The organism is Marinobacter sp. SS21 (assembly GCF_028369065.1).
Taxonomy (GTDB): domain Bacteria; phylum Pseudomonadota; class Gammaproteobacteria; order Pseudomonadales; family Oleiphilaceae; genus Marinobacter.
This window is the reverse complement of the sequence record NZ_JAQNDA010000004.1, coordinates 171,382-286,724: the sequence shown is the minus strand read 5'-3', so window position 1 is coordinate 286,724 and position 115,343 is coordinate 171,382. Positions and strand designations below refer to the sequence as shown.

Here is a 115,343-nt window from a genome sequence, read left to right as displayed (position 1 = left end):
GTCCAGAGGCTCTGGCGCTCAGGCTCTTTACCGACGACTTCCACCTGGTTAGCCAGCAGATCATCCATCAGCTTGTTGTCCGGCACCTGCGGCCGAATGGTCTGGAAACGCGAACCATCACCCCGGATACCCTGAATCTCCAAGCCATCTATCGTGACCTGACGCACCTGCCCCTGTTGCACCATCTGTACAAACTGGGAATAAACAACCTGCTGACCGCTGGTCGTTGGTGAAAAATTCTGAAACACCATCAACAGCACGGCGGCTATGATCAGCCAAAGAACCAGATTTTTTGCCATATCGTTCAAGGATCGTCACCTGTGAATTGAAAGACCGGATCGCCAGCAGTACCGGAAGAACAGCCTTTATCGACACCTTACACCAATTTTACGCCCAACCACCACATTCGGCCCATCCGTAACGACCGAGTGGTCGGCATTTCGCCCGTCTCCACCAGGAATCAGCCTTTAAAACCCTTGCAGACCTGGTAGATTTCCCGCGACCGCGCCCGCGATGAATCCGGTTTTCGGCTCACCACCGAGGCGAATGACTGACGCATCTCCGCCAGCAGGACATCAAAGCCCTCGCCCTGGAACACCTTGACCACAAACACGCCGCCAGGCTTCAGCACCTGGCGGGCCATGTCCAGGGCCAGCTCCACCAACCCCATCGCGCTGGGGATGTCCACTGCGGCCATACCACTCATATTGGGTGCCATATCGGAAATTACAACGTCTGCCCGACGATCTCCGAGCTGGACCAGCAATTCATCCAGCACCGACTGCTCGGTAAAATCCCCCTAAACGAAGGTGACGCCGGCGATCGGGTCCATCGGCAAACTATCACTGGTCAGCACCATACCAGCATCACCCACTTTTTCCATGGCCAGCTGGGCCCAGCCCCCGGAGCGCGGCGCCCAGGCCCACCACCAGCGACCCTGGCCGGAACAGTGGATCCTTCCTATCCAGCTCAATTAGCTTGTAACTGGCACGGGAGCGATAGCCTTCAGCCTGGGACCTTTTGACCCAAGTGTCATCGAAATGTTCCTTGCGCCAGCGTCCGCTGGATTTTGAACGCGCCAACTGTCAGCTCCCGCGGTGATCTGAAGGTAGGTGGATTCGGCGATTTCACCACCTACCGGATCTGATACAATCGCCCGATTATAAGGGTTTGACGGCCACAGTGCCGCTGACGATTTTTTTATGATACCGATTAAAGGATCTCATCATGAGCCTGTCGCCTGAACAGCGCCGCCAGTACCGGGCAATCGCCCACAACCTCAAACCGGTGATCATCATCGGCGACAAGGGGCTGACCGAGGGCCTCCAGCAGGAGCTGGATCGCGCCCTCAATGACCATGAACTGATCAAGGTCAAGGTCGCCCACCCGGACCGGGATGCCCGCCGGGACGCCATTGACGCCCTGTGCCAGCAGGCCGGCGCCCAGCTGGTGCAGACCATTGGCAAGATCGCGGTCATCCTGCGTCGCGCCAAGAAGCCCAACCCCAAGCTGTCGAACCTGCTGCGCAATCGCTCCTGATCACTACAGCGCAAAAAAAACCGGCATCGGAGCCCCTGATGCCGGTTTTCTTTTAGACGCCCGCTCGCAGCAAGCGGGCCGTCGAGCACCTTAAAGGTGCTCGACCTCCTCGATTTCATACTCCACGGTGCCCGACGGCACACGTACAGCCACCACATCGCCTTCGTTCTTGCCAATCAAGGCACGGGCAATGGGAGAGGACACGGAAATCTTGCCAGCCTTGATATCGGCCTCATCCTCGCCGCAGATCTGGTACTTCACCTGCTCCTCGGTATCGATATTGAGCAGCTGAACCGTCACCCCAAACACCACCTTGCCAGTGTTTTCCATGGTGGTCACATCAATGACCTGGGCAGACGACAGCTTGCCTTCGATCTCCTGGATGCGCCCTTCAATAAAGCTCTGCTGTTCCCGCGCTGCATGGTATTCGGCGTTCTCCTTCAGATCGCCGTGCTCGCGGGCCTCCGCGATGGCTTCGATCACCCTAGGCCGTTCGACGCTTTTCAGCTGCTGCAGCTCCTCGCGGAGACGAATTTCACCAGCTTTGGTCATAGGTACACGAGTTGTCATAACTTACTTTCCTGCGTGCAGGTCCTGGAGGCGGCGAACCGTCCGCTCCGGACCAAAATTAATGGCGCGACAGAGGGCATCACCGCCTGCCAGCGTCGTGGTGTAGGTCACCTTGGACTGCAAGGCCGACTGACGGATCTGAGCCGAGTCCGCAATGGCCTTACGCCCTTCCGTGGTGTTGATGATCAACTGCACCTGACCGTTCTTGATGGCATCGACAATGTGCGGACGACCTTCCCGAACCTTGTTGACCCGCTCTACTTCAACACCCGCCTCGCGCAGCGCGTTGGCGGTGCCGGTGGTGGCAATCAGCTTGAAGCCGGCCGCAATCAGTTCCTTGGCAACGGCAGCGGCGCCGCCCTTGTCGACATCACGCACCGAAATAAACGCCGTGCCCTGCTCCGGCAACCGCTCACCCACGGCCAGCGCGGCCTTGGCAAAGGCCTCATCAAAGGTATCGCCAAGCCCCATGACCTCACCGGTGGACTTCATTTCCGGCCCCAGAATCGGGTCAACCGCCGGGAACTTGTTGAACGGGAACACCGATTCTTTCACGGCAAAGTACGACGGCACGATTTCCTTGGTGAAGCCCTGCTCCGCCAGTGACTTGCCGGCCATACAGCGGGCTGCAATCTTGGCCAGCGACTCGCCAATGGCCTTGGACACGAAGGGAACCGTGCGGGAAGCCCGCGGATTGACCTCGATCACATAAATTTCACCGTCCTGCCAGGCCAGCTGTACGTTCATCAGCCCGACAACTTCCAGCTCGATGGCCATCTTGCGCACGGCATCGCGCATCTGGTCCTGGACATCTTGCGGCAGGGTGTACGGCGGCAGCGAACACGCCGAATCGCCGGAGTGCACACCCGCCTGCTCGATATGCTGCATGATGCCGCCGATCACCACGTCCTTGCCGTCACAGATGGCATCAATATCCACCTCGATGGCGGCGTTGAGGAAGTGGTCCAGCAGCACCGGGCTGTCATTGGACACCAGCACCGCATTGCGCATGTAGCGCACCAGCTCTTCCTCGTTGTAGACAATCTCCATCGCCCGACCACCGAGCACGTAGGACGGCCGCACCACCAGTGGATAGCCGATTTCACGGGCAGCCAGCACACCCTCTTCGTGACTGCGAACAGTCGCATTGTTGGGCTGCAACAGCCCCAGACGGGAAATCATCTGCTGGAACCGCTCGCGGTCTTCGGCGCGATCAATGGCGTCCGGACTGGTCCCGATGATGGGCACGCCGGCCGCTTCCAGGCCGCGGGCCAGTTTCAGCGGGGTCTGACCACCGTAGTGAACGATCACCCCTTTGGGCTGCTCAACCCGGACGATCTCAAGCACGTCTTCCAGGGTGATGGGCTCGAAGTAGAGCCGATCGGAGGTGTCGTAGTCGGTGGAGACCGTCTCCGGATTACAGTTGATCATGATGGTTTCGTAACCATCCTCCCGCATCGCCAGGGCAGCGTGAACACAGCAGTAATCGAATTCGATGCCCTGGCCAATCCGGTTGGGACCACCACCGATCACCACGATCTTCTCCCGCTCAGACGGCTGCGCCTCGCACTCTTCCTCGTAGGTGGAGTACATATACGCGGTGTTGGAGGCGAACTCGGCGGCACAAGTGTCCACCCGCTTGTACACCGGGCGCACACCCAGATCCTCACGCAGCTTGCGCACGCTGTCTTCGGAGATCGACAACAGCTTGGCCAGGCGAGCGTCCGAGAAGCCTTTGCGCTTCAGCCGGAACAGGGAGTCGCGGTCGATGTCGGCCTTGCCGGCAGACTTCAGCGCCTGCTCCTCCAGGATGATGTCCTCGATCTGCACCAGGTACCAGGGATCCACCTTGGTGTGCTGGAACACCTCATCCACCGTCATACCCTTGCGGAAGGCATCACCGATGTACCAGATCCGCTCGGCACCTGGCTGATTCAGTTCACGGATCAGAGTCTCGACACCATCCTCGGTAGCCAGATCAACCTTCGGCTCGAAGCCATCCGAGCCCACCTCGAGACCCCGCAGCGCCTTCTGCATCGACTCCTGAAAGGTCCGACCGATGGCCATGACCTCGCCGACGGATTTCATCTGAGTGGTCAGACGGGCATCTGCCTGCGGGAATTTCTCGAAGGTAAAGCGGGGAATCTTGGTGACCACATAATCGATACTGGGCTCGAAAGACGCCGGCGTGACACCGCCGGTAATCTCATTGCGCAGTTCGTCCAGGGTGTAACCGATGGCCAGTTTGGCCGCCACCTTGGCAATCGGGAAGCCGGTGGCCTTGGACGCCAGCGCCGAGGAACGGGACACCCGCGGGTTCATCTCGATGACCACCATACGACCAGTGTCGGGGTGAATACCGAACTGAACATTGGACCCGCCAGTTTCCACGCCGATCTCACGCAGGACCGCCAACGAGGCGTTCCGCATGATCTGATATTCCTTGTCGGTGAGGGTTTGCGCAGGCGCCACGGTAATGGAGTCACCGGTGTGAACGCCCATGGCGTCAAAGTTCTCGATGGCACAGACGATGATGCAGTTGTCGTTTTTGTCGCGGACAACTTCCATCTCGTACTCTTTCCAGCCGATCAGCGACTCGTCGATCAACAGCTCGTTGGTGGGCGACAGGTCGAGGCCACGCTGGCAGATCTCTTCAAATTCGTCCTTGTTGTAGGCGATACCGCCGCCGGAACCACCCATGGTAAACGATGGCCGGATGATGCACGGGTAGCCGATACGCCCGGCAACCTGCCAGGCTTCTTCCATGGTGTGGGCGATCTCGGCACGGGGACATTCCAGGCCGATGGACTTCATGGCCTTGTCGAACCGGTTGCGGTCCTCGGCCTTGTCGATGGTATCGGCGTTGGCACCGATCATTTCCACGCCGTGCTCGGCGAGCACACCGTGACGCTCCAGGTCCAGCGCGCAGTTCAGCGCGGTCTGACCACCCATGGTAGGCAGCAGCGCGTCCGGCTTTTCTTTCTCGATGATCTTGGCGACGGTCTTCCAGGTGATCGGCTCGATATAGGTGGCATCGGCCATCGCAGGATCGGTCATGATGGTCGCCGGATTGGAGTTCACCAGGATAACTCGGTAACCCTCTTCCCTCAGCGCCTTACAGGCCTGGGCGCCGGAGTAGTCAAACTCGCACGCCTGCCCGATCACGATAGGGCCTGCGCCCAGGATCAGAATGCTTTGTATGTCGGTACGTTTTGGCATGTCTTGGTAAACCTGTCAGCAACGTTTAAATTCTTGCAGCGCAAAACACGGCGCTCTGGTGGTCAATTCGTTTGCGAAATCCGGATCAGTTTCCGGCCGCTTCCATCAACCGGATAAATTCATCAAACAACGGCGCCACGTCGTGGGGCCCAGGGCTCGCTTCCGGGTGACCCTGGAAGCTGTAAGCCGGCTTGTCGGTACGACGGATGCCCTGCAGGGTGCCATCGAACAGCGACTTGTGAGTGGCTTCGATGTTGTCTGGCAGGGAAGTTTCGTCCACCGCGAAGCCGTGGTTCTGACTGGTGATCATCACCGTGCCGTCTTTCAGGTCCTGCACCGGGTGGTTGGCACCATGGTGGCCATGCCCCATCTTGACGGTCTTGGCGCCGCTGGCCAGGGCCAACAGTTGGTGCCCCAGGCAGATGCCAAACACCGGAATATTGGTTTCCAGCACTTCGCGGATGGCGGTAATGGCGTAATCGCAGGGTTCTGGATCGCCCGGGCCGTTGGACAGGAAGACACCGTCCGGCTTCATCGCCAGCACCTCGGATGCCGGTGTGGTGGCGGGCACCACCGTGATGTCACAGCCTCGGGCCGCCAGCATGCGCAGGATGTTCAATTTGACGCCATAGTCCCAGGCCACCACCTTGAAGCGGGACTCGCTGCGTTCGCCGTAGCCGGTCTCCAGATCCCATTCGGTTTGGCTCCACTGCCAGACCTTTTCCGAGGTGACTTCCTTGGCCAGATCCATGCCCTTGAGGCCGGGAAAAGCCTTCGCCAGCTCCAGCGCACGCTCCGGCGTGGCATCGGCACCGGCCACCACCGCGCCGTTCTGGGAGCCCTTGTCCCGCAGGATGCGGGTCAGGCGACGGGTATCAATGCCGGCAATGCCGACGATGTTGTTGGACTTAAGATAATCGTCCAACCGCCCCTGGCTGCGCCAGTTGCTGGCCAGTAACGGCAGGTCGCGGATGATCAGGCCAGCGGCCTGGACTCGATCCGACTCCACATCTTCTTCGTTAACACCGGTGCTGCCGATATGAGGATAGGTCAGGGTTACGATCTGGCGTGCATAGGACGGGTCCGTCAGGATTTCCTGGTAGCCGGTCATGGCGGTGTTGAACACCACCTCTCCACTGGTTTCACCTTCGGCGCCAATGGCGATACCGTGGAACAGGCTTCCGTCTGCGAGAGCCAGGATTGCTGGGGTTCTCAAGTTTTGAGTACTCAAGGCTTGTATCCTCATCGAGTGGCGTATCGTCAGTTCCGAATCGGGCCTGGTGCCGCCGTTATGGTCAATCGGCAGCGGGTCCAGCCCCCAACGTCACGAACAGGAGCGCAAGCGCAAAATCAGGTCGCAAAAAAGCGAGAGGGAGCAAAAGGCCCCGTCCCGCTTTCTTGTTGCTAGCAATGTGTAAGCTACGCTTGGTGCAGTTAAATCGCCCCATTATAAAAATTCAGGAGCAAACTGTCCACGACAAATACCAACGAGCTAGTTCTTCAGCGACAGCACGTCTTGCATGTCGTACAGCCCAGGGGGTTTGTCAGCCAGCCATTTGGCCGCCCGTACCGCGCCCTTGGCGAAAGTCATCCGGCTACTGGCTTTGTGGGTCACTTCGATGCGCTCCCCAATGCCGGCGAACAGCACCGTGTGATCACCCACTACGTCACCGGCGCGAATGGTCTCGAAGCCGATTTCCTTTTGCGAACGCTCACCGGTGAATCCTTCCCGACCATACACCGCGCACTCCTGAAGATCACGCCCCAAGGCCTCCGCCACCACCTCGCCCATGCGCAGCGCAGTGCCGGAAGGCGCATCCTTCTTGTGGCGATGGTGGGCCTCGATGATCTCAACATCGTAATCGTCGCCCAGCACCTCAGCCGCTGTACGCAGCAGATTGAGCACGACATTGACACCCACACTCATATTGGGCGCGAACATCACCGGCACCGACTCCGCCGCCAGGGCCAACTGCTCCTTTTCAGCAGCGGTCAGTCCGGTGGTGCCGATCACCATACTCTTGCCGTGGGTTTTGCAGAACTCGGCATTCTCCAGAGTGAGGTCCGGAAAGGTGAAATCGATGAGCACGTCAAACGCGTCCCGGACCGCCGACAAGTTGTCGACCATCGTCACGCCCAGCTTGCCGATGCCCGCCACCTCGCCCGCATCGGCGCCCACCAGACTGCTGCCCGGCTCAACCGCCGCCGCTCCCAGCTCGAGACCGTCCGCATCGTCGATCGCCTCGATCAATACCTTGCCCATGCGCCCCGCGGCGCCAATAATTGCTACCCGCATCGGTTCCGTCCTCAGAATTTCATTTCGTCAAAAAAGTTTTTCACCCCTTCAAACCAGGAAGTCTTCTTCGGAGCGTGATGGGTACCGTTACTGCCGTCCAGGGTTTTCTGAAATTCCTCAAGCAAGTCCTTCTGGCGCTTGGTCAGGTTGACCGGCGTTTCCAGGATCACCCGGCACAGCAGATCACCGGCTGGACCGCCTCGCACCGGGCTAACGCCCTTGTTACGCAGCCGGAACAACTTGCCAGTCTGGGTCTCGGGCGGAATCTTCAACTTGATCCGTCCGTCCAGCGTGGGCACTTCCAGCTCGCCACCCAACGCCGCATCCACAATACTGATGGGCACTTCGCAATAGAGGTTACGGCCGTCACGGGTAAAGATGGCGTGATCTCGAACCGCTATCTGCACGTAAAGATCCCCTGGCGGACCACCGTCCACCCCCATCTCGCCTTCGCCGGAAAGCCGTATCCGATCGCCGGTATCCACACCCGGCGGCACCTTGACCGACAGCGTTTTCTCTTCCTGAACCCGGCCGGCACCGTGACAGACCTTACAGGGGTTCTTGATCACCTGACCGGAACCGCGACAGGTGGGACAGGCCTGCTGTACCGTAAAGAAGCCCTGCTGCATGCGCACCTGGCCCATGCCGTGACAGGTGCCACAGCTTTCGGGGGAAGAACCTTTTTCGGCGCCAGAGCCGTCACAGGAACCACACTCGACATGGCCCGGCACGCGAATCTTTACGGTCTTGCCCTTGACGGCCTCCTCCAGATCCAGCTCCAGGGTGTAACGCAGGTCGGCGCCCCGGGTGTTGCGGCCACCGCGGCCGCCACCGCCGCCAAAGATGTCGCCGAAGACATCTCCGAAGATGTCGGAGAAGCTGCCACCGCCACCGCCAAATCCACCGCTGGCCTGACCATCGACCCCGGCATGACCAAACTGATCGTAGGCGCTGCGTTTCTGGGCATCCGCAAGCACCTCGTAGGCTTCGCTGGCCTCTTTGAACTTGTTCTCGGCGTCTTTATCGTCCGGATTACGGTCGGGATGATACTTCATGGCGAGCTTGCGGTACGCTCGCTTGACTTCCTTCTCGTCCGCCTCTCGGGACACACCGAGAACTTCGTAGTAATCACGCTTGGCCATGCTATGAACCCTGTTGGCGCTCCCGGAGCTGCCCGGAAGCATTGAACTTCGTTAACTCATCAGCGCTGACAACCCGTCAGCACTGCCAACCCTCAAGTACCGTCATTATCGAGTACTGCCAGCCACCGGCACTGTCAACCAACAGGACGGTCAAGCAGCAGCACAACCGGGGTCGCGCGCCATTCTAGCGCAACCCCCTAAACGAGGAAAAACGCGAGGAGCCCACTCCCCGCGTTTTTCAGACGTCAACCGCGCCAAAACTTAGCGCTTGTCGTCGTCCTTCACTTCCTCAAACTCGGCGTCAACCGCATCGTCAGCCACCTCGGGCTGGGCGCCACCGGCGTCCTGAGCACCGGCCTGCTGAGCCTGCTCGGCGTACATCTTCTGAGCCAGCTCCGAAGACACTTCCGTCAGCTTCTGGGTCTTGGCTTCGATGTCATCCTTGTCGGAGCCGGTCAGCGCTTCCTCCAGCTCCTTGATAGCGGTTTCGATGGCCTCTTTCTCGCTCTCAGTCACCTTGTCGCCGGCATCAGCCAGGGTCTTGCGCACCGTGTGAACCATGGCATCACCCTGGTTACGGGCCTGCACCAGCGCCTCGAACTTACGATCGTCCTCGGCGTGCGCCTCGGCGTCAGACACCATCTTGTCGATCTCATCCTCGCTCAGACCGGAGGACGCCTTGATCACGATGGACTGTTCCTTACCAGTTGCCTTGTCCTTCGCGGACACGTGCAGGATACCGTTGGCATCGATATCGAAGGTCACTTCGATTTGCGGTACGCCACGCGGTGCCGGCGGAATATCGGCCAGATCGAACCGCCCCAGCGACTTGTTCTGGGCCGCCTGCTTGCGCTCACCCTGTACCACGTGAATGGTCACAGCGGTCTGGTTATCGTCCGCGGTGGAGAACACCTGCGACTTCTTAGTCGGAATGGTGGTGTTCTTCTCGATCAGCGGCGTGGCCACACCGCCCATGGTTTCGATACCCAGCGTCAGCGGGGTGACGTCCAGCAGCAGAACGTCCTTAACGTCACCGGACAGTACCGCAGCCTGGATCGCCGCACCCATGGCAACCGCCTCATCCGGGTTCACGTCCTTACGGGCTTCTTTGCCGAAAAACGCTTTCACCTTCTCCTGAACCAGCGGCATGCGGGTCTGCCCACCCACCAGGATGACCTCGTCGATCTCGCTGGCGCTCATGCCGGCGTCCTGCAAGGCAACTTTACATGGCTCCAGGCTACGCTGGACCAGATCCTCAACCAGTGACTCCAGCTTGGCGCGAGTCAGCTTGACGTTCATGTGCTTGGGACCACTGGCATCAGCCGTGATGTACGGCAGGTTGACATCAGTCTGCTGGCTGCTGGACAGCTCGATCTTGGCTTTTTCGCCGGCTTCTTTCAGGCGCTGCATGGCCAGGGAGTCACCACGCAAGTCGATGCCGCTGTCTTTCTTGAACTGATCCGCCAGGTATTCGATGATTTTCAGGTCGAAGTCTTCACCGCCCAGGAAGGTATCGCCGTTGGTGGCCAGTACCTCGAACTGGTGCTCGCCGTCCACATCGGCAATTTCGATGATGGAGAGGTCGAAAGTACCACCGCCGAGGTCATACACCGCCACGGTGCGGTCGCCGCTTTGCCGATCCAGGCCATAGGCCAGGGCGGCCGCGGTCGGCTCGTTGATGATCCGCTTAACGTCGAGCCCGGCAATCTTGCCGGCATCCTTGGTGGCTTGGCGCTGGCTGTCGTTAAAGTACGCAGGCACGGTGATGACCGCCTCGGTCACCTTCTCGCCGAGGTAGTCTTCGGCGGTTTTCTTCATTTTTTTCAGCACTTCCGCAGACACCTGGGGCGGCGCCATCTTCTTGCCTTTCACCTCAACCCAGGCATCACCGTTGTCGGCCTTGGCGATGGTGTACGGAACCATTTTGATGTCTTTCTGGACAACGTTGTCTTCGAAGCGGCGACCGATCAGACGCTTGATGGCGTACAGGGTGTTGTTCGGGTTGGTCACCGCCTGGCGCTTGGCAGACTGGCCTACCAGGGTCTCACCGTCGTCGGTGTAGGCGATAATGGACGGGGTGGTGCGATCGCCTTCGGCATTCTCGATGACCTTAACCTTTTCGCCATCCATGATCGCCACGCAGGAATTCGTGGTTCCAAGGTCGATACCAATAATTTTGCTCATTGATTTACTCCAATTCGATTTCTTGATTCGGTTCCGGCAATTGGCTTGCTGCTGTTCCGGGCCTCAGAGCCCCGGCGCGCCACCCGTTTACTGCCTATATTGGCGCCTATTCGACGTTTTCAAGCCTGCTCATCAATTTTTGGCGCGTCTTCGGCCTTGGCCACCACCACCATGGCCGGACGCACCAGACGCTCGTTCAGGGTGTAACCTTTCTGGATGACCGCCACCACACTGTTGGGCTCGGCATCCGGCGCCGGCACCATGGACATAGCCTCATGGCGTTGCGGATCGAACGGCTCGCCCACCGGGTTAAGCTGTTCGACCTTGAATTTCTTCATACCCCCCAGCAGCAGGTCGAGGGTCATTCCCACCCCTTCCCGGATCGACGCCACCATCGGCGCATCCGCGTCCTGCGTCTCGGTACTTTCAACCGCCTTCTCCAGGCTGTCGGCCACCGGCAGCAACTCCTTGACGAACTTTTCCAGCGCGAACTTGTGGGCCTTTTCCACATCGATCTCGGCACGCCGGCGAACGTTCTGCATTTCGGCCTGGGTGCGCAGGATCTGGTCCTTGACCTCCTGCACCTGCGCCTTCAGCGCTTCGACCTCATCCTCTGGGGCAACCGCCTCCTCAGCCGCTTCTTCCGCCGGCTCGGCCGCTTCGGGCTCGGTAACCGACGCCTCCGCTTCCTGGGCCAGCTCTTCTTCCACCTGTTCGTTGCGGTTTTCGTCAGCGCTCATTAGCCACTCCTGCTTTACATTCACACAGCCCGGATACGGGCCTCAATCAATTGGCACCCCGGTCAACGTGCGCCGGGGGTTGATGGACTTGCGTTTCGATATGGGGCTCGATTTTGCGGTTTCAACCGTCCCTACCCCTCAAATCAACATTTGCAAACGCAAAAATCCCTGTATATATTCACAGCACCTGTATGCACGAACAGTACTGCGCCATACGCGTAATCGCAGACCGGAACACGCAACACCCCGAACACGCGCTGGCCCCACACGCGCCGGCCCGAAAAAAGGAGCGACCATGCTGACCCAATTGACCGTGACCAACTATGCCATTGCCGAGCGGGTGGAACTGCAATTCAAGGGCGGCATGACCGCGCTGACCGGCGAGACCGGTGCCGGCAAATCCATCGTACTGGACGCCCTCGGCCTGGCCATGGGCGGCCGGGCTGATGCCGGCGCGGTCCGGCACGGCGCCAAACGGGCCGACATCACCGCCTCCTTTGACGTCTCCCGCATCCGCGACGCCCAACAATGGCTGCAGGCCCACGAACTGGATGACGACAGCGACTGCATCCTGCGCCGCACCGTCAGCAAGGACGGCCGCTCCCGCGCCTACATCAACGGCCAGCCCTGCCCCCTGGGTCACCTCAAGGATCTTGGGGCCCTGCTGATGGACATCCACAGCCAACACCAGCATCAGTCCCTGCTCCGCAAAGATACCCACCGCAAGCTGGTGGACGAATTCGCCGGCGCCCTGGCACTGGCCGATCGCACCCGCGCAGCCTGGCGGAGCTGGCAGCAGACCCGCGAACGCTTAAACGAGCGCCAGCAGAACGCCGACGAAGCCGAAGCCCGCCTGCAACTGCTGCGCTACCAGGTGGAGGAGCTCAACCGGCTGGCACTGACGGAAGGCGAGCAGGCGCAGCTGGAAGCCGAGCAGGAACAGCTCAGCCACGCCGATACGGTGCGCCACAACTGCCACCAGGCCGCCATGCTGTGCAGCGAGGATGAGACCAGCGCCGCCAGCCTGCTGCGTCAGGCCCTCAATCAATTGGAACAGCTGCCCATCCAGGTGTCGGCGTTGAACGACACCATTCAGATGCTCAGCGAGGCCCAGATCCAGGCCGCGGAGGCCGGCGACAACCTGCTCCGCTTCGCGGAGGATTACGACGCCGACCCGGCCCGCCTGGCAGAAGTGGAGGAACGCCTCAGCGCGCTCTATCAGCTTGCCCGCAAACACCGGATCGCACCGGAGGAATTACCGGCTCTACACCAGGCGCTTAGCCAGGAGCTGGCCGCCCTCGACGGCGGCGAGGACAGCCTGGAACAACTGGAAGCAGAACTGGATCAGCAACGGCAGGCGTACATGGTGCTGGCCGAGGAACTGTCCCACGCCCGCGGCACTGCGGCAGAGCAGCTGGACCAACGGATCGCCGAAGAACTCAAGCAACTAAGCATGCCCTCGGTCCAGTTCGTCACTCGCCTCAGCCCCAGCGCCGACGGCGAACCCGCAGCCCAGGGACTGGAAGAGGTTGAATTCCTGGTCAGCGCCAACCCGGGACAACCCGCCCGTCCACTGGCCAAGGTGGCCTCCGGCGGCGAACTGTCACGAATCAGCCTGGCCATTCAGGTCGTAGTGGCACAAACCTCCACCACGCCGACGCTGGTCTTTGACGAAGTGGATGTGGGCATTGGCGGCGGTACCGCCGAGGTGGTCGGCCGGCTATTGCGGGCTCTGGGCGAAAATGGCCAGGTGCTGTGCGTGACACACCTGCCTCAGGTAGCGGCGCAATGTCACCAGCACCTGTTTGTCAGCAAATTTACCGAGCGGGACGCCACCTTTTCACGCATTGAGACGCTGGGCGACCAGGAACGGGTCAATGAAGTGGCCAGAATGCTGGGCGGCGTGGACATGACCGAGCAGACCCTGGCCCACGCCCGGGAGATGGTCAGTAAGGGTCAGGCTACCCACCACTGACACCAGCCAACAGCATAGCCAATACCGAGAACACTTTCCCCTCTCGACTCCGAGAGCCGCCTGGGCGGGCATTTGCCCGCCCCTTTTTTTGCTGGCTTGCGGGGTTTGCTGACGCGAGTTTTATCTGCCGCGAACCCGGCTCACGGGAGCCTCAAGACTTGAGGGGTTTGACGTACAACGTCAGGCTGTGGTCTACAATTTCGAAGCCGTGCTCTTCGGCAATTTTCTGTTGACGTTCTTCGATCACGGGATCGCAAAACTCGATCACCTCACCGGTCTGAGTGCAAACCATGTGATCGTGATGCTCGTCGGTGGCCATCTCAAACACCGCGTGACCACCTTCAAAGTTATGCCGCAGCACCAGGCCGGCAGCCTCGAACTGAGTCAACACCCGATACACCGTCGCCAGCCCCACATCGTCGCCCTGCTCCAGCAGTTTCTTGTACACATCCTCGGCGCTAAGATGGTGCTCTTCCGAGCTTTCCAGAATGCTGAGGATTTTCACCCGCGGCAACGTGACTTTCAGGCCGACCTTGCGCAATTCGGTATTTTCAGATGACATCTTGCTATTCGCTCTTTGGTGTACTTCCGGCTTCCGGTATGATGAAGCCGCATTCAATCGATTGATCCGCGTCACCCTGCCCCGGCAGGCGCTTCACGATAGAGGAATCCCCCCACCGATGCAAAAGCTCGCGGCACTTGTACTGGCACTGTCCCTGGCCGGTTGCGTTTTCCCCGGCGTCTACAAGATAAACGTTCAGCAGGGCAGTATTCTGTCCCAGGCAGAGCTGGATCAACTCAGCGCGGGCATGACCCGACGCCAGGTTCATTCCGTTCTCGGCTCACCCTCGGTGATCAATCCCACCGACAATGCCCGCGAGCACTATATCTATACGTTTCAGCGCCGCGGCGAGGACATCGAGCAGCAACGGATCACCGTAGTTTACGACAATGGCCACTACAGCCATTACGAGGCGGAACTACTGCCCGAAACCCCCGCCTACTGACCCGCTCTGACATTACTTCTTCTTGGCCCGATTCAGTCGGGCCTGTTTGGGATCGATCTTCAGCGGCCGGTACAATTCGATCCGGTCGCCCTCTCGAACCAACTCCGTTTTCGGCGACTTGATCACCTTGCCGAAAATCCCCATGTCGGTTGCTTCCGGATCGATCTCCGGAAATACTTCGATGATGCCAGACCGCAACACCGCGTCGAACGCGGTTGTCTCCGGCGGTACCGAGACAGTGAGAATCTCCTGCTTTTCCGGCGTCGCGTAAGCCACTTCCACTTCGATCATACCCGCTGCCCCCGATACACCTCGTCTGCCCGACGGCAGAACGCATCCACCATGGTATTGGCCGCCTGGCTGAACGCCGTGCCGAACGTCATCCGTGCCAGCGACCCGGAAAATTCAAATTCCAACTTCAGGATCACCTTGCAAGCATTGACGTCCAGCGCCTGAAACCGCCAATGACCGCACAAATCGCGAAACGGCCCGTCCACCAACGTCATATCAATGGTCTCCGGCGCAGTCAGCTGGTTACGCGTGGTCAGGCGGTGGCGCACGCCACCCTTGGCCACGTCCAGCGACGCCATGATCTCAGCATCGGACTGTTCATGGATCTCGGCACCGGCACACCAGGGAAGAAAGTCCGGGTAGCGGGTCACGTCATTTACGAGCTGAAACATCCGCTCGGCGGAATGCAAGACCAGCGCGGTTTTTTCAATCTGGTGTGGCATGGGAACGGGACTTCCTGATACACAACGAGGGTTCAACAGACGCTTGCTTTTCACCGCTCCTGACGACGGCTCATCAGGCCCGGCATAAAGCCAGGGAGCCGCTGAATAATTCCTGAACCGTCTCTGCGCGCCCCTCGGGGCATGCAGAACCAACGGCGATCCACGAGTTATTCAGCGGCGACCTAGGCGCTATGATAAAGGATTTCCGGAGCACTTTGGTTATCTTTCTTATCGACACCCTGTCCGGGCGGCGCTGGCGCCGACTCCTTGTCGCTCTCTTCACCCCCTTCACCCTCTTCAGTCTCTACGCCCCGCTGAGGCGGCTCCTCGTCCGCTGCCCCCGGTTCCGGCGGCGACACCTGCGGGTCGATATCGCTGGGCGCTGCCTCCGGCAGCCGTTCGCTTTCGCCCATTCGCGACGGAAGCGCATGGATGGGCCGGCACAGGTCCGCTTCCCGGTCGTTGCCGCACAGGTCCTGCAGCGAGTCGACGCTGTAATTGACGCCGATATAGGCCACCACCAGGGGCAGCACCAGACGCATCACCCAGAACCAGATCCGGCCGATCAGCCAGGGTGCCCGCCCGATCAGCCCAAACGCCACCGGCCGGCTCAATGCCCAGCCGACAAACAGCGCCAGCAGAATACTGACCAGCGGAATCAGCAGACCGCTGACAATGAGCTCAAGCCATCGAAATACCGTACCGCCAATAACGGTTTTGTCGGCCCAGATATTGAAGGAAAACAGTGACGCCAGGCCCGCCAGCCACACCAAGGTCGCCATCACCAGCACCGTCGCCACCCGCGGTGAACCCATCCACTCCTGGCACCAGCCGACCACGGACTCAAGCAGCGCGACCGAGGTGGTCCAGGCCACCAGCACCACCATCAAAAACAGGGCAGCGATCACAAACTGACTGCCGGGCAGGTCCGCCAGGCTCAGCGGCAACGCCATGAACAGCAGTCCAAAGCCCTGCTCGCCCGCGCCCGGGGCACGAGCGAAAACCAGCGCATAGATCAACAGGCCAGCGATGATGGCGAACAGGGTATCCATCAGCACCACCCCGAAGACCGACCGCTTCAGAGGCGTCTGATTAGGCATGTAGGCACCGAAGATGACCCATACCCCCATGCCCAGCCCCAGAGTAAAGAAGGCGTGGAACAGCGCCGCCTGCAGACTGTCCCAGGTGAGGTTCTCGCGCCGGAATACCAACAGGTAGTCCACCGCCCGGCCCAACTGGCCGTATTCGGCGCCATACAACAGCAACCCCAGCAGCAGCACAAACAGCCCCGGCACCGCGCGCCGGAAAGCGCGCTCCAGGCCCACCACGACCCCCTGAACCGAAATCCATACCACCAACAACAGGAAGAAGGCATGCCAGCCCATGAACAGGCGGTAGTTGTTGCGATCGGCCACCAGGCCAGAGAGCAGCTCTGCGGCCCTGAGCTCGTCTGCGCCGTTGAATCGGCCCAGGGCGCCATGGAAGATGTAGGCCAGCGCGATGGCGCCGATCACTGCGGTGAACGACAGCACCACAAACGCCGACACGATACTCAGCCGGCCCAGCCAGACCCACCATCGCGACAGCCGCCCCTGGCGTACAAACCCGTCCATCGCCAAGACGATGCCATGGCGAGACTGGCGACCGAGGGCCGATTCGGTGAGCATCAACGGCAACGTTACGAGCAGCAGACAGGCCAGGTAGAGCAAGATAAACAGGCCCCCGCCGTGCTGCCCGGCGAGATAGGGAAACTGCCACAGATTACTGAGCCCCACGGTGGCGCCGGTGGCGGCCCAAAAAAACGTTGAGCGGCGGGTCCACGAGCCGATGGCGGTTTCGTATGGAGTAGGCATTCCGTACCCTGTCTGACGTTGGATCGTCATTGTAACCAATCCAACGGCAAACACACCTCTGAGGTTCCGGCGAACGCCGAAATCGTGACCGAACGGGCACTCCTGAGCTACAATGCGCGCTCCATCGGCGGGCAAACGCTTCCGACTGCCACCGCAACCCTCGGACCCAAGGCCTACATGAGCAAGAGCAATAAAAAGACCGGCAACACCAGCAGCACCATTGCCCTCAACAAGAAAGCCAAGCACGAATATCATATCGAGGAACGCTTCGAAGCGGGCCTGGCCCTGCTCGGCTGGGAGGTCAAATCACTGCGCGCAGGCAAAGGCCAGCTTACCGATGCCTACGTGTTGCTCAAGGACGGAGAGGCCTGGCTGCTGGGCGCCCACATCATGCCGCTGAACACCGCATCCACCCATGTAATAGCCGACCCGACCCGCACCCGCAAGCTGTTGCTGCACGCCAAGGAGATCGCCCGACTGGTGGGCCAGGTCAATCAGACCGGTCATACCTGTATCCCGCTCGCGCTGTACTGGAAACAAAACCGGGTGAAGTGCGAAATCGCGCTGGTGAAGGGCAAGAAACTTTTCGACAAACGGGCAACCGAGAAAGAACGGGACTGGGACCGGCAAAAACAACGGATTATGAGGGACGCTAGCAGTTCCTAACAAAAGTTAACTTAGATAGCAATTGCAACGACTTTCCACCTTCGATTTCCCGTCCTATACTCGTTAGCTCATTGGGTGGTAGCGAGCACTTTTTCGGTCGTACCTGCATCGGATTTTCCGTCGCTTCACCTCTGACTCACGGACAAGAGGGAGGGATGCATGAAACCTTCAACCACACCGATGTCGGCCGTCGACCGCTCCTGGCTAAGAATGGAAAGCGTCGAAAACCCCATGATGATTTCGGCGGTGCTGAGCTTCGACCAGGCCATACCCATCAACCGCCTGAAGCGGGTACTCTCGGAACGCTTCCTGTGTTTTAGCCGCTTCCGCCAGCGCGTGGTGCAGCGGGGCGAGCGCAGTTACTGGGAAGACGATCCTTTATTCGACCTCGACAACCACATCCACCCCATCGCCCTACCCGGCAAGGGCACACTGCAAGACCTGCAGAGCCTCGTCAGCGACGTCAACAGCACCCCCCTGGATTTCAACCGGCCGCTCTGGCAGCTGCATTACATTGATCACTACAACGGCGGTTGCGCCCTACTGGTCCGCATCCACCACTGCATTGCCGACGGCATTTCCCTGGTTCGCGTGCTGCTGTCCCTGACCGACAGCACCCCGGACGCCAAGGTCCACAAGATTTCCCCGCTGCGCTCTTATAATCCGGCACGGCCCTCCCGCCTGGCCCGGACGTGGCAACGGATTCGCAGCAGCGGCGAGGTGGCCGTCGACCAGTCCCGTCTGTTTCTGCAATCACTGCGGGAAGAAAAAGGTTACCCGATCAAACTGGCCCACACCGCCAGCAACATCGCCATCGACTGCCTGAAACTCGGGTTGGCAAAGGACGAACCGCCGACCAGCCTGAAAAACCCGCTCAGCGGTCGCAAGCGGGTGGCCTGGGCCACGCCGCTGGATCTGGCCGACGTCAAACGTTGCGCCCAGGCGTTGAATGGCACCATCAATGACGTCTTGCTCAGCGTCGCCACCGGCGCCATTCACCAGCATTTTGTCGAGGCCCGGGAACCCATCCCCGATTGCGGCATCCGGGTGGCGGTGCCGTTCAACCTTCGACCGCTGAACCAGCCCATCGAAAAGCTGGGCAATAAATTCGGCCTGGTACTGGTTTCCCTGCCGGTTGACGTACACTGCCCAATCATGAGGTTCCGCCAGACTCAGGAGAACATGAACCGGCTCAAACGCTCCTACCAGGCCCAGGTGACCTATAGCCTGCTGGATCTGTTCGGCCGCGGCCCGGACATTCTCGAACGCCGTGCCCTGAACATGCTCAGCCATAAGGCATCCGCCGTCCTCACCAACGTGCCCGGCCCCAAGGAGCCAGTCTACCTGGCCGGGGCTCGCCTGATGCAACCGATGTTCTGGGTCCCCCAGAGCGGCGACATCGGGATCGGCATGAGCATCTTCAGCTACGCCGGCACGGTGCAGTTCGGTATCAGCGTGGACAAGAGCATCCGCGCGGACCCCCAGGCGATCATGAGCTATTTCCACGAACACTTTGGCAAGCTCGCCGAGCTTGCCGGGCAGGAAGAGGGACTTCAATCCAGCCTGGCCGCCAGCTAACCGACAACCCTGAACCAAGGCGATGCAGCGTAACAACCGCATCGCCTTGGCCCTCAGCCCCCGAAATAAACCATTCTTCCCTTGAAGTTCGCCAGACAGCCCACATATACTTCTCTTGTAAGGGGACGACATGGCTTCGACGCTGGTGGCGAACCCTTGGGTGCATGTCGAGATGGCAGCCAATCTCGTAAATCCAAAGCTGCAATTTAATAGTCGCAAACGACGAAAACTACGCACTGGCGGCCTAAGGGCCTGCCAGTCGTCCTGGCTGAGATGCCTATAACTCAGTAGCAACATCCCAGGACGTCATCGCTAATAGGATGCTCCGTTAATCAGATCTCACTGGCTAGCGGCTAAGATTTAAAGAGATCGCCTCTTACACCCTGACCTTCGGGTCGTTTGAGGTTAAATCAATAGAAGGATGCTAAACATGTAGAGCTCAAGGCAGAGTGCTGGCGGACGCGGGTTCGATCCCCGCCGTCTCCACCATCTTGCAAGAACCGGAAGCCCCTGATTCGTCAGGGGTTTTCGCGTTTTCAGGGGTGTCCAATTCTTCCGAAATGCCCAACTTGTGTCCAATGACGGCCAGCGGGTTGTATTTGGTGGCGTCTTCCAGGTGGTCCGGAGCCAGGTGCGCATAGCGCATGGTCATGGTGATGGAGGCGTGGCCGAGGATGCGCTGGAGGGTGAGGATGTTGCCGCCCTGCATCATGAAGTAACTGGCGAAGGTGTGGCGCAGCACGTGGGCCTGCTGGCCGGCCGGCAGCTCGATGTCGGTTTTCTCCAGGGCGCGGCGAAAGGCGCTGATGGTGCTGGTACCGAAACTGCCGTGTTCCTGCAGGTGGGCCAGGATCTCCCGCTCCAGGGCCGGGGCGATCGGCACCGCCCGGTTGCTGCCGGACTTGGTGTCGGTGAAGTAGACCCGGCCGTTACGCACGTTCCGCGCCGTCAGCCCTTCCGCCTCGCTCCAGCGGGCGCCGGTGGCCAGCGAGATCCGGGTAACCAGGTGGACGTGTTTATTTTTTGAAGTCGATTTGATGGTGTCGAGCAGCTGCTGGATCTCGTCCTCAAGGAGATAGGCCAGCTCCCGCTCGCGGATGCGGATCGGCCGCACCTTGCCGATCGGGCTGGAGTAGTCGATCAGGTCGTTACGCGCCAGCTCGTTGAACATCGAGCCGAAGTAGCCCTGCAGGCTGTTCAGGGTCTTGGGCTGGGCGCCCTTCTTGGCCTTCTTGTCGCGCCAGTGCAGGAAATCCGCCGGCTTCAGATCCCGGGCCGGCATATCCCCCAGTTCCGCGGCCATCGCCTCCAGGGTGCGCTTGCGGCGTTCGCCGTCGCGCAGGTGCTGGCCGTGGACCTGGTACCAGAGCGTAACCAGGTCTGACAGGGTGCGGCGGTCCAGGGGCTTGGGGTTCCAGGGCGCGTCTGGCTCCTGGATGGCCTGGGTGGTGGCCCAGGCCTCGAAGCGCAGCGCCTCGTTCTTGTTGTCGAAGCGCTTACGGATGCGCTTGCCGTAGGCGGACCCCGGCCGGATGTCCACCAGGTAGCGGCCGTTGGCCAGCTTCTTGATCAAACCGCGATCTGCACCTGGATATCGGACGCCTTGGCCACCGGCCGCACCATCCGATTGTGCTTCTCCAGGCCCACGATGCCGTAGCGCGCCATGTTCTTCAGGGTGCGGCTGACGTTGTTGGGCTCCCGCCCGGCCATCTTCGCCAGCGCGGCGATGGAATCCGGGTGGCGCTCGCGAATCAGCTTGAGCAGCCGCAGGTTCTTATCATCCAGCAAGCCGCCCAGCACCTTCATGGACGCCACCCACACCTTGGGCGCGTCCGGGTCCATCTTGCGCTTGCCAGCGACGACATCCAGCGTCATGGCGCGGTAATCCTCGCTGGACATGATGCCGATTTTCAGGGGTTCCATCATTCACCCTCCATTCCCATGCAGCGCCAGGCTGCCTTGTAAAAGTCGTCGAGCAGTGTTTGGGCGTCGGTGTAGTGGTAGGGCCTCACCTTGCCCTTGGGGCCTTCCTGGTGCACATGATCAAACTCGGTGGCCCGGCCCCGGTGCCCGGACTTGCCCACCTTGACGCTGTGGGCGTTGTCCATGCCGTAGATCCGTTCACCGCTGCTGTCATGCACCGTCAGGCTGTAACTGATGCCGTGGGGGCGCTCCGGTGTCGGGTCGACTCGCTTGACCTCAAACTTCAGCAGGTAGCCTTCCTTGGGAGCGAACATCTGGCCATCGAGGGCCAGCAGGTTTTCAAGTCCTGGATCTTCCTCTACCACTGCGATTCCTTACCTATCACTGAGTGATACTATACGCTTAATGTGAAGCCGTGAGCAAGCAACTAGAACTTAATCGAAGTAACCAACATGCCCAGCGCGAATGAAACGCCCGAGAATCCCATGAAGTAGATAAAGTCACCCCGCGCATACACCCTTTTCGCGGCGCTGTAGCCGGTAAGATAGCCGCGCTTGTATACCTCAAACGCAGCTTCTACCTGACTATGATCACTCTTGACCAGGTGATCCTGAGTTACCGTTGCTCTGGACAATTTTCAGCTCCTTGCGGTCAGTTCTGGAGCCGCCAATATACCCCATGCCAACCGCTGCAATGTGTGATACCAGCATTAAGGCATAGCTGTACTGTTCTTTCCAAACCAGGATCAGAGCCAGAGCGGCCTTGCAGGGTGAAGGTCTGAAGGCCGGCACTCGTTCGCCGGGAAGCTCCGGATGATTTAGAGGCCGGCGGACATCGGCAGCATGATGCTCTCCCCGCTAACCGGCGACAGAGGCCCAGCAGCCGGATCTGATCTACACTCAACCCACAGTCTGCCATTTCAGACCTTTACTACGCGCGCCACCCGCGACCCCGATGTAGGGCGGCGTACGGGGAGCACTTCAGGCCATGCCGCAACGTTCTCCCGCTGTTCAAGGCAGTGACCTCTTGCTCGCCCTGGTTGCCGGGGCCGTGGGCTTCATCGCCTTTGCGCTCATTGCTGTGAAGCTGTTGTCGTCCTACGTGCTGGACGAGGAGGAACAAAGTGCCCTGCGCCTGCTGGAGACGGTGGAGCAGGCCATCGTGGAAGGTGATGCAATCCTGGATCGGATGAATGCCCTGAACCGGGAGGAATGCACCGAGGAGCTGCTCACGCTGATGCGCAAGGAGCTGTTCCTGGCCAGCCACATCAACGAAATCGGTTTCGTCACGGACGACCACCTGATCTGCTCCACCAGCCTGAACCAACTGGACACGCCGTATCGCCAACAGCCCTGGGATTTCATCGACAAGGCCGGTAACCGGCTTTGGACCCAGGCCAGTCTGGTGCTGTTCGACGAACAGATCAGCGCCCCCATGGCCCAGAGAGGCAACTTCAATGTCGTGTTCGATTCCAACCGGGTCCGCAACCTGATCACGCCGCCGTTTCGCTGGCAGCTGGTGTTCGTGCCCGCTGCTGGCGGCTACCAGCATACCGATGGTCAGGATGGCCTCTATCGCGGTCTCGGCGAGGCGCGGACGGCGGCCACGCTCTCAACTCATTATGCGGAGGCCTGCAGCGCGCGTTACGCCTATTGCGCCGTCATAGAGGCCGACAACCTGACCCTGCTGGCCCGCAACATCGCCTTCCCGCTGTTGCTGGTGGTGGCCGGCACCGGCCTCGGTTTTGGAGTAACCGGGATGACGTTCCTGGGTCTGCAACGCCGCTTTTCCCTCGCCAACCGGGTGCGGCGCGGGTTGACCAGCGATCACTTCTACCCGGTGTACCAACCGGTGATTGACCTCCACAGCCAGCGGATAGGCGGTTGCGAAGTACTGGCCCGATTCCGGGACTCCCACGGCGAACTCCTTCCTCACGAGTTCGTTCCCGAAATCTATCGCCAGCAACGCAGCTGGCAATTTACCGTGCAGATGGTAGGCAAGGCACTGCGGGAGCTCGCCAGCCACATCGCCATCCCGGACAGCTTTAAGGTCAACATCAACCTGTATCCGGGCGATATCTCCTCGGGCGAAGTGCGCAAGCTCTCGATCATGCCCTGGATCACGGAAACCCGGCTGAAGCTGGCCTTCGAAATCACCGAAGACCAGCAGCTGGATTCGGAGACTTCCAAGGAGAGCCTGGACTGGCTGCGACAGAAGGGCTTCGAGATCGCCATCGATGATTTCGGCACCGGCTACTCAAACTTCTCGGAAGTTCGGGATTTGAACTGTACCGCCCTCAAGATCGACAAGAGCTTCATCACCGACATCGAGCACGGCGGCGTCCGCACCACCATTGTACCGCTGGTCATCAAGATCGCACGGGAGCTGGATTTGGCGGTGATCGTCGAAGGCATCGAGAATGCCGAGCAGGCCGCAATCGTCAAGGCGATGGGTGCCGACTATGGCCAGGGCTGGCACTACGGCAAGCCCATGACCAGCGCCGAGCTGGAGCAACTGCTGGTGACCAGCACCCTCACCTTGTAGCCGGCAGCCCGGTTACCGGACCGAAGACTGCTGAATCGACGACAGCGTGCGAATCCAGGGTCCGTTTCGCTGCAAGTGCGATGGCAACGCCTTCAGTGCCGCCTGAGCGTCGTCGAAGCGGGCGAAATCGCCGTAGAACAGGTTGTACCAGCTCCGTCCGCGATACTCGCTTTGGGTTTGTGACAGCGGATGCTGACCCAGAGCGTCGGCGTGTTGATTGCTGAAGGCCACCAGTGAGCCTTCTCGGTAGGCCCCTAACAGCTGGATGCTGTAATGGCTGGGGTTGCGACCGGCAACCCAGCGGGCGTTTTCGATGGTGAGCACAGGCGTGGCCGATGGTTCCGCATCCGCCGGGCCATAGACGCTCAATTCCAGCGCCGCCACCTTGTTGGCGATAGCCTCGAGGCTTTCGCTGGCGTCGGCGGCCTGCAGCTCGGCGCTCAGGCTGCCGATCTGGGCCTCCAGAGCGGTCATTTGGTCGCCGAGATCCACCACGACGCCGGCGGTGGTATCCGCCACCTGAACGCGGCTTTCCAGCTCGCCCACCTGGTTCTCGATGCCGGCCATCTGGCGTTCGATATCACCGGCCTGGTTTTCAATCCCGCTCACCCCGGCCTGCAATTGCTCGAATTCTGCCGAGGGCGCCAGTTCCAGGTAAGTCAGCACGGCGGCGAACAGCACCACCACCGCGGCGCCGACCCAGGCGAACCTCCGGTGCTGGTGGCGGTTGTCCTGATGCTGCTCGGCGACGGTCGCCTCCAGCCCGGTAAGCGCCTCGCCCTGGCCGTCGGCCTGATCCTGCAGCCGCTCGAGATGGCCCGCCATCGTCTGCTGCTGGCTCTGGTGTTCCTGCTGCGTCGCAGCCAATGCCTGGCGCTCGCGCTTGCCCTGTTCCAGGCCGCGCGCGGTTTCCTCGGCGAGGGCTACCAACTCCTGCCCCAGCCGCTCGTCCTGGCTCACCAACTGGTCCAGCTGGCGCTGGGTGTCCGCCGCCAGATCCTGGATCTTGTCGCTGAGGCGAGCATGCGAATCGTCCAACCCGGCCTTGAGCGCACCGATGTCGTTCTGATGGGCGTGCAACTGGTCATCCACACCGGCGAGCCGGCCGGTCAGCTCCGCCACGGTGGTCTTCAGGCGTTGATCCAACGCCGCAACCCGTTCGACCTGCTCGGCCGAGGCTTGGTCCATCAACCCCAGAACCCGTTCGATTTCGCTGGTCACCAGCGCGGTCTGGGATTTGACGTCGCCCATGACCCCCTTCAGCGCCTGCTGGGAGCGGGCAAATGCCTCCACCAGGAACTGGACCTGGCCTTCCACCTCATCGATCTTGGCATTGATATCATGGGCGAAACGCCGCTCGGCGGTGTCCTCGCTCAACGCTACCAGCACACCCGCGCTGTCGTTGCTCTCTTCCACCACAGTCTCCACCAGGGGCGGCTCGGCCTGCGTGGACGCCTCGTCGGTAAGGAGCGGCGGCTGGCCCAGCTCCTCTTCGCTCTTACTCGGTTGCCGGTCTTGATTCGACATGACTGTTTCCTTCCCTATGTAACATTGAGGTCTGCCCTCCGCCCGGGTCCCCACGAGCGTCGTCCCCGGGGCGACAGCCTTCCGGAGGCCTGGGGCAGTTGCTGTTCCTGTCTGATTTCACATATCCGAATTGGCTTCAACTACGCAGCAAGTCCCGAGCCAGGAGCTTACGCTCCGGATATGAAAGCCCTGCAACACCCCTGTTCCGCGCCCTGCGAAACCATCCCGACACCAACTGAAAGCGCGTCGGAATAGGCCCGAGGTACACCGGACAGGACCGTTTTGGAGCATGTTAAAGGCGCTATAGGTGCAGGCCCGCCCAACCTGCGGGGTGCATGGTCGCCGGGATGGCGGTTGACGTCTACGGCCACGCGGGCCACCTTGGCGAAGAATCGCGGAAGTGAGGCCAATCAGGCCACTCGACACCGGCCTCAGCCGGCCGGGTCGGCTTTACGTCCGATGGCGGTCAGGGCGCGCCAGAGCTTGCGCCCGGTGGCCTGGAAGGGGGTGAACACCAGGCTGTGCAGACTCTGGTATTTTCGGTTCTCGGCGTCCCCTACCCCGAAGTTGATGGTTTCCGGCTTGTAGCGGGTGACGTAAAGGGTGCCGAACATCCAGTCCCAGACGGAGAGATTGGTGCCGAAGTTCTTGTTGAAGTGCTTGGGCGCGTCGCTGTGATGGACCTGATGCTGGGCTGGACTGTTGATGATGTGTTCAATCCGGGGCCCAAAGGACAGCCAGATGTGACTGTGCCGCAGGTTGGCAGCCAGGGTATTGAAGATGAACACCAGATAGGTGACGCCGAACAGCTTATAACGGCTAACTTCGCCGCCACACAGGTAATAGAAGGTACCGGCGTAGAGGCCGATCAGTACGGCATCGGCCAGGCGCTCAACGATCTTCTCGACGAAATGGATGCGGCTGGCAGTGGCCGGCACCAGCACTGCGGCGGAGTGGTGGACCTTGTGGAACTCCCACAACCAGCGGGAATGAAACAGGCGGTGCACCCAGTAATGGGCAAAGTCCCCCACCAGGAAAACACCCAGCCCATACAGCAGCATCAGCCCCAGGTCTTCCCCCAGCCGGGGCCGCTCGCCCCACAGCTGGGTAAAGAAGCCGACCCAGTCACCGGTGCTGAAGAGGTAAGGATCGACGATGGCCACCACCGGCAGCACACACACCACCTTGAGTATGGCTCGCAGGAAGTAGTACTGGTAATCCACCAGCGCCGAACGATGGAAGTGTACCCGGTTGCCGCCGAGGAATTGCCAGTAGCTGGTGGCGTGGGTGGTGCCGTCCTGTTTGCGGCGCAGGTACAGGCCCAGCGCGACCAGATAGGAAATGGTCAGGAACAACACGCCAAAGCGGCCGTTCAGGTCGAAGATGCCCCAGAAGGTTTTGCTGACCGGCTCGATGACGGCGGTATCCAGTACCGCGAATAGTTCAACCATCAAGCCCATGAGCCACATCCAACGCTGCGAAAAACCAGTATCGGACCTGCCGGTCCGGTCACAAAAGCGCCAGTTTAAATAAAAATGGCTCGCGTTACCATTGCCCAACCGCCGCCGGCAGCGGGCTAACCGGGCCGCTCGCCCACCCCCAAATGGGCCCGAAAATCACTGCGCCGCCACAGCATCGCCACCCACAGGGCATGGATATTGAGCAGCAGGGCAAAGGTCCACTCGAAAGCGTCGTCGATGTCGTCGAAGGTCACCGGAATCACCGCCTGCAAGATCACCGACAGGATACCCACCGCCAGCGTCAGCTGGCACAGCGACACCAGTCGCCGGCCCGATTGCCGCCAGTCCGGTAGCGAACGCAGCTGGCCGCTGAGCAGGAGCTGGGCGATGAAGGTCAGTGAGAAGTACAGAATCACGCCAACTCGGCGAAGCGCGAAGTAGGTATCGCCAATATGCCCGAGTACCGAGGTGTAGATGACCAGCCCGAGACAGGCGCCGAATCCGAGCCAGGCCAGCCAGGCCACACCCGCACCTTGGGCGCCGAGTTGCCGCAGCCAGCGGCCATTGAGCAGCCAGAACAGGGCGCCAACCACCGCCGCCGGCATCATCGCACCCTTGAAAATAAAATAGGAGGCGCCGTAACGGCCGGTACGACTGATGCTGGTGCACGGCTCCCAGTAGGGCACGCACCAGGGCACGTGGCCCTCCAGCGCGGAGACCAGGTAGGTGGTATGAGTGGTGAGCAAGGGGATCAACGCGGCCGCCAGCGCCAACCACCAGAGCGGGAGACGGACGGACGGCGCGACCGAGTGCCTGTCCATGATGACGCCTGGGCGTGCCGAATCTACTCCCAGTGTAGTGCCGATGACGTCATCGTGCAGGCGGCCTCAGCTGGGCGGATCGACGCGTCCGGCGTGGGAGGTGTTGACTCGGTACCAGCCGGCAATGGAATAGCGGTCGCGGGCCGCCGGCAACACCTCGTGGGGGAAGTCCTCACTGAGAAACGCCACCACGGTGCCAAACCCTGGCGTCACCCGAGTGGATTGCAAACCATCGTCCCCGGTATACAACACCAGCTCCCCACCATCATCCGGCTGCCAGCCGGGGTTGAGGTAGGCCACCAGCGACAACGTCCGGTTGGCTTCGCCCTTGAAGGCATCCAGGTGTTTCTTATAGAAATCACCGGGGGCGTAATGGGCAAAGTGACTCTCGAACGAAAACAGTCCCAGCAGCAGGCGGCGGTTCAGGTAGGTCTGCAGTTCGCTGGCCCAGGCCAGCCAACGGCGACAGGGCTCGTCTTCACCGGTAATCCAGCAGATCTCGTCACTGCGAACAAAGTTGTTGAGCATGCGGTCCCGGTCCCGGCCAATGCCGGCCGGATCGAACGCCCGATTCGACAGCCCCTGCAGGTAGTGCCACAGCGACTCCGCCAGATCCTGGGGCAAGGCATTGACGTTGATGCTGTACCCGGTGGCCCGCAAATCGTTAGCAATGGTTTCGTACAGATGAGTGCGACTGCCCTCACCGTCGTCGCAGCGCGCGGCTTGTATAGCTGTCATGGCAAACCAACCTCCCCTGACCGGAAGCGCCTGGCGACCGGGTGGTCCTGGACGCCCGCAGCCGCGGGCGCTATCAGCCGTTAAATAAGCCGATTCGGGTTGGCTGGCAAGTATTATTTTGCGGAGTTAGGAAAAAGAGCACTCATGGCGCCCTTAAACCCGATTCAGTCCAGATCATCCAGGGTCAGCACCAGATCATCCTTGGCGATGTCCATCTCCCAGATGGTGTAGGTGTCACCATCCTCGTCCTCGGCCCGAATATCGAAAATCGAGGATTTTTGCTTACGCACCGTGACCCGCACCGTTTCGCCATCCTCCAGGATGTCCTCGCCCAGAACGTCCTCTTCCCAGCTGTCACTGCGGGCATTACTGACGTAGAGGTAATAGATGTCGTAGCCGGTGTTGTTGGTGACTTCCACATAACCGTCAAAGGCCGAGGCAGTGGAACTGAACAACGCCATTACCGCTACAAATACCATCAGTTTCTTGAACATTACGATCTCCTTCAGGGGGCGACAGAGATAGACGATCCCTGCCACCCTGTTTTGCGTCCGGCGCCCAGCGAGCTAGGAAGCCTGGCCGTCGAACGGCGGGGGACGGAACACGACGGTGTCATCCCAATTCCTCGCCAGAATAGACATGGTCGATGACAGGGTTCAATCCGCGCCCCGAACATTTCTAATTATTTTACAAACTGGCGAGGTGTTGGCGCCAAGGGACGGGAGGGAGACCGCCGGCGAGGCGGCCTCCAGCCCGCGCTCTTAGTCGAGATTGTCCAGAGTCAGCACCAGGTCGTCGGTGGCGATGTCCAGATCCCAGACGGTGTAGGTATCGCCGTCTTCATCTTCGGCACGGATGTCGAAGATCGAGGACTTTTCCTTGCGAACGGTCACCCGGATGGTCTCACCGTCTTCCAGAATGCTGTCGCCCAGCTCGTCCTTGCCCCAGGTTTCCTTCTTGGCGTGGCTGACGTAGAGATAGTAGATGTCGTAGCCGGTGTTGTTGGTGACATCCACATAGCCGTCGAAGGCAGCGGCAGCGGAGCTGAACAGGAACAGCACCGAGAACAGCGCCAATACTTTTTTCATGACATAAGTCTCCATTTATGCGGCGGTTAAGAGAATCCCTCTGAGCCGAAAACTAAACGCCTTGCCCCAGGCACGGATGCCCGGGGCCTGCCGGAGGTAGTGCATGGGTCCGGCGGTCAAGGCGGCATTGGCGCGGCCCCGACGGTGCGGCAGCGGTCACCGTATGAACGGTTCGTCCCGATGATAATAAGATGACGTGAAGGTAATCAAGCTCCAACCCCTCACTCCAGGGTGGCCATGTCGATCACGAAGCGGTATTTGACGTCACCGCGCTTCATTCGTTCGTAGGCTTGGTTGATGTTGCGGATGTCCAGCATTTCAATGTCACAGCTGATGCCGTGCTCGGCACAAAAATCCAGCACCTCCTGGGTTTCCGGCATGCCGCCGATCAGCGAACCGGCGATCACCCGCCGCTTGGCCACCAGTTGACCGGCATGTACCGCCGGCTCGATGGGCTCCAGCAGCCCCACCAGGATGTGGGTGCCGTCCACCTTCAGCGTGGCCAGGTAGGGGTTGAGGTCATGGGCCACCGGAATGGTATCGAGCAGGAAATCGAAACGCTCGCGCACCGCCTTCATCTGCTCCCGATCGGTGGAGATGACGACATGATCGGCGCCCTGCTTTCTGGCCTCGGCCACCTTCGCCTCGGAGCGGGTAAACAGGGTAACTTCGGCCCCCAGGGCCTTGGCGAACTTGACCCCCATGTGACCCAGCCCACCCATACCGAGCACACCCACCTTGTCACCGGCCTTGACTCCGAAATGACGCAACGGCGAGTAGGTGGTGATGCCGGCACACAGGATCGGTGCCGCGGTTGCCGGATCGAGCCTATCGGGAATAGAGACCACGAAGCGCTCGCTGACCAGGATGCGCTCGGAATATCCGCCCAGGGTGATGCTGCCGTCGTAGCGGTCCTTGCCGTTGTAGGTGCCGGTCATGCCCTCGCTGCAGTACTGTTCCAGGCCGGCCTCGCAGGCCGAACAGGCCCGACAGGAATCCACCATGCAGCCAACACCGACCACGTCGCCAACTCGGAAGCGGGTAACATCACTGCCAACGGCGGTGACCCGGCCGACAATTTCATGACCCGGGACCAAGGGGTAGACGGTGCGCCCCCAATCGTTGTCTACGGTATGGATATCGGAGTGACAGACACCGCAGTAATCGATCTCGATGGCAACGTCATCGGGACGGGGTTCACGGCGCTGGAACTGGAAGGGTGCCAGCTCAGCACCGGCAGTCTGGGCGGCATAGGCTTTGGTCTGGGTCATCCTGCATCCTCATGATTAGGTAGGGGGGAATCACGCCCACCAATGGTGGACGAGTCGATCACTATACCCTAACACGGGATGGGCCAACGGCGTCGGTCAGCGGCCGAACCAACGTTGCTTGGCGGCGTCGTAGGCCTCCGGAGTGATGACCCCGGCCTCCGACAGTCGCCGCATCTCGGCGACCGCCAGTGGAATCCGCTCACGCCCCGGAGGCAACGAGCGCTGGGCCACCGCGATGCTGTCGGAGAGTTCGTGCAGAAACACCTCCACCCTGGCCTTGTCGGGCAAACGGGCATCCACGGCGAACACCGGAATGTCGGTGTTCAATGCCTGGAATTCAAAGTAATGCCGGCGCATGCGCCAGGCATGGGCCATCATGGTCATGCCAAGCGCGACCGGCAACCATGCCCACACCGATCTAAGGGGCAACAGCGCCAGCAGGCAAAACGGCAGCACAACGAGAACCAAGGCCAGGATCCAGATACCGGGGTGGAACTGCCGGACCTCCCGCGGCGTTGGCTCGACAAAGGTCAGGTCAATGAACTGTTCCCGCGCAGCCCGCCGCGCCGACTCGGTTCTGATTGCCAGGTAGTGGCGATTGAAGCGTTTGAACAGAATGCTGAATCGCCGCCGGGCATCGGTCTGGCGAAACTTGCGGTCGATTACCCAGTCCTCGCGGTCCGGTATCCCCCAACCTTTGCGCTCCAGCTCGAACGCCGGCAGCGCCAGGCTGTCCAGATTGATCACATTGGCGGAAGTGAGCGCCGTAGTCATGATGCGAAATCCTCAGCTAGGGCCGTGCCCCGCCCCCTAGGGGGACGGGAACACGAACTTTTCAGGATCGTTGTAGTAATGGCCACCGGCATCCAGCCATTCCGCCAGCAACCGCAGTTCTGCGTCCGTCAGCAAGCCCTGGTGAGTCAGCTTGGCCGCCGCGTGGTCGGTGGTTTCCACCTCATAGGCATCGTCATCCGGGTCCTGGTCGAACAGGCTGAAGAAGCGGGCACTGGCGATGGCGCCCCGGCCACTCATCAACCGGCGACTGAAGCAGACGCCGGGGTCCGGCAGCACGGTCATATCGCCCTGGACGCCATCCGGACAGGCGCCGTCCGCTTCCGGGTCCTCCACTTCCACCCACTCCCCGTTTTCCTGCTTCATGTAATAGTCAGGCTCGAACAACTCGACGTAGGACTCGGTCTGGCGGTCATCCCAGGAGGCCGGGTTACCGCCCAGCAACAACCCGGTACTGGCACCGCCACCGCCGCCGGCGCTCTTGCACACCGCCTGCTCAGCCGCCCGGTGGCAGCCTTGGCAGGATACGGTGTTGCCGGAGCTGGGTTCGACGCGACAGGCATTCCAGATCGGCTGGATGTGCTCCTGGTAATTGATCGTCGCCCGGCAATCGGGGCGCCAGTCGGTCAGACAGCTGGCGTCGGTGACCGGCGCCGGCGTGGTGAGGTCGGCGTAGGGGATACTGAACGCCAGGCCGTCGTCGGGGGGATTGCCCCAGAAGTCCTCGAACGCCAGGTTGTCCGCCCAGGTGGTGGGCAGGTAACCCAAGGACTCGGTCAGTGCCTGGGCCATGGAGTCTTTCCAGTTCAGGGCCACAATCGTGGGGTTGGCGTTGGGAAACGGCATACCGTCACCCGGGGCGCCGGGGTTGGCCGAGGCCAGTTCGACGTCGGTACGGGCGTGGGGAATGTCGATCTCGGGGTCGTGACAGCCATAGCATTTCACCACCTCGCCCTCTTCCAGCTTAAGCTGGTTGGGGTGCTGGATCAGGTAGTTGTAGTTAAAGTTGTCATCCACAATCAGCTCTACCCGCTTGCCCCGCTTGTTGACCACCTCGAAGGTGAAATCGGTCTCCGAAGGCACCTTCACCATGGCCGAGCCATCGGGCTCCACCATGGCGTAAGCGATGGTGTCGTACAGACCACGGGGGCCGGAACCTAGCATTGGGGTCAGGCCCAGCGGCGGCCGCGGCCCCGATTCCGGGTTGAGGATCGGATCGGTCAGGATCGCCTGCTCCAGCTCCGCCGGCATGGCTCGCTTGCCCAGTACCCGGATGAACCGCTCGGCACGGTCGTCAGGATGGGTCTGGCTGGGATCCCGCAGGGTCACGATGCCGCCGTAAGGCTCGGCCATATCCGCACCGTCCAGGTCATAGACGCTGCGAAGGTGGAACAGCGCGGTGTTGTCTTCCAGATCCAGGTTATGCAGATTGCCGGTGTAGGGTCGGGCCTGATCGTTGTAGTTGCCGATCACCACGTCGGTGTACAGGGCGTTTTCATGGCCGCGAACCACCGGCAGACGGGTGTTGTTGGTCGGATCCATCATCCACACGCCGTATTGGGGTGCCCCCAGGTTATCGACCGTGGAAGCCCCCTCACAGGCGTCATAGACCTCGCCGGCCACAGTCAGGCACTGCGCCCAGCTCGCCAGCATCCGGCCACTGCCGTCACCATAGGGCGCCACCGAGCTGTACCAACCCGAAGGCGATACCTGATTGGGATAGAAGTTCACCAGCCCCGGGGTCATGGATTCCTCGGCCTCGCCCACCACGGTTTCGTCCACCGGATAGTCCACCGCGAAGAAGTTCGCGCTGTTGACCTTGACCACATCCCCGCCGTAGATCGGGTTGTAGATGTGCCGCATGATGGTGACCAGGTTGCCATCCGGCAGCGGAATCGGGTCCATGTAATGGATGAAGGAGGCGTCGCTGAACTCTTCGCTCAGGCTGCCAAAGTAGCGGTGCATATTGGCGCCGTTGGGGGTGATTCGGTACATGGCGAGCACGTCTTCCACGAACACCCGTTCCTCGGCCGTGCCACCTTCCAGGGAGGCGCCGCACTTGTCCTCCTCGGTCCAGTCTTTCGGTTCTTCCAGGCCAGGCGGGAAACCATTGCCATTGCCCTGACCGTAACCACCACCATGGGGGTGCTGGTTGAAGTTGGGGTCGTCGATGTGCTCCAGGGCACAGTCTTCCAGGGTCTCATAGATGCGGCCGAAGCGGATGAAGACGATCTGACCGTCGTTCATGGTGCTGGGCTCGATGTCGTGAAACTCCCCAAAGGTAATCTGGGCCAGATTGTCGCCACTGCGGTCCACGGTATGCAGCAGGGAGGCCGGTTCACCGAAATCTTCCAGATACTCCCGCAGATCCAGCAGGCGCCAGTCGCCGCGCCCGGTCTGACGATCGGACGAGAACACGATGCGGCCCTCGTTGGTGTAGGCCGGGTTGGTATCGTTCCCCAGGTTGGCCTGGTCGTCATCGGTAAAGACCCGCCGGATGCCGCCGCTGGTGAACGAATACTCGTAGATGTTCCAGCTGTGATGGGACGGATCCGTGGCCGGGCCATGAGCGGCAAACACCAGGTGCTCACCGTCCGGGGACACATCCAGATCCTTGACGTCGTACTGGCTGCTGCCGAAGTACGGCGTCAAAATGTCTTTTTCGGAGGTATTGAGGGCAATGCGGTCCCGCACCATCAACTTTGCCCCCGGCCGGAAGGCAAGCGGTGCCCGCGGGTCCAGCGGCGGCCGCACATTCACGCTTGAGGTATCGCCCATTTCGGGATAGTCCCTGACCACATAGGCAAAGGGCCTGTCCACCGACATGCTCTGTTCATTATCACTGCGCTGGCCCTCAAAACAGCCGGTCAGCCCCAGCAACGCCATACCCGCCAGCCCGAAGCCGGCCCACTGCGTCCACATTGTGCTCATGACATACCTCCAACAACTCTGCGACACGAGTCACTGCAGCCGCCACCATCCCTGGTTTGGCAGCTGCCGATTCCTCAGCCGGGGAGAAAATCGAACTTATAGTTAACCGGTGTCGCGGCCACGTCCTCGGCCCCGAAGTTGATCATTTGAATCCGCGCCATCAACTTGAACTCCAGTGACTGATCGCCCAGTTCGCTGTCCACCAGCTTGATCTCGGAAATGCTGCCATTGGGCTGGATCACGATGTGGAACACGAACTTGCCCTTGAGTCCCGCATCGCTGCGCAGTGCCCGGTTGTACAGGGCGTAGATGGCACCCTTGTGCTGCTCGAATACCCGCCGGATGGATTCCATATCCCGGCCACCGGCCACGGTGGAACGATGGGAACCTCCACCATTGCCCTGCCCCGAGGCGCCGCCACCGGAGCCACCGGTGCCGCCCCCGATGGGACTGTCCACCGCGGTGGAGGAATGGCCGGCCAATTGGGTGCCCGAACCGCTGTCGTTCATCACCGAGCTGCTCACACCACCGCTGGTGGCGGTGGCTGAGGTGTTACCCAGTACATTGCGCGCCGCACGGGCGGCCGAACCGGCATTCACGTTGGTGTTGCGGGCCTGCAGCTGTGCCACATTGAGCGAGCTTCGCAGCGACGACAGTTCGCTGGAGAAGGCCGCCACGCCCATATTGGCCACTTTCTCACGGGCAGCCTGGACCTCACGGCGAGGCGCAGGTTCCGGTTTGGCTTCCGGCTTCGGAGCTTCCGCGGTCTCCTGCTGCTGTGGCTCCGGCTCGGGTGGCGGCGGTGGTGGTGGAGCCACCCGGCGCTGCTCAATCAACACCTTGGCCAAGGCCGGCGGCACCCGCTCCTCTTCGGCGCGATCGATCTCCGGCAGTGGCAGCCAAGGAAAAACCAGGGCGAACAACAGAAACAGCAGCAGTAGCCGTTTCAGTATTCGCTTGTAACGGCTGTCCTCGTCCTGGCTCGATTCCCAGGGCAGGACAAACTCGTACGGTGTCGTTGCTAATGTTGTCATTCCAACTCCCCTACTACGCGCCGCTGCTGGAGGCGACCCTGGAAACGGCCAGGGAGAGATCGCGATAGTTCGATTTCGCACAGGTGAGCATCACCCGCTTGAGAATCTCGTACGGAATCTCCTGGTCTCCCAGAATCGTCACCGAACGACCCAGGGCCTTTTCTTCTTCCGACAGTTCGGTGCGCTTGGACGCCAGGAACTGCAGCTCTTCGGTCAGGCCGTCGATCAGGCCGTTGCCGTTGACCACATCCACCATGGACGCCACCGGACGACCATCCACCAGGATGTCCTCATCGGTGATCAACACCGTGATGGTCTCTTTTGGCTGCGCCTGGGCGGTGGAATCCGGCAGGGTGATGTCATTGTTCACCTTGAGGATTTCGTTGGCACCGGAGTTCAGCAGCAGGAAGAACACCAGGATGGTGAAGATGTCCATCAGCGAGACCAGGTTCAGCTTGGCCGGCTTCATCAGGTGCTTGTGGTTGCCCTGCAAGCTAAACGACATGGGTTTCAGGCTCATGAGTCACCTCGCTTGCCGGGGGCGTCGCCAAGGGATATTTCCGGGAACAGCTCCACCTCCACCGCATCCGCGACCACCACCGTCTTTGCCGCACGCAAGGTGTCCATGGTGCTGACCAGCGACTGGTAGGACACGCCGGCTTCGGACAGCAACAGGGCATCGCGCTTGTCGATGGACTTCGCCACCAGCTGGCGCTTGATCTCCTGCAGCACCTTGGACAGCGTCGCGTAGTCGTGCAGATCGCTGCGGCCGTCTTCGTCAAGGTTGGCGATGGTCTTCACCAGGTTGCCACTGGGGTAATAGACTTCGATCGCCGACTCCCGCACCACCACCTCCAGCTGCCGGTTCTGCTCCGCACTGGCGGTCTGGGCCCCGGTCAAATCCGGCAGGTTAAGTTCGAGAATGGCAATGTGATTGAACACCATGCTCATCAGCAGCACCGGAACCAGCACGATCATGAGGTTCATGAACGCGGTGATGTCGATGTCGCCTTCTTCCAGTTCTCTTCGTTTTGCAAACATCGCTAGCCACCCTTTACCGGTTAGGCGTCGGTCTCGCGGGTCAGGACCGCCGCGCGGTTGCCACGAACGATGGAGTTCAGGAACTTCACGCCCGCCATTTCAATGCTCTCGACGATTTCCAGGGTCTTGTTCTGGAGCAGGGAGTGAATCAGCAGCAGCGGAATGGCCGCGATCAGACCGAAGGCCGTGGTGTTCATCGCCACCGAAATGGACTGGGACAGCAAGGTGGCCTTGTCGGCCGGGTCGGCGTTGGCGACCGCAGTGAAGGCCGCAATCAGACCGATGATGGTCCCCAGCAGGCCCAGCAGGGTGGACACATTGGCGAGGATGGACAGGTAGTTGGTGCGCTTGGACAGGCGGGGAATGGATTCCATCACCCCTTCCTGCATGGCCGCGTGGATATCGTCACGACGGGGGGACGAGCGCATGGTGTCCAGCGCCACCGACATCAGGCGACCGATGGCGGAGCCGTTGTCCTGAGCCACCTTCTCCGCCTGTTCGTACTGTTTCTTGCTGACCAGCGGCAGCAGCTCCCCGTAGGCACTCTTGTTGGCCACCAGGGCACGCTTCAGAAAGATCCAGCGCTCGGCCGCAATGGCCAGCCCAATCAGCAGCACCAGAGCGATGGGGTACATAAACGCACCGCCTTCCTGGAAGAAAGAAACAATAGTTGAATACACAGTCATGATCGTCACCCCACAGCGTGGCTAGTCTTTTCGTTCATTGAGTTATGGAAGTTACTGGCCAGAGCCCCCCATGGGCTCCTCCAGCTGCAGTTCGTTGTAAAACTGCATGGTTCTTGCGTGGACATCCCGGTCCACCACGTCAAACACCTTGCCCGACACCGAAGTGATCGAGCGGTAGAGCTTTCCCGGTCCTTCCGGTGGCTTCCAGGGGATGAAGTAACTCACCGACGGCTGTTCCTTGTCCCCTACGAAGGTACTTTCCAGGTCAATATTGCCCTGAGCTAAATTGTCCTGGCCGAAAGCCAGGGAACCGTTGGTTAGGGACAACAGTCCCCCGACCGCGACCGCCAATAACGGCTTGCGCAGCGTCTGAATCGTCATTTGGAATCTCCTAGCCTTTATCGGATGGCTCGACGTCCGCGTTCTGTTCCGACGCCACCGGCGTCTCGGCGGGGGCCGGTTCCTGCACTGGTGGCGGCGCATCGACGAACCGGGTTTCGATGCCGGTCCGACGCCGAACCTCGATCAGCCAATTGGCAACCTGCGGATGGCTGCCGTCGGTCAGGAAGTCATAGGCCTCGTAATGCGGCTGAGCCAGCTCCGGCCGATTCAGGTAAAGGTCGTAGAGAATGGCCAGGTTGAGATGGGCGCCGGGGAAATCCTTCCAGAGTGTCAGCGCGTCGATGTACACCTGCTGGGCCCCGACAAACTCACCCTTCCTGCGCAGGTGCAGCGCCAGCGACAGGTAGGCGTTCACGTTGTTCGGATTGACCTCGAGGGCCTGGCGGTAGGCCTCTTCCGCTTTGTCCTGATAACCCCGGGCTTCGGCAATGTCGCCCAGCTTTACCCAGGGACCGGAAAGCTCAGGGAAATCCCGGGTCATCTGGCGGAAGGCGATGCGGGCATCGCGATACTTCTCGGCGTCCAGCAGCGCGCTGGCGGTGCGGAAATCGGCCACCGCCTGGGGCGGCACCGGAGCCTGATCCACGGTATAGGGATTGGGTTCCGATGCGTAGGCGATTTTCTGACCGACGCTGTCGTAGACCTGCTTGGGCAGCGGTGCCCCGGATTCTGCGAGGGTCATCGGTTTGGACGTGGAAGCCCCAATCACCGGCTGTTCGGCCGTCACCACCGTCGCGTCGGAGCCGCTCGGCGCACTCGCCGATCCGGGCGCGAATTGCTGAAGGGAGGCGCAGCCGGAGACCAGCAACACCGCCATCAGACCAACGGTACGTCTTGGTTTAACGGATACCATCGCCATAGGCCACCTGTACTTCCTGCTTGTCGAATCGGGCGGGATTCAGCTTGGCCATGGCGCCAAAGCTCTCCTCCACCCACTGATCAAAGACACCGCCCCAGGAGCGTTCGATGTTGGCCTGGTGGACCTCAATCGCCAGTTCCTCGAACGGAATCGCCTGCTCCTCAAGCACAATTTCATACTGGGCCGCCTCGAGCGGACTCAGGCCCTGCGGACGGGGTGCGTTCATCAGCTCCTGGGCGAACTGGCCATATAGGTCGGCAATGTTGAACGTTGCCCGGGTGGTCTGCCCCGCGATGCCGTAGGCCGCCGCTTTCTGGTAACGATCAAGCGCGTTCTTCAGCTTTTCGTTCTTGCGCGGAATGCTGACGTTGAGGGGCGCACGCAGGCGCACCCGGTCGAACTCGATCCGCCAGTAATCGCCGTACTCGTTGTTGGCCCAGGCCGCCAGCCAGGCGGAGCGGTCGCTCTGCCAGTCGGAGGGCGCCTTGTTATGGCCGTCGATGACCCGGCGCAGCCAGTACAGGTGACGGTTCAGGTCGTCGTGCCGCTTGTACAGGTAGGCAATGTGGTAGCGGGCCTCCATGCGGGTATCGTATGGCTGCTCATAGGCAAACGCCCATTGCTTGAAGTACTCCAGCGCCTGCATTTCCTCGCCCGCCTTTTCGAACATCTCGGCGGACAGGAACAAGGCATCCCGGCGCTCGTCGGCGCTCGCGCCGTTGTCGCGGTAGATCGCCTCATAGGCTCGGGCGGCCTTGAGCCACTGCTCATCCTGCTCATAGGCGTAGGCGATTTTGCCCGGCAACTGGCTGGACAGACGGTGATTCGGGTACAGCCGCAGCAGCTCGTTCATCTCGGCCAGCGCCCGTTCCCAGAACTCCAGGGTCATCAGGTGCGTCGCCGCATCGAACTGGGCAATCACTCGCACGTCGGTGGTAGGCGCTTCGGTCTTGAGACGCAGGAAGTGCTCGACCGCCAGGTTGAGGTCGTCCGCCTGCTGGGCCTGTTCGCCCTGTTTGTAGATGGTGACGGCCAGGCGTTCGGTGACCTTGGCCGCTTCCCCGGTGCCGGCATCGATGTAATTCAGCTGATCACGATAGCCCTGCTCGGCCGCCACCAGGTTACCCAGCTCGAACTGGCAGTGGGCGATCACGCCATAGGCGGTGCGGTTCAGCTCGCGATCGATCTCGCCCCCCCGACTGACCACGGAGGTGGCGATCTCCAGGGCTTGCTCGTAGCGACCCAGGACAAACATTTCCTCGGCCGCCTTGGCCAATACGGCACCGGAGCGCTCGTCTTCCCGGTATTCCTGGACGAACCGCAACTGGCTGTCGACACCCTTGGCCCGCCAGGCGTTGAGCTGTTCGCTGCCCGCGCCGGCACTGGCCATGACCAGCTCCACCTGCTTCTGATAGGAAATAATGGCGGCGTAACCGGAGTCGGCACCGTATTCCGGATTGCGGAATTCGTAGGCTGTCCGCTCATAGCCCTGGATGGCGTTGGGGTAGTCTTCGCCGTCAAAGGCGGCCTCGGCGCTCATGAACACCATCTCCGGCACCTTCGGATCATTGGGGAAGGTCTGCTCATACTCGCCGTAGAACTCGGCGGCCTTCAGGAAGCTGACCCGCATCTCGCTGCGCATGACCTCCGGGCTGGCCTCCAGCTCGGTGGCCTCCGCCAATTCCCGTTTCAGGCGCTGGCCGGTGGCGTGGTGGTGCCGGGCCAGCTCGTCGATGTAGACCTTGAGATTCGGCGTCACCCGGCCCTTGGCGTCGGCCGACTGGGTCTGCCAGTACTGGGAGCGGATGCCGTAGTTGCGAACGTAGCTTTCTTTCTCCGCCAGCACCTGCTGGGAAAACTCGCCATCCACGTAGGCACGGATCATTTCGGCGTGCATTTCCGGAGCCCGGTCCGACTCCGGGTTCTGGGCGACGAAGGCCCGGAACGAGGCGGCGGAGTCTTCGTACCGCTCCTTCTCCAGGAAGTGCTGACCCAGGCTGGAATACAGTATCCAGCTGTATTTGGCGGCCTCCGGCCGGTGATCAAACATGGCGGAAATCTTGGCGGCACCGCCGGCGTGGGCCAGGCCAACGCTCATGATCCGCAGGGTGTCGTCCACCAGCGAACGGTCGACATTTTCCAGGGTTTCGATGCGGCCATCGTCCGGCACCAGGCGATCCAGTACCTTGGACAGCGACGCCAGGCTGTTGTCGTAGTCGCTCAACTTGTATTGAGCCCAACCCAGCAGGTACCAGGAGTTGTTCAGGAACGAGGGATCCGCCCCCAACGCCACCACGGATTTGTAGGCGCTTTCGGCGTCTTCGTACTGTTCATGGCGGAAATGGATGTCGCCCTTGCGGAAATAGACTTCCGCCAACCGCTCGGAATGGGGCTGCTCCACGATAAAGCGGTTGAGCACGTCGAGCGCTTTTTTGTCGCGGCCATCCAGGTCGTAGGCCTTGGCCAACTGGTACAGGGCCTCGTCGTTATCCGGATCGTCCGGGTATTTCTGCAGCAGGTCGTGGTAGGCCTGGATGGCTTCCGGGAAGTAACCCTGTTCGGTCGGCAGGGTGCCCAGCAGCTGGTTGTAGTCGGCCTCCAGCATGTAGACGCTGGCGATCCGACGCTCGATCTGCTCCTTCAGCTCCTGCTCTTCGACCGTGTCCAGCAGCTGCCGATATTCCTCGCGAACGTCGGCGTGCATCACCCTTGGCAAAGGCAGATCCGTGAGTTCTTCACCGGCATGCTGCAGGCGACCGATGGTACTGTCGTTGAGCGAACTGCAGCCCCCCAGCACCACGGCCAACATCAAGACGCTATATCGCATCACGGACCTCCCCGGCACCCACCGCTTCGGCAGGCAATCCCGTTGCGTCGTCGGCAGCTGGCGCTGCGACTTGCTCAGTACCATCGAGTTCGATGAGGGAACGATCGAGGATACGAACCTTCGCCAACTGAGCCTCTACCTGGTAATGCTTCAGGCGCTGCTCATGGATATCCAGCTCGGTGGACACCAGCGTGAGCATCACCTGCTCCAGCTGTTCGATCAGGGCATCGGTGCGCTCGACCTCGGCATCCACAGCGCGCATCATTCGCTCGACATCGCTGGCGTAGGCGACGCCCCCGCGATCGGCGCGATCAGCACTCTGAAGGCCACCGACGATGGTCTGCGAGCGGTCCAATTCCGTTGCCAGACCCTCCAGCAGCCATTGGATGTGTTCCTGTTTTTCTTCGGGAAGGCCGCTGGCACGCTGGACCAGCTGGCGGTATTGAGCGTCGGCGTCAGCGGCGTCGCCGACCAGTCGGGTCAGACTGCGGCCACGGCCATCCTCGCCAAGACGCTCACCACGCGCGGCGAGAATGACGGCGAAATCATCCTGCTTGTTCTTCCACACCGCCAGATTGTTGCGGATGGCGTACAGATCCCGAAGGTCCTTCATTACTGACTGGAAACTGTGATCGGACATCAGCTCCACCAGGAAAGGCGACAGGTGATTAACCGATACCGACGGCGCCTGGCCGAACCAGTCGCTTTCGCCCAGCACCTCGTCCAGGTTGTGGACGAACAGCTCCAGCATGTCGCTGTCCTGCAGAGATGCCCGGGCCCGGGTGAGCCAGCCCAGGGCTTCCCGGTACTTGCGATCGGCGTCGATGAAGCCGCGGGCGGCACGGCCATTCAATCCCAGCTGTTCATACACATGGGGCTTGAGCAGCAACGCTTCCTGAACTTCCGGCAGGGCGATGGAGCGACGCTCCAGCTCCCCCAGCGGCCCCAGGGCATCGCGGAAGTCGCCGTCGTTCACCGCCAGCCAACTGGCACCCAGCAGTCCCCGATTGGAGTAGGCGCCGCTGGTGCGAAGCTGCGCCAACTGAAACTTGGAGCCCGACAGGTCGTCGTTCTGGGCATACAGGAAGGACAGCGCCATCCGGGCCCGATCCGCCAGCCGCGCCAGCTCTTCGCTCTCACCGCCGAACTCAACCACCTCATCCAGGGCGCCAATCGCGCGATTCAGTTCCTGCTGCTTGCCGTAGGCGATACCGAGATTGAAATGGAAATAGGGCGCATAGGGGCTATCGCCGTCGATGCTCTGGGCAATTCCCTCACCCGCCTCGAAGTAGCCCAGTTTGATGTTGACCAAGGCCGCCAGATAGCGATACTCGGCATCCAGTTCCTCCGGCATGGCGCCGTGAATATTGGCCAGGTTACCGGCGGCCCGCTCGGCATCGCCGCGCAGGTACTGCATCTTGCCAAGGTAGAACCAGGCCCGGTTGCGGGCCTCCTCGCCAACATTGCCTTCCGCCACTCGGGTAAAAATGTCTTCCGCCTGGGCATCCAGGCCATAGGACAGGCTAACGCCCCCTTTCAGCAATTCCGCATAGCTACCGTGGCCGACAATGCCGCCTTTATCCTCGGCGTAGGCGTATTCCACCAGGGCGTCGAAATAGTTTTGCTGGTGGAACTCGTAGAGAATCGCCCCGTACTTGAGATCCTTGACCTCATGGGCACTGGCAGCAAAGAACAGGGAAACCGCGGCTACGCCTGTCAGGCACTTGGCCAGCAGACGACCCCTGCCAGTGCTCCTGTTGAATCCGGTACCGTTCATGGCATCACCATTCCCGCACGCTGAACTCGGGTTGCTGGCGCGCCTCGGAATCGGCAATGCTCAGCTCGATGTACTTGGGGCCGGCCTCCTTGGCGATGGTCAAGGTTGTGCCCCGCTTGTATTCGCGGCCATTGGGGCCCAGTCCGACAAAGAACGCCGACACGGTGTGTGCGCCTTCGCTCAGATTGCCCAGGTGCAGCCGATGCATACCGCCCTTCGCCAGCGCCTGACGCTCGGATGCGCTGTACAGGTAACTGGTCACCGTCTCGCTATCCACTTTCAGTTCGACGCCCTCCAACTGGAAGAACTCGCCAACATCGAGGGAGACGAACACGCTGAATTGGGTATTGGCCGGGAACAACAGGTCCTCCTCCAACACCCGCAGGTCTTTATTCAGCGCAATCACGGACGTTTTCAGGTTCTGGATGTCCCGGGACAGGTCGTTCACCGCCTGCTGGGCCTGGCGCCGGCTCTCACGAATGGACAGCGGCGTCTCAATGATCTGCTCAATAGCTCGAACCGCGGGACCCTGCGGCACCTCTTCCGCCGCATTGGCGACGGCGCACCCCAGCCCAATCAGCAGCGACAGCCCAACTAGCAGGCGGCGAAATGCGCTGACCGCCACAAGACTGCGGGCTCGAAAAGGTTTGATTGTTCGCATGGCGCTCCTCCACCTACGACGGCCAAGGGCCGGGTCGTGACAACTTCGGGGAACTGACTACTGAGGACTCTGACTCTGCCTGTTTACCGGAAGGGATGCTTCAATTGCCCCGATTCCGGTGGGTCAGTTTTCTTCTTCGCACAGCTCTCTCGTTAAAGATTGTTAAATACGCTAACACAATTTTTCTCCATTCATACCGAAATATTGCGCCTGGTTAATGTTTCTGTGACCCGCTGCATAAAAATGGCCCCGAAAGCTTGCCCAACACCGGTTTCGACGCCACGATTCGGCAAAATCAATCCGACAAACCCTTTAAGAACAATTGATTACAAGATTTCACATTTATTTACACGGCGAGGCCTTGGCGTTGATTTCATTCGGAAAAATGGTCTCTGACCTGAACGATTCGAACAAGACCCTTCACCGAAAAATAATCCATATTTAGCCTTTTACCCCGAAATGGATTTAACATTTGGCCACCCAATTGGGCTGATATACGTTGACCAACGAACGAGAACACTATGAACGGCTCTCCCAAACCAATCACCACACGAAAACGCGTCCCTGGGACGATGCTTTCGAAGCTGGGTATCGCCTTGGTGGCCGCAGGATCGGTATTGGCAGGCCCCGCCCTGGCCGAGGATGCGGTACCGCGACTGCAGGTGGTGGATCCGTATATTGAACTGCACACGGCGCCCGGTCGCGGCTACCCAATTTTTCATGTCATCGAGCAAGGGGAGCAGGTTGAGGTTCTGAAGCGCCGAACGAACTGGTACCAAGTACGAACCAGCGATGGCCAAACCGGCTGGACCAAGGCCAGCCAATTGGGCCGGACCCTGGAACCCACCGGCATTCCAGCGGATCTGCCGGACGTGGGGCATGGCGAATACCTGGCATCCATGTGGCGGGTCGGATTTACCGCCGGGCAGTTTGAAAGCTCACCGAGCTTCAGCCTGACCGTCGGTTACCGGCCACTCACCTGGACCGGCGTCGAGCTGGAGGCGGGCAAGTTCTACAACGAATCGGTCACCAGCGATTACTACAACGCCAACCTCATCATCGAACCGCTGCACCGCTGGGATGTCACCCCCTTCCTGCTGGTGGGCGCCTCCCGATTCTCTTTCGATGCACGGCACAAGGTGCTGCTGAACGATCTGGATGACGCCGACGGCTACAGTGTCGGCGGCGGCGCCAGTTACTACATTGGGCGAAACTTTCTGATCCGTGCGGATTACCGGCGCTATTCGGTATCGAACGACTCTGAAACCACAGGGCTAAGCGAATGGAAAATTGGACTGAACACTTTCTTCTGACCCCGGCCAACTTTGTTCCAACCCAGGCCAAAGTACGCAAGGGTGCCGCCGCCCTGATGCTGTCGCTGGCCGCTTGCGGGCCTCATACCGTGCTGGCCCAAGAGACCGACGACACCGCCGACAAGCCGGCTCCGGTGCAGGTGATTGCCCCGGAAGTCAAACCGCGCACGGTGCGGGAATCCGATATCGATTCGGAGTTTTTCGAGGTTGGTGCCTTCGCCGGCGTGCTCTCGATCGACAACTTCAGCAGCGAGCCGGTCTTCGGTGTCAGTGCGGCCTTCCATGCCACCGAGGACTTCTTCATCCAGGCCAACTTCGGCATGTCCGAGGCCGGCCTGACCTCCTTTGAAGAATTGAGCGGTAGCAACGTGCGGCTGCTGACGGACTCGGACCGGGACTACACGTTTTACAATTTCCTGGTGGGCTATAACATTTTCCCCGGTGAAGTGTTCTTTACCGACAAGCTGACCTTCAACTCCGCCTTCTACCTGGTGGGCGGGGTCGGCAACACCGAGTTTGGCGGTGAGCGCAATTTCACCACCACTCTGGGCACCGGCTATCGCATCGTCCTGCTGGACTGGCTGACCGTGCATATGGACTTTCGCGACCATATGTTTAAAAGCGACCTGATCCGGGAATCACAGCTCACCCACAACATCGAGCTATCCTCCGGTGTGACGCTGTTCTTCTGAGCAACGGTTGAAACAAAAAAGAGGCCCTCGGGCCTCTTTTTTGTGTTTATCGAGCTACCGCCTCACCCCTGGGAGAGCAACTCGCGCAGATCGATGATGGCCGCATTGGCCCGGGACAGGTAGGCGGCCATGGTCAGCGAGTGGTTCGCCAGCACCCCAAAGCCGCTGCCGTTGAGGATCACCGGACTCCACATCGCGCCTTGACTGCCTTCCAGCTCGATGATGACCTGCCGCACGCTGGCAGAGGCGTTTTTGTCGTTCAGCACCTTGCGAAAATCCACTTCGATGGCGCGGAAGATATGCAACAGCGCCCAGGCGGTGCCCCGGGCCTCGTAGAACGCATCGTCGAGCTGGGTCCAGGGGGTCTTGATCTCTTCACCGTTTTCGGTGTCCGTGAGCGGATCCTGATCGACATCGCTGGCCAGGGATTCGGATACCGACGCCTTGCCGACGCTCTCGCCCAGCAGCCGCGACAGGCTGCCCAGGCGGGTTTCCAGATCCGCCAACCAGTTGTTGAGGTTGTCGGCCCGCGCGAAGAACTGGGCGCTGGGCTGGGTCGGGTTCGACAAGCGGTCCAGGTAGCGGTACAGCGCGGTGATGCCCCGGCGGTATTCGGTTTCGGTGGAGGGGATCGCCCAGCTGCCGCTGTCGAAATGGAATTGGGGCTCCACCACCACCAGATCGGGATCTTCTGCGGACTGGCTCTGGGACCGGCTGATGTCTTTGCGCATGGCCCGGGACAAATCCCGCAGCTGCACCAGGGCACCGTACTCCCAGGCCGGCATGTTATCCAGCCACAGCCCCGGCGGGAAAATATCGTTGGAGAGGTAGCCCCCCTGCTTGTCCAGTAGGGTTTCGGCGATGCGGATCATCGTCACCGTGGTGGCAAAGCCGGTCACCGGCTCCCGATTCATCTCCGCTGCCACGGTACGGGTATGCTCCCGCACTGAAAACGTGTCTGGCTCGCTGCTCCAGATCATCCCCAGTACCAGGCTGACCAGCAGATAAAGCACGATCAGGACCAGGACCCACTTGCCGAAACCGCCGGCGTAGTCCTGCACATCGTCCCTTCGGTCCTGCAAATATTCTTTTGTTCGACTCAGCATGCCGCCCCTGTTCCTTCTTGTGTGCTCGCCATTCGCGCCCCGGCGCCGGAGGCGCGGGTGTACATCCAGCCGATACGATGACGCAATCATCACCGATCTGCAATGCCGGGGAAATCCCTGATGACGGTTCTGGCATCCGCCGAACTACACCGTCTAGCCGCCTCCGGCACGAGGATGCGGGTCGCCGCCAACGAACTAGTCCGGGCTCTGACCGTCTGCGCGCTCGGGCCGCCCCAGGTGGTAACCCATGGCGCCATCCACGTCGATGGCCTGAAGCTCGCGCCACTCATCGGCGGTCTCCACACCGGTGGCGAACACCTGCACCCCCAGACTGTGGGCAATGGAGATGACCGACTCCAGGTAAAAACGGTTGTCATGATGGGTGTCGATAGCGTGGACGAAGCTGTTATCAATGCGCAGGGCGCGTATGGGCAGCCCCTGCAAATAGTTGAACGGGACGCCGCCCACCCCGAAGTGGTCCACCACCATACCCACGCCCAGCTTGCGCAACGCCAGGGCCAACGCCGTCGCAGGCTTGCGGTGATGATGGATGGTCTGCTCCGAGACGCCAACCCACAACCGCTGGCGCACATCTTCGGCGCGATCGAGCACGTCGACGAAGGCCTCCCGGAAGGCGGCATCGGCCACGGAGGAGTGGCCGATGGTCAGCGCCAGTTGTCGCTCCGGGTCGGCCCGCAACCACGCCAGCGCCTTGTCGGTCACCAACAGATCGACTTCCGACATCAGCCCGAACCGCTCCGCCATGGGCACGTAAACACCCGCCTTGACCCATTCGCCCTCACAGCGAATGCGGGAGAAGACTTGATGGAACGCCGCCCCGCCGTCGCCGGAGCGCATCACCGGCTGTTGCCACAACTCGACCGCCTGGCTGGTCACCGCTTCGGTGATCAGCTCACGCCAGGTTTCGATGCCGTGATGGCCGGCCTGGCTCGGCTCGGTACCATGGCAGCCGGTCACCGCTTCGTCCTGGGCCTGCCGCATGGCCTCGTCCGCCGCCGACAGCAATTCATCAATGGTCATGCCTTCGACCGCCTGCGCCACGCCGCCAAACACCGCCACGTCCAACGGCACCGCGGCGTCGGAGTAAATGCTGTCCACGGTGTTCGCCAGCCCCCGGGCCCAGTACAGCATGTCCGCCATGGACACCCCAGGCACGTAAATGGCGAACTCGGCGCCGATGCGCCGGCCGGCAAAGGCGCCGGCATGGTCCAGCACGAAGCTCTTCACGGTGTCGGCCACCCGCCCCAGCAGCTGGTCCCCCGCCTCACGGCCGAATCGCTGGTTGAAGTCGGAGAAGTCCCCTAGCTGCATCAATAACAAGCCGCCCGGGGACGCCCGTTCCTCCGACTCCACTTCCACCCGAAGGCGCTGGTCGAAAGCCAGGCGACTGGCAAGACCGGTGATGGGGTCCTCATTGTTGATCTGGCGCAAATGCTGGATCAGCTTGCCCTGCCCCTCGAACAGCACGCCCAGGTCGTCCGCCATCTGGTTCATGGCATGGGTGACCCGGTTCAGTTCGCGGGTGGACGACTTCGGCACCCGGCGACTGAAATCCCGGCGTCGCACGGCCTGGGCCTGGGCTTCCAGCTGCCGCAACGGTGCCAGGTTATGGGTCAGAATAAAATACAGCAGCATCAGCGCCAGGCCGCCCACGACGGCATTCAACGCGATGATGGCGAGGGTGATGCTCCACAGGTCCTGGTAGGCGATTCTCGGGTTACTGATGACTCGGATTGTGCCCAGCAGCTGCCAACCTCGGGTCACCTCGGCCCGGCCCTCGGTGAGCGGAATATTGGCCAGGCGGACGAACCAGCCGGGCACGCCCATGTTCTGGAGCGGCACGGCCCGACCGGCAATGGTGTTTTCACCACTGTCGAGGTACTGGACGCTGAGGTAGCGACTGCTATCGAAGGCGGCATCGATCAGCGACGACGACGCCACCGGGTCGCGACCATCGATGGCGTGGGAAAGGGACATGCCCAGGGCGGTGGCGCCATCCTGGGCATGATCGGCCAGCTGGCCGGAGATGTAATCCCGGAAGCTGTTCAGGCTCAAGCCAATACTGATAAGCAGCAACAGCAAAATCAGGCTGCCGGTGAACACCAGCAACATCGCCCGCAGGGTGACTGCGCCGGATTGTCGCTGAAGATCAAAGCACGTGCTCTCCATGTTTCGCTGCACCCGATCGGAATTCGTCGTCCACGGCCGTTAGCCGATGATAATAAATGACAAACATTTACATAGCGTGACCTACGCCGACAACATTAAACACTATAGACTCTCTAATCCGACTAGTGTTGAAAAAAGCGGTTCAGAAGCCTGGAAATCCCGCCCGCCATCCGGTCGCAGACCGGGTCGGAACGGGGGCGTGCCTGAGTTCCCTGCCAGTATCTGTACCCAATAATTAGAAAAGGACAGGCCAGACACACATGAGCGATGACACCCAAAAGGACAAGCTGCGGCAACACTTTGCCCGCCGAGTGACGACCCAGGCCCGGGTCGTACTGGACACCTGGCAGAAAATCCAGGCCTCCCCGGAAACGGCTGCCGCCTGGCAAACGGACTTCCACACCGCCCTCGACAAACTGGTGCGCTACGCCCGGCGCTTCGACATGGAAAAGCACGCCGCGGCCGGTCAGCGGCTGACCGAACAATTGGCCCAGTGGCCGACGGGTGCCGCGATGCCCGCGCTGCTGCAGCCGCAGATCCAGGACACCCTGGATGAATTGTCCCGCAGCACCCTGCGCCGCACCGACCAGGACCTGGCCGAACCGCCCCGCACCTATCGCCGCACCCCGGTCTACATCGCCCTGAGCAACAGCGAGATGGCCAATCGGCTGATCAAACAGCTGGAATTCTTCGGCTTTCGCGCCGCCGCTTTCGAGAGCCCGGAACCGCTGCTGGCAGCCTGTGCCATGCACAAACCGGAAACCATCCTGATTGACGTAGGTTTCGGCGGCGCCCCCACCAAAGGCTTGGAGACCGTCGAACAACTGCAAAAGCGACACGAGACCTCGATTCCCGTGATCTTCATGAGCGACGAGGACGGCAGCATCGAAACCCGGCTGCGGGCGTCCCGGTGCGGCGGCGAAGAGTACTTTTATCCGGCGGTGGACCCCGGCCAGCTGATTGAGAAAATCGAAGCCTACACCCACGGCAATACCGTCGAACCCTATCGGGTGCTGGTGCTGGACGATTCCAGGGCCCAGGCCAAGTTCATGGAAACCGTGCTCAAAAAGGCCGGCATGAAGGCCCACATCATCACCGACCCGATGCAGATCATTCACGCCCTTGAGCAGTTCTCACCGGAAATCATTATCCTGGACATGTACATGCCCGGCTGTACCGGCATGGAGATTGCCCGGGTCATCCGTCAGCAGGACCGTTTCCACAGCGTGCCCATCATCTACCTGTCCGCCGAAGACGATGTCGGCAAACAGCTGCACGCCATGAGCCTGGGTGGGGACGACTTCCTGACCAAACCCATTGACCCCAAACATCTGGTGGCCACCCTGCATAACCGCGGGCGCCGGGCCCGATCGCTGCTGGCGCTGATGATCCGCGACAGCCTGACCGGACTGTACAACCACACCCATACCCTGCACCTGTTGGAACAGGAGATCGTCAAGGCGCGCCAGAAGCAGCGACCGCTGTGTTATGCGATGCTCGACATCGATTATTTCAAGAAGGTCAACGACACCTACGGCCACCCCATCGGTGACCGGGTGCTGCGCAGCCTGTCGATGTTCCTCAAGCAGCGCCTGCGCAAGACCGATCACATCGGACGATACGGCGGCGAGGAGTTCGCCATCATTTTCCCGGGCACCCGCGAAAGCGATGCCCGCGCCGTGCTCAACGATATTCGCGAACGCTTCTCGCAGCTGAACCAACCGGCCGGCGACCGGGAATTCAACGTCACCTTCAGCTGCGGCATTGCCAGCTGGGACAACGAATCCGCCCAGGTGCTGTGCGAGCGGGCAGACCGCGCGCTCTATCGGGCCAAAGGCGAAGGCCGCAACTGCGTGCTGTCGGCCCAGGACTAAGGAGCCGGGCCAAGGGTTGGCAGGCGCCTTTCGTTCAGGCTTCGTCCAGGGTAACGAACACCGCCGTCTGGTTGAGCAGCTGATAGGCCACTTCGCCGAAGGTGAACGGGCCGGTCAGCTCGCCAGTGCGCTGCCCCTGCAACTCCGAATACAGGTAGTTGAGGATGCAATTACAGCCAAACAGCAGCGTACCGGAGGTCGCCGGCATGGCCTGCTGCAACCTGGCCGGGTAATCGCTCACCGGCCGGGCAAAGCGGTAGCGGACGCCCTGGTACACCGGCGCGAAAAAACGGACCTGTCCCCCGCCGGTATCCACTGACTGAATGCTGACGTTGATGGTGGCGCCACAGTAATCCGCCACCAGTGGCCAGCGCTGGTCCACCGAGTGCGCCGCCATGAAGGCCGCCAGGTTGCCGGCCCGACCGTCCACAACACAATCCGAGGCGTTGAAGCCGGTGGCGGGAAACTCAATGGTCGGGCCGTCCCCTGGCGCAAACAGGCTGACGGCGTGAACCGTGGCGGTCAGCGGCGACGGCAACGGCAGATGGACGGCAATGGCCTGGTTTTCGAAAGTCTCACCACTGCGGCCGTCGATGACCAGAGCCGGTTCCCGTTCCACCCGCTCCAGCCGGACACCGGAGACCCAACCCGCCAGCGGCTTCAGGTACATGTCGACATAGCCCGGTGCATGACAGGCATACTCCTCCAGCACCTGGCTGCCCGCCGGCAGGATCAGCAGGGTAAAGCCGTTTTCCGGCGCGTCCTCCAGCAGGTGCGGCAGGCTCTGGCAATCATAACGGACGACCCGGCCGGCGCGACCACCGAAGCCATGGACAAAGACCCGATCGTCACGACAGGTGCCGCCGCCCTCCGCCATGAAATAAGGGGTGGTACCCCCCATCCAGTTGCCCTTGGGCAACTGGCGCAGACAGGCCATGTCGCCGGCGATGGCCAGGGTGGCACCGCTGTCAATCCAGCCCCGAGCCTGGTCAATGGTCATGAGTACTGCTTCCGGGAATGCCGTCATTGACTCAGCCCCTCCTCAACGCCATCCCGGAGCTCGGCGATCTGGGCGATCTCTTCCGCCAGCTGCTTCTCGTGCTTGACAAAAAAGCGGCGGATTTCATTAATTTTCAGGGTCCGGGCGTCTTCCCCCCGGAGCTGACGGAAGTCCTGACGGGCCCGGGTCAACAGCAATCGCAGGCTCAGCATTCGCACCTGGATGGGCTCCCTCGCGGTAAGAATATGACGCCACACCGGATCACTGCTTCCGGGAATCGTCACCTCATCCCGCGCTACCGGATGTTCCTCATGCAACCGTTTCGCCAGGTCCCGACCCGCGCCCGGCAGGGTGCCCTCACTCAAGGCATGGCGGATTTGCCAGGCCAGATGGACATCGATGTCCAGCAGCTCACAGACCTGACGATAGCTCATGCCAACCTGCAGGCAACCCACCACCCGTCGGGCCAGGCCATGGCTGAACTCATTGCTGACGTCCCCCAGAAACGGCAACTGGCGCTCTTGCGCACTGAGCTGTTCCGGCAGGCTGGCGTGGATATAGGCCTTGCAGGCTCCCAGGCTGGTGTGACGCCAACGGGATTGGGTCGTATCCGCCAGGTATCGCCCAAACCACGAGCGCCCCGAGGTCAGGTAGACGTGAACTTCACGACTTTGGGCATCGACCCGGACCCGGCTGACGTCCCAGGGCGGTTGCAGTGCCAACAGGTAGCGACACATCTCGACATCTTTCATTGTGCTTTTCTCCGGCAAGCTGCGGACGAGTTACTCGGATGGTGGCACCGCCCGCCACCCCGCTGTAGAGCACTCTGGACCCATCTGACTACCACTTCGGTAGCAGACCGAAAGACGCCTCCCCGCCGCTACGCTGCAACCCGGCTACCCGGGGGCGCCGGGGGATCACCGGGGCGGCCTAGCCCTGGGGTTATGAAACCAACGTCTTATGGACGCGCCCCGCCCCGCTTTCCACAATAGGCACGCTGGCAACAGCACCGGGGAGCTGCCGAGCAGGCCATCCGGCCCGATCGGATAGCCGGTGTCTTGAAATTGTCACGACCAGAAAGTCAAAATGTATTGAATTTAATGGTGTAAATACGCAGTATTGCTGGAAAATGTCGCTAAGTTCGGCAATCCTGTCAGAAAACACCGAATAACAACCGCAAGGCAAATGTGAGCTATGTCCACAATTCTGGTTCTCCATGGCCCCAACCTGAACATGCTCGGCACCCGGGAACCGGAGGTGTACGGCCACGAAACACTGGCCGACATCAACGACCGGCTCCACCAACAGGCCGCCGCACAGGGTCATCACCTGATGCACCTGCAGTCGAACGCCGAATACGAGCTGATCGAACGCCTCCATGAAGCCCGAACCGAAGGTGTGGACTTTGTGATCATCAATCCCGCCGCCTTTACCCACACCAGTGTGGCGCTGCGGGATGCGATCCTGGCTTCGGACATTCCATTTATCGAGGTGCATCTGTCGAACGTGCATGCCCGGGAAAGCTTCCGGCATCATTCCTATTTCTCCGATATCGCCGTGGGCGTTATCTGTGGACTCGGCAGCCAGGGCTACGACCTGGCGCTGCAGGCTGCCATTAGCCGAATTCAACAATAGACCTCCGAACTAGAACGGGACTGGACTGACTATGGATATTCGCAAAATCAAAAAATTGATTGAGCTGCTGGAAGAATCAGACGTTGAAGAGCTGGAAATCCACGAAGGCGACGACTCGGTACGGATTTCCCGTCGCCGCGAACAGGTTGGCACCGCGACGGTTGCCCAGTTTGCCGCGCCCGCTCCGCAACCGGTAGCTCCGGCACCCGTGGCCGCGGCCCCCACCGAGGCACCGGCTCCCGCCGCGCTCAACGGCCATGCGGTCAAGTCGCCAATGGTTGGCACTTTCTATCGCGCACCGTCGCCCACCGCCAAGTCCTTCGTCGAAGTCGGCCAGACCGTCAGCGCCGGCGAAGTGATCTGCATTGTTGAAGCGATGAAGATGATGAACCAGATCGAAGCCGACAAGAGCGGTACGGTGAGGGAGATCCTGGTCGACAACGGCCAGCCGGTCGAGTTTGATCAGCCCTTGATTGTCATTTCCTGATAACGGCGAGGCGACTTCATGGCCATGATTGAAAAAGTTCTGATCGCCAACCGGGGTGAAATAGCCCTGCGGATTCTCCGCGCCTGCAAGGAGCTGGGCATCCGCACCGTGGCGGTTCACTCCCAGGTTGACCGGGACCTGATGCACGTGCGTCTGGCGGACGAATCTGTGTGCATCGGCCCCAACAGCCCGGTGGACAGTTACCTCAACATTCCCGCCATCATCAGTGCCGCCGAGGTGACGGACTCCGTCGGCATCCACCCCGGCTACGGCTTTCTCGCCGAGAACGCGGATTTTGCCGAACAGGTGGAGAAAAGCGGCTTCCGCTTCATCGGCCCCAGTGCCGAGACCATCCGCCTGATGGGCAACAAGGTCTCCGCCATCAACGCGATGACCCGCGCCGGTGTACCCACCGTGCCCGGCTCCGACGGTCCGATCACCGAGGACGACGAGCGCACTCTGCAGATCGCCCGGGACATCGGCTACCCGGTGATCATCAAGGCCGCCTCCGGTGGCGGCGGGCGCGGAATGCAGGTGGTCCACGCCGAGGCAGCCCTGCTCAAGAGCATCCAGATCACCCAGTCTGAAGCCCGCAACGCTTTCGGCGACCCGACGGTTTACCTGGAGAAATACCTGGAGCAGCCCCGCCATGTCGAGGTGCAGGTGCTGGCGGATACCCATGGCAATGTGATTCACCTGGGTGACCGGGACTGCTCCATGCAGCGCCGCCATCAAAAGGTACTCGAGGAAGCTCCGGCCCCCAATATTGACCCAGCCGCGCGCGAGCAAACCCTCGCCGCCTGTGTTGAGGCCTGCAAGGAAATCGGCTACGTTGGCGCCGGCACCTTCGAGTTCCTGTACCAGGACGGCCGCTTCTACTTCATCGAAATGAACACCCGGGTCCAGGTCGAGCACCCGGTTTCCGAGATGGTCACCGGGGTCGATATCGTGCGTGAACAACTGCGCATCGCCAGCGGCCTGCCCTTGCAGTACAGCCAAGCCGACATCAAGATCACCGGCCATGCGCTGGAGTGCCGCATCAATGCCGAAGACCCGGTCACCTTTATTCCCAGCCCAGGCAAGGTCAAGCACTTCCATGCCCCCGGCGGCAATGGCGTCAGGGTCGACTCGCACCTGTACAGCGGCTATACGGTGCCGCCGTACTACGACTCGCTGGTCAGCAAGGTCATCACCTGGGGCGACGATCGCGACATCGCCCGGCGGCGGATGAAAAATGCGCTGGACGAACTGGTGGTTGAAGGCATCAAGACCAATCAGCCACTGCATCGAAAACTGGTACGCGATGCCGGCTTTAAAAAGGTAGACTTCACCATTCACTACCTGGAGAAGCTGATTCGGGACTGAGGCGCCGCGAAGCCATCTCCTCCAGGGCCAAGCCAGAACCATAAGGGACACGAGCATGCCCTGGATACAACTCGAGATTCCGGCTGATCCGCACAGTGCCGATCAGCTGGAGGACCTGCTGATGGAGCTGGGGGCGGATGCCGTCTCCATGGAAGACGCCGCCGACCAGCCGCTGTACGAGCCGGACCCGGGCACCACCCCTCTGTGGCAGCAAACCCGGGTAACCGGCCTGTTCAGCGCCGACACCAACATCGACCAGTTGTGCGCCAGCCTGCGCCAGGCCTGGCACCAGCAAACCCAGCTAACCCTGGCCGATATCGACGTGACCCTGGTGGAGGACAAGGACTGGGAACGCGCCTGGATGGATGACTTCAAACCGATGAAGTTTGGCGAACGGCTGTGGATCGTGCCCAGCTGGCATGGTGCGCCCGATCCCCAGGCCGCCAACCTGCTGCTGGACCCTGGCCTGGCGTTCGGAACCGGCACCCATCCGACCACCGCGCTGTGCCTGCAATGGCTCGACGGCATGACGCTCACCGACCAACAGGTGATCGACTACGGCTGCGGCTCCGGCATTCTCGGCCTGGCCGCGTTGCTGCTGGGCGCCCGCCATGTGATCGGCGTCGACACCGATGCCCAGGCGCTGGAGGCCAGTCGCGACAACGCCCGCCGCAACCGGATTGAGGACAGCCGACTGGATCTGTACCTACCGGTGGATGAGCCCGCCACTCAGGCTGACGTGCTGCTGGCCAATATCCTGGCGCAGCCGCTCATTTCCCTGGCCGGCCACCTTGCCGGTCGCGTCAAGCCCGGCGGTCATCTGGTACTGTCCGGCATCCTGTCCAACCAGGCGCGCGATGTCATGACCGCCTACGAGCCCTGGTTCACCATGGACGAACCGGTCCAGCAGGAAGACTGGATCCGGCTCACAGGACGACGCAACAGCAGGTGACGCAGCCCCGGTGAACGTCTAAACTGCCCCAAGTCAAGGCAAAGCCCCTCACAGGACCGAAGGATGCCCCACAGTAGTTTGCTGACCCGCTGCCCCAACTGCCAGACCCAGTTTCGCGTGACCGAAGAGCAGCTAGGCATCGCCAACGGCAAGGTCAGGTGCGGCAACTGCATGGAAATCTTCAATGCGGTGCAGCACCAGACAATCACGACCAGCAGCCGTGCCGCCCCCGCGCAGCCGGAGACGGCCGAACCGGAAGCGTCTGAACCGGCGCCCGCCAGCGGCTTTACCGCTGACGACTTCGTGTTCGAGGATAACCCGGAGGAAGATGCTACCGAGCGGGGTTACACCGGCAGCCATCTGGCGTTCAGCAATGACGAACTGAGTGACAGCTTCCGAGAGGCACAGGAGGGCTCATTCACCGGGTTTGAAGCAGACCACCACGAAGAATCCCTGTCCGAGGTGGACGAAAGCTGGGCGGAAGCCATTCTGGAGGACACCCCAACCGCCCCCGAGCCGGTCGCTGAGACGCCGCAACCCGCCAAGCCGGATACGGCCAGAACGCCCCGGCCAGCGACCAAAAAAGCCGCGACGCCGGAGCGACGCGAACCGACGCTCGACGAGCCACGCCTGGAGCTTGAGCCCCAACCTTTGGCTGCAGCGTCGAAGCCTAGTTCCGCACCTATGTCGTCCGCACCTACGTCGTCCGCACCTACGTCGTCCGCACCGGCTTCCGAGCCGAGTCCCGAGCCTGCGCCGGCGGCACCATCGGAACTCACGATGGCGAAAGAACCCAACGCGCAGGATCAGTCAACGAAATCGGAGCCGCCAATGCCAGCCAAGCCCTATCAGGAGCTGGCTCGAGAGCCCATCGCTGTCGCTCCCCGACCTCGCGGCGGCTGGCTACGCACGACGCTCTGGAGTTTGCTGGTGCTGGGACTGCTCGCCGCCCTGGGCGCCCAAGTCGGCTACTACCAGTTCGACCGGTTGTCGGCGATTCCGGAGTTGCGCCCTTACTACGAAACCGCCTGCCAGTACGCCGGCTGCGAACTGAAACCCCTGGTCGATGTGAACCAGATCCAAAGCCGCAAACTGGTGGTGCGCACCGCCCCGGACAACCGCGCGGCGCTGATTGTCGATGCCGAAATCATCAATCGCGCCCCGTTTGACCAGCCCTTCCCGGCCATCGCCCTGACCTTTTCCAACCTGAACGGCGATGTGGTGGCCCAGCGCGTGTTTCCACCGGAGACCTATCTGGCCGGCCAGGCCCAGGAACTGAGCACTATGCCCAAGGGCGTCCCGGTACGCATCGCCATCCAGATTCGCGACCCCGGCCGGGACGCGGTGAACTACAACATCGTCTTCCGGCCTTACACCCCGTAAGCGAGCGCTGACTTTATCGGATTGGCCGCCGGACACCAGATAGACCAAAAGTCAACCAAAAAGAGCGAAAAATAATCAACTTTTTCGCCCTTTTCCCTCTTCAATAGCGGAAATCTCGGCGGTATCATTGTCGCCCCTCGGAAATCGGGCCCCGGATCAACCAGCCGCTGCCCGCCGAACCATCTCTTGAACCCTTGTGAAACGGACTCAGATCATGCTGCCCAAGGCAATTATCGGGCCGTACACATTGCCCAATCCGCTGGTGGTTGCGCCCATGGCCGGCGTGACCGATCGCCCGTTCCGACTGCTGTGCCGGCGTCTCGGCGCGGGCCTGGCGGTGTCCGAGATGGTGATTGCCGACAGCAGGCTTTGGCACACGCGCAAGTCCCGGTTACGCCTCGACCACGACGGCGAACCGGAACCCCGCTCCGTGCAGATCGCCGGGGGCGATCCGGACATGCTGGCCAATGCCGCACGCCTGAATGCCGAGCACGGCGCCCAAATCATCGACATCAACATGGGCTGCCCGGCCAAGAAGGTATGCAACAAGGCCGCCGGCTCCGCGTTGATGAAGGACGAGCCGCTGGTGCGTGACATTTTGCACGCGGTGGTGGCGGCGGTGGACATTCCGGTGACGCTCAAGATGCGAACCGGTTGGGACCGGGACCACCGCAATGCGCCGCTGATCGCCCGCATGGCCGAAGATGCGGGCATCCAGGCGCTGGCCATTCATGGTCGTACCCGTGCCGATGCCTACAAAGGGAGCGCCGAGTACGACACCATCGCCGAGGTCAAATCCCGGGTCGGCATCCCGGTGTTTGCCAACGGCGACATCACGTCCCCCGAGGAGGCCCGGCGGGTGCTTCAGCACACCGGGGCCGACGGTTTGTTGATCGGACGGGCCGCCCAGGGCCGGCCATGGATTTTCCGGGAAATCCTGCACTACCTGGAAACCGGAGACCATCTGCCGCAGCCGGAACTGGATGAGGTGGAGCAGATCCTGACCGATCACCTGGCCGCATTGCACGATTTCTATGGCGACGTGATGGGCTCGCGCATTGCGCGCAAGCATGTGGGCTGGTACTTGCAGTCCCATGATGAGAGCAGAACCTTCAGAAAACGCTTCAACGCCATCGACGATCCGTTGGAGCAGAAAGACAGTATTCAACAGTATTTTGCAGGCTTACGAAATGGAGAGGTATTCGCAGCATGACCGCTGAGACATTGGCAAACGACAACCGGATTCCTGGTGCAGGCGACGAGGCAAACCAGTTGCAGACCATCACCACCAGCGGCACTTCCGTCACCCTGCGTGACAGCGTGGAAGTGGCCCTGAAAAACTATTTCGCCCAGCTCGATGGCGCCCCGGTTACCGACGTCTACCAACTGGTACTGTCCGAGGTCGAGGCGCCACTGCTGGAGCAGGTGATGAAGTACACCCGCAACAACCAGACCAAGGCCTCCACCATGCTCGGGCTGAATCGCGGAACCCTGCGTAAGAAACTCAAGCAGTACGGTCTGCTATAATCCAGACACTGGGAGGCCTACTGAGACTCCCCACCCTTACGAGGGCCTCCCGGACACCATTCGCGAGGCCTTCCTTCGTTCATATCCGATGAAAATGTGAATCATGGCTAATCAGGTAAATACCCCCGTCCGTCGTGCGCTGATCAGCGTTTCTGATAAAACCGGCATCGTCGAATTCGCCAAGTCCCTGACCGATCTGGGTGTCGAGCTGCTCTCCACCGGCGGCACCTTCCGGCTGCTGCAAGAACACGAGATTGCCGTCACCGAAGTCAGCGACTACACCGGTTTTCCGGAAATGATGGACGGCCGTGTAAAGACCCTACACCCGAAGATTCACGGTGGCATCCTGGGCCGTCGCGGCACTGACGACAGCGTGATGGCGCAGCACCAGATCAACCCGATCGACATGGTGGTGGTCAACCTGTACCCCTTCGAAGCCACCATTGCCAGGCCGGACTGCGACCTGGCCACCGCCATTGAAAACATCGACATCGGCGGTCCCACCATGGTGCGCGCCGCCGCCAAGAACCACAACGATGTCGCCATTGTGGTCAACGCCAGCGACTACGACCGGGTACTGGCGGAACTCTCCGACAACAACGGCACGCTGAGTCACCCCACCCGTTTCGACCTGGCGGTGAAAGCGTTCGAGCACACCGCCGGTTACGACGGCGCCATCGCCAACTACCTGGGTGGTCGCACCGCGGACAACGATAACGCGGATTTCCCCCGCACCTTCAACAGCCAGTTCGTCAAGGTGCAGGATATGCGTTATGGCGAGAACCCGCACCAACGGGCAGCCTTCTACGCCGAGCGCCACCCGCAGGAGGCCTGCGTCGCCACCGCCAAGCAGCTGCAGGGCAAGGAACTGTCCTACAACAACGTGGCCGACACCGACGCCGCGCTGGAGTGTGTCAAGCCGTTCGCCGATCCGGCCTGTGTCATCGTCAAGCACGCCAATCCCTGCGGCGTTGCCATTGGCGCCGACATCAAGCAGGCCTATGACCTGGCCTTCGCCACCGATCCCACCTCGGCGTTTGGCGGCATCATCGCGTTCAATCGCGAACTCGATGCCGACACCGCCAAGGCCATCATCGACCGCCAGTTCGTGGAAGTGATCATCGCGCCCTCCGTTACCGCCGAGGCGGCGGAGCTGGTGGCCGCGAAGAAGAATGTTCGCCTGCTGGCCTGCGGTGAGTTCGACACCGAACGCGCCCACGCCATGGACTACAAGCGGGTCACCGGTGGCCTGCTGGTGCAGGACCGTGATCTGGGCATGGTGGCGATGGATGACGTCAAGGTGGTGACCGAACGTCACCCCAGCGCCGACGAACTCAACGACTTGCTGTTCGCCTGGGAAGTGGCCAAGTACGTTAAGTCCAACGCCATCGTTTACGCCAAAACCGGGCGCACCATCGGCATCGGTGCCGGCCAGATGAGCCGGGTCTACAGCGCCAAGATCGCCGGCATCAAGGCCGCCGACGAAGGCCTCGAGGTGAAAGGCTCGGTGATGGCCTCCGACGCCTTCTTCCCGTTCCGCGACGGCATCGACGCCGCCGCCGAAGCCGGCATCACCGCGGTGATCCAGCCCGGCGGTTCCATGCGCGATCAGGAGGTGATCGACGCGGCCAACGAACACGGCATTGCCATGGTCTTCACCGGCATGCGCCATTTCCGCCACTGATTGTTTAGTGACGAGATTTTAGAGATAAGGATTCCGATCATGAACATTCTGGTAATTGGTAGTGGCGGACGTGAACACGCCCTGGCCTGGAAAGCGGCACAGTCGCCCGATGCCGACAAAGTCTTCGTGGCACCCGGCAATGCCGGCACCGCGAAGGAGCCCACGCTGGACAACGTCAACATTGACGTCATGGATCTCGACGGCCTGGCGGATTTTGCCGAGCAGAACCAGGTGGGCCTGACCATTGTCGGTCCGGAAGCACCGCTGGTGGCGGGCGTGGTGGACCTGTTCCAGAGCCGCGGCCTCAAGGTCTTTGGTCCGTCCGAAGGCGCCGCCCAGCTGGAAGGCTCCAAGGCCTTCACCAAGGACTTCCTGGCCCGGCACAACATCCCCACCGCCGCCTACGCCAACTTCACCGACGTCGACCAGGCCCTGGCCTATGTCCGTGAACAGGGCGCGCCCATCGTGGTCAAGGCCGACGGCCTGGCCGCGGGCAAGGGCGTGATCGTCGCCATGACCCTGACCGAGGCCGAAGACGCCATCCGTGACATGCTGGCGGGCAATGCCTTCGGCGAAGCCGGCAGCCGGGTGGTGATCGAGGAATTCCTCGAAGGCGAGGAGGCCAGTTTTATTGTCATGGTGGACGGCGAGCATGTGCTACCGATGGCCACTTCCCAGGACCACAAACGCGTGGGCGATGGCGACACCGGCCCCAACACCGGCGGTATGGGTGCTTATTCGCCGGCACCGGTGGTTACCGATGCCGTGCATCAGCGCATCATGGAGGAGGTGATCTACCCGACCGTGCGGGGCATGGCCGCCGAAGGCCATCCTTACACCGGCTTTCTCTACGCCGGCCTGATGATCGACGGCAACGGCGCTCCCAAGGTGATCGAGTTCAACTGCCGCTTCGGCGACCCGGAAACCCAGCCCATCATGCTGCGGATGAAATCCGATCTGGTGGCCCTGTGTGCGGCCGCCATCGACGGCAAGCTCGATGACTGCGAATCCGAATGGGACTCCCGGGCGTCCGTAGGCGTGGTGCTCGCCGCCGGCGGCTACCCCGGCAGCTACAACAAGGGCGACGCCATAACCGGCTTGCCAACCGCGGACACCGACGGCGAGAAGGTGTTCCACGCGGGTACCACCCTGGATGGTGATCAGGTGGTCACCAGCGGCGGCCGGGTGCTGTGCGCCACCGCCCTGGGGGACTCGGTGACGGAAGCCCAGCAGCGAGCCTACCAGCTCGCACAGACCATCCACTGGGACGGCGCCTTTTATCGCACGGACATCGCCTACCGGGCGATTGCCCGGGAGAGTTGATTCCCGCCCCCGCAAACCCTGCCCGGCTGTTGACCGGGCATTTTTTTGCGCTACTGTAAGAGCTTACGTATCAAGGATTTGTTCTTCGCCATGGACAAGAGCTCCGTACCCGCTCGCACCCGCTTGCTGGCCGGCCTTTGGCTGGCCGGCCTTAGCCTGGTTCTGGCCGGCTGTAGCCGGCAGGACCTGTATGACGCCGCCATCGCCTGGGAACGGGACGCCGCCGGCCTCCAGCAGCAGACGTTGCAGGCCGGCGACCTGAACATCGCCTACCTCACCAACCAGCAGCCCAACGCCGGCGCCAATCTGGTCATGTTGCACGGTTTCGCGGGCAACAAGGACAACTGGGTTCGCATGGCCGGCGCGCTCTCAGCGGAGTTCAACGTATTTGCCATCGACCTGCCCGGCCACGGCGACAGCAGCAAGGAGCTGACACGGAGCTATCGGCTGACCGACCAGGTCCGCTATGTCGAGGCTGTGCTGGCGCAGCTTGGTCTGACGCGGGTGCACATGATGGGCAACTCCATGGGCGGGGCCGTCACCGTGCTCTATGCGGCGCAGCATCCGGAGCGGCTGCAATCCGCCGTCCTGTTCAATCCCGCCGGCGTGTTCGAGTACGAAAGCGAGTTCACGACCAAGCTGCGCGAGGGCGACAACCCGCTGATTGTCCGGCAACCGGGGGACTTCAAACCGCTGGTGGATTTCGTGATGGAGAAAAAGCCGTTCGTGCCCTGGCCGATCTACCAGGTACTGGAAGAAAAGGCGCTGGCCAATCGGCCCGTGTACGAACACATCTTCGCGACCTTGCGGGAATCCAGCGATGACCAGGGCTTCCGGCAGGCACTGAGCCGTATCGCTGACCCGGTGCTGATTATCTGGGGCACCGAGGACAGGGTGATCGACTACCGCAACGCCGAATTGTTTGAGGCCCGCATCCCGCAAGCGGACACGGTGTTGCTGGAACAGATCGGCCATGTGCCGATGATCGAAGTCCCCGAACGTTCGGCCGAGCTCATTCGGCAGTTTGTCGGCCGCCATAGCGCCGCGACAGACGCTGCCGCGGCCAACTGATCGGAACGGAGCACTACCACTCGTTAGGGCGCTGAGCGAATGTCAGAGGCACTGTGGATTTCTTTCGCCTTCGTGCTGGGGCTGCTGGTCAAGTCCATCGGCCTGCCCCCGCTGGTCGGCTATCTCGCCGCCGGCTTTGCCCTGAGCGCACTGGCCACGATAACGTCGGTGGCGGTGGCGCACTCTGCCGTGCTCGATCACCTGGCCCACCTTGGCGTGCTGCTGCTGCTGTTCACCGTGGGCCTCAAGCTCAAACTGCGCTCCATCCTCAGCCCCGAGGTGATCGGCGGAGGGCTGCTGCATTTCAGCATCACCTGCGTGGTGTTTACCCCTGCCATCTGGCTGCTGCTGGGGGGCGAATGGCTCACCGCACTGCTGCTGGCCATTGCGCTGTCGTTCTCCAGCACCGTGCTGGCGGCCAAGGTACTGGAAAGCAAACGTGAGCTGAGGGCCTTTCACGGCCGTGTCGCCATCGGCATCCTGATCATGCAGGATTTGATCGCTCTGGGCGTAATGAGCATCGCGTCCGGCGAATCGCCATCGCCCTGGTCGCTGCTGCTGTTCGCGCTACCGTTACTGCGGCCGGTGCTGTTCCGGTTGCTGGACGCCAGCGGTCACGATGAGCTGCTGGTCTTGCTCGGCCTGCTGCTGGCACTGGTACTGGGCGGCCTCGGCTTTGAGTGGCTCGGCCTCAGTTCGGAACTGGGCGCACTGTTATTCGGCGCCATGCTGGCCAACCATCCGCGCGCCATCGAGCTGTCCAAGTCCCTTTGGAGCGTGAAGGAGGTGTTTCTGGTGGCGTTCTTTCTGCAGATCGGCATCAATGGGCTGCCGAATCAGCAGGCCTTGATCTTCGCACTGGTGGCCGCGCTGGTGCTGCCGCTCAAGGGCGTGCTGTTTTACTTCCTGCTGCTGTCGTTCCGGTTAAGAGCCCGCAGCAGCTTCCTGACCACACTGGCGCTGGCCAACTACAGCGAGTTCGGATTGATCGTCGCCAGCGTGGCCCTGCCCCAGTGGCTGGTCCCTCTGGCCATTGCGGTGTCGCTGTCGTTCGTCATTTCCGCACCGATTAACCGCATCGCACATAGACTCTACGAGCGCCACGCCACCACGCTAACCCGATTCGAGGGCCATCGGCGCCACCCGGACGAGCAGCCAATCTCATTAGGAGACACCCGGATTCTGGTGATGGGCATGGGGCGAACCGGGTCGGCAGCCTACGATCGCCTGTTCGAGACCGAGCCCCGGATCATGGGCCTGGACTCGGACCCGGCCAAGGCGCGCATGCATCTCAAGGCGGGCCGTAACGTGGTATTCGGCGATGGTGAGGACACCACCTTCTGGCAGGAACTGCACATGCCCAAACTGCAGGCGGTCATTCTCGCCATGAGCGACATCGAGGGCAAGGTCATTGCCGCCCGCATGCTGCGCCACAAAGGCTTCACCGGATACATCATCGCCCACACGATGTTTGCCGATGAGGCGGACAAGATCAAGGAAGCCGGCGCCAACGAGGCCTACCTCACCATGAATGAAACAGGTGTTGCGCTGGCGAGCCACATCGACGACTACCTCAGCGGCACCCCGCCGTTCGAGTCCATGGCCGGCTCAGCCGGCCGCAGCCCCAGCTAAAAACGTCGAAGAACTTTACAGTGTCGGCCAAAACACCTTTGGCCTGCCCCGCAACTGTATCATTTCCCGATAAGTTTTCTCGTGGCATGTAACCTGCTTGGCGATAGCCGTTTGATGTTGCAGCGTTTGGAACCTTCTGGGCCCTCACTTACTGACCGGCCCTCATCGACTCTCAGCTGAAAAGCAGTCCAGCCTGACGTCAACCATCAACCGGGGATCACACCATGGAAGCCAAGCGAACGCTACTGTGGCTATCACCGAAACCGAACCAGGCGGTGCCTGTCGAAACCCTCAATACTCTGTGGGAGGTACACCGGCTCAACCTGAACCAGTCGCCCCGCCCCGACGCCCAGCTCGGCTGTGGCGCACGGGTGGGCATCATCGACCTGGAACACTACACACCCGACGGTTTCCCGCAGCTGGAAGACTGGCTGGATTCCCTGAGTCCCACCGCCTGGGTTGGGCTCACCGCGACCTCACCCCGCGACGACGGCAGGCTGGGCAGCCTGATTGGCACTCACTGCGCCGATTACCACACCCTGCCCATGGACCCCACCCGGCTGAACATGGTCCTGGGGCATCTGTGGGGCATGGCCGATCTGCAGGCCCGATTGGCACAAAGCCAGGAACTCCAGCTTCAACACTATGCCCTGACCGGTCATTCGGAGCGCATTCGGCGCATTCGCTCCCTGCTACAGCGCTTTGCCGAAACCATGGAACCGGTGCTGATCCATGGCGCCAGTGGCACGGGCAAGGAAGTGGCCGCTCGCTTCGTTCATGAGCACTCCCCGGTGAACCGGGGGCCCTTCATTGCCATCAACTGTGCCGCTCTGCCGCCAACCCTCACCCAAAGCGAACTGTTTGGCTATGAGAAGGGCGCCTTCACCAGCGCCGCCAGCAGCAAGACCGGGCGCCTGGAAGCCGCCCATGGCGGCAGCCTGTTGCTGCTGGGTATCGACGAGTTGCAGCCGGATCAGCAGTCGGCCCTGCTGCGTTTTCTGCAGGAGGGTCTGGTGGAACGCATCGGAGGTGACGGGCCACGCACGGTGGAGGCCAGGGTGATCGCCACCAGCACCAGCCCCCTGCAGCTGCTGGTGGATACCCAGCACTTCCGCAGCGATGTCTACTACCGGCTGGGTGGGCTAGAGGTTGAGCTGCCGCCGCTGACCGAGCGGCTGGAGGACATCCCTCACCTGGTGGACATTTACTTCGCCTCCTTGCAGGCGCCTCGCCGCGGCGCTCAGCATTGGCGGCTCAGCGAGGCCGCCATGCGCGCGTTGCTGCGGCACGACTGGCCCGGCAACCTTCGGGAACTGAACAACCGGCTACGCCAGGCAGTGCTACTCGCTGAACAGCCGGTGCTGACGCCGGCGGACCTGGGTTTCAGCGGTGAGCCCAGCCATGCGCAGGGCGGCTTCAGCCTCGACGACTTCCGGGCCCGGGCCGAACAGCAGGCGGTTTCCTGCAGCCTGGCGCTGACCCATAACAACGTGTCGGCCGCCGCGCGGCTGTTGAACATCTCCCGGGTCTCCATGTATCGCCTGATGGCGAAATACCACACCCCACGGGGCAGCGTCGAGGCGCTGTCGCATTTGAGCAAGCCGCCCGGCGGCAGCCTGTCATGACAGCGCGGGTAGGCTGGACGGTGTTTCTCGCCGGCTGGCTCCTGGCCAGCCACACCGTCGCCAAACCGGAGTATGACGACTTCGGTGCGGCCGAGGGCGCACCGGACAAAGCCGTGGAGATCGCCTCCATCACCACGGACCGGGGCATCGTGACCCGGCCCGGACGACTGACCTTCGAACCATCGCTGTCCCACGCCTACAGCAACTCCACCTCCGTCGCCATTGAAGGCTACACGGTGATCCCGGCGCTGGTGGTGGGGCTGATCAACATTTCTGAAATCCAGCGGGACATTTTCGTCGGCGCGCTGACCTTCAAGTACGGTTTCAGCAGCCGGCTTGAGGTCGGTGTACGGGTGCCCTACCTGATCATTGAAGAGGATCTGCGGGAACGTCAGGCCTTTCAGGGCACCCCCGTGGATAACCTGCGGGAATCCAACGGCGAGGGCCTGGGCGATGTGGAGCTGTCCACCCGGTTCCAGATGACCGACGGCAGCGATGGCTGGCCCTACCTGCTGGGCACCTTCCGCGTCAAGGCGCCCACCGGCGAAAGCCCCTACGACGTCGACCAGCGTCAACTGCTCGACAACGACGGCAACCCCATCGGCATCGTCCTCAGCGAACGCCCCACCGGAAACGGCTTCTGGTCGTTCGAGCCCGGCATTTCGTTCATCTATCCCTCGGACCCGGCGGTGCTGTTCGGCAACTTCAGCTACGTGCGGACCATGCCCGACGACAAGGGCGTGGAGAACGGCGGAACGATTAAGCCCGGTGACGTGGTGCGTTTCGGCTTTGGCATGGGGTTCGCGTTCAATGAACGCACTTCGTTCAGCCTGGGCTATGACCATTCGGTGATTCCGAAAACCAGTGTCGAATTCGCCACCAGCCTGACCGACTCCCAGTTCGACCGAATCCAGGTGGGTTCGCTGTCCTTCGGGCTGTCCCAACGACTGACCACCGCCGCCAGCCTGGGCCTGACGGTCAGCATCGGGGTCACTGAGCAGGCCCCCAACAGCGAGATTGCGCTGAAACTGCCACTGTCCTTCTGACCCGCACGGCCCTTCTGACAACCGGACATCAACGGGGATGCAGGCTCTGTAGGTAATGGGTGTCGAGTTCCCCCGGCAACCGGACATTGGCATCCAGGTTGTTCAGCTCGATGTTGTACTGGCGCAAGGTTTGGATCAGGGTGTCGTTCATGGAGTTCTGGATTTTGGTCAGCACACCCGAGTCATTCACCAACCGGGTGTCGATCACCATACCCTCCGCCAAATCCGGCACCGCCAGCGTGGTTTCGAGCTGGCTCGCGATCGCCTTCTTGCTGAGATCCTGATTCAGATTCGGGATATGCAGGCGACTGACCACGACGGTTTCACCATTAATCGCCACCAACTGCTCCAGACCGATGGCGATTTCCAGGTTGCCCACCACAAAGCCGCCGCGCTGGCTGGCCAGCACCTCATCGGCCAGCGGCGCGGCCGGCAGGTTCAGTTCCGCTGCCAACGGCATGGACACCAGCAGCAACAGCAGCGCCAGGGGCGTAGCTCGCCGAGGTTGATCGGTGCTGTGCACGGGTTTGTTGTCGGCCTTCATCACACTCACCACTCAACGGAATGGGGCCACTGCACCAGGTCATGGCCCATAGGTAGTTCATTGCCATCAATGCCGCGCTGCAAGGGCGCGCCCGCGATCTCGGGCCAGTGCTCCCGCTCCCGGAACGACGCCCGGCCCAGCTCAACATGACTGCGAATGACGAAGGCGACCCCATCCCACTGACTCAGGAACTTCTGGTGATCGTAGATCATCAATCCTCGGGTCGGGTCGCCGATCAGCACTTCCTGCTCGCTGAGACCCTTGATGACCACGAAATGACGGAAGCCGTCGATGGTCATCAGCACGATCAGCGGCAGCGCGATGCGCTGGCGAATTCCGGCCAGATCCAGCCGAAAGCCGTCGGCCCGATAGCCCTTGGTTTCCAGATAGCGTTTCATGTCCAGCATCGAAAAGCCCTCGCGCCGGACCTTATCCACATCGGCCGCGGCCATCATGGCGGTGAATACTTGCTGTTCGCTGACCGGATCGTCGTAATGGTAGGACAGCAGTGACGCCACCGCCGCCGAACCGCAACTGTAGTCGTACTCCTGGCGCAGCACCGAGCCGAACTGACGCTCGCGAAAGCTCTTCACCTCCAGCTGGAGATCCCCCGCTATGCCCGGCACCGAGACCGAGCCGGCAAAAGCGGTGGACCAGAGCAGAGCCGTTGCGAGGCAAGTTATCCTGCAAAGGTTACTGTCCATGGCCCACCTCCCCTTCAGTTGTTGAACAGGATGTTGATCTGGGTGCTGTCCTGGATCACCACGTGATTGCCGCTGTTCTGGATCACCGTGGCGGTGCCGCTCATGTTCTGGAAGGCGTTGTCGGAAATCAGGTTATTTCCGGTTACCACATTGCCGTTCAAAACATTTCCGGCCAAGACCGCATTTTGCTCGGTGTTGTTGACCTGAATCTGCACCGGTACACCCTGGCGCCCACTGGAGCCCGCCAGCTCATCGGCCGCCAACGGCGTGACCTCGAGCCACACGCCGTCTTCGGCCTGAACCGTCAGGGCCATTATCCACACCATGAGTCCCGCCACTGGCAATGACGCTCGTTTGATGACGTTTTCCATGGCAGTTCCTCCCGGGCGCCTGAACCGCGCCACTTAACCGCGGCCCAAGCGCTCCCACTCACTGCGCATTTGTGGTCAGGTTCGACATCACACTCACGTTGGCCTGAGTCAGGTTGGCGGTGCCGGCGGACTGGGCAATTGCCCCCACGCCGGTGAAGTTGGCTGAACCACCGGAAATTTCGTTGTGGTTGGTCAGCATTGCCTTGCCGGCCACACTACCGTCCAGGGTGTAGGCAGTGGCCACGCCATTGACTACGCCATTCAACTCCGCTTCGTTCAGGAACACATTCAGATCCACATCGGTGGTGCTGTTATCGGAATTGTCCGAATTGTCGTTGCCACTGTCTGCGATCTTGAACGAATCGTTGATGCTGTTGTCGGAGTTGTCGTTGCCGCTGTCCTTGATCTTGAAGGAGTCGGTCACGTTGGTGCTGTTGTCGGAATTATCGTTACCGCTGTCCTTGATCTTGAACGAATCGGTCACGTCCGTACTGTTGTCGGAGTTGTCATTGGCGCTGTCGGCCACATGAGTGCTGTTGTCCGAATTATCGTTGCCACTGTCCTTGATCTTGAACGAGTCGGTCACATCGGTGCTGTTGTCGGAGTTGTCGTTGGCGCTGTCGGCCACATGGGTGCTGTTGTCCGAATGATCATTGCCGCTATCGGCGATCTTGAACGAGTCATTAACCGCAGCAGCGCCATCATCGGCGTTGGTGTTGGGGCTGCCATCCCCGCCCTGGTCCGCCAGGACGGCTCCGGAAAGGCCAAAGCTCAAGGCAATGGCGATTGCTAGCAAGTTTTTTTGAGTTGTCATGATCTTCGTTTCCTTTGGCGTTGTTGGTGGTCTCCGTCCTCCTGAGCTGCCATCGGGCGAATGCCATGCGGGGGCAGGTCAGGTCCTCCCCTCACTCAAAAGCGATTTCCGTGCCAGTTCCAAAAACCAGATCTAACCTATTGATTCAGAAGATTCGTATTTCACGACTCAAAGCCAGCCAGGCGTTCCTGGTCGCGGATCTGTTTCAGCACCGGAACAAAATTCCGCTTAAGGCGTACTCACATTGTGGTAAAAGCTTACTATTCAAGCCCCTAACACGGCCAAACCCGTCGCTTGAGCTGACACCGACGCGACAGCCGAAGCGCACTGATGTAGCCTGTCGTCACTGCCACCGACCAGGAAGCCATCATGCTCACTGCCTCTGCAGCCCGCCCTGTGGCTGCTTCCGCGATCGACAACCACGTATACAAAGTGTTTCCGAACGATCTGAATTCCCATGAAACGGTCTTCGGCGGCATGATCATGGCCAAATGCGATCGCCTCGCCCTGGTGGTTGCCGAACGCCATTCCGGGTTCGTCTGCGTCACCGCAGCGGTGGACTCCATCCATTTCCGCGCTCCCGCCAAGGGCGGCGATACCTTGCTGTTCAGCCTGGCGCTGAATCGAGCCTGGGGATCGTCCATGGAAATTGGCGCCAAGGTGCTGGCGGAGAACAGCTACACCGGTGAAGTCCGCCACATCCTGTCGGCGTTCTTTACCTTTGTGGCGCTGGATGAAGCGGGTAAACCGGTGGACGTCCGCCCGGTGCTGGCCGAGACCGATGAACAGAAACGGCGCTATCGGGATGCCGAGGTGCGGCGTCAGGGCCGGCTGGCGACGCGGAAGAAGCTGGCTGCATCGAAGGCATAAGGTAAAGGCGGGAGTGGGGACAGAAAGGAATGCTGCCCTCGGCGGCGAATGCTTGCCCTGTTAAAAAGGAAAAAGGCGACCCCGTAGGGTCGCCTTTTTCGTCAACACTGAGTGTCGGTCGAGATTAAATGTTCTCGAACTGACCCATGGTGTTGTCTTTACCGCCCGCCTTCAGAGCCGCTTCGCCAGCGAAGAACTCTTTGTGGTCGTCACCGATGTTAGAACCAGCCATGTCCTGGTGCTTAACGGTAGCGATACCCTGACGGATTTCCTTACGCTGTACGCCCGCAACGTAGGCCAGCATGCCTTCGTCGCCGAAGTAACCTTTGGCCAGGTTGTCGGTAGACAGGGCCGCAGTGTGGTAAGTCGGCAGAGTGATCAGGTGGTGGAAGATACCTGCTTCACGGGAACCGTCACGCTGGAAGCTGGCGGTACGACGATCGGCTTCTTCAGCCAGCTCGGTCGCGTCGTAATCGGCGCTCATCAGGCGATCGCGATCGTAGGCAGATACGTCCTTGCCTTCTTCTTTCCACGCGTCGAATACCTGCTGACGGAAATTCAGGGTCCAGTTGAAGGACGGGCTGTTGTTGTACACCAGCTTGGCGTTGGGTACCACTTCACGGATGCGGTTAACCATGGCAGCGATCTGGCCAACGTGAGGCTTCTCAGTCTCGATCCACAGCAGGTCAGCACCGTTCTGCAGGCTGGCAATACAGTCCATAACAACACGGTCTTCACCAGAGCCGGCTTTGAACTGGAACAGGCCAGAAGCCAGACGCTTCGGACGAACCAGCTTGCCGTTCTGCTTGATTACAACGTCGCCGTTGGCGATGTCTTCAGCGCTGTCGATGACGTCGCCGTCGATGAAGCTGTTGTACTGGTCGCCCAGGTCGCCCGGCTCGTTGGTCACGGCGATCTGCTTGGTCAGGCCAGCACCCAGGGAGTCGGTACGGGCAACGATGACACCGTCGTCAACACCCAGCTCCAGGAACGCCAGACGAACAGCGTTGATCTTGGCCAGGAAGTCGGCGTGAGGAACGGTTACTTTACCGTCCTGGTGGCCACACTGCTTCTCGTCGGATACCTGGTTCTCGATCTGGATACAGCAAGCACCGGCTTCGATCATCTGCTTGGCCAGCAGGTAAGTCGCTTCGGCGTTACCGAAACCAGCGTCGATGTCCGCGATGATGGGCACAACGTGAGTTTCGTGGTTGTCGATCGCAGCTTCGATTTCCTTGGCCTTGGCAGCGTCGCCAGCGTTCTGGGCGGCTTCCAGGTTACGGAACAGGTGGTTCAGTTCCCAGGAGTCAGCCTGACGCAGGAAGGTGTACAGTTCGCCGATCAGACCGGATACGGAAGTCTTCTCGTGCATGGACTGGTCAGGCAGCGGACCGAACTGGGAACGCAGGGCGGCAACCATCCAGCCAGACAGGTACAGGTAACGACGCTTGGTGCTACCGAAATGCTTCTTGATAGAGATCAGCTTCTGCTGACCGATGAAGCCGTGCCAGCAGCCCAGAGACTGGGTGTACTGAGCGGTATCGGCGTCGTAGGCAGCCATGTCTTCGCGCATGATCTTGGCGGTGTACTTGGCGATGTCCAGACCGGTCTTGAACTGGTTCTGGGCGCGCATGCGGGCGGCATGCTCAGGCTTGATGCTGGCCCAGGTCGGGTTTTGCTTGATCAATGATGCGATGGCATCAACGTCGCTTGCGTATGGCATGATCTCAGTCCTGTCTCGATAGGTTTGAGGTACTGCGTCGAGTGCTGCCGGACGAATCCGGACACCCATTCTTGACGACGTAACGCCCACTCAAAAAATTAAACCGGGCGCTGACGTTGGCGGTTACTTTAGTTGCTCAGAATTTATAATTGAAATTTATATTATCTATTTTCAGCATTTTTCTTATGAATAAAGGTAACCGCCACCGACTGCCCCTGCTAAGTGCTTGAGATTGACAGCAATGTTCGGCGCCGAACCACTCAGCGAGCCTCGAACAGCTCCGGATCGCCCCCGACATGCACCGAATCCCTAGGTCAGGGCCAGCACCACCAACCGATCGCCCGGCTCCAGGTCCAGAGGTTCGTCGCGGGGCGGATTGAGCCGCAGTCGGCGACCTCGCGCGTCAGGCTGGCGCCGGTATAACCCCAGGGCCAGCTCGCCGTTGTCGGCCACCGCCTGTTCCAGGCGCTGGAAATCGGCATCTGCTGGCAGGGTATAGCCGTCCGGGTCGCGAAACTGGAACTCGGCCCCACCGGCGGTAAACAGCTCATCCAAGGCCCAGCGCAGCTCCCGGCGCAAGGCCACCTGGGCCAGCACGTGGCTCATGACCATCGGACTGACGATCGTCTCGCCCTGGTGCACGCCGAGCAGGTGCTGGTTGTCGGGATCACTCAATTCCAGAATCACCTGGGGTCTGCGCTGGGCCGACATGAGCAGTTCCTCCAGTTGGAGGTAGCCCACCATCGCTCGAGCGTCCGCCTCTTCGCCGCTAGCCAGCCGATCGCTACTGAGCAGCAGGATGGTGTCATAGTCCCACGGCTTCAGCCGCCTGAGGGCGCCCTCCACCATGTAGTCCGCTTCCAGGTGCCGGACCTGGGCATGGTGAAGCTCACCGGTATCCCGCTGAATGATCCGCTCCCGTTCGGCGGTGGGCATCACCGACACCAGATCAAGCTCAAACTGACGATGGGCGTAGCTATCAAACTCCGCCACCAGCGCGGGCACCTTGCGCCCCCAGCCCAGCACCAGAACCCGATGCCTTATCGCCGTCTGGGCACAGGGTGCGACGGCGGCCGGTACCACCATCGCCAACGGCGCCCCATGGCTGTTGGCTTCGGTATCATCATAGCCGCGGGCCATCATCACCAATCGGTCCGCGGGCGCGATGGTCAGTCCCGGCGACCCCAGCAGGCAGGCTTGCCAGCCGTTCCCTGCCGGGCGCAGCAACCCCAGAACAATCGCAGCGGGGCGCTGACTCGCCACTTCCCCCAGGGTGAGCCCTGCCAGGGGCTCGCCGCTGCGGATGTAAAGTTCGTTGCCTTCACCGGCGGTCAGCAGCTCGTTGTAGAGTTCGGACAGACCCGGGTGCAGGCAGTTCTGTACGATCAGGCGGCTGATGGTGCTATCCCCCGCCACCACTTCCACGGCCCCGGGATAAGCCCGTTCGATCACCGCACGCTTGCGCAGATCCTGGATTTCCGCCACTACGAACGGCAGCGACGTGTTCAGCTGCCGCGCCTGGGCGGCGATTGAGAGCAACGCCTTGACGGTCTCAACGTCGGCGGAAACCAGACTCTCAGAACCATAGGCCGCGCTGGGTATGATCACCGCGGCCGCCTGCAGACAGGCCACCCGGTGCAGCGCCTCTGGCTGGATCGCCAATCCGGATCGCAGGATGATCTGCCGGACTTTGCTGCCAATACCCTCCTGATTCCGCAACGCTAGCATCTGGTTTGCGGAAACCTCAGCCGCCAGCACCACTAACCGCAACCGGCGTGTGTCGTGTTGTTCGAGAAAGCGCCGCATGCGACGGGAGGAGCCCAGCAGTTCCGACAACAACGGCAGGGTCAGCGAGGTCCAGCCCAGCACCACCACATGGTGTTTCAGCGACACCGGAGTCAATCCCCGCTCCAGGTCGTTCATCACCGCAATCAACCAGCGCGTCAGGATCGCCACCAGGGCACCAAGGAAGACGACGTAGCCGCTCACCGTGAGCAAGGTCGACACAAACCGCTGCCAATTCCCGCTGTCATCCCCCAGATAACCGGGATCGGTCAGCCGCAGAAAGGCCCACCAGATCGCGGCGCCCAGATCATCAAACGGTTCTCCCAACGGCGCCACCAGCAAGCCGCCAATGACCGAGATCAAACCAATCAGCAACGCCACCACCAGCAGCTGGAAGGCGGCCCCCTTGACGAACTGGCGTTCAATAAAAAACTTGAGACGGTCAACAAAGCGCAACGGCAGCATAGCGCGGCCACTCCCTGGTCCAGATTAGTCCGAGTCGACGCGCCCCGCCCAGTCCCGTGAGCGCCCGTTTCCCATGTAGCACGCCGGTGCAGCGGGGCCTCAGTAGATGGCGTCAGCGCCTGCTGGACGGGTTTTGAAGCGCTTGTGCAGCCAAAGGTATTGATCCGGGAACTGACGCACGGTGTCTTCGATAAAACGGTTCCAGCGCTGGGCGTCCTGGTGGGGGCAGCGACCGAAATCGTCGAGAATGGGCGAAAACGCCACCCGGTAACCACCGCAGGGCTTGCGCACATGACTGACGCACAACACGGTGGCGCCGGATTCGCGGGCGATGAAGGTGGGGGTGCTGATACAACCGGTCTCGACACCGAAAAAGGTAGCGAACACATCGGTCTTTTTGCCGAAATCCTGATCACAGCCATACCAGACCTGACCGCCCTCAGCCAGGAAAGCCATCATTTCCCGGAGTTGGCGCTTGGTAAACGGCTGGATGTCGAAATGCCTGCGACGGCCACGCTCGATCATACGGTCGATCACCGCGCTGTTGTTGGGCCGGTACATGTAGCCGGGCTTGCTGAGGTATTGCCCCACCAGAGGTAATGCCAGGTCCAGAATGCTGTAGTGACCGCCGATCATCAGCACCCCCCGGTTGCGGGCCATTGCCTCCCGGAGATGCTCCAACCCCTGCACCTCCACCTGGCGCTGACGCTCCCCCAGATCGCCCCACCAGGCATCCAGGCTCTCAAACATACCTCGGGTACAGGAAACGAAACTCTGCGTCACCAGCTGGGCACGTTTGTCGTCGGAGAGTTGAGGCATGCAGGCCTGCAGATTGGCGTCCACCACGCGGGCACGGCTAGACAGCCGGCGGCTCAGCCACCGTCCGATCCCCTCACCGCAACGGCGTTTGCACGACGCCGGTAACCGGGACAGTAAAAACAGCAGTGACACCACACACCAGGACGGCCAGTAGGCCGGGTGCCAAAGGGCTCGGTTTGAGGGCGGCTTTCGTTTGCTCATTGCCAGACTACCTGTAAGACTTCATGTATCGACCGCCGGCATCACCGGGCGGATAACTGCGGGAACCGAGGGTGACACAAAAGCCCGGGCAAGGACAGCCATCCAGGCGCTCAACCCCGGTTCGCCTGCCGAGGCAAGCCATGACCCGATTGATACTGACGCTGACCATCGCCCTGTCCGGCTGCAGCCTGAAGCCTACCCCCTCCGCCATTACCCCTCCCAGCAGCCTGTATGACAGCCCGTTGCTGGACGCCTCCAGTCAACAACCGCTGACCCAGGCCCAGCTTGTCGAGCAACTGGCGGACGACGACGTGGTGATCATCGGCGAGTACCACGGTCATCAGGCCGCCCACCTGTTGCAAGCACGGTTGCAACAGGCACTCTACCAGCAGCGTCCCAACCAGGTGCTGACGATGGAACAGTTTACGGTGGCGGACCAGGCCGCGCTGGACCGGTATCTGCAGGATGCAATCGGGGAAACCGAGTTGATCGAAGACGCCAACGCCTGGGCCAACTACCGCGCCTCTTATCGGCCATTGGTGGAATTCGCCAAACAACACCAACGACCGGTAATTGCCACCAACGCACCCCAGCCGATCGTCCGATGCCTGGCCCGCCATGGCCTGGCGTATCTCGCCGGGTTACCGGAGGCGCAGCGCGAGCGCCTCACTGTGCTTCCGCTGGTGGGCAGCGAGGCCTATCGGCAACGATTCATCGAGGCCATCGGCGGCAGCCACGGTGACGACAACCATCAAGCCGGAAACCGCCAAGACGCCTACCATGCCGCACGCCTGCAGAACAGCTATACGGCGCAACTGCTGCGGGACAACACCATGGCCACACAGATAGCCAAGGCCCTGGACCGTCACCCCGGCGCCCAGGTGCTGCACCTCACCGGTGCCTTTCACAGCGATTACCACCAAGGCACCGTCGCCGCGCTACGCGCACTCCATCCGGAATTGGCCATTACCGTGATCAGTCCGGTGTTCTGGCCTGTTGAGGACGATCAACGGCCCGTCAGAGCCTCCCCTGCCCAAGGTGACATCCTGTACTTTATCTTGCCGCTACCCAAGGAATACCGTGACCCTGAGCGACAGCGGCAGGCGTTGAGGCAGCAGTTTGACCATCCGACTGCCACCTGCGACACAGCCGCGCTGTGATCCGCATTCACACCGTCGAAGCCCGGCTGTCAACTATGATCTTTTTGGCGCCTGCGGACACGATTCTCGGTCAATGTCCGCGTTTCAGCAGTAGCGTAGTGTAAGAATCAAACGGAGGCCTGCGGGCCTCGGCAAAGCGCAAACGGCTCAGCTTTGTCGACGGCACCCAAGAGGTCGTAACACAGCCTTCGCTAACCACAAGAAAGGGGCGAACCATGAGCGAACAACATTTTGATGTCCTGATTATCGGCGCCGGTGTTTCCGGGGTCGGTATGGCCTGCCACCTGACCAAGGACTGCCCCAGCAAGAGCTACGCCATCCTGGAACGACGCCACGACCTTGGCGGTACCTGGGACCTGTTCCGGTACCCGGGCATTCGCTCAGATTCCGACATGTACACCTTTGGCTACAACTTCCGCCCCTGGACCGGCGGTAAGGTGCTGGCCGATGGTCCGGCCATCAAGAACTACGTTCGGGAGACCGCCGAGGCCTACGGTGTCACCGACAATATCCGCTTCGGAACCGCCGTCAAGGAAGCGAACTGGTCCAGTGATGACAAGCTATGGCAGGTGACCGCCGTAAACGAGGATACCGGCGAGGAGCAGACCTTCACCGCCAAGTACCTGACCGGCTGCACCGGCTACTACAACTACGACGCCGGCTACAAACCCCAGTTCACCGATGAGGACAAGTTCAAGGGACGGGTGATCCATCCCCAGCACTGGCCGGAGGACCTGGAGTACGAAGGCAAGCGTATTGTGGTGATCGGCAGTGGCGCCACCGCCATCACCCTGGTTCCGACCATGGCCGAAAAGGCGGAGCATGTGACCATGCTGCAACGCTCCCCGAGCTACCTGATGCCACTGCCGTCCACCGACCTGGTGACGGTGGGACTGCAAAAAGTGCTGCCCGACAAGCTCGCCTACCGCATCACCCGGGGCCGCAACATCACCATCGCCCGCGCCCTGTTCGAGCGTTCCCGTCGAAGCCCGAAGGCCATGCGGCGGTTGCTGTTGAGCATTGTTCGTCAGCAGGTGGGCAAGAACGTTGACATGCGCCATTTCTCCCCGAGCTACAATCCCTGGGACCAGCGACTGTGCGTGGTGAAGGACGGTGACCTGTTCAAGGCGGTGAAATCCGGTAAGGCGTCCATGGCCACCGACCACATCGACCGCTTCACCGAGAACGGCATCCTGCTGAAATCCGGTCAGGAGCTGGAAGCAGATATCGTCATCACCGCCACCGGGCTGGACATCCAGATGCTGGGAGGCCTGGAAGCGAAAATCGACGGCGAGTCGATTGTGATGAGGGACAAGCTGATGTACAAGAACGTCATGGTGGATGATGTGCCCAACGCCGCCATGATCTTCGGCTACACCAACATTTCCTGGACCCTGAAGGCGGACATCGCGGCCGAATACTTCTGCCGCCTGATCAACCACATGGACAAGCACGGCTACGACGTCGCGATTCCGCGGGACACCGAAAACAGCGCCACCGAGGACACCATGCTCGGCGCCCTGGATTCCGGCTACGTTCTGCGCGCCAATGACCGTCTGCCCCGCCAGGGTAGCCACGGCCCCTGGAAGAGCAACCAGAACTACCTGGAAGACCTCAAAATCCTGCGTTTCGATCCGATCGAGGACGGCTACCTGGAGTTCGACGGCATCCGGCGCGTTGGCAAGGCCGCCCGCAAGGCTGGCCTGATGGCGCCACTGCGCACGGCACTGTTTGGCGCCTAGGCGCCGTCCCCGGGGGCCGGGCACTGCCTGGCCCCCGCTGCCCTCCGACGCGGGCTCAGCCCCGACTCCTCGCTGGCGTCAGCCGCTTGCCCACAATCACCAGGGCTATCCCCCCCAGAATCGCGCTGCCGGCCACGACCAGTCTCAACGTTAATGCTTCCCCCAACAACAGGATGCCACCGACCGCTGCGATCACCGGCACACTGAGCTGAACCGTGGCGGCGGTGGTGGACTGCAACAACGGCAATGCGGCGTACCAGATGGCATAGCCAATACCCGACGCCAGTGCCCCGGAGGCCACGGCCAGCACCGCGCCCGCCCCGTCCAGGCGAGCCTGTGGCAATAACACCAGGCTCACCAGTAGTGCCATCGGCACCGCCCGCAGGAAATTCCCGGCGGTTGCCTGCAGCGGGTCGCCGGCGCCCTTGGCCCGAAGTGAGTACACGCCCCAGGACGCCCCGGCGGCCAACATCAAAGCCGCGCTGACCGGCGGTGGCGCCGACAGCCCCGGCAACAACAGCCCAGTCAGGCCGACGAACGCCACCAGTATGCCCAGCCACTGCCAACGCTGGGGCCGGTCGCCGCGGACCACACCCAGCGCAATCATCGTCGCCTGCACCGCGCCAAACAGCAACAGCGCCCCCATCGCCGTGGACAACCCGCCGTAGGCAAACGAAAACGCAATGGCATAGACGAACAACGCCAACGCCGACCACCAGGAGCCCGCCTTGAGATCGCGACGAGTCCGCTGCAACCGCATCAGCAACGCCAGCACCAGGGCCCCGGAGACTATCCGGATAAAGGTAAAACTGGCGGCATCGATGTCTGTGTCTCTCAACGCCGCCCGACACAACAGAGAGTTACCGGCAAAGGCGACCATTGCCAGGACCGTAAGCAGGGCTGTGCGCAGACTGATCAAGACAGTACCTTCCTATCCAAATTCCCTATCTCCGCCGAGCTTAGACGGTAGCGCTGACCGCCTCTATCCTGCGCAGGTACCCATTGCCGCCGACTTTAGTCGACTCCGCCTTCCTCCAGCGCCCGCTGGAACTGTTGGCGGTCCTCGTCACTGAATAACACGAACCGGACCAGGCGGACCGAGCGCAACGAGGCCGAGCTCTCCCGAACCGCCGCCAGGGCCACGGCGGCGGCTTCCCTCACCGGGTAACCGAAGACGCCGGTGGAAATGGCGGGGAACGCCACTGAAGCGAGCCCCTGGTTATCTGCCAGTCGCAAGGCCTGGCGAAAGCAGTCGGCCAGCAATTGAGCCGAAGGCTCATCCTGGCCATACACCGGTCCCAGACAATGGATGACATGGCGATTGGGCAGGTTATGCGCGCCGGTGATCACCGCTTGCCCAGGCTGGATCGGCGCCAACGGCTGGCACTCCCGGGCCAATCCGGGGCCGGCGACTCGATGAATGGCGCCGGCGACGCCGCCACCGGGCATCAACAGGCCATTGGCCGCGTTAACCACCGCATCCACATCCGGTTGTTGGGTGATGTCCCCCTGAATGCATTCGATACGCAGTGCCGTCATATCCACCTCCGCGCCGTCAGATTGAGACTTCCTTCCTAGCATGGCACAGATAGTCGCCGAGGTTAGCGGCAGACTCTCTTTGGTGTCGCAGGCGGCACTTGACGATGGCCACCAGATTGGCAATGTTGAAGGATCTTACTCAGGAACAGGACCCTGACATGAAACTGCTGCCCACCATCATCCTCGCCACCGCCCTGGTCGTCTCCGCCTGTCTGATCATGGAGGGGCTGACAGATCTTCGCACCGGTGATCGTTATGTCACCGTCAAGGGTGTGGCGGAGCGGGAGGTACAGGCAGATCTGGCGTTGTGGCCATTACGTTTCGTCGCCACCGGCAGTTCACTGGCGGAAGCCCAGGCGTCGGCACGGGCCAGCAGGGACGCCATCATGGCCTTTCTCAAACTGCAGGCCATTGCTACCGACAGCGTGGAGCTGCAGCGCCTGGATGTCGCCGATAGCCAGGCCACCCCCTACCAGAACGCCACCAGCCAGCAGCGTTTTATCATCCGGCAGACACTGATGGTGCGCAGCGAAGACATCGCCAGAATTCAGCAAGCCGCCCAGGGGATCAGTGAACTGGTGGACTCCGGCGTCGCCCTGTCGGCGGAGTACGGCGCCAGCGGACCCACCTACCTGTTCAAGAGCCTGAATCGCATCAAGCCGGCCATGATTGCCGAGGCCACCACCGCGGCCCGGGAAGCCGCCCAGCAGTTCGCCCAGGACGCCGACACCAGCCTGGGCAGGCTAAGGCGCGCCAATCAGGGCGTGTTCCAGATTCTACCGCGGGATCAGGCGCCCGGCGTGCTGGAAGGCCAGCAGCCGGTCAAGACCGTTCGCGTGGTGGCCACCGTGGAATATTACCTGGATTGAGCCGGCGCCATTCATGACATCGCCTCCTGTGCCTGCAGCCAGTGCCGCAGGGCCGTGACGAACGCGTTGTATTCCGCTCGCAACGCCTGCCACTGCTCCTCCAGCTCCTGATCCGCGCCTGCGTTGAGGTTATGTTCCAGCTCCAGGCTGAGGCTGGTGAGACGCTTGGCTCCGATACTGCCCAGCAGCCCGCGGAGGTTGTGCAGCGCCAACGCCGACTGCTCCGTCTGGCCGCTCTGCCAGTCGGCAAAGGCTTGTTCAACCGGTGCCTCGTCTCGGTCCACAATATTACGAACAATCAGCACCACCGCCTTGCGTGGCCCCTCCTGGTCGCCCACTGAGGCCATCAACCGGTCCAGCGGCGCCAGCAGACCTTCGGCCTGCGCTGCGCCGGCTTGGGACGCCGAAACCGGTGCTGGCCGGGAGTGCCCGGACAGATACTGCTGAATGGTCTCTAGCATCTGGGCCTGGACGATGGGTTTGGCAATGAAATCGTCCATCCCCGCCTGCAAACAGTTTTGCCGTTCGGACTCCAGCACCCCCGCAGTCATGGCCAGGACCGGCAGCCGCAGCTGCAGCTCATCCCGAATCAACCGGGTGGCGGTAAGCCCATCCATCACCGGCATCTGCACATCCATCAACACCATATCGAAGCGATCATCATCCTCCCGAAGCAGAGCCAGTGCCTGTTTACCATTTTCGGCCACGACCACCTCGGCTCCGGCGCCATCCAGAAAATTCTTGGCGACAATCTGGTTGAGCTCGTTATCCTCCACCAGCAACAGGCGGGCGCCCGCGAGCGGCAGAGACACGTTCGTCTCCACCTCGCCAGCCTTGGCTTCGGTGGTAACCGCTTGCATCACCTCATGGAGCTTGTCGAACAACCGGGAACTGGTCACCGGTTTGACCAGCATTGCGTTCACGCCCTCCGGCAATTGGTCATCGGCCTCGGGATCATGCTCATGAGGCGCGATCAGTGCCACCACCACCAGCTCGGGATTACTCGAAACCTCACGCAATTCCCGTAACAACCTCTGACGTTCCGGCGTGTCTGGCAACCAGTCCAGCAGCAGGACCTGATAGCTTTCCTGGGATGCGCCCGCCTGCCGCATCAATGGGGAGGCGGTGGTCACCGATGCCGCTGTATCCAACTGCCAGCCCCAGCCTTGCAAGGTGCGGGACAGGTAATCCCGGCTGATGGCGTTTTCATCCACCAGCAATACCTTGAGATTTTCCAGACTGCGGGGCAGCGACTTCATCCTGCCCTGAGCCCGAACCTCAAGCGGCAGCTGCATGGCGAAGCAACTTCCCTGGCCAGGTTCGCTTTGCACCTCAATGGAGCCGTCCATCAGGGTTGCCAGCTGCCGGGAAATGGCGAGCCCCAACCCGGTACCACCAAACCGCCGGGTCATCGAGGAATCCGCTTGGGTGAACGCGGTGAACAGGTTCTGCTGCTGATCTTCCGTCATGCCGATTCCGGAATCCTTGACGCTGAATCGCAGAGTAACCTGCTGGCCATGGCGGTCCGTGACCTCGATCAGCAGCGCCACTTCTCCCGCTTCGGTAAACTTGATGGCGTTGGAAACCAGGTTGAGCAGTACCTGCCGGATACGCAGTTCGTCACCGATCAGGTCTCGCGGCACGTCCGGCTCCACGCCAATGGTGGGCTCCAGCGCTTTCTTGCTGGCGCCAATCATCATCACCGTCGCCAGGCTGTTGACCAGTTCGTCGAGATCGAAGGGCACCGGCTCGATGTCCAACCGGCCCGCCTCGATCTTCGAAAAATCGAGGATGTCATTGATGATATCCATCAGCGAACGACCTGCGGATTGGATCATCTCCAGGTACTGGCGCTGGTCGCCGGTCATTGGCGTCTTGGCGAGAATTTGGGTCATCCCCAACACGGCGTTCATCGGCGTCCGAATCTCGTGACTCATATTGGCCACAAATTCACTCTTCGACCGACTCGCCTGCTCGGCCTCTTCCCGGGCCTGCTGCAGTCGTTCCTCTGCCAGCCGGTGTTCGGTAATATCCCGCAGGATCACCCCGATACAGTCCTCACCGTCACTGGACCAGTGGGACAAGGAATACTCAGCGGGAAATGCCAGACCCGAATGATCCAGGCACTCGGTCTGTACGCTGTCCAGCCGGCTGAGCGATTCATCCCGGTTTCGGATGGCGGATAGCGCGGTCAGCATGGCGCGGCGGTGAGCCGGGGCAAACAAACTCTCGATGCGACGGCCGATCAACGCCTGCTCGGTCTCGCCAAAATACTCGCTGGCAGCCCGGTTTACGGAGGTGATCCGGCCCTGGTCATCAATGATAAAAATGGCTTCATTGGCATTGCTGGCCAAGGAGGAAAACTTCTGTTCGGACTGATGCAATGCGGAGGTAAGCTCCTCGGCCAACGTCAGGGCTCGGGATCGGGTCAGTACCAACGCCCGGATAAAGGAAAACAGCAGGAAGCTGATCAGTACCCCACTGACCAGGATAATCTGCGATTTCTGCTGATCGAGAGCATTGGTGAAGGCCGGTAGCGACTGCAACTGCAACGTCCAGGTGTGGTCGATGAACTCCACCGGCAAGGTGGTCTCAAATGGCTGGATCAAATGCGGAGTCCCAGACGGCTGGACCTCGCTCTGGTACATAAGGGCCTCCGCCGTTGGCGTCTGGCCGTCGAATATGGTCACCGCCACCTGCGGGAACTGGTCACCGAGGATTCCGGACATCAGGTCCGCCATCCGAAACGGACTGTAGACCACACCAAACATCCGTTCGCGTCGCTCCGCAAGCGTGGTCGGCACTTCGCCACCCTCATAGAACGGCAGATAGATCAAAAATCCGGCCTGAACGCCGACCGCAGTCTCCTGCACCAGGGTAATCTTGTCCGAAACCGAAGCGCGCCCGGAATCCCGGGCTCGAGCCAGGGCATTGCGACGCAAGGCTTCGGAGAACATGTCGTAGCCATGGGCGCGCTGGTTGCGCCAGTCGAACGGCTCCAGATAGGCAATCGCCACATAGGCGTCCCGCTGGCCACTGGGTTTCACGGCAAACTCCGGGAAGCCTTCCTGTCGAATGATGTCCTCAAAAGCTTCTTTCGCCGACTCATCACTCAGGTAACGGGCGAAACCAACGCCCTGGATTCCCGGATAGTTCTCGGTTAAGGCCAACTCCTCGACAAATCGCCGCCACTCGTCGCGAGTGACCCGTTCCGAGGCCCGGAACAAACCGATGCCGCCCCGCAACACCTGCTCATAGTCTCGCATCCGGTCAGCGATGCGGGCACGGACGGTTTCCGCCAGAAAATCGAACTGTTCGGCGCCCTTCTCCTGGGCGGTATCCAACGCCGCCCGCCACATCAGGGTGGTCACCCCCAGGGCAAGGACCAGTACCGCCCAGGGCACCAGGGTTTCCCGCCGCTTCAGCCCCCCTTTGCTGCTGCGTTCCTGCAGGTCTGCCGCGAGCACCAGGCCGGCGCAAACCCACAGTGCGATAAAGGCATCCAGCGCCACCAGGGAGGCATTGACCCCGCCAAACACGAAGGGGCCACTGCCACCAATGGTGGATGCCATGGCCACACTGGCCACCCCAAGGCTGCAGGCCGTCACGCCGTGCAAACCAAACACGTAGGCGGCATAGGCCAGCGTGGGGACAAACAGGAAGGTCAGCAGGCGCGCATCCAGCACATCACCACCGGCATAGCCGAACACCAGGTAGCACAGCAGGGCCACGATCACGGCCAGAGTGCCGACATGCAGCAAAGACCGGCCGCCACTGGGTGTTTCCGGAAGATTACGCCAAACCAATACCATCGGCGTGACCACCAGCATGCCGACGCAGTCACCCAACCACCAGGTGCTGAAGACGCCCTGCAGCGCGGTCAGCGGAGCAAACCCGAAGCCCACCAGGGTGGCGGAGCCAATGCCGGCACTGAGGCTACCGGCCAGGGCCACCACCAGCAGGAAGCGAAATACGGTGGAAACACGGTGAAACCCGGTAGCGACGTGCAGGGACGAACGAATCAGCCAAGCGCCGACCACCGCCTCCAGGGTGTTACCGACTGCGATGAACAACGAGGCAAGCCCCTGTAACTGCCAGCCGTCGGCGTCGATGCCGAAACTCACGACATTAACCAGCATCGCACCGATGGTAATCGCCGGCCACATCCTGAGGCCACCCAGCAGCAAGGCGGCCAGGGCGATACCGGAAGCCGGCCAAACCGGTGACACGTTGGTGGTTTCGAAGGCGAGCTTGAGACCGAAATACCCGGCGACGAAATACACCAGGGTGACAGCCAGGCCAATCAGTAAGGCCTTGCCGGGTTCAACGGGGGAGCCGGCCTTGCGCTGGGTCGTCAGCACATCCATAGATCTTGGGTCCTTGCTTGGTCGAGCACTCTCGGCTTTGGCCGTATAAGCGGCGGATTATTGGGTTTGCACCATTTCATCGGTGACTTGGTAGCGTCCTGACAACCAGGCCACCACTTCCCTGGCGGCGGGGTGGTCGAAGCACTGATAACGGGCCAGAAGCTCAGAGATTTTTTCGGCCGACAGGCGGGACAATCCGCTGTCCTCTAACAGTAGCAGGTCTTGTTGAATCTGCATCGCCAGGTTGTCACCCAGGGCGGCCCTGGCCGCCGACCGGAACGCGGCGCCGTACTGGTAGTCTGGGCCATCGCGATAGCTGGCAGCCAGTGTGCGCGCCGGAATCTGGCTAAGCGTTGGCTGCAGCGCGGGGTTAATGCCATGGCCTGCCAAAAATGGCGCATTGCCCGCAGGTCGCCCGGTGAACCCGCGTAGGTGCAGGTGGCGGGACATGCGGTCGCCGTCGTTGACCGGATAGTTGTCCCACAGGAACGGCGGCCGCTTTAACTGACGGGCCACCCGAGCCAGATGACCGGGCGAGATTTCCCTGGAACACACCTCCTCTCCGGTCCAGAACACCTGGATGGCCGGGTCCAGCGCCGCGCCCAGGTCCTCCAGGTAATTCGCCGGTCGCGGCCCGAACACCCGGTCCAGGACGCCATCGTCGGAATAATAGCTGGGACAGACTAACAGCCGCTCCGCGCGGCTGCGCTCGGCCACCCAATGCACGATATCCGCCTGGGTAAGCGCCAGGGCTTCGGTCGTGTTGCGCATGTCGTCGAACAGAATCGCCAGATCCTGGATACCCAACCGGTCCAGCAGCTTGAGCTTGGCGGCCAGCGCGGTGCGGGCGGCATCATCGAAGCGGTTGAAAATCTCGAACGGGCTCAAGCCGATGCCGAAACGCACCCCCAACTGCTGGCAGCGGCGGGCAAATTGGGTCAGCGCGGCCAGCTCCTGGTCGGGATGGGGGCTATCCCACTGCCGCCGCAGATAGGGGTCGGCCTTGGGTGCGTACAGATAGAAACGGTAGCCTTCGGGAGCCAGTGCCTCCATCAGCCGGGTCCGTTCCGGCCAGCTCCATAACGGACCATAGAATCCTTCGATAATACCAAGTTCGGGTAATGTCACGGCAGCCGGGTTCCGGGTGTAGTGGTAATGGTCTGGCTCAGGAGCTCAAGCTTACCCGACTCGGCGTCACCACCACCAGTCTCGCCGCTGTTTCAGTCATCTTCGGGCCCGACCCAGGCGAACGGATTGTGGGCGACTTCCCAGAGATGGCCATCCGGATCGGCAAAATATCCGGAATAGCCACCCCAGAAAACCTTCTGCGGTTTCTTCACCAGCGTCGCCCCGGCCGCCACCGCCTCGGCCATTAAGTTGTCGACGGCGGACTCGGAATGCAGGTTATGGGCGATGGTTACCCCCCGGAATCCCTGGCCTTCGGCCGAAATACCAACATCTTCCGCCAAGGCCTCACGGCCATACAGCCCCAGCCAGGTACCGTTAAGGGGGAAAAACGCCACCGAGGGCGGTGACTCCAACTGTGGCAGCCCCAGTCCATCCCGGTAAAAACGGATCGACCGCTCCAGATCGCTTACCCCCAGGGTGATCATGCTCATGCGAGGATTCATCTCCAACTCCTTCTGTCGCAAACGTGTTTGTCATGATCGGCAATGCCAACATCGGCAATACCAACTTCCGCAATACCAACATCCGCCATACCAACAAAGGGCCCGTCACTTCTCCGCCCACTGCAACCACCGCCGCCTGCGCTTTTCCTGCCGCTTCAGCCACCCGCCACCATGCCGGTGATGTTTCCTTCGGTCTGCAACTCCCGCACTGGGCGCACCTCCACACTGCCGAACCGCAGCGGCGGAATCTTGCCCACCAGCTGGATCGCTTCGTTGAGATCCCGCGCCTGCAGCAGGTAGAAGCCCGCCAGCTGTTCCTTGGTTTCTGCAAACGGTCCGTCGGTGGTGGTCAACTTGCCGTCCCGTAGCCGGACCGTGGTGGCCGTCTCGGTGGCTTGCAGGGCGTGGCCGTCGACGAAATGGCCACTGGCGCTCAGGCCTTCCACACAGGCCATGCATTCCCGGTTCAGCGCGTCCCACTCTTGCTGCGACATGGCCCGAATGATGTCTTCGTTGTAGTACACCAACGCCAGATAGTTCATGGTTGCTCTCCTTAAGTTTGCCTTGCCAAAACGGCCGACCGCGGCTTCAACTGCCCGCGCTCCTGACTGGTCGAATGGCACCCGGGCAATTCGACGACTATGTCGGCGAAAGCGGCAACGTTGCCAGCCGACGCCGCAAAAAACGCCGCTCCGGCTCCTGTTCACACAGCGCCAGCGCCCGCTCGTAAGCGGCGCGGGCCTGCTCGATGCGTTCCAGTCGCCGCAACAAATCGGCCTTGGCCGCGTACAGCAGATGGTAAGTCGCCAGCTCACCGCTGGTTTCGATGGCCTCCATCAACGCCAGTCCTTGTGCGGGGCCGTGTGCCATGGCGACCGCCACCGCCCGATTGAGCGCCACCACCGGCGACGGCGCGATGCCCTGCAGCACCGTGTACAGCCCGACAATCTGTTTCCAGTCGGTGTCGTCGGCCCGCATCGCCTCGGCGTGTACCGCTGCAATGGCGGCTTGCAGGGTATAGGCGCCATAGCCCCGCCGGTACATCAGCCGAAGTACGATGCGACGCCCCTCCGCGATCTGATCCTGGTGCCAGCGGCTGCGATTCTGCTCTTCCAACGGCACCAGATCGCCGGCGCTGTCGATGCGCGCCTCCCGCCGGGCATCGTGCAACAGCATCAACGCCAGCAACCCGAAGGCTTCCGGCTCCGGCAGTAGCTCGCACAGCAGCCTGGCCAGCCGGATGGCCTCGTCCGCCAGCGCACGCCGCAGCAACTGGTCGCCGCTGAGCGCCGAATAGCCTTCATTGAACATCAGGTAGATGGTATGCAGCACGGCCTGCAGTCGCGGCGCCAGGGCACTGGTCTCGGGCACCTCATAAGGAATCCCGGCATCCCGGATTTTGGCCTTGGCCCGCACAATCCGTTGCGCCAGGGTGGCGGGTTTGGTCAAGAAGGCGCGGGCCACCTCTTCGGTGGTAAGACCACACACCTCCCGAAGGGTCAGCGCCAGCTGGGCGTCGGTCGACAGTGCCGGGTGACAGCAGGTAAAAATGAGCCGCAGACGGTCGTCCTCGATGGGCTCCGGCGGCTCATCACTGGCCGTCACGGCAAGCTGCTCGGCGAGCTGCGCCAGCACCGCATCGTGGCGGGCGCGGCGGCGAATCTGGTCGATCGCCCGGAAGCGGCCGGCGGACACCAGCCAAGCCCGGGGGTTGGTAGGAATGCCTTCCTCTGGCCACTGCTTCATGGCAGCCGCGAAGGCCTCATGGAGGGCCTCTTCGGCCAGGTCAAAGTCCCCCAGCAGGCGAATCAGGGTCGCCAGCACCCGTCGGGATTCCTGTTGGTAAAATCGATCAAGCCACGCCTTCATGCTTCCCTCCGCTGTCTTGCACCACTCCCGGTACGCACGTGCACACCTGTCAGCTTAAGGCCAACCCAGGGCCCTGGATGTGACTCAGTCCCCGGATCGAGCCGGTCGTCACCCGAACCGGGTGACTCGCAGCGGCGCTACCAGGGCAGCAGCTCTCCATTGCTGTGCCAGAACGAGCCGGTGTTCTCCAGCGTCAGTTCGGCAATGCGCTGGGCCAATCCCGCGGCGGATTCTTCCGGTGTGATCAATCCACCGAAATTGACCATCCGGGTCTTAACGTAGCCCGGATGAAGCTGAGCCACGGCGATGCCCCGGGGTTTGAGATCCACCGCCAGCGACTTGCCAATGGCATTTAATGCCGCCTTGGAGGCCCGATAGCCGTAACGGCCGCCGGAATCGTTGTCGGCGATGGAGCCCATGCGACTGGTGATATTGGCCACCTTACTGCCGCTGCCAAGATTGGCCAACAAGGCCTCCGTCACCCGCAGCGGTGCGTAAGCATTGATCTCCATTTGACGGCGCATGGCATCGAAATCCACGTTACCCAACTGTTCGTCGTGCAGCAGGCCGGCATTGTTGATCAGCAGCGCCAGTGGCTGGTCACCGAGCTCAGAGGTGAGGCGGGCAACCCCCGCCTCCGTGCTCACATCAACGCCGTCGATGACCTGTCCGGCCACTGCCCGTAACTCCTCCGACGCCTGCCGACAGACACCGATCACACGCCAGCCCTCGGCGGCGTAGTGACGCGCCAGTTCCAGACCAATGCCCCGGTTGGCGCCAGTAATCAAAACCTGTTGCATCGTTAGCTCCCTTTCGTTGATCGGTTGTATGGAATCTTCATGCTAGCGCAATCGCTGGTCGGTTGGCGCCACATTACCGATACTGCATCACAAATTAAGTAACCCAAGGTTATTTACAGTCCAGGCGCAATGCCTTAAATTAAATAACCGTTGTTCACTTAACTTGAGGATTCGACCATGGCTTATGTCGTACTGACCGGCGCCAGCGCCGGCATTGGTGAAGCGTTCGCCCACCAACTCGCTCAGCAAAAACAGGACCTGATCCTGGTGGCCCGCCGCGAAGAACGCCTGCAGGCGTTGGCCACCGAGCTGGCCGATCGCTACGGCATTACCGCGCAGGTGGTCAAAGCCGACCTGGCGCAGACAGACGGTGCCGCCACCCTGGCCGAGACCATCAAGGCGTCCGGCTGGGCGGTGTGCGGGCTGATCAACAACGCCGGCTTTGGCGACCGCGGCGATTTTGATCAGCTGGCCCTGGAACGCCAGCTGGCCATGATCCAGGTCAACGTGTCATCGCTGGTGGCGCTGACCTGGCACCTGCTGCCGTTGCTCAAGGCCCAAGCCGGCAGCTTCATCATTAATGTCGCGTCCACCGCCGCCTTCCAGGCGGGTCCCAAATTGGCCATTTATTACGCCAGCAAGGCCTTTGTGCTGTCGTTCTCCGAGGCGCTGCATGAGGAACTGAAGCACTCGGGGGTGGCCGTCAGCGCCTTGTGCCCCGGCGCCACCGAATCGGAATTCGCCAGCGAAGCCAACATGACCGACACCAAGTTGTTTGACGGCTCGGTGATGTCCGCCGAAACCGTGGTCCGTCACTCCCTGGCCCACCGGCGAAGGGCGATCGTCATTCCCGGCTTGCTGAACCGGTTGATGGTCTGGTCTGGTAAACTGTCGCCCCGATTCATCACCCGGCGGATTGCGGGCTGGCTACAAGCATGAGGTAGGAATGACGAGCAGGTTGTGCAGCGGCCGCCGGCGGGCGCGCAGCGAACAGGAAAAAGCCCAGCGGGAATCCCAGATCCTGGATGCCGCGCAGGCGCTGTTCGGTCAACGCGGCCTCGACCGGCTCACCCTGGCGGACGTGGCCGCCGAAACCGGCCTCACCAAGGCGGCACTGTACCGTTACTTCCGCAGCAAGGAGTTGCTGTTTCTCGCGGTGTACCGACGCGCACTGACCGCCTTCGTGGATGACCTGGAAGCGCAGGGCGCAAGCGGTGATTTTCCTGGCGGCATGATCCGCACCCTGCTTGCCCATCCGGCGTACTGCCGGCTAACGGCCATTCTCCATGTCGCGCTGGAAACCGGCCTGAGCGAACAGGAAGCCCGGGAATTCAAGCTCCACCTGCTGGGCCAGTTTCAGCGGCTGTTGACGCTGGTGCGCGCCGCCACCGGCCGCAACGAAAACGCCTGCACCCACTATGTGCTGCAATGCCAGCAAGCGCTGATCGGCTGCTGGCACATGACCCACCCAACAGCAACGGTCAGCCGGGCCCTCGCCACCTCGCCTCTGGATGTGTTCCAGCTGGACTTCGCCACTACCCTTGAGCGCCATCTGACGGTGCTCACCGAAGCGTTCCTGGCCGCCCGCCCCTGATTCCTGGCGGCAAGATGTTTGCCATTGCCATTTACCGTCCCCGCCACGTGCATTACGACGTTCGGCTAACTATAACTACAGGTGTCATTTAGCATAATGGGCGTCTGGCCCGATTCCGCAGTCGCCGGAACCGGACCAGCGAATCGGTGCATCAACGCCCCGGTTTGACCCCCGACTCCGCGCACAACAACGACAAGAGAGGATCGACCAGCCATGAAATTACGTTCAGCCCTGACCGCGCTGGCCCTGACACTGGCCACGGGCCTGGCCGCCACCCAGGCAATCGCCCAGGAACGCTTTACCCTGCGTCTGGCCGAAACCTGGGGCCCCAACTTCCCGATCTTCGGGGACGCCACCAAGAACATGGCCCGCATGGCCGAAGAAATGTCTGATGGCCGCCTGCGCATCCGCATCGATTCCGCCAACAAACACAAGGCGCCGTTCGGCATCTTCGACATGGTCAAGGCCGGCCAGTACGACCTCGGCCATTCGGCCTCCTATTATTGGAAAGGCAAGGTACCCAACACCCTGTTCTTCACCAGCATGCCGTTTGGCATGACCGCGCTGGAACAATACGCCTGGTTCTACCATGGCGATGGCATGGCGTTGATGCAGGAAGTGTATGAGCCCCACAACATGCTGTCGTTCCCCGGCGGTAACACCGGCATCCAGATGGGGGGCTGGTTCCGCAAGGAGATCAACTCGCTGGAAGACCTCCAGGGGCTCAAGATGCGGATTCCCGGGTTTGCCGGTGAGGTGTTCGCCGAGGTTGGCGTCAACCCCACCAATATCGCCCCCGGGGAGCTTTACACCGCCCTGGAGCGGGGCACCATCGATGCCACCGAATGGGTCGGCCCGGCCCTGGACCTGCGCCTGGGCTTCCAGCAGATCGCCGATTACTACTACACCGGCTGGCATGAGCCCGCCACCGAACTGCAATTCCTGGTAAACAAGGAAACCTGGGAAGAACTGCCGGATGACTTGCGGGAAATCTTGCGCATCGCCATGCGCACCGCCGCCTACGACATGCTGGTGCATTCCATGCACGAGAACGCCGGCGCCTGGGCATCGATCACCGAGGAGCACCCCAACATCGAGGTGCGCACCTTCCCGGATGAGGTCATCCAGGCCATGTTCCAGGCCAACCAGAAGCTGCTGGCGGAAGCAGCCGAAGGCGACGAGTTGGCCAAGCGTATCGTGGATTCCCAGCGGCAATATCTGGACAACGCCCGCGCCTACACCGAGATTTCCGATCGCGCCTACCTCAACACCATGGCAGAACTGGAGTAAGATCCCCGGCCTGATGTCGCCGGAGCTGCTCCCCGGACAGTTCCGGCGTTTTCGTTTCAAAAAAAGATTGCCGGCGCCCTAGGCCGGCCATAGGAACTGTCATGCGCTGGATTATCACGCTGGACAAAGGCCTGGCCCGCCTGTCCACAATCTGCGGCTGGGTCGCCTGCCTGGCCCTGGTTCTCATGCTCGTCAACGTCTTCTATGACGTCATCACCCGCTACGTATTCAACGACGTGTCCATCGGCATGCAGGAGCTGGAATGGCACTTCTATTCGGTGGTGTTCCTGCTGGGGATTCCCTACGCCCTGCGTACCGACGGCCATGTCCGCGTGGACGTGTTCTACGCCAGCCGCAGCAACCAGTTCAAGGCCTGGGTCAACCTGGTCGGCGCCTTCGTTTTCATCATCCCGTTCGCGTTTCTGATCGGTGTCTACGGCTACAGTTTTGCCCTGGAGTCCTACAACCTCGGCGAAAGCAGTGGCGATCCCGGTGGTCTGCCCTATCGCTGGATCATCAAGGCGCTGATTCCGTTCTCGGCGGTGTTTACCGCCACCAGCGGCCTGGGCATGGCCACCTACGCCATCCGCGTCCTTCAGGGCGACGAAACCTACCGTGACGAGAACAGCAAGGAGGGCCTGGCATGATTGGCATCATCATGTTCGCCGTCTGCCTGCTGATGCTGCTCTGGGGCTTCCCGGTGGCCTTCACCTTCGGCGGGGTAGCGCTGATTTTCGGAATGATCTCCGAAGGACCGCAGTTATTCGCGTTCATGCCGTTTCGCATCATGAGCGTGATGCAGAACACGGTGATGATGGCGATTCCACTGTTCATATTCATGGGCGTAGTGCTGCAGCGCACCCGCCTGGCGGAACAGCTGCTGACCGCCATGGGTCGCCTGTTCGGCGGCCTGCCTGGCGGCCTGGCCATCGCCACCATCCTGGTGGGCGCCCTGCTGGCGGCCTCCACCGGCGTAGTCGGCGCCAGTGTGGTGGCGATGGGACTGATTTCCCTGCCGGTGATGCTGGCCCACAAGTACGATCAGCGGCTGAGCTGCGGCACCATCTGCGCCGCCGGCACCTTGGGGCAGATCGTGCCGCCGTCGATCATCCTGATCATTCTGGGCGATGTGCTGGGCCTGCCGGTGGGCGACCTGTTCAAGGCCGCCGTCATTCCCGGCGTGGTGCTGGTGGGCCTGTACATTGCCTATATCCTGATCCTGACCCGGCTCAGGCCGGAGACCGCACCGGCGATGCCGGAGGACTCGGGCCTCAGCCGTAAGCAGGAAATCGTCAGCGCGCTGATTGCCATCATCCCACCGCTGGCGCTGATTGTGATCGTACTGGGTTCGATCTTCACCGGCATCGCCACCCCCACCGAGTCCTCGGCCCTGGGCGGCGTCGGCGCGATCGTGCTGGCCATTGCCTACCGCCAGTTCTCGTTCAGGATGGTCTGGGACAGCGCCCGCGATACCGTCAAGGTCACCGCCATGGTGTTTGCGATCCTGATCGGCGCCACCGCCTTCTCCATGGTGTTCAGCTACACCGGCGGCGACTACCTGCTGGAAGAATGGATGCTGGCGCTGCCAGGCGAGAAGTGGGGATTCCTGATCCTTGCCATGCTGGTGATCCTGCTGCTGGGCTTCTTCATCGACTTTGTCGAAATCTCGTTCATTGTGGTACCGATCCTGGCACCGGTGGCGGAAGCGCTGGGCATCAACATGCTGTGGTTCGCCATCCTGATCGCCATGAACCTGCAAACCAGCTTTTTGACGCCACCGTTCGGCTTCAGCCTGTTCTACCTCAAGGGCGTGTCACCGCCGAGCGTGAAAACCACCGACATCTACAAGGGGGTGGTGCCCTTCATCGGCTTGCAGGCGCTGGTACTGGCTTTGCTTTTCGTCTTTCCGGAGTGGTTCGGGATGAGCAGCAGTTACTGACCGGCCTGGGCATCCAGAGAGCCAGCCCGGCCCGGCGGATGCCCAGCCCCCTCAGCCGGTCGCGGACCCAGCCCGCCGCAACTGCGCCAGCAACGCCTTGGCCCCATCCAGCGTCGTGGTCATGGCGCTATCGTCCTGGGCGGCGCGAGCCAGAATATAGCCCCCCTGAATGGACGCCATGATCACCGCGGCGATCTGTGGCGTGTTCACCTCGGCCGCCAGCTCACCGCGTTCTTTCGCCTGCAGCAGGACACCCTCCAACATATTGCCGAGGTGCCGAAAATAACGTTTTATCGGAGCGTGCAGGCTGGACTCGATCACCTCCGACTCAGGCACCAGTCGGCCGATTCGGCAGCCGCGGGTCGCCGCCCGCTTCAGCGACAGAAACCGGTCAATGCGCTCCAGCGGAGTGCCCTCCCCCAACAGCACCTCTTCCGCCCGCTGGCGCAACTCCGCCTCGACTTCTTCCAGCGCCCGCCGGGCCAGATCCTCTTTGCCGGTAAAGTGATGGTACAAACTTCCCTGGCCGGCGCCGCTTTCCTGCAACACGCGTCTGGGACTCATGGACTCATAGCCCACCGCCCACAGCAATTCCTTGGTTGCAGCGATCAGGTCGTCTTTCGTGGACATAACCTCGCTTCCTTTAAAACGAACTACACAACATTTTAAAGTCGATAGGGCTACCGGCACCGAAGGCCGCCGATGGCTTTCTGTGACGCATTATACATTTTCAGCCTGACCAGACTGCAGTTACCCGCATTTCACAAACCGGTCATATTGAAACTGTACCTATTGGTATGTAAACATCAAGCTGATATGTGAACATCAAGTCGGCAAGTTAGGGTATCAAGGAAAACCTCAGGGAGGAGCCAGGACAATGAAACTTTTCTATTCCGCCACGTCGCCATTCGCCAGAAAGGTACTGGTCTGTGCCACTGAACACGGCTTGTCGGGTCAGCTTGAGCTCATCCAGGCCCACCCGATCCAGAACGCCGACCAGGTCGCCGCCGTCACGCCCTTGGGCAAGGTGCCGGCGCTGCAGACCGAATCCGGACGAGTGATTGTCGACAGCCCGCTGATCTGTGAGTACCTCGATCGGCTCGCGGTCGCAGCGGGCAAGCAGAGCCTGATGCCGTCGCTGCTCGACAATCCAAACCAGGCAGAGGACGACGCCAGACTTCACGCCCTGGCCGATGGCATTATGGATGCCGCCTACCTGTACGTCATGGAATCCAACCGTCCCACCGAGCAGCAATCGGCGATGTGGCAACAACGCTGGACAGAGGCAGTTCGACGCACGCTCGCCTTTCTGGAAGACGCCTTTCGGACGACCGGTCTGCCAGCGGGCCTGAGCCTGGGCGGAATCGCCCTGGGCTGCGCCCTGGGCTATCTGGACTTCCGCCTCGCAGACCTGGGCTGGCGTGACAGCCACCCGGCCCTGGCGGATTTTTACGGACCGCTCAGCGCACGGACCAGCTTCCTGGAGTCTGCGCCAACCAGCTGAGTTTTACTCACCCAAAAAACATACCTACCTGTATGTAGGCCACAAGACGCGAACCAACGCCACAGGGAGTGGGGCGAACATGCATTCCATGATGGAACACCCAGGCGGCAATGCCAGCTCGGCACAGTCGATCTGGCACTGGCTGCAACAAGAGAGTCAGGGCTACCGACACACCAGCCATCCGGCAACGCTCAGCCCGCTGCTGGCTCGCCTGATCGTGGGTGAACCGTCACTGGAGCACGCCCTGGCGTCGTTGCTGGCGAGCAAGCTGGCGGACACAGTGGTTGCCCAGGCTCGTCTCAAATCGGTTCTGCTCGAACTCAGCGCCCAGTTTCCGGACATCATCGAAAGCAGCGCGGCCGATCTGTCCGCCAGTGTCGCCCGCGATCCCGCCTGTCACTCTCCCGTCGTGGCCTTCCTGTTTTTCAAGGGCTTCCATGCAACCCAGGCCCACCGTTTCGCCCACGCGCTGTGGAAACTCAGGGACGAACTCACCGCCAGCTGGATTCAAAGCCGCTGTTCGGCCCTGTTCGGCGTCGACATCCATCCGGCCGCCGTGCTTGGCGACGGCATCTTCATCGACCATGCCACCGGCATCGTGATCGGTGAAACCGCGGTGATCGGCAGCCAGGTGTCACTGCTGCACGGAGTAACCCTGGGCGGCACCGGCAAAGAAGCCGGTGACCGCCACCCCAAGGTGGGTCACCGAGTCCTGATCAGCGCCAACGCCACCGTCCTTGGCAACATCCGGATCGGCGACGGCGCGCGGATCGGAGCCTGCAGCGTGGTGCTGAAAGACGTACCGCCATTTGCCACCGTGGTGGGCAACCCGGCCACCTTGCTCCCGGCCCGGGAGTACCAAAATCCGGCGTCGCTGGCGGGAGCAAACCCGACATGAAGCGCTCTTTCTCCTTACCGGCACACGGTGCCAAAGCGAGGCCCACGGGCCGCTGAGCCTTTTCTCACCCAACTAAGACCCACTCGACTCACATCATAAGGATTGGATACGTGAACGACTTGGCTATCACCCAGAACACCCAGGAACTCGAACGGGTCCTGAACATCCTGATCAGCAAGACCGTCGAAGACCCCTACGAACCGCTCAAGGACCTCGTCTGGCCCGACAGTGTACCAACCGACCGCTACTGGATGTCGCCGATGCTCATGTCGACCCAGGGTACGGATATCGACAAACAACTCACCGAAGCGCAGAAAATGGAACTGAGCCGGTGGGAGTTCATCAATTTCTGTAGCCTCAACGTCACCGGCATCCGTGAACTGCTGGTGGAAATGACGGGGCGGCTGCACACCCCCGGCTTCGAGCTGCTGTCGGAATACCTCCACTACCTCATTGCCGAAGAAAATGAGCATATGTGGTACTTCTCCAAGTTCTGCCTGAAGTACGCCGGCAAGATCTATCCCGACCGGGCCCTGGCCATGTCTGGGTTTGAAGAAGTGGACATTGCCAATCTGATGATTTTCAGCCGCATTCTCATCTTCGAGGAAATTGTCGACTTCTATAACCGCAAGATGGGCAAAGACGAGCTGCTCCCCGAGTTCGTGCAGCGGATCAACTGGCTTCACCACATGGACGAGGGCCGGCACATCAAGTATGGCCGCCTCTACATCGAGCTGTTTTACAAGCAGCTGCAGGCTAAGTACCCGCCCGCCAAACTGCGCGAAATTGAACTGGCCATCAAGGGATTCATGCAGATTTCGGTGCAGAAACTCTATCGCCGTGAAATGTACCTCGATGCCGGCCTGAACGAACCGGGCAAAATCCGCAAAGCGCTGCTGCGGGATCCCCAGCGCGCCGAATTCAATCGCAGCCTGATGGCCGGCACCGCCAAGTTCTTCAAGAAAATCGGCTTGTTCACCGACGATCTCATCTGGGAAACCGACGCCGCAGCAACGGCCTGAAGCACACAGGGAGTGTGACATGCAAAGCAACCTTGCCTCTTTGCTGTGGCAGGCGGCCGATCAATGGCCCGAGGCCACGTTCCTTGAGGGCGAACAACGCCACACCTTTCAAGAGGCCCGTTCGGCCTGCACCGCCATCGCAATCACCCTGAGACATCAGGGTGTTCAGCCCGGCGACCGCGTGGTCATCCTGGCTTCGAACCGTAGCGAGATAGTGCTGAGCCTGTTCGCCGTCGCCGCCATCGGCGCCGTCGCCGTGATCCTGCATGAACAGACCACGCCCCGCTCGCTCCACCACATTCTCGGTGAATTGGAGCCGGCGCTGGTACTGCTGGGCCAGGAGTGCTCCGACCGGGCCGCCATGCTGGCGCCAGCTCCGGTGCTGGACATCGACTCCCTGCCCAGCTCGGCGGAGCCATCGGAGCGGATCGAGCCATCGGCGGGCGAGGACCGCCTGGCTTTCATCATCTATACCTCAGGGTCTACCGGGCTGCCCCGGGGGGTCATGCTCAGCCATAACAATGTGCTGTTCGTGGTGCCCGCCATTCAGGCCCGCCTGGGTTACCGGTGCGATGATCGCATCGGCCTGTTTCTGCCGCTGTCTTTCGATTACGGCCTGTACCAGGCGTTCCTGGCGGCCCTGACCGGGGCCTGCCTGGTCATTCGTGACAATCAGACGGCAGGCCCCCTGGTGGCGAAGACGCTCGCCCGCGACGGAATCAGTGTGCTGCCCGGGCTCCCCAACCTGTTTGCTTCGCTGCTGCGGCTGGCTCAGCGCAAGCCCCTGAGCCTGCCGAAGTTGCGTCTGATCAGCAGCACCGGAGCCCACTTTCCCGGCAGTCAGATTGACGCGCTGCAGGCGTTCATGCCGTCGGTGGCCATCTATCCCATGTATGGCCTCACCGAGTGTAAGCGGGTGTCGATACTCACACCGGAGGAACGCAAGCGATATCCGGGATCGGTCGGCCGCCCCCTCGACGGCACCCAAACCTGGGTGGCGGGCGACGACGGTCAGCCACTGCCACCGGGCCAGCAGGGCGAGTTGGTGGTCGCAGGCCCCCACGTCTCGGCCGGTTATTGGCAATCCCCCACAGAAACCGAAAAGCGCTTTCGCCCAGTCGCCGACACCCCCGGCAAAGCGCTGTTCACCGGCGACCTGTTCCAACAGGACGAGCAGGGCTACCTGTACTACGTCGGCCGCAAGGACGAACAGATCAAACGCCATGGCTATCGCCTGAGCCGGCTGGACATCGAACGCGCCGCCCTGGAACAGGATGGCGTCAGCAGTGCCTCCGCCGTCCTCGCGGACGATCTGTTGATCCTGTTTGCCAGCGTGGACGATGGCACTTGGAGCACCGCCCGGCTACAGGAACGGCTGGCGCAGGTACTCGAACCCTACAAGTTGCCTGACCGGATTGTTTTCCTTGAGGAATTGCCACAAACCCGCAATGGAAAAATTGACTCGAACCGACTCAAGGAACTCCAGCATGCCTCGGCCTGATGCAAACGTTTACCGCACCTTGGCCGCACAGTACGGCTCGCCTCTCTACGTGTACGACCTCGACCGGGTCACCGAGCAGGTTGGTACCTTGCGGAAAAACCTGCCCACAGGAGCCGGTCTCTATTACTCACTGAAGGCCAATCCGCTGCCATCGTTGGTGCAATCGGCGGTGGCCGCCGGGTGTCACCTGGAGGTCACCTCCCCCAATGAACTGGCGGTCGCCGCACAGGCGGTTGCCTCGACAGACCACTTACTCTACGGCGGCCCCGGCAAAACCGAAGCGGAACTAAGCACGGCGCTGCTGACCGGGGTGCGGCGGTTTTCGATAGAGTCCTGGACCGACATGGAGCGTCTCCATCGGATCGCCGGAACCTTGGGCCTGCAAGTACAGGTGCTGCTTCGCATCAACCCCAGCGACGCGGTCGCCTCCGGACTGGCGATGAGCGGTGCCGACACCCAGTTTGGCTTCTGCGAAGAAGAGCTGCTGGACCAGAAGCCGCGACTGGATGGCTTGGCCGAACATATTGAGGTCACCGGGTTCCACGTCTATTACGGCACCCAGATCGGCTCGGTGGACAAGATCGCAGACTCAGTCGAGTTTGCCATCGCCAGCATCGAGCGGCTGAGCGAAGCACTCGATCTGAGCCCCAGCATTCTCGACCTCGGCGGCGGTTTCCCCTGGCCCTACGGCAAGCTGGACGAGCCACCGTCATTGCATGGATTGCGGCCAGCGCTGGAGGCGATCCTGGCCAAGCGGCGCCGATCCGCCCGGGCCGAGATCTGGTTCGAATCCGGCCGATTCGTGGCTGCCGCCAGCGGCACGCTACTGGCCACCGTACTCGACCTCAAGCAACGGGCCAGCGGCGAGTGCTTTCTGGTGCTGGATGCCGGTATCAACCACCTCGGCGGTATGTCCGGGCTGGGCCGACTGCCCCGTGCAGGCTTCCAGTTCCAGCCCCTTCAAGCCTCCAGCCGCGAGCAGGAAAGTGCCCGCCCGGCCACCATCGTTGGCCCGCTTTGCAGTCCGCTGGATTGCCTGGCACGGAAAACCAGCATTCCGCAGGCGTTGCAGGTTGGCGACCTGATTAGCGTACCCAACGTTGGCGCCTACGGGCTGACCGCCAGCCTGCTGGGGTTCCTGTCCCGCCCGGCGCCGATCGAGATCGCGCTCCGAGACGGCCGGCCGGTGGCACTGCATCAATGGCGGCATGGCCACGACCGGCTCCAGAGCGCCGTCAACACTCAATCTCTCACGGAGGAACTGATATGAGCACGATCAAGGAAAAAATCCAGCAGTGCCTGGTGGAACACCTGCGCATGGTGTCAGCAGCCGAAGATATCGACCCGAACGCGGAGCTCACCACCCTGGGCCTGACCTCCATGGCCGCGACCAACCTCCTGATCGACCTGGAAGACGAGTTCGGGGTGGAGTTCTCGGACGACCTGCTGACGCCAGAGGTCTTCCGCACGGTTGCGTCGCTGGAAACCGCGATTGAAGGCCTGCTGGCTGATCAGGTGACGGCATGAAGGCCATTGCTGACGACGCCTGGCCGGCACTGACCCCGCTACAGCGGGCTTATTGGATCGGTGGCCGGGAGGATTTTGACCTGCATGTGTACCCCCATCTCTACCTGGAGTTCGATGTCGCGACCATCGACCCGCTCCGGCTTGAGCGGGCGCTCGCGGGTCTGATCCACCGGCACCCGCTGCTCAGGGCCACCGTCTCCGACGATGGAGGACTGCAACTTGCCGAGGCGGTCACAGCCTCGGTGACCGTGCACAACCTCACTGGCGCCTCGCAAGAACTGGTTGAAGTCAGCCTGGACCGGATGCGCGATCAGCTGCGCCGACGGCAGTTTCACCCCGAGCACGCCCCCCGCATGCAGCTGGACGTGTCCCTGGCCACCACCGTCTGCCGAGTCCATATTTGCCTGGACCTGATGCTCTTCGATGGCAGCGCGGTGCGACTGTTGCTGGCCGACTTGTCCCGGCTGTACCAACACCCGGATGCTGACGGCGACACGCCCGCGCCGCCGCCTGCGAACGCCGTCACCAAGAGCTCGACGCAGCATCGGGAGCGCTGTCGCCAGTATTGGCTGCGACGGCTTGATAAAATGCCCGACGCACCGGCCCTGCCGTTGCGCAGCCACGACGGTCAGCCCCGCCGTTCGCTGCTAACCCGCCGCCGGGCCTACCTGAGCCCCGATAAGTGGCGGTCCCTGGAGAGCCAGGCCAGCGACCTTGGCGTATCCCCCGCCACCGTCCTGCTCACCGCCTACAGCCTGGTGGTGGCCGGCTATTCACGGATCCCGCATTTCTATCTGACCATGATGAAGCAGGGCACCGGCACCAGTGAGCGTTCCCCTGCGGCGCAAAACCTCGCCAGCACCCTACTGGTCGAGTTCGATTACCGGCAGCGCAGATCGTTCAAGGACTACCTCCTCCAGGTGCACGCCAGGATTTTACGTGACATGACTCGATCCGCCATCTGCGGACTGGAGGTACTGACCGAACGCAACCGGCTCGACCAGTCAACGGCCAGGGCCGCCAGCCCGGTAGCCTTTGTGGCGATGCTGGACCCGGTTGACCCGCAATTGTCCGGCCTGTTCCAGCTCGAAGGCCGAAACATGGTCTTCAGCGCCCTGGAAACGCCGCAAGTGGTGCTCGACCATCAGGCAATTCGTGGCGAGGATGGCGGCGTTGCGCTGATCTGGGATGTCATGGAAACCGCGTTCGAGGACGGCGTACTGGACGCCATGTTCAACGCCTACATCGATCTGATCCATCGCCTGGCCGACGCTCCCGACACCTGGCTCACCGCCGGCTTCGACCTGCGCCCGCCCGCCCAACGCCTGAACCATCGAATCTACAACGACAGCGCCCGCCAGCTCCGCACCGGACAGCTGCTCCAGGACTATGTGGGCGAATGCCCGGCGCACCTGGTCAACAAGACCGCCGTGATCGACGGCGATCGCACCCTCAGTTACGGCGAATTGCGCCGGCTCTCGAACCGCTTGGCCTGGACCCTGAAACAGGAATTTGAGGTCGGCCCGGGCGCGCTGGTAGCGGTCGACCTGGCCAAAGGCTGGCGACAGGCGGTGGCCGTCCAGGCCATCCTGGCTGTCGGCGCAGCTTATGTGCCGCTGGGCCACCATCTGCCGAACGCCAGGAAACAGGCGGTGCTCGATCAGTGTGCGCCGGCCGTGGTGATCCGCGACGGGCATCAGCCGGAGCTGAGCTGGCGCACGCTGGAAATGAACCAGCCCGAGCATTGGTCAATCTGCGAGGACAACCTCCCCAGGGTTCAGACCGCCGCCGATACCGCCTACATCATCTTTACCTCAGGCTCGACCGGCACTCCCAAGGGCGTGGCACTGGATCATCACGGGCCGGTCAATACCATTGAGGATATCAACCGCCGTTTCGGCATTACCAGCCAGGATGTGGTCTTCGGTCTGTCGGACCTGAATTTTGACCTGTCGGTTTACGATCTCTTCGGCACCTTTGCCGCGGGTGCCACCCTGGTCATCCCTCCACAAGGCGCAGGACGCGATCCGGCCCTGTGCGAAGGTCTGATTCGCCAGTACGGTGTCACCCTCTGGAACTCGGTGCCGGCACTGGCCCAGCTGTTCCTCGACCACCTGGAACGCAACCGGCCGGATACCCCGCTTCCGCTTCGACGCATGATGCTCAGTGGCGACTGGCTGCCAGTGCAGTTGCCCCAGCGGATGGCCCGATTTGGCCCGGTAAGCATCACCAGCCTCGGCGGCGCCACTGAGGCGTCGATCTGGTCGATCTATTTCGATATCGGGACCGTCGAGCCTCATTGGCCGAGCATTCCCTACGGATTCCCGCTGGCCAACCAAACCATTCACGTTCTGGATGCGAGCCTGCAGCCTCGCCCCGACCAGGTACCCGGCGAGCTGTTCATCGGCGGACAAGGCGTAGCTCAAGGTTACTGGCAGGCGCCAGAGCGCACTCGTCAGGCGTTCATTACCCACCCCGACAACGGCGAACGGCTATACCGTACCGGAGACTGGGGTGTTCGACGCCCGCAGGGGCATATCGAGTTTCTCGGCCGGCAGGATGGTCAGGTCAAGATTCGCGGCTATCGCATTGAGCTGGGCGACATCGAAAGCCAGCTGCAACGACACCCCCAGGTCACCGGCGCGGTGGTCCGGGTCACCGGTTCCAATGCCGAGAACACCGCCCTGGCGGCATACGTGGTCTGTGAATCAGAGCCGTTCGATAGCGATCAACTGCTGAGCTGGCTGAGAACCCAATTGCCGGAGTACATGGTGCCGTCGTACCTGCTGCGGCTGGACACCCTGCCCCTGAGCGCCAATGGCAAGGTGGATCGCAAAGCGCTGCCGGACCCGTCCACCAGAGCGGTCCGCAAGCCGTTCACTCCCCCCCAAGGCGACACCGAGCAAGGTCTCGCCGAAATCTGGCAGAGCGTGTTGGATCAAGCCAAGGTGTGCCGGCAGGACAATTTTTTTGCACTGGGAGGCACCTCGTTCAGCGTTGTGCGGGTCTTGGCGGCGGTCGAAGATCGCTTCGGTGTCACGCTGCCAATGCAGAGCCTGCTCCGTCACCCGGAGCTGGCGGCATTGGCAGCAGAGATCGATCGGGGCCGCAACAGTCCGTCGCTGCAGTGCGGGCAGGTGAGCGCTAGGGACAGTGAGCTGGAGAATGGGCTGAAGAATGCTCGGGAAAGCGCAATGGAAAGCGCTCCAGAGACTGCGCTGGTGCCGCTAACCAAGCCGACCCGCGATAAAGCGACCATGGTCTGGTTTCACCCCTCCGGCGGTAACGTGTTCTGCTATCAGGCTTTGACCGCGGCGCTGGCAGACGACTTCGGCGCCATGGGAGTCCAGGCCACGACTCAGCCGGCCCACGCTGCGCTGGAAACCATGGTATCGCGCTATCTTGCGGAACTGGCGCCAGCCATTGCAACGACGCCCTGCATTCTCGCCGGCTGGTCATTTGGCGGTGTACTGGCGTATCAGGCGGCCCTCGAACGGCTGGCAAACGGCGAAAGAGTGGATGGACTGATCCTGGTGGATGCGCCGGCGCCTACCGGCCAACCGATGCCGGACGACAACACGCTGATTCACTGGTTCCTCGGTGATCTGGCACAAACACCCACCCTGCCGGCACTGCAACTCGGCGCCCACGCCAGCCCGGAGGCTCGCCTCGCCCAAGGGCTGCGGCAACTGCAACAGCAGGGACTGATTGCGGACACGGGGAACCTCTCCATCAGCCGGCTGTATCAGCTCTTCGCCGGCAATGTCGCCGCACTCCAGAACTATGCACCCGAGTCACTGGCGCACGCCGATTTCCCCTGCCTGATCGTTCAGGCCGGCACTCCGCTGGAGGGCCGCGTTTCCGGTCAATCGGGGGCGTTCTGGGCGTCGCGACTGCCCCCTCACGCCCGCATCGTCGAGCTGCAGGCCAATCACTACTCGATCCTGCAATCACCGTGTCTGGAAACACTGACTCAGCTGATTCGCAGCTGGCGTCCGGTTACCCCCCCGACCCTACCGTCAACTCAAGGAGCACCCATCTGATGAAGTTATTATCCGTTCAGCATCTGCTGACCAAGCTGCGCACCGCCTGCTGGCTGTTTCTGGCCATCTCGGCGTTCCACACCCTGGCGGCAAACGCCGGCAAAACCGAATACGCCGCCTACGGCACACCGGTCGGTCACGACAAATACATGGTACTGATGGCCAACGGCCTATATGACCCGGCCGATCCGAACTACCAGGCCCCGGATTACGACCATTTCGCCCGCGACATCATGGCCTGGAACGATCAGCAGATCGCGGCATTCGAGCAACGGGCGCAAACCTTCTTCCGGGAGCGCTTTGGCGTGGACATCGCCGCCGCCGACCTGGCTGGGCGCGTGATGATGGTGCCGTTCATGCTGGATCCGCGCTGGGAATACCGCGTGTACAACAGTTCCGGCGAGCAGGTCCCCCCCGAGGGCTGGGTCGTCCGGGACGGTGGTTATCAGCTGGTGGTGGTCGATCCCGCCGGCATCGACCTGGGCGGTGAGTTTGCCGGCCAGCACGCGCCGCAAGGGGCCGTTGCGGCGTTCGGCAAATTCAACATCAGCCGAGGCCCTGGCAACTCTCACCGCCATGATGACCTCGTGATCCACTATCAGTCACGCGAGCCGGTACTGCACAACAGCGGCTTCCCGGTGCACCGAGTCGGCACCGGTGCCCTGATCGCGCCCTTCGAGGTATTCCATCCGGAGTATGGCGCCGGCTGGGGCTTCGCCCACATCTTCGAGCAGAACAGTGCCGATGGTCGCCGTCAGACCAACAACCGCAACATCATGACCTTTCCGTCTGGCGCCGCCTATCCGGATTGGCTGAAAACCCAGTAACCCCCACCGACCGACAAGGAAACAAGTCCCATGAGCGATTTCGAAATCTACACCGAAACCACCGCGCCCGAAGCGTCCCGGGATACCCTCAAGACCATCAAGTCTGCGTTCGGCTTTATCCCCAACGCCATGGCCATGCTGGCCGAATCGAACCCGGCCCTGAGCAGCTACCTGATGCTGGACTCCCAGGTGCAGCAAACCAGCCTGACCCCAGCCGAAATACAGGTATTGATCCTGGCCATCAGTCGCGAGAACGAATGCCACTACTGCACCGCCGCACACAGCATGCAGGCCGAAATGGCCTCGCTCGACGCCGAGGAGATCGCCCGGCTCCGCGCTGGCGAGGCCCTCGTCAACAGCAAGCATCAGGCACTGGCCGAGTTCGGCCGGAAAATGGTGCGCCAGCGCGGCGGGCTCAGCCAGCAGGAGCTGCAAGGGTTCCTCGACGCCGGCTACAGCAAGGCCAATATTTTCGACGTCATCCTGGTGGTGGCGATGAAAACCATCACCAATTACGCCAACCACATTACCCAGACCCCTCTCGACGATGCCTTCACGGCCTACCGTTGGACAGCGGATGCCAACTAGGCCGGCCGCGACCCAGACCCACAGCAAGGAGCTAGAACCCATGATGAAGACCCCGTTTTTGACGCGCGCCATCGCGACCGCCATTTTTGCCACCGGACTGTCGAATCAGGCCCTGTCGAAGGAGCACAACTCACACCCCGGCCCGGTAGCGCGAGTCATCGATTTACCAGTGACCACCCAGGGACCGTTATGGCCGCCCGCCGAAGTGGTGAACGATCAAGGCCACTTCGTGCTGATCGGCACCGCCCTGGAGTCTGACCGGGAAGGCAACGTGGCGCCGGTACCGCAACAGGCACTGCTGGTCAGCAAACACACCGTGCCCCCGCTGGACGACGCCGGCGTTGAATCGCCCGCGCTGGGCGGCGCCCCTTACAGCGTGATTCGCCCGCTCGACCTGAGTGCCGGCAGCGCCGATCTGGACATGGTGCTGCACGCCAACTCCTACGGACCCGCCAATGGCCCCGGCGGCCGCCCCAGCATTCCCCGTCAGGGCGAAACCACCTACAACCTCAACGGTGCCGGTGTCGTGTGCAGGGACGTGTTTCCCGCCGAATCCCAGGCAGACGTCTACACCCGCCCCAGCCTGCCGCTGCAGGAGGTGCCTATTTACGGGTTCACCGGTGATGGCAAGCGTCACGACGTCGACTCCGGCGAGGCCCTTGCCCAACTGGAGCCGGTGGTGGATCAACGCAGGGCCAGCCCGATCACCCTGGGAGACTGGCTCAGCGCCGATGGCCAGCTGAAAGTCCAGTTAACCGGGCGTACCGCCGACGGCAGCTATACCGGTGCCAGCTTCGACTTCCGGCTCGACAACCTGATTCCCAACGGCCTGTACACCGTGTGGGCGGTTCGTGGCCGTGGCCCCGATGCCTTGGCCATGCCCAATGTGATCACCACCGACGCCCAGGGCAGTGCGCAGGCTAGTTTCCTGGTCAGCAATCCCTTTCCGGAGGGTAACAGCGACCTTCGCATCCGCGGCGTCGCCATCGTGTACCATTCCGACCACCAGACCTGGGGTGGATGCTTCAGCCGGTTTGGCCCTGGCGTTGATGCCCATGGCGTATTCAACACCCTGAAAGCGGCCGGACCCAACCCCTTCGCTGACTTCGTCACGGTCGCCCCATGATCGCAACCGGCTTCAACCGTGCCGCCCTTGCCGGAGTGACCGCCGGCATGGCGGCCACGTTCCTGGGCGTCGGTTTGGCCCGGTTTGCCTATACCGCGATCTTGCCGGAACTGATTCAGCAGGAATGGTTTAGCGAAGCCGAGGCGGCCTATCTTGGTGCCGCCAACCTTATCGGCTATGCGGCGGGCGCCTTGCTCGCCGTCCCGGTGGCGCGACGGCTCGGCACGGTGGCTATCGTGCTGGCCTGCGGGTTTCTGGTGGTGCTGAGTTTTATCGCCTGCGCCTGGCCCATTGCGTTTTCCCCCTATCTGATCGCCCGTGCGATCAGTGGCTTGTGTGGCGCCGCGCTGATGGTGCTGGTGCCCTCTGCCGCCCTCACCGCACTGCAACCTGGCCAGCGTGCAAAAGGGGCGTCGCTGGTGTTCACCGGCGTCGGGCTGGGCATCCTGATCTCCGCCACGATGGTGCCCTTGCTCGCCCACGACAACCTGTCCCACGCCTGGCTGGCATTAACGGCGACCGGTGCGCTGGCACTCTGGCTGCTGACACGCACCTTTGCCGCCGCCATTGAGGCGCCCGGTGGCCCGGCCCCAGCGCGACTGCAAACGCCCCCCACAACCGTGCCCGTCAGCCCCTGGCTGATCGCCAGCGTGGCCCTGGCCTATGCCATGGACGCCATTGGTTTCGTGCCCCACACCTTGTTCTGGGTTGACTACCTGCAGCGCGAACTCGGGCTGTCGGTCGGAGCCAGCGCCCTGCACTGGGGCCTGTTTGGCGTCGGCGCCATGTGCGGCCCCTTTGTCATCGCCAGGCTGGGCCGACAGTTTGGCTGGCACACTCTGTTGGTCGGTGCGCTCGCCGTCAAGGGCGGCGCGGTACTGCTGCCACTGGTCAACGCCAATGTTGTCAGCCTGGCCCTGTCGTCGGTGCTGGTCGGCGCCTTGGTGCCGGGATTGGTGGCCATTGTCTCCGGCCGCATGAGTGAGCTGGCCACGGCCACCGGGCACGCCCGGCTCTGGGGCTTGGCCACCGCGACCTTTGCCTGCGCCCAGGGGCTTGCCGCCGCGTTGTTTGCCTGGTTCTACGACAACGTCGACAACGGCGCCAATCTCATTTTCGCGATTGGCGGCGGCGCCCTGCTGGCCGGTGCCCTGATTGCCGAAAGTTTCCATCGCCGCCACGCCGTGCGGGCGGTGGAGTTCCCAGATGGCGTCCCGGCCCGCCGGAACGCCTCTTCAACCTGTGTTACCACTTATCGAAATAGAGGACAGCAATGAAACGGACTTTGAAGCAGCACAGCCTCAAGGCTGCACTGGCGCTTGCGCTGGTGGGTACTGCGCAGGCCAGCCTGGCCGATACCAACGTCGTTGTGCACTGGAACGAAACCGTCTTGCAGGCGGTACGCGACACCAACCCCGGACCGACCATCTCATCGCGAGCCCTGGCCATCTCCCATACCTGCATGTACGAGGCCTGGGCCGCTTACAGCGACCGCGCCCATTCCAGTTTAGCCGGCTCGCCAACCAGACGGCGACCGGCACCGGAACGCACCGAAAGCAACATCTCCGCCGCCATCAGCCACGCTGCCTATCGAGCGGCCGTCGATCTGTTCCCCAGCGAAGCCCCCGTGTTTGCCCAGGCGCTGGCAGCCTATGGCTACACGCCCGAACCCGACAACGTTGATCCAGCCACTCCGGCGGGCGTGGCGAACCGCACCTGCCAGGCGGTGCTCGACCTGCGCCACAACGACGGTGCCAACCAGCTGGGCGACCGCGCCGCTGGCGCTTACAGCGACTACACCGACTACCAGCCGGTCAATACACCCGATGCCCTGGTCGACCCCGGCCGCTGGCAGCCGTTACGGATCACCCGTGCCGATGGCTCGACCATTGTGCAGAAGTTCCTGACCCCACATTGGGGCGAGGTCACACCGTTCGCGATGAAGCCACCCCAGAGCTATCAGCTCAAGCAACCCGCCGAGTTTGGCTCGGAGGCATATCTGGAGCAAGTACGTGAAGCCGTCGCCTACAACGCTCACCTGACGGACGCGCAGAAGATCGGCGCCTCCTACTGGGCCGACGGTCCCAATACCGAAACCCCGCCGGGCCACTGGAACCTGTTCGCCCAGTTTGTCTCCGACCGCGACAACCACACGGTTCAGGATGACGTCAAGATGTTCTTCGCCCTGAACAACGCCGTCATGGATGCCGGCATCTTTTCCTGGTGGGCCAAACGGCATTACGACTATGTTCGCCCCATTTCGGCGGTTCGATACGTCTTCAACGGCGAGCTGATTCCGGCCTGGTCCCGGTACACCGGCAATACCGAGCTCCTGCTGGGTGAGCAATGGGAACCCTACCAGGCAACCGCGTCCATTTCTCCGCCATTTGCGGAGTACGTCTCCGGGCACAGCACCTTCAGTTCGTCGGCCGCTGAGGTGCTGCGTCAGTTTACCCAGAGCGACGTCTTCGGCTATCAGGTCCAACTGCCGGCCGGCTCGTCCTACGTGGACCCCGGCATGACACCGGCCCATGACCTCACCCTGTCCTGGGCCACCTTTACCGATGCGGCCAACAGCGCCGGCGCCTCGCGCCGCTATGGCGGCATTCACTTCCTTGACGCCGACATGGAAGGTCGCCGGGTCGGCCGGGAAATCGGCGAGCAGGCCTGGGACAAGGCCCGCCGGCTGTTCAACGAACACTAAAGGGAACCACAGGTGCGGCGCATGGCGAACGTGCGCCGCCTTTGACCAGATCATGGATAGATCAACCCCGCTATCGATCACGCTGCTGATCACACTTTCATTGCCTCTCCAAGCGAACGCCCATAGCAAATGGTTCTCCCGCTGGCAGGACAACCTGGAACCGGCAACCGTGGGCTACCTGGCCCAGTGGAGCTGGCTGGCGCTCGTCGTGTTCGCCTTGCTGGCGGTTTTTCTGAGCGTTTGCCTGTGGCACTCGCTCCCCCACGGGCTGGGACCTCGGCTGACCACGCTGACAGACCGAGTCCAGAACCAGAGCTATTACCGGATCCTGGCCATTGCCGCGGTCATGTCGATCGCGCTTTGCTGGCGCGACGGCGTCATTCTGACGCCGGAATTGGCCCATGACAGCGTCCTGGTCAGCCTGATCCAGTTCGGCCTCATTACCCTCGGCCTGCTGCCCCAGTACCGGGTCCTGCTGCCGCTGCTGTTGGCATCGCTGTACGTTGTTGGCGCGGCTAACGTGGGCCCCCTGCACATGCTGGATTATGCCCATTGCCTGGGCATCGCACTGTGTCTGTGGCATTGGCGCGCGAGCACCGGCGACCGGAAGATCCAGGAAGGCCTGCGAATCCTGCAGATCACCACCGGTTTCTCGCTGTGCTGGCTGGGCATGGAAAAGGTGATTCATCCGCAGTGGTCACTGGAGGTGCTGGCCCTGAAGCCCTGGCTGAGCATGGGCCTGCCGGAGAGCTTCTTTGTCAAATCCGCGGCACTGGTGGAATTCACCATCGGATTCTTCCTGCTGACCGGGCTTTGGACCCGGCTGTCCGCCCTCATCCTCAGCTTGTTGATGGCCTTCACCGCCACCCTGTTTGGTATCCAGGAGATTCTCGGCCACTTGCCCATTCACGCCGTCCTGCTGGTGCTGATCATTGCACCGGTGCAGCCGCCGGCCGAACTGGCGAGCGCCGCCAGGCCCCCGCTCATCGCCACCGCCGGACGCTACACGGCGCTCTATCTGCTCGTCATGGCGACCCTGGGTGGGGTTTACTACGGCTTTGCATTGCAGGCCTGTTCGGCGCAAGGTCACTGTGCCCCGGCCGCCTGAGGCGTGGTTCTGGCTGGGCCCCTTGCCCCTGCCGGAGGCCTGGCTGAACAACGCTGAACGGCGGAGCAGCCAGCGGCTGAGGAATCCGCACGCGCGCCAACTGGCCATCAATGCACACCTGCTGAAGCGCTATGCCCTCAGCCAGCGAGTGCCGGAGAGGCCACCAGCCCAGTGGCAGTTTGCGACATCGCCGCTGGGCAAGCCGGAAGTCGGCGACGCAGCCTGCCATTTTAATGTCAGCCACGCCGACCGTGCCTGTGCGGTCGCGGTATCCGACGCCCCCATCGGCATCGATATCGAGCGCCAACGGCAACTCGCCGATCTCGATACCTTGGCAACCCGCGTGCTGACCCGGGCCGAGTATGACTGGCTGCAGAACCAGCCGCACCGGAGCCATCAACTGATTCGGCTGTGGACCCTCAAGGAAGCCGCGCTCAAGGCCGCGGGCCAGGGTCTGCGCATGGACCCGAAGGCGGTACGTATTCGTGCACCGCACGCCGACGTGAGTCAGGTTCAGCTGCCGGATGGCTCTTGCTGGATGTGCCAGAGTCGGCAATTGAGCGGCTATTGGCTCACCACCGCCAGCTCCCATTTCGACGAAGTTAGGCTCAGAACCGGCGGCATTCCCGGGCATGGATGACAAAATCTGATCACTTTCTATACTGAACAGACCACAGCGACTCTATACTGAACAGACGACAAGCGACACTGAACAGACGACAAGCGACGCTCTGCCCCGCCAGAAGGCGCGCACGGTGGCGTGGCACAGGGTCGCCGCTGTGGTGATTCAGCCGACGTGGGAGATCAGCATCCATGAATCCAAGCACTGCCAACAAGGTCACGGAAACCGACAAGGCCAACGCCGGAAGCGCCGATCAGCCAGCCCTTCCTGCAACCACCCAGTACGTCAGCCGAGAGCCCCACAGTTATGAACGCTGGCTGATCGGCAAGGTCCTTCACATGGTGGGTTCACCGCCGATTCGCTTTCGCCTCTGGAACGGCGATCTCATTGAGCCGGATCAGGGCGATGCCCGCTACACCGTCACCCTTAACGACCCCCGCGCCCTGTATTCCCTGGCCACCAACCCCAACCTGGCGTTTGGCGACCTGTACAGCGCCGGTCGCGTGGATGTGGATCAGGATCTGTCGGGCCTGATGGCCCTGCTGTACCGCAGCATCCACCGGGCCAGCAGTCACTGGCCCAAGTGGCTGGAGACACTGTGGCGCAACCATCACCCCCGCTCTACCGGCCTGGAAGAGGCCAGGGCGAACATCCACCACCACTATGACCTGGGTAACGAGTTCTACCAGCTCTGGCTCGATCAGGCCGAAATGCAGTACACCTGCGCCTACTACGAGTCAGCCTCGTTGAGCCTGGAACAGGCGCAGCTGGCCAAGCTGGAGCATGTCTGTCGCAAGCTGCGCCTGCAGCCTGGTCAGACCGTGGTCGAAGCCGGCTGTGGCTGGGGCGGCCTGGCCCGTTACATGGCCCGCCACTACGGCGTCACCGTTCACGCCTACAACATCTCCCACGAACAGATCAGCTACGCCCGGGCACAAGCCCGTCGCCAGAAGCTAGACCACCTGATCGAGTACATCGAAGAGGACTACCGCAACATCAACGGCCAGTACGACGCCTTTGTCTCGGTGGGCATGCTGGAGCACGTGGGCACCGATCACTACCTGGAGCTGGCGGCGCTGATTCAGCGTACTCTCAAGCCCCAGGGCCTGGCGCTGCTGCACAGCATCGGCCGCAATCGCCCGATGCTGCTGAATGCCTGGATCGAGAAACGCATCTTCCCCGGCGCCTACCCGCCGAGCATCGGCGAGTTCGTGTCCATTTGCGAACAGGGCAATTTCTCGGTGCTGGACGTGGAGAACCTGCGGTTGCACTACGCCCAGACCCTGACCCACTGGCTGGATCGTTTCGAGCAGCATCACGAACGGGTCACCGCCATGTACGACGAGCAGTTCACCCGCGCCTGGCGGCTGTATCTGGCGGGCTCCATCGCCGCCTTCCAGGTGGGGGCACTGCAGCTGTTCCAGGTCGTGTTCAGCCACGCCGACAACAATCACCTGCCACAGAATCGGGGCGACCTGTACCGGTCGCCGGCGGCCCCGGGGAGTCATTGATATGGAGTATTACGACGTGATCGTGGTGGGGGGCGGCCCCTCCGGCTCCACCCTGGCCTGGGCACTGGAGCACAGCGGCAAGCGGGTTCTGCTGATCGACAAGCAGGCGTTTCCCCGCGACAAAACCTGCGCCGGCTGGGTCACCCCCTCGGTGCTGGCCAGCCTGCAGGTGGACCCGGAGCACTATGGCCAGAGCCACACCCTGCAACCCATCCGCCGTTTTCGCATCGGCCTGATGGGGCAATCGGCGGTTGAAAACGACCACGGCGAGGTGGTCAGCTACGGCATCCGCCGCTGTGAATTCGATCACTTCCTGCTCGACCGGACCACCGTGGACAAGGCGCTGGGCGTTGCCGTCAAATCGGTCGAGCGGCAGGGCCATAACTGGCTGGTCAATGAGCGCTGGCAAACCCCGTTGCTGGTCGGCGCCGGCGGCCATTTCTGTCCCATCGCCGCGCTGCTCGGCGACGGCCCGGGAGGTCATGAAACAGTGGTGGCGGCCAAGGAGGTGGAGTTTGCAATGACCCCCGAACAGGCCAGCGACTGCGAAGCACAAGGCGACGCGCCGGAGCTGTGGTTTTGCCGTGACCTGAAGGGTTATGCCTGGATCTTTCGCAAGGGCAACTACCTGAACATCGGCCTGGGACGGGAAGACAACCACAAGCTCAGCGACCACTTGCAGCACTTTATCGAGGACATGCAGCGCAGCGGCCGCATCCCCGCCGACCTGCCGGGTCGCTTCAAGGGCCACGCCTATCTGCTCTACGATCACGCCGAGCGGCCGCTGGTGGACGAGGGAGTGCTGCTGATCGGTGATTCCGCCGGCCTGGCCTATACCCAGAGCGGGGAAGGCATCCGACCGGCGGTGGAATCCGCGCTGCTGGCGGCCCAGGTGATTCGCCGCGCGCCCGACTCATCCGCGCAGTCGCTGCAGAGCTACGGCGAGGCCATTGCCTCGCGATTCGGCACCCGCGCCATGAACCGGGACGACGGCTGGCATGTGCCGGGCTGGATGAAAACCCCGCTGGCCGGCACCCTGATGCGGTCCCACTGGTTTACCCGCAAGGTGGTCACCGAGAAGTGGTTCCTGCATCAAGCGGTGCCACCGCTGCAGACCGCGATCTAGCGGGGCCGGAACCTTCACTGTAGCGAAAAACAGGCGGCCACATTGGGCCGCCAAACACAGGGTTGCCGAAGAGCGGTTAAGCAGCGGCCAGCGCCTCACTGCCCGAGATAACTGCGGTACATCCAAACGGTCTTTTCCTGCTGGGAAATGTAATCGCTCATCAGCGCAACGGTGCCTTCGTCGTCGGCGTCACCCGCCAGACTCAGCAGCGCCCGTTGCTTGCCAATCAGCTTGGCGAAGCTGTCCACAATCTGGCCGACCGCCGCGCGGCCGTCGGACACATTCTTGCTTTCCGCTACCTCCGAGCGCTCGATGTAGGCGCTGTAGGCGTGGACCGGCCGGTGCCCCAG

Annotated in this window: 101 protein-coding genes, 1 other RNA gene and 1 pseudogene (2 of these 103 only partly in view); 48 read left to right on the top strand and 55 right to left on the bottom strand. The window is 61.7% G+C overall.

Annotated elements, in window-relative coordinates; all coding sequences use genetic code 11:
* Together ftsH and rlmE are read right to left on the bottom strand one after the other, a co-directional pair.
* Positions 1–308: the 5' end (the start) of an ATP-dependent zinc metalloprotease FtsH gene (gene ftsH, locus N6L25_RS07765; protein WP_271979233.1), read on the bottom strand. It extends 1,630 nt beyond the left edge of the window; the window shows 308 of its 1,938 coding nt (coding positions 1–308); it begins with the start codon at positions 306–308; the stop codon falls past the left edge of the window.
* Between the two features lie 152 nt (positions 309–460).
* Positions 461–1,082 (bottom strand): annotated as a pseudogene (rlmE, locus tag N6L25_RS07760) (23S rRNA (uridine(2552)-2'-O)-methyltransferase RlmE).
* A gap of 145 nt (positions 1,083–1,227) precedes the next feature.
* Here rlmE and yhbY point away from each other — a divergent pair.
* Entirely contained in the window at positions 1,228–1,539 is a 312-nt protein-coding gene (yhbY, locus tag N6L25_RS07755) for a ribosome assembly RNA-binding protein YhbY (RefSeq protein WP_271979232.1), read from the top strand.
* A gap of 90 nt (positions 1,540–1,629) precedes the next feature.
* On the opposite strand, the gene greA is transcribed toward yhbY, so the two are convergent.
* From greA to grpE, 7 genes are all read right to left on the bottom strand, one after another.
* Positions 1,630–2,109 carry a transcription elongation factor GreA gene (gene greA, locus N6L25_RS07750; protein ID WP_271979231.1) on the bottom strand — a complete coding sequence of 160 codons (480 nt, stop codon included), beginning with the start codon at positions 2,107–2,109 and terminating at the stop codon, positions 1,630–1,632.
* 3 nt (positions 2,110–2,112) lie between these two features.
* Positions 2,113–5,328, bottom strand: coding sequence for a carbamoyl-phosphate synthase large subunit (gene carB / locus N6L25_RS07745; protein WP_271979230.1), 3,216 nt, complete (start codon positions 5,326–5,328; stop codon positions 2,113–2,115).
* 85 nt (positions 5,329–5,413) lie between these two features.
* The gene (carA, locus tag N6L25_RS07740) at positions 5,414–6,544 is read right to left on the bottom strand and encodes a glutamine-hydrolyzing carbamoyl-phosphate synthase small subunit (protein WP_271979306.1); all 1,131 of its coding nucleotides are present in this window, start codon (positions 6,542–6,544) and stop codon (positions 5,414–5,416) included.
* A gap of 276 nt (positions 6,545–6,820) precedes the next feature.
* Positions 6,821–7,624: a 4-hydroxy-tetrahydrodipicolinate reductase gene (gene dapB / locus N6L25_RS07735; RefSeq protein WP_271979229.1), complete on the bottom strand. Its 804-nt coding sequence runs from the start codon at positions 7,622–7,624 to the stop codon at positions 6,821–6,823.
* 11 nt (positions 7,625–7,635) lie between these two features.
* Positions 7,636–8,766: a molecular chaperone DnaJ gene (gene dnaJ / locus N6L25_RS07730; protein WP_271979228.1), complete on the bottom strand. Its 1,131-nt coding sequence runs from the start codon at positions 8,764–8,766 to the stop codon at positions 7,636–7,638.
* A 261-nt stretch (positions 8,767–9,027) separates the two neighbouring features.
* The gene (gene dnaK / locus N6L25_RS07725) at positions 9,028–10,950 is read right to left on the bottom strand and encodes a molecular chaperone DnaK (protein WP_271979227.1); all 1,923 of its coding nucleotides are present in this window, start codon (positions 10,948–10,950) and stop codon (positions 9,028–9,030) included.
* Positions 10,951–11,069: 119 nt separating this feature from the next.
* Positions 11,070–11,690, bottom strand: coding sequence for a nucleotide exchange factor GrpE (gene grpE, locus N6L25_RS07720; protein ID WP_271979226.1), 621 nt, complete (start codon positions 11,688–11,690; stop codon positions 11,070–11,072).
* Between the two features lie 295 nt (positions 11,691–11,985).
* On the opposite strand from grpE, the gene recN reads away from it, so the two are divergent.
* Positions 11,986–13,665 (top strand): DNA repair protein RecN, encoded by a 1,680-nt coding sequence (recN, locus tag N6L25_RS07715; RefSeq protein WP_271979225.1) that lies wholly within the window; start codon positions 11,986–11,988, stop codon positions 13,663–13,665.
* A 151-nt stretch (positions 13,666–13,816) separates the two neighbouring features.
* Here recN and fur read toward each other — a convergent pair whose 3' ends face one another.
* A complete protein-coding gene (fur, locus tag N6L25_RS07710) occupies positions 13,817–14,227 on the bottom strand; it encodes a ferric iron uptake transcriptional regulator (RefSeq protein ID WP_271979224.1) in 411 nt (136 codons plus the stop codon).
* 118 nt (positions 14,228–14,345) lie between these two features.
* Here fur and N6L25_RS07705 point away from each other — a divergent pair, with 118 nt between their 5' ends.
* A complete protein-coding gene (locus N6L25_RS07705; protein WP_271979223.1) occupies positions 14,346–14,672 on the top strand; it encodes an outer membrane protein assembly factor BamE in 327 nt (108 codons plus the stop codon).
* Positions 14,673–14,684: 12 nt separating this feature from the next.
* Here the strand turns inward: N6L25_RS07705 and N6L25_RS07700 are convergent, their stop codons facing one another.
* The 3 genes from N6L25_RS07700 to N6L25_RS07690 form a co-directional block, all read right to left on the bottom strand.
* Positions 14,685–14,963, bottom strand: a complete 279-nt coding sequence (locus N6L25_RS07700; RefSeq protein WP_271979222.1) for an RnfH family protein — start codon at positions 14,961–14,963, stop codon at positions 14,685–14,687.
* A complete protein-coding gene (locus tag N6L25_RS07695; RefSeq protein ID WP_271979221.1) occupies positions 14,960–15,406 on the bottom strand; it encodes a type II toxin-antitoxin system RatA family toxin in 447 nt (148 codons plus the stop codon). Before N6L25_RS07695 ends, N6L25_RS07700 begins: the two co-directional genes overlap by 4 nt.
* A 182-nt stretch (positions 15,407–15,588) precedes the next feature.
* Entirely contained in the window at positions 15,589–17,259 is a 1,671-nt protein-coding gene (locus N6L25_RS07690) for a sodium-dependent transporter (RefSeq protein WP_271979220.1), read from the bottom strand.
* A 177-nt stretch (positions 17,260–17,436) separates the two neighbouring features.
* Between N6L25_RS07690 and smpB the strand changes: the two genes are divergently transcribed.
* From smpB to ssrA, 3 genes are all read left to right on the top strand, one after another.
* Positions 17,437–17,925 carry an SsrA-binding protein SmpB gene (smpB, locus tag N6L25_RS07685; protein ID WP_271979219.1) on the top strand — a complete coding sequence of 163 codons (489 nt, stop codon included), beginning with the start codon at positions 17,437–17,439 and terminating at the stop codon, positions 17,923–17,925.
* A gap of 159 nt (positions 17,926–18,084) precedes the next feature.
* Positions 18,085–19,503: a WS/DGAT/MGAT family O-acyltransferase gene (locus N6L25_RS07680; protein ID WP_271979218.1), complete on the top strand. Its 1,419-nt coding sequence runs from the start codon at positions 18,085–18,087 to the stop codon at positions 19,501–19,503.
* 121 nt (positions 19,504–19,624) lie between these two features.
* Positions 19,625–19,992: a transfer-messenger RNA gene (gene ssrA / locus N6L25_RS07675) on the top strand.
* On the opposite strand, the gene N6L25_RS07670 is transcribed toward ssrA, so the two are convergent.
* The 3 genes from N6L25_RS07670 to N6L25_RS07660 are packed head-to-tail and all read right to left on the bottom strand — an operon-like array spanning position 19,943 to position 21,791.
* Complete coding sequence (locus N6L25_RS07670) at positions 19,943–21,076, bottom strand: phage integrase (protein ID WP_271979217.1); 1,134 nt, start codon at positions 21,074–21,076, stop codon at positions 19,943–19,945. The two genes, ssrA and N6L25_RS07670, sit on opposite strands and share 50 nt — an antisense overlap.
* The gene (locus N6L25_RS07665; RefSeq protein WP_271979216.1) at positions 21,073–21,429 is read right to left on the bottom strand and encodes an HVO_A0114 family putative DNA-binding protein; all 357 of its coding nucleotides are present in this window, start codon (positions 21,427–21,429) and stop codon (positions 21,073–21,075) included. Before N6L25_RS07665 ends, N6L25_RS07670 begins: the two co-directional genes overlap by 4 nt.
* Positions 21,426–21,791, bottom strand: coding sequence for a toxin-antitoxin system TumE family protein (locus N6L25_RS07660; RefSeq protein WP_271979215.1), 366 nt, complete (start codon positions 21,789–21,791; stop codon positions 21,426–21,428). Before N6L25_RS07660 ends, N6L25_RS07665 begins: the two co-directional genes overlap by 4 nt.
* Before the next feature lie 622 nt (positions 21,792–22,413).
* Between N6L25_RS07660 and N6L25_RS07655 the strand changes: the two genes are divergently transcribed.
* Positions 22,414–23,970 (top strand): EAL domain-containing protein, encoded by a 1,557-nt coding sequence (locus tag N6L25_RS07655; RefSeq protein WP_271979214.1) that lies wholly within the window; start codon positions 22,414–22,416, stop codon positions 23,968–23,970.
* A 12-nt stretch (positions 23,971–23,982) separates the two neighbouring features.
* On the opposite strand, the gene N6L25_RS07650 is transcribed toward N6L25_RS07655, so the two are convergent.
* The 18 genes from N6L25_RS07650 to N6L25_RS07565 form a co-directional block, all read right to left on the bottom strand.
* The gene (locus N6L25_RS07650) at positions 23,983–25,497 is read right to left on the bottom strand and encodes an SPOR domain-containing protein (protein ID WP_271979212.1); all 1,515 of its coding nucleotides are present in this window, start codon (positions 25,495–25,497) and stop codon (positions 23,983–23,985) included.
* A 431-nt stretch (positions 25,498–25,928) separates the two neighbouring features.
* Positions 25,929–26,957 (bottom strand): sterol desaturase family protein, encoded by a 1,029-nt coding sequence (locus N6L25_RS07645; protein ID WP_271979211.1) that lies wholly within the window; start codon positions 26,955–26,957, stop codon positions 25,929–25,931.
* Between the two features lie 116 nt (positions 26,958–27,073).
* Positions 27,074–27,778, bottom strand: coding sequence for a hypothetical protein (locus tag N6L25_RS07640; RefSeq protein WP_271979210.1), 705 nt, complete (start codon positions 27,776–27,778; stop codon positions 27,074–27,076).
* 66 nt (positions 27,779–27,844) lie between these two features.
* Positions 27,845–28,516: a 2OG-Fe(II) oxygenase gene (locus tag N6L25_RS07635; RefSeq protein ID WP_271979209.1), complete on the bottom strand. Its 672-nt coding sequence runs from the start codon at positions 28,514–28,516 to the stop codon at positions 27,845–27,847.
* Between the two features lie 164 nt (positions 28,517–28,680).
* Positions 28,681–29,010 (bottom strand): hypothetical protein, encoded by a 330-nt coding sequence (locus N6L25_RS07630; RefSeq protein WP_271979208.1) that lies wholly within the window; start codon positions 29,008–29,010, stop codon positions 28,681–28,683.
* Between the two features lie 267 nt (positions 29,011–29,277).
* A complete protein-coding gene (locus N6L25_RS07625) occupies positions 29,278–29,604 on the bottom strand; it encodes a hypothetical protein (protein WP_271979207.1) in 327 nt (108 codons plus the stop codon).
* A 221-nt stretch (positions 29,605–29,825) separates the two neighbouring features.
* Complete coding sequence (locus tag N6L25_RS07620) at positions 29,826–30,875, bottom strand: NAD(P)-dependent alcohol dehydrogenase (RefSeq protein WP_271979206.1); 1,050 nt, start codon at positions 30,873–30,875, stop codon at positions 29,826–29,828.
* Positions 30,876–30,971: 96 nt separating this feature from the next.
* Complete coding sequence (locus N6L25_RS07615; protein ID WP_271979205.1) at positions 30,972–31,649, bottom strand: hypothetical protein; 678 nt, start codon at positions 31,647–31,649, stop codon at positions 30,972–30,974.
* Between the two features lie 36 nt (positions 31,650–31,685).
* Positions 31,686–34,598, bottom strand: coding sequence for a hypothetical protein (locus N6L25_RS07610; protein ID WP_271979204.1), 2,913 nt, complete (start codon positions 34,596–34,598; stop codon positions 31,686–31,688).
* 74 nt (positions 34,599–34,672) lie between these two features.
* Complete coding sequence (locus N6L25_RS07605) at positions 34,673–35,632, bottom strand: AgmX/PglI C-terminal domain-containing protein (RefSeq protein WP_271979203.1); 960 nt, start codon at positions 35,630–35,632, stop codon at positions 34,673–34,675.
* Positions 35,633–35,645: 13 nt separating this feature from the next.
* On the bottom strand, positions 35,646–36,152 hold the full coding sequence (locus tag N6L25_RS07600; RefSeq protein WP_271979202.1) for an ExbD/TolR family protein: 507 nt from the start codon (positions 36,150–36,152) through the stop codon (positions 35,646–35,648).
* Complete coding sequence (locus N6L25_RS07595) at positions 36,149–36,673, bottom strand: ExbD/TolR family protein (RefSeq protein WP_271979201.1); 525 nt, start codon at positions 36,671–36,673, stop codon at positions 36,149–36,151. Before N6L25_RS07595 ends, N6L25_RS07600 begins: the two co-directional genes overlap by 4 nt.
* A 20-nt stretch (positions 36,674–36,693) precedes the next feature.
* The gene (locus tag N6L25_RS07590; RefSeq protein ID WP_334312389.1) at positions 36,694–37,359 is read right to left on the bottom strand and encodes a MotA/TolQ/ExbB proton channel family protein; all 666 of its coding nucleotides are present in this window, start codon (positions 37,357–37,359) and stop codon (positions 36,694–36,696) included.
* Positions 37,360–37,410: 51 nt separating this feature from the next.
* Positions 37,411–37,740 carry a hypothetical protein gene (locus N6L25_RS07585; protein ID WP_271979200.1) on the bottom strand — a complete coding sequence of 110 codons (330 nt, stop codon included), beginning with the start codon at positions 37,738–37,740 and terminating at the stop codon, positions 37,411–37,413.
* Between the two features lie 10 nt (positions 37,741–37,750).
* Positions 37,751–38,620: a tetratricopeptide repeat protein gene (locus tag N6L25_RS07580; protein ID WP_271979199.1), complete on the bottom strand. Its 870-nt coding sequence runs from the start codon at positions 38,618–38,620 to the stop codon at positions 37,751–37,753.
* A complete protein-coding gene (locus N6L25_RS07575; RefSeq protein ID WP_271979198.1) occupies positions 38,601–41,447 on the bottom strand; it encodes a tetratricopeptide repeat protein in 2,847 nt (948 codons plus the stop codon). The genes N6L25_RS07580 and N6L25_RS07575 overlap by 20 nt, the downstream gene beginning before the upstream one ends.
* Positions 41,437–43,224, bottom strand: a complete 1,788-nt coding sequence (locus N6L25_RS07570) for a hypothetical protein (protein ID WP_271979197.1) — start codon at positions 43,222–43,224, stop codon at positions 41,437–41,439. The genes N6L25_RS07575 and N6L25_RS07570 overlap by 11 nt, the downstream gene beginning before the upstream one ends.
* 4 nt (positions 43,225–43,228) lie before the next feature.
* Positions 43,229–43,885, bottom strand: coding sequence for an AraC family transcriptional regulator (locus N6L25_RS07565; protein ID WP_271979195.1), 657 nt, complete (start codon positions 43,883–43,885; stop codon positions 43,229–43,231).
* Between the two features lie 617 nt (positions 43,886–44,502).
* Between N6L25_RS07565 and N6L25_RS07560 the strand changes: the two genes are divergently transcribed.
* A complete protein-coding gene (locus tag N6L25_RS07560) occupies positions 44,503–45,198 on the top strand; it encodes an SH3 domain-containing protein (protein ID WP_271979194.1) in 696 nt (231 codons plus the stop codon).
* On the top strand, positions 45,168–45,890 hold the full coding sequence (locus N6L25_RS07555; protein WP_271979193.1) for an outer membrane beta-barrel domain-containing protein: 723 nt from the start codon (positions 45,168–45,170) through the stop codon (positions 45,888–45,890). Before N6L25_RS07560 ends, N6L25_RS07555 begins: the two co-directional genes overlap by 31 nt.
* 62 nt (positions 45,891–45,952) lie before the next feature.
* Here N6L25_RS07555 and N6L25_RS07550 read toward each other — a convergent pair whose 3' ends face one another.
* Together N6L25_RS07550 and N6L25_RS07545 are read right to left on the bottom strand one after the other, a co-directional pair.
* Positions 45,953–46,996, bottom strand: coding sequence for a DUF2333 family protein (locus tag N6L25_RS07550; RefSeq protein ID WP_271979192.1), 1,044 nt, complete (start codon positions 46,994–46,996; stop codon positions 45,953–45,955).
* A 195-nt stretch (positions 46,997–47,191) separates the two neighbouring features.
* Positions 47,192–49,186: a bifunctional diguanylate cyclase/phosphodiesterase gene (locus N6L25_RS07545; protein ID WP_271979191.1), complete on the bottom strand. Its 1,995-nt coding sequence runs from the start codon at positions 49,184–49,186 to the stop codon at positions 47,192–47,194.
* A gap of 260 nt (positions 49,187–49,446) precedes the next feature.
* Between N6L25_RS07545 and N6L25_RS07540 the strand changes: the two genes are divergently transcribed.
* On the top strand, positions 49,447–51,060 hold the full coding sequence (locus N6L25_RS07540; RefSeq protein ID WP_271979189.1) for a diguanylate cyclase: 1,614 nt from the start codon (positions 49,447–49,449) through the stop codon (positions 51,058–51,060).
* A gap of 34 nt (positions 51,061–51,094) precedes the next feature.
* On the opposite strand, the gene N6L25_RS07535 is transcribed toward N6L25_RS07540, so the two are convergent.
* Both N6L25_RS07535 and N6L25_RS07530 read right to left on the bottom strand, forming a co-directional pair.
* Positions 51,095–52,087: a DUF6976 family protein gene (locus N6L25_RS07535; RefSeq protein WP_271979188.1), complete on the bottom strand. Its 993-nt coding sequence runs from the start codon at positions 52,085–52,087 to the stop codon at positions 51,095–51,097.
* A complete protein-coding gene (locus N6L25_RS07530; RefSeq protein WP_271979187.1) occupies positions 52,084–52,812 on the bottom strand; it encodes a hypothetical protein in 729 nt (242 codons plus the stop codon). The genes N6L25_RS07535 and N6L25_RS07530 overlap by 4 nt, the downstream gene beginning before the upstream one ends.
* A gap of 442 nt (positions 52,813–53,254) precedes the next feature.
* On the opposite strand from N6L25_RS07530, the gene aroQ reads away from it, so the two are divergent.
* The 13 genes from aroQ to N6L25_RS07465 all read left to right on the top strand — a co-directional run bounded on the left by aroQ (position 53,255) and on the right by N6L25_RS07465 (position 67,790).
* Complete coding sequence (gene aroQ, locus N6L25_RS07525; RefSeq protein WP_271979186.1) at positions 53,255–53,695, top strand: type II 3-dehydroquinate dehydratase; 441 nt, start codon at positions 53,255–53,257, stop codon at positions 53,693–53,695.
* A 31-nt stretch (positions 53,696–53,726) separates the two neighbouring features.
* The gene (gene accB / locus N6L25_RS07520; RefSeq protein WP_271979185.1) at positions 53,727–54,182 is read left to right on the top strand and encodes an acetyl-CoA carboxylase biotin carboxyl carrier protein; all 456 of its coding nucleotides are present in this window, start codon (positions 53,727–53,729) and stop codon (positions 54,180–54,182) included.
* A gap of 24 nt (positions 54,183–54,206) precedes the next feature.
* Positions 54,207–55,547 (top strand): acetyl-CoA carboxylase biotin carboxylase subunit, encoded by a 1,341-nt coding sequence (accC, locus tag N6L25_RS07515; RefSeq protein WP_271979184.1) that lies wholly within the window; start codon positions 54,207–54,209, stop codon positions 55,545–55,547.
* 55 nt (positions 55,548–55,602) lie between these two features.
* Positions 55,603–56,499, top strand: coding sequence for a 50S ribosomal protein L11 methyltransferase (prmA, locus tag N6L25_RS07510; protein ID WP_271979183.1), 897 nt, complete (start codon positions 55,603–55,605; stop codon positions 56,497–56,499).
* Between the two features lie 63 nt (positions 56,500–56,562).
* Positions 56,563–57,882, top strand: a complete 1,320-nt coding sequence (locus N6L25_RS07505) for a DUF3426 domain-containing protein (RefSeq protein ID WP_271979182.1) — start codon at positions 56,563–56,565, stop codon at positions 57,880–57,882.
* A gap of 214 nt (positions 57,883–58,096) precedes the next feature.
* A complete protein-coding gene (gene dusB, locus N6L25_RS07500) occupies positions 58,097–59,095 on the top strand; it encodes a tRNA dihydrouridine synthase DusB (protein ID WP_271979181.1) in 999 nt (332 codons plus the stop codon).
* Positions 59,092–59,409 carry a DNA-binding transcriptional regulator Fis gene (gene fis, locus N6L25_RS07495; RefSeq protein WP_271979180.1) on the top strand — a complete coding sequence of 106 codons (318 nt, stop codon included), beginning with the start codon at positions 59,092–59,094 and terminating at the stop codon, positions 59,407–59,409. Before dusB ends, fis begins: the two co-directional genes overlap by 4 nt.
* A 103-nt stretch (positions 59,410–59,512) precedes the next feature.
* Positions 59,513–61,093 (top strand): bifunctional phosphoribosylaminoimidazolecarboxamide formyltransferase/IMP cyclohydrolase, encoded by a 1,581-nt coding sequence (gene purH, locus N6L25_RS07490; RefSeq protein ID WP_271979179.1) that lies wholly within the window; start codon positions 59,513–59,515, stop codon positions 61,091–61,093.
* A gap of 39 nt (positions 61,094–61,132) precedes the next feature.
* The gene (purD, locus tag N6L25_RS07485) at positions 61,133–62,416 is read left to right on the top strand and encodes a phosphoribosylamine--glycine ligase (RefSeq protein WP_271979178.1); all 1,284 of its coding nucleotides are present in this window, start codon (positions 61,133–61,135) and stop codon (positions 62,414–62,416) included.
* A 90-nt stretch (positions 62,417–62,506) separates the two neighbouring features.
* Complete coding sequence (locus N6L25_RS07480) at positions 62,507–63,487, top strand: alpha/beta fold hydrolase (RefSeq protein WP_271979177.1); 981 nt, start codon at positions 62,507–62,509, stop codon at positions 63,485–63,487.
* Positions 63,488–63,526: 39 nt separating this feature from the next.
* Positions 63,527–65,119, top strand: a complete 1,593-nt coding sequence (locus tag N6L25_RS07475; RefSeq protein WP_271979176.1) for a cation:proton antiporter family protein — start codon at positions 63,527–63,529, stop codon at positions 65,117–65,119.
* Between the two features lie 224 nt (positions 65,120–65,343).
* Positions 65,344–66,744 carry a sigma-54 dependent transcriptional regulator gene (locus tag N6L25_RS07470; protein WP_271979175.1) on the top strand — a complete coding sequence of 467 codons (1,401 nt, stop codon included), beginning with the start codon at positions 65,344–65,346 and terminating at the stop codon, positions 66,742–66,744.
* Positions 66,741–67,790 (top strand): transporter, encoded by a 1,050-nt coding sequence (locus tag N6L25_RS07465; protein ID WP_271979173.1) that lies wholly within the window; start codon positions 66,741–66,743, stop codon positions 67,788–67,790. The genes N6L25_RS07470 and N6L25_RS07465 overlap by 4 nt, the downstream gene beginning before the upstream one ends.
* A gap of 28 nt (positions 67,791–67,818) precedes the next feature.
* Here the strand turns inward: N6L25_RS07465 and N6L25_RS07460 are convergent, their stop codons facing one another.
* Genes N6L25_RS07460 through N6L25_RS07445 form a run of 4 tightly spaced genes read right to left on the bottom strand, consistent with a single transcriptional unit; the run spans position 67,819 to position 70,223 of the window.
* Complete coding sequence (locus tag N6L25_RS07460) at positions 67,819–68,334, bottom strand: hypothetical protein (protein ID WP_271979172.1); 516 nt, start codon at positions 68,332–68,334, stop codon at positions 67,819–67,821.
* 5 nt (positions 68,335–68,339) lie between these two features.
* Positions 68,340–69,038, bottom strand: coding sequence for a C39 family peptidase (locus tag N6L25_RS07455; protein WP_271979171.1), 699 nt, complete (start codon positions 69,036–69,038; stop codon positions 68,340–68,342).
* 14 nt (positions 69,039–69,052) lie between these two features.
* A complete protein-coding gene (locus N6L25_RS07450; protein WP_271979170.1) occupies positions 69,053–69,409 on the bottom strand; it encodes a hypothetical protein in 357 nt (118 codons plus the stop codon).
* Between the two features lie 58 nt (positions 69,410–69,467).
* Positions 69,468–70,223, bottom strand: coding sequence for a dentin sialophosphoprotein (locus N6L25_RS07445; protein ID WP_271979169.1), 756 nt, complete (start codon positions 70,221–70,223; stop codon positions 69,468–69,470).
* Positions 70,224–70,592: 369 nt separating this feature from the next.
* Here N6L25_RS07445 and N6L25_RS07440 point away from each other — a divergent pair, with 369 nt between their 5' ends.
* Positions 70,593–71,093, top strand: coding sequence for an acyl-CoA thioesterase (locus N6L25_RS07440; RefSeq protein WP_271979168.1), 501 nt, complete (start codon positions 70,593–70,595; stop codon positions 71,091–71,093).
* A 124-nt stretch (positions 71,094–71,217) separates the two neighbouring features.
* Here the strand turns inward: N6L25_RS07440 and N6L25_RS07435 are convergent, their stop codons facing one another.
* From N6L25_RS07435 to N6L25_RS07425, 3 genes are all read right to left on the bottom strand, one after another.
* A complete protein-coding gene (locus tag N6L25_RS07435) occupies positions 71,218–72,816 on the bottom strand; it encodes an isocitrate lyase (RefSeq protein ID WP_442915220.1) in 1,599 nt (532 codons plus the stop codon).
* A gap of 309 nt (positions 72,817–73,125) precedes the next feature.
* Positions 73,126–75,066 carry a CASTOR/POLLUX-related putative ion channel gene (locus tag N6L25_RS07430; protein WP_271979167.1) on the bottom strand — a complete coding sequence of 647 codons (1,941 nt, stop codon included), beginning with the start codon at positions 75,064–75,066 and terminating at the stop codon, positions 73,126–73,128.
* A gap of 99 nt (positions 75,067–75,165) precedes the next feature.
* Positions 75,166–76,086 (bottom strand): lysophospholipid acyltransferase family protein, encoded by a 921-nt coding sequence (locus N6L25_RS07425; RefSeq protein WP_271979166.1) that lies wholly within the window; start codon positions 76,084–76,086, stop codon positions 75,166–75,168.
* 140 nt (positions 76,087–76,226) lie between these two features.
* Here N6L25_RS07425 and N6L25_RS07420 point away from each other — a divergent pair, with 140 nt between their 5' ends.
* Both N6L25_RS07420 and N6L25_RS07415 read left to right on the top strand, forming a co-directional pair.
* A complete protein-coding gene (locus N6L25_RS07420) occupies positions 76,227–77,246 on the top strand; it encodes a ChaN family lipoprotein (RefSeq protein WP_271979165.1) in 1,020 nt (339 codons plus the stop codon).
* Positions 77,247–77,461: 215 nt separating this feature from the next.
* Entirely contained in the window at positions 77,462–78,988 is a 1,527-nt protein-coding gene (locus N6L25_RS07415; protein WP_271979164.1) for a flavin-containing monooxygenase, read from the top strand.
* A gap of 55 nt (positions 78,989–79,043) precedes the next feature.
* Here N6L25_RS07415 and N6L25_RS07410 read toward each other — a convergent pair whose 3' ends face one another.
* Positions 79,044–79,904, bottom strand: a complete 861-nt coding sequence (locus N6L25_RS07410; protein WP_271979303.1) for a DMT family transporter — start codon at positions 79,902–79,904, stop codon at positions 79,044–79,046.
* Positions 79,905–80,002: 98 nt separating this feature from the next.
* Positions 80,003–80,527 (bottom strand): macro domain-containing protein, encoded by a 525-nt coding sequence (locus N6L25_RS07405; protein WP_271979163.1) that lies wholly within the window; start codon positions 80,525–80,527, stop codon positions 80,003–80,005.
* A 158-nt stretch (positions 80,528–80,685) separates the two neighbouring features.
* Here N6L25_RS07405 and N6L25_RS07400 point away from each other — a divergent pair, with 158 nt between their 5' ends.
* The gene (locus N6L25_RS07400) at positions 80,686–81,396 is read left to right on the top strand and encodes an SIMPL domain-containing protein (RefSeq protein WP_271979162.1); all 711 of its coding nucleotides are present in this window, start codon (positions 80,686–80,688) and stop codon (positions 81,394–81,396) included.
* Positions 81,397–81,407: 11 nt separating this feature from the next.
* On the opposite strand, the gene N6L25_RS07395 is transcribed toward N6L25_RS07400, so the two are convergent.
* From N6L25_RS07395 to N6L25_RS07370, 6 genes are all read right to left on the bottom strand, one after another.
* Complete coding sequence (locus N6L25_RS07395) at positions 81,408–85,763, bottom strand: CHASE domain-containing protein (RefSeq protein ID WP_271979161.1); 4,356 nt, start codon at positions 85,761–85,763, stop codon at positions 81,408–81,410.
* Between the two features lie 57 nt (positions 85,764–85,820).
* Positions 85,821–86,891, bottom strand: a complete 1,071-nt coding sequence (locus N6L25_RS07390; RefSeq protein ID WP_271979160.1) for a beta-N-acetylglucosaminidase domain-containing protein — start codon at positions 86,889–86,891, stop codon at positions 85,821–85,823.
* A 92-nt stretch (positions 86,892–86,983) separates the two neighbouring features.
* On the bottom strand, positions 86,984–87,394 hold the full coding sequence (locus N6L25_RS07385; RefSeq protein ID WP_271979159.1) for a VOC family protein: 411 nt from the start codon (positions 87,392–87,394) through the stop codon (positions 86,984–86,986).
* A gap of 155 nt (positions 87,395–87,549) precedes the next feature.
* Positions 87,550–87,936 (bottom strand): YciI family protein, encoded by a 387-nt coding sequence (locus N6L25_RS07380; protein ID WP_271979158.1) that lies wholly within the window; start codon positions 87,934–87,936, stop codon positions 87,550–87,552.
* Between the two features lie 97 nt (positions 87,937–88,033).
* On the bottom strand, positions 88,034–89,263 hold the full coding sequence (locus N6L25_RS07375; protein ID WP_271979157.1) for an RNA polymerase sigma factor: 1,230 nt from the start codon (positions 89,261–89,263) through the stop codon (positions 88,034–88,036).
* A gap of 137 nt (positions 89,264–89,400) precedes the next feature.
* Positions 89,401–90,063, bottom strand: coding sequence for an SDR family oxidoreductase (locus N6L25_RS07370; RefSeq protein ID WP_271979156.1), 663 nt, complete (start codon positions 90,061–90,063; stop codon positions 89,401–89,403).
* A gap of 177 nt (positions 90,064–90,240) precedes the next feature.
* Between N6L25_RS07370 and N6L25_RS07365 the strand changes: the two genes are divergently transcribed.
* The 5 genes from N6L25_RS07365 to N6L25_RS07345 all read left to right on the top strand — a co-directional run bounded on the left by N6L25_RS07365 (position 90,241) and on the right by N6L25_RS07345 (position 94,886).
* A complete protein-coding gene (locus N6L25_RS07365) occupies positions 90,241–91,002 on the top strand; it encodes an SDR family NAD(P)-dependent oxidoreductase (RefSeq protein WP_271979155.1) in 762 nt (253 codons plus the stop codon).
* A gap of 7 nt (positions 91,003–91,009) precedes the next feature.
* Positions 91,010–91,657, top strand: coding sequence for a TetR family transcriptional regulator (locus N6L25_RS07360; protein WP_271979154.1), 648 nt, complete (start codon positions 91,010–91,012; stop codon positions 91,655–91,657).
* A gap of 213 nt (positions 91,658–91,870) precedes the next feature.
* Complete coding sequence (locus N6L25_RS07355; RefSeq protein ID WP_271979153.1) at positions 91,871–92,947, top strand: TRAP transporter substrate-binding protein; 1,077 nt, start codon at positions 91,871–91,873, stop codon at positions 92,945–92,947.
* Positions 92,948–93,048: 101 nt separating this feature from the next.
* Positions 93,049–93,594 (top strand): TRAP transporter small permease subunit, encoded by a 546-nt coding sequence (locus N6L25_RS07350; RefSeq protein ID WP_271979152.1) that lies wholly within the window; start codon positions 93,049–93,051, stop codon positions 93,592–93,594.
* On the top strand, positions 93,591–94,886 hold the full coding sequence (locus N6L25_RS07345; protein ID WP_271979151.1) for a TRAP transporter large permease: 1,296 nt from the start codon (positions 93,591–93,593) through the stop codon (positions 94,884–94,886). Before N6L25_RS07350 ends, N6L25_RS07345 begins: the two co-directional genes overlap by 4 nt.
* A gap of 51 nt (positions 94,887–94,937) precedes the next feature.
* Here N6L25_RS07345 and N6L25_RS07340 read toward each other — a convergent pair whose 3' ends face one another.
* Entirely contained in the window at positions 94,938–95,516 is a 579-nt protein-coding gene (locus N6L25_RS07340; RefSeq protein ID WP_271979150.1) for a TetR/AcrR family transcriptional regulator, read from the bottom strand.
* A 247-nt stretch (positions 95,517–95,763) separates the two neighbouring features.
* Between N6L25_RS07340 and N6L25_RS07335 the strand changes: the two genes are divergently transcribed.
* The 16 genes from N6L25_RS07335 to N6L25_RS07260 all read left to right on the top strand — a co-directional run bounded on the left by N6L25_RS07335 (position 95,764) and on the right by N6L25_RS07260 (position 114,993).
* On the top strand, positions 95,764–96,390 hold the full coding sequence (locus N6L25_RS07335; RefSeq protein ID WP_271979149.1) for a glutathione S-transferase N-terminal domain-containing protein: 627 nt from the start codon (positions 95,764–95,766) through the stop codon (positions 96,388–96,390).
* Positions 96,391–96,469: 79 nt separating this feature from the next.
* Positions 96,470–97,288, top strand: coding sequence for a serine O-acetyltransferase (gene cysE, locus N6L25_RS07330; RefSeq protein ID WP_271979148.1), 819 nt, complete (start codon positions 96,470–96,472; stop codon positions 97,286–97,288).
* A 110-nt stretch (positions 97,289–97,398) separates the two neighbouring features.
* Complete coding sequence (locus N6L25_RS07325; protein WP_271979147.1) at positions 97,399–98,310, top strand: diiron oxygenase; 912 nt, start codon at positions 97,399–97,401, stop codon at positions 98,308–98,310.
* A 19-nt stretch (positions 98,311–98,329) separates the two neighbouring features.
* Positions 98,330–99,811: a class I adenylate-forming enzyme family protein gene (locus N6L25_RS07320; RefSeq protein ID WP_271979146.1), complete on the top strand. Its 1,482-nt coding sequence runs from the start codon at positions 98,330–98,332 to the stop codon at positions 99,809–99,811.
* Positions 99,798–101,081: a hypothetical protein gene (locus N6L25_RS07315; RefSeq protein ID WP_271979145.1), complete on the top strand. Its 1,284-nt coding sequence runs from the start codon at positions 99,798–99,800 to the stop codon at positions 101,079–101,081. Before N6L25_RS07320 ends, N6L25_RS07315 begins: the two co-directional genes overlap by 14 nt.
* Positions 101,078–101,338 (top strand): phosphopantetheine-binding protein, encoded by a 261-nt coding sequence (locus N6L25_RS07310; RefSeq protein WP_271979144.1) that lies wholly within the window; start codon positions 101,078–101,080, stop codon positions 101,336–101,338. Before N6L25_RS07315 ends, N6L25_RS07310 begins: the two co-directional genes overlap by 4 nt.
* Positions 101,335–105,381: a non-ribosomal peptide synthetase gene (locus N6L25_RS07305; RefSeq protein WP_271979143.1), complete on the top strand. Its 4,047-nt coding sequence runs from the start codon at positions 101,335–101,337 to the stop codon at positions 105,379–105,381. Before N6L25_RS07310 ends, N6L25_RS07305 begins: the two co-directional genes overlap by 4 nt.
* A complete protein-coding gene (locus tag N6L25_RS07300; RefSeq protein WP_271979142.1) occupies positions 105,381–106,208 on the top strand; it encodes a hypothetical protein in 828 nt (275 codons plus the stop codon). Before N6L25_RS07305 ends, N6L25_RS07300 begins: the two co-directional genes overlap by 1 nt.
* A 30-nt stretch (positions 106,209–106,238) precedes the next feature.
* The gene (locus N6L25_RS07295; RefSeq protein WP_271979141.1) at positions 106,239–106,796 is read left to right on the top strand and encodes a carboxymuconolactone decarboxylase family protein; all 558 of its coding nucleotides are present in this window, start codon (positions 106,239–106,241) and stop codon (positions 106,794–106,796) included.
* Positions 106,797–106,836: 40 nt separating this feature from the next.
* Entirely contained in the window at positions 106,837–107,922 is a 1,086-nt protein-coding gene (locus N6L25_RS07290; protein WP_271979140.1) for a hypothetical protein, read from the top strand.
* Complete coding sequence (locus tag N6L25_RS07285) at positions 107,919–109,199, top strand: YbfB/YjiJ family MFS transporter (RefSeq protein WP_271979139.1); 1,281 nt, start codon at positions 107,919–107,921, stop codon at positions 109,197–109,199. The genes N6L25_RS07290 and N6L25_RS07285 overlap by 4 nt, the downstream gene beginning before the upstream one ends.
* Positions 109,196–110,626, top strand: coding sequence for a vanadium-dependent haloperoxidase (locus N6L25_RS07280; protein ID WP_271979137.1), 1,431 nt, complete (start codon positions 109,196–109,198; stop codon positions 110,624–110,626). Before N6L25_RS07285 ends, N6L25_RS07280 begins: the two co-directional genes overlap by 4 nt.
* Before the next feature lie 52 nt (positions 110,627–110,678).
* Positions 110,679–111,734, top strand: a complete 1,056-nt coding sequence (locus N6L25_RS07275; protein ID WP_271979136.1) for a DoxX family protein — start codon at positions 110,679–110,681, stop codon at positions 111,732–111,734.
* Positions 111,718–112,374, top strand: a complete 657-nt coding sequence (locus N6L25_RS07270) for a 4'-phosphopantetheinyl transferase family protein (RefSeq protein WP_271979135.1) — start codon at positions 111,718–111,720, stop codon at positions 112,372–112,374. The genes N6L25_RS07275 and N6L25_RS07270 overlap by 17 nt, the downstream gene beginning before the upstream one ends.
* Positions 112,375–112,547: 173 nt before the next feature.
* The gene (locus N6L25_RS07265; RefSeq protein ID WP_271979134.1) at positions 112,548–113,867 is read left to right on the top strand and encodes an SAM-dependent methyltransferase; all 1,320 of its coding nucleotides are present in this window, start codon (positions 112,548–112,550) and stop codon (positions 113,865–113,867) included.
* 1 nt (position 113,868) lies between these two features.
* Positions 113,869–114,993, top strand: a complete 1,125-nt coding sequence (locus tag N6L25_RS07260) for an NAD(P)/FAD-dependent oxidoreductase (RefSeq protein ID WP_271979133.1) — start codon at positions 113,869–113,871, stop codon at positions 114,991–114,993.
* 95 nt (positions 114,994–115,088) lie between these two features.
* On the opposite strand, the gene N6L25_RS07255 is transcribed toward N6L25_RS07260, so the two are convergent.
* Positions 115,089–115,343 carry the 3' portion of a Dps family protein gene (locus N6L25_RS07255; protein ID WP_271979132.1) on the bottom strand. The gene runs 219 nt beyond the window's last position, so the window shows 255 of its 474 coding nt (coding positions 220–474); its start codon lies beyond the right edge, outside the window — the gene reads right to left on this strand; it ends in the stop codon at positions 115,089–115,091.

What these genes read in the sequence shown, in the direction of transcription:
- greA (WP_271979231.1), bottom strand. Translation starts at nt 2,109, where the DNA reads ATGACAACTCGTGTACCTATGACCAAAGCTGGTGAAATTCGTCTCCGC.
- N6L25_RS07625 (WP_271979207.1), bottom strand. Translation starts at nt 29,604, where the DNA reads ATGAAAAAAGTATTGGCGCTGTTCTCGGTGCTGTTCCTGTTCAGCTCC.
- N6L25_RS07425 (WP_271979166.1), bottom strand. Translation starts at nt 76,086, where the DNA reads ATGAGCAAACGAAAGCCGCCCTCAAACCGAGCCCTTTGGCACCCGGCC.
- N6L25_RS07690 (WP_271979220.1), bottom strand. Translation starts at nt 17,259, where the DNA reads ATGCCTACTCCATACGAAACCGCCATCGGCTCGTGGACCCGCCGCTCA.
- N6L25_RS07290 (WP_271979140.1), top strand. Translation starts at nt 106,837, where the DNA reads ATGATGAAGACCCCGTTTTTGACGCGCGCCATCGCGACCGCCATTTTT.
- cysE (WP_271979148.1), top strand. Translation starts at nt 96,470, where the DNA reads ATGCATTCCATGATGGAACACCCAGGCGGCAATGCCAGCTCGGCACAG.
- N6L25_RS07505 (WP_271979182.1), top strand. Translation starts at nt 56,563, where the DNA reads ATGCCCCACAGTAGTTTGCTGACCCGCTGCCCCAACTGCCAGACCCAG.
- aroQ (WP_271979186.1), top strand. Translation starts at nt 53,255, where the DNA reads ATGTCCACAATTCTGGTTCTCCATGGCCCCAACCTGAACATGCTCGGC.
- N6L25_RS07340 (WP_271979150.1), bottom strand. Translation starts at nt 95,516, where the DNA reads ATGTCCACGAAAGACGACCTGATCGCTGCAACCAAGGAATTGCTGTGG.
- N6L25_RS07445 (WP_271979169.1), bottom strand. Translation starts at nt 70,223, where the DNA reads ATGACAACTCAAAAAAACTTGCTAGCAATCGCCATTGCCTTGAGCTTT.
- N6L25_RS07480 (WP_271979177.1), top strand. Translation starts at nt 62,507, where the DNA reads ATGGACAAGAGCTCCGTACCCGCTCGCACCCGCTTGCTGGCCGGCCTT.
- N6L25_RS07300 (WP_271979142.1), top strand. Translation starts at nt 105,381, where the DNA reads ATGAAGTTATTATCCGTTCAGCATCTGCTGACCAAGCTGCGCACCGCC.
- N6L25_RS07630 (WP_271979208.1), bottom strand. Translation starts at nt 29,010, where the DNA reads ATGTTCAAGAAACTGATGGTATTTGTAGCGGTAATGGCGTTGTTCAGT.
- purH (WP_271979179.1), top strand. Translation starts at nt 59,513, where the DNA reads ATGGCTAATCAGGTAAATACCCCCGTCCGTCGTGCGCTGATCAGCGTT.
- N6L25_RS07695 (WP_271979221.1), bottom strand. Translation starts at nt 15,406, where the DNA reads ATGCCACACCAGATTGAAAAAACCGCGCTGGTCTTGCATTCCGCCGAG.
- N6L25_RS07380 (WP_271979158.1), bottom strand. Translation starts at nt 87,936, where the DNA reads ATGAACTATCTGGCGTTGGTGTACTACAACGAAGACATCATTCGGGCC.
- N6L25_RS07370 (WP_271979156.1), bottom strand. Translation starts at nt 90,063, where the DNA reads ATGCAACAGGTTTTGATTACTGGCGCCAACCGGGGCATTGGTCTGGAA.
- N6L25_RS07395 (WP_271979161.1), bottom strand. Translation starts at nt 85,763, where the DNA reads ATGGATGTGCTGACGACCCAGCGCAAGGCCGGCTCCCCCGTTGAACCC.
- purD (WP_271979178.1), top strand. Translation starts at nt 61,133, where the DNA reads ATGAACATTCTGGTAATTGGTAGTGGCGGACGTGAACACGCCCTGGCC.
- N6L25_RS07550 (WP_271979192.1), bottom strand. Translation starts at nt 46,996, where the DNA reads ATGCTGAGTCGAACAAAAGAATATTTGCAGGACCGAAGGGACGATGTG.
- N6L25_RS07530 (WP_271979187.1), bottom strand. Translation starts at nt 52,812, where the DNA reads ATGAAAGATGTCGAGATGTGTCGCTACCTGTTGGCACTGCAACCGCCC.
- N6L25_RS07585 (WP_271979200.1), bottom strand. Translation starts at nt 37,740, where the DNA reads ATGACGATTCAGACGCTGCGCAAGCCGTTATTGGCGGTCGCGGTCGGG.
- N6L25_RS07355 (WP_271979153.1), top strand. Translation starts at nt 91,871, where the DNA reads ATGAAATTACGTTCAGCCCTGACCGCGCTGGCCCTGACACTGGCCACG.
- N6L25_RS07460 (WP_271979172.1), bottom strand. Translation starts at nt 68,334, where the DNA reads ATGAAGGCCGACAACAAACCCGTGCACAGCACCGATCAACCTCGGCGA.
- N6L25_RS07350 (WP_271979152.1), top strand. Translation starts at nt 93,049, where the DNA reads ATGCGCTGGATTATCACGCTGGACAAAGGCCTGGCCCGCCTGTCCACA.
- recN (WP_271979225.1), top strand. Translation starts at nt 11,986, where the DNA reads ATGCTGACCCAATTGACCGTGACCAACTATGCCATTGCCGAGCGGGTG.
- N6L25_RS07320 (WP_271979146.1), top strand. Translation starts at nt 98,330, where the DNA reads ATGCAAAGCAACCTTGCCTCTTTGCTGTGGCAGGCGGCCGATCAATGG.
- N6L25_RS07435 (WP_442915220.1), bottom strand. Translation starts at nt 72,816, where the DNA reads ATGCCATACGCAAGCGACGTTGATGCCATCGCATCATTGATCAAGCAA.
- N6L25_RS07665 (WP_271979216.1), bottom strand. Translation starts at nt 21,429, where the DNA reads ATGATGGAACCCCTGAAAATCGGCATCATGTCCAGCGAGGATTACCGC.
- N6L25_RS07295 (WP_271979141.1), top strand. Translation starts at nt 106,239, where the DNA reads ATGAGCGATTTCGAAATCTACACCGAAACCACCGCGCCCGAAGCGTCC.
- N6L25_RS07620 (WP_271979206.1), bottom strand. Translation starts at nt 30,875, where the DNA reads ATGACCCAGACCAAAGCCTATGCCGCCCAGACTGCCGGTGCTGAGCTG.
- yhbY (WP_271979232.1), top strand. Translation starts at nt 1,228, where the DNA reads ATGAGCCTGTCGCCTGAACAGCGCCGCCAGTACCGGGCAATCGCCCAC.
- N6L25_RS07650 (WP_271979212.1), bottom strand. Translation starts at nt 25,497, where the DNA reads ATGTCGAATCAAGACCGGCAACCGAGTAAGAGCGAAGAGGAGCTGGGC.
- N6L25_RS07335 (WP_271979149.1), top strand. Translation starts at nt 95,764, where the DNA reads ATGAAACTTTTCTATTCCGCCACGTCGCCATTCGCCAGAAAGGTACTG.
- N6L25_RS07260 (WP_271979133.1), top strand. Translation starts at nt 113,869, where the DNA reads ATGGAGTATTACGACGTGATCGTGGTGGGGGGCGGCCCCTCCGGCTCC.
- dusB (WP_271979181.1), top strand. Translation starts at nt 58,097, where the DNA reads ATGCTGCCCAAGGCAATTATCGGGCCGTACACATTGCCCAATCCGCTG.
- dnaK (WP_271979227.1), bottom strand. Translation starts at nt 10,950, where the DNA reads ATGAGCAAAATTATTGGTATCGACCTTGGAACCACGAATTCCTGCGTG.
- N6L25_RS07400 (WP_271979162.1), top strand. Translation starts at nt 80,686, where the DNA reads ATGAAACTGCTGCCCACCATCATCCTCGCCACCGCCCTGGTCGTCTCC.
- accC (WP_271979184.1), top strand. Translation starts at nt 54,207, where the DNA reads ATGATTGAAAAAGTTCTGATCGCCAACCGGGGTGAAATAGCCCTGCGG.
- N6L25_RS07705 (WP_271979223.1), top strand. Translation starts at nt 14,346, where the DNA reads ATGCAAAAGCTCGCGGCACTTGTACTGGCACTGTCCCTGGCCGGTTGC.
- fis (WP_271979180.1), top strand. Translation starts at nt 59,092, where the DNA reads ATGACCGCTGAGACATTGGCAAACGACAACCGGATTCCTGGTGCAGGC.
- N6L25_RS07580 (WP_271979199.1), bottom strand. Translation starts at nt 38,620, where the DNA reads ATGGCGATGGTATCCGTTAAACCAAGACGTACCGTTGGTCTGATGGCG.
- N6L25_RS07365 (WP_271979155.1), top strand. Translation starts at nt 90,241, where the DNA reads ATGGCTTATGTCGTACTGACCGGCGCCAGCGCCGGCATTGGTGAAGCG.
- N6L25_RS07555 (WP_271979193.1), top strand. Translation starts at nt 45,168, where the DNA reads ATGGAAAATTGGACTGAACACTTTCTTCTGACCCCGGCCAACTTTGTT.
- N6L25_RS07265 (WP_271979134.1), top strand. Translation starts at nt 112,548, where the DNA reads ATGAATCCAAGCACTGCCAACAAGGTCACGGAAACCGACAAGGCCAAC.
- N6L25_RS07405 (WP_271979163.1), bottom strand. Translation starts at nt 80,527, where the DNA reads ATGACGGCACTGCGTATCGAATGCATTCAGGGGGACATCACCCAACAA.
- N6L25_RS07470 (WP_271979175.1), top strand. Translation starts at nt 65,344, where the DNA reads ATGGAAGCCAAGCGAACGCTACTGTGGCTATCACCGAAACCGAACCAG.
- carB (WP_271979230.1), bottom strand. Translation starts at nt 5,328, where the DNA reads ATGCCAAAACGTACCGACATACAAAGCATTCTGATCCTGGGCGCAGGC.
- N6L25_RS07375 (WP_271979157.1), bottom strand. Translation starts at nt 89,263, where the DNA reads ATGAAGGCGTGGCTTGATCGATTTTACCAACAGGAATCCCGACGGGTG.
- N6L25_RS07615 (WP_271979205.1), bottom strand. Translation starts at nt 31,649, where the DNA reads ATGACTACGGCGCTCACTTCCGCCAATGTGATCAATCTGGACAGCCTG.
- N6L25_RS07635 (WP_271979209.1), bottom strand. Translation starts at nt 28,516, where the DNA reads ATGACAGCTATACAAGCCGCGCGCTGCGACGACGGTGAGGGCAGTCGC.
- N6L25_RS07590 (WP_334312389.1), bottom strand. Translation starts at nt 37,359, where the DNA reads ATGACTGTGTATTCAACTATTGTTTCTTTCTTCCAGGAAGGCGGTGCG.
- N6L25_RS07605 (WP_271979203.1), bottom strand. Translation starts at nt 35,632, where the DNA reads ATGACAACATTAGCAACGACACCGTACGAGTTTGTCCTGCCCTGGGAA.
- N6L25_RS07345 (WP_271979151.1), top strand. Translation starts at nt 93,591, where the DNA reads ATGATTGGCATCATCATGTTCGCCGTCTGCCTGCTGATGCTGCTCTGG.
- N6L25_RS07305 (WP_271979143.1), top strand. Translation starts at nt 101,335, where the DNA reads ATGAAGGCCATTGCTGACGACGCCTGGCCGGCACTGACCCCGCTACAG.
- N6L25_RS07645 (WP_271979211.1), bottom strand. Translation starts at nt 26,957, where the DNA reads ATGGGCTTGATGGTTGAACTATTCGCGGTACTGGATACCGCCGTCATC.
- N6L25_RS07415 (WP_271979164.1), top strand. Translation starts at nt 77,462, where the DNA reads ATGAGCGAACAACATTTTGATGTCCTGATTATCGGCGCCGGTGTTTCC.
- N6L25_RS07545 (WP_271979191.1), bottom strand. Translation starts at nt 49,186, where the DNA reads ATGGAGAGCACGTGCTTTGATCTTCAGCGACAATCCGGCGCAGTCACC.
- grpE (WP_271979226.1), bottom strand. Translation starts at nt 11,690, where the DNA reads ATGAGCGCTGACGAAAACCGCAACGAACAGGTGGAAGAAGAGCTGGCC.
- N6L25_RS07430 (WP_271979167.1), bottom strand. Translation starts at nt 75,066, where the DNA reads ATGCTGCCGTTGCGCTTTGTTGACCGTCTCAAGTTTTTTATTGAACGC.
- N6L25_RS07360 (WP_271979154.1), top strand. Translation starts at nt 91,010, where the DNA reads ATGACGAGCAGGTTGTGCAGCGGCCGCCGGCGGGCGCGCAGCGAACAG.
- N6L25_RS07385 (WP_271979159.1), bottom strand. Translation starts at nt 87,394, where the DNA reads ATGAATCCTCGCATGAGCATGATCACCCTGGGGGTAAGCGATCTGGAG.
- N6L25_RS07595 (WP_271979201.1), bottom strand. Translation starts at nt 36,673, where the DNA reads ATGTTTGCAAAACGAAGAGAACTGGAAGAAGGCGACATCGACATCACC.
- N6L25_RS07420 (WP_271979165.1), top strand. Translation starts at nt 76,227, where the DNA reads ATGACCCGATTGATACTGACGCTGACCATCGCCCTGTCCGGCTGCAGC.
- N6L25_RS07565 (WP_271979195.1), bottom strand. Translation starts at nt 43,885, where the DNA reads ATGCGAACAATCAAACCTTTTCGAGCCCGCAGTCTTGTGGCGGTCAGC.
- dnaJ (WP_271979228.1), bottom strand. Translation starts at nt 8,766, where the DNA reads ATGGCCAAGCGTGATTACTACGAAGTTCTCGGTGTGTCCCGAGAGGCG.
- N6L25_RS07280 (WP_271979137.1), top strand. Translation starts at nt 109,196, where the DNA reads ATGAAACGGACTTTGAAGCAGCACAGCCTCAAGGCTGCACTGGCGCTT.
- N6L25_RS07570 (WP_271979197.1), bottom strand. Translation starts at nt 43,224, where the DNA reads ATGAACGGTACCGGATTCAACAGGAGCACTGGCAGGGGTCGTCTGCTG.
- smpB (WP_271979219.1), top strand. Translation starts at nt 17,437, where the DNA reads ATGAGCAAGAGCAATAAAAAGACCGGCAACACCAGCAGCACCATTGCC.
- N6L25_RS07680 (WP_271979218.1), top strand. Translation starts at nt 18,085, where the DNA reads ATGAAACCTTCAACCACACCGATGTCGGCCGTCGACCGCTCCTGGCTA.
- N6L25_RS07275 (WP_271979136.1), top strand. Translation starts at nt 110,679, where the DNA reads ATGGATAGATCAACCCCGCTATCGATCACGCTGCTGATCACACTTTCA.
- N6L25_RS07575 (WP_271979198.1), bottom strand. Translation starts at nt 41,447, where the DNA reads ATGCGATATAGCGTCTTGATGTTGGCCGTGGTGCTGGGGGGCTGCAGT.
- accB (WP_271979185.1), top strand. Translation starts at nt 53,727, where the DNA reads ATGGATATTCGCAAAATCAAAAAATTGATTGAGCTGCTGGAAGAATCA.
- N6L25_RS07310 (WP_271979144.1), top strand. Translation starts at nt 101,078, where the DNA reads ATGAGCACGATCAAGGAAAAAATCCAGCAGTGCCTGGTGGAACACCTG.
- N6L25_RS07450 (WP_271979170.1), bottom strand. Translation starts at nt 69,409, where the DNA reads ATGGAAAACGTCATCAAACGAGCGTCATTGCCAGTGGCGGGACTCATG.
- N6L25_RS07655 (WP_271979214.1), top strand. Translation starts at nt 22,414, where the DNA reads ATGCCGCAACGTTCTCCCGCTGTTCAAGGCAGTGACCTCTTGCTCGCC.
- N6L25_RS07475 (WP_271979176.1), top strand. Translation starts at nt 63,527, where the DNA reads ATGTCAGAGGCACTGTGGATTTCTTTCGCCTTCGTGCTGGGGCTGCTG.
- N6L25_RS07700 (WP_271979222.1), bottom strand. Translation starts at nt 14,963, where the DNA reads ATGATCGAAGTGGAAGTGGCTTACGCGACGCCGGAAAAGCAGGAGATT.
- N6L25_RS07640 (WP_271979210.1), bottom strand. Translation starts at nt 27,778, where the DNA reads ATGGACAGGCACTCGGTCGCGCCGTCCGTCCGTCTCCCGCTCTGGTGG.
- fur (WP_271979224.1), bottom strand. Translation starts at nt 14,227, where the DNA reads ATGTCATCTGAAAATACCGAATTGCGCAAGGTCGGCCTGAAAGTCACG.
- N6L25_RS07440 (WP_271979168.1), top strand. Translation starts at nt 70,593, where the DNA reads ATGCTCACTGCCTCTGCAGCCCGCCCTGTGGCTGCTTCCGCGATCGAC.
- N6L25_RS07610 (WP_271979204.1), bottom strand. Translation starts at nt 34,598, where the DNA reads ATGAGCACAATGTGGACGCAGTGGGCCGGCTTCGGGCTGGCGGGTATG.
- N6L25_RS07315 (WP_271979145.1), top strand. Translation starts at nt 99,798, where the DNA reads ATGCCTCGGCCTGATGCAAACGTTTACCGCACCTTGGCCGCACAGTAC.
- N6L25_RS07600 (WP_271979202.1), bottom strand. Translation starts at nt 36,152, where the DNA reads ATGAGCCTGAAACCCATGTCGTTTAGCTTGCAGGGCAACCACAAGCAC.
- dapB (WP_271979229.1), bottom strand. Translation starts at nt 7,624, where the DNA reads ATGCGGGTAGCAATTATTGGCGCCGCGGGGCGCATGGGCAAGGTATTG.
- N6L25_RS07540 (WP_271979189.1), top strand. Translation starts at nt 49,447, where the DNA reads ATGAGCGATGACACCCAAAAGGACAAGCTGCGGCAACACTTTGCCCGC.
- N6L25_RS07455 (WP_271979171.1), bottom strand. Translation starts at nt 69,038, where the DNA reads ATGGACAGTAACCTTTGCAGGATAACTTGCCTCGCAACGGCTCTGCTC.
- N6L25_RS07535 (WP_271979188.1), bottom strand. Translation starts at nt 52,087, where the DNA reads ATGACGGCATTCCCGGAAGCAGTACTCATGACCATTGACCAGGCTCGG.
- N6L25_RS07465 (WP_271979173.1), top strand. Translation starts at nt 66,741, where the DNA reads ATGACAGCGCGGGTAGGCTGGACGGTGTTTCTCGCCGGCTGGCTCCTG.
- N6L25_RS07285 (WP_271979139.1), top strand. Translation starts at nt 107,919, where the DNA reads ATGATCGCAACCGGCTTCAACCGTGCCGCCCTTGCCGGAGTGACCGCC.
- prmA (WP_271979183.1), top strand. Translation starts at nt 55,603, where the DNA reads ATGCCCTGGATACAACTCGAGATTCCGGCTGATCCGCACAGTGCCGAT.